The 110,549-nt window shown below is 71.5% G+C and carries 109 protein-coding genes, 2 pseudogenes and 1 riboswitch (2 of these 112 cut by a window edge); of the genes and pseudogenes, 53 read left to right on the top strand and 58 right to left on the bottom strand.

Annotated elements, in window-relative coordinates; all coding sequences use genetic code 11:
* Window positions 1-1,035, bottom strand: the 5' end (the start) of a protein-coding gene (locus ACY34M_RS06155) for an ABC transporter ATP-binding protein/permease (protein WP_462718901.1). Its footprint begins 1,494 nt before the window's first position; only the first 1,035 of its 2,529 coding nucleotides appear in the window; it begins with the start codon at window positions 1,033-1,035; its stop codon lies beyond the left edge, outside the window.
* 271 nt (window positions 1,036-1,306) lie between these two features.
* Here ACY34M_RS06155 and ACY34M_RS06150 point away from each other — a divergent pair.
* Window positions 1,307-2,758, top strand: a pseudogene (locus ACY34M_RS06150) (streptophobe family protein); the annotation flags it as partial.
* A gap of 216 nt (window positions 2,759-2,974) precedes the next feature.
* On the top strand, window positions 2,975-4,216 hold the full coding sequence (serB, locus tag ACY34M_RS06145) for a phosphoserine phosphatase SerB (protein WP_462718900.1): 1,242 nt from the start codon (window positions 2,975-2,977) through the stop codon (window positions 4,214-4,216).
* Window positions 4,217-4,290: 74 nt separating this feature from the next.
* Here serB and ACY34M_RS06140 read toward each other — a convergent pair whose 3' ends face one another.
* The 4 genes from ACY34M_RS06140 to ACY34M_RS06125 all read right to left on the bottom strand — a co-directional run bounded on the left by ACY34M_RS06140 (window position 4,291) and on the right by ACY34M_RS06125 (window position 6,750).
* Window positions 4,291-4,809: a SixA phosphatase family protein gene (locus ACY34M_RS06140; protein WP_462718899.1), complete on the bottom strand. Its 519-nt coding sequence runs from the start codon at window positions 4,807-4,809 to the stop codon at window positions 4,291-4,293.
* Between the two features lie 84 nt (window positions 4,810-4,893).
* Window positions 4,894-5,100 (bottom strand): hypothetical protein, encoded by a 207-nt coding sequence (locus ACY34M_RS06135; RefSeq protein WP_462718898.1) that lies wholly within the window; start codon window positions 5,098-5,100, stop codon window positions 4,894-4,896.
* 184 nt (window positions 5,101-5,284) lie between these two features.
* The gene (locus ACY34M_RS06130; protein WP_266725572.1) at window positions 5,285-5,395 is read right to left on the bottom strand and encodes an SGM_5486 family transporter-associated protein; all 111 of its coding nucleotides are present in this window, start codon (window positions 5,393-5,395) and stop codon (window positions 5,285-5,287) included.
* Window positions 5,396-5,433: 38 nt separating this feature from the next.
* Complete coding sequence (locus ACY34M_RS06125) at window positions 5,434-6,750, bottom strand: CynX/NimT family MFS transporter (protein ID WP_462718897.1); 1,317 nt, start codon at window positions 6,748-6,750, stop codon at window positions 5,434-5,436.
* 81 nt (window positions 6,751-6,831) lie between these two features.
* On the opposite strand from ACY34M_RS06125, the gene ACY34M_RS06120 reads away from it, so the two are divergent.
* Window positions 6,832-7,527, top strand: coding sequence for a FadR/GntR family transcriptional regulator (locus ACY34M_RS06120; protein ID WP_462718896.1), 696 nt, complete (start codon window positions 6,832-6,834; stop codon window positions 7,525-7,527).
* Here the strand turns inward: ACY34M_RS06120 and ACY34M_RS06115 are convergent.
* The 3 genes from ACY34M_RS06115 to fabG form a co-directional block, all read right to left on the bottom strand.
* A complete protein-coding gene (locus ACY34M_RS06115) occupies window positions 7,502-7,843 on the bottom strand; it encodes a hypothetical protein (RefSeq protein WP_462718895.1) in 342 nt (113 codons plus the stop codon). The genes ACY34M_RS06120 and ACY34M_RS06115 overlap by 26 nt on opposite strands.
* 85 nt (window positions 7,844-7,928) lie before the next feature.
* Window positions 7,929-8,705: an enoyl-ACP reductase FabI gene (gene fabI, locus ACY34M_RS06110; protein ID WP_399239559.1), complete on the bottom strand. Its 777-nt coding sequence runs from the start codon at window positions 8,703-8,705 to the stop codon at window positions 7,929-7,931.
* Between the two features lie 3 nt (window positions 8,706-8,708).
* Window positions 8,709-9,428, bottom strand: coding sequence for a 3-oxoacyl-[acyl-carrier-protein] reductase (fabG, locus tag ACY34M_RS06105; protein WP_462718894.1), 720 nt, complete (start codon window positions 9,426-9,428; stop codon window positions 8,709-8,711).
* A 174-nt stretch (window positions 9,429-9,602) separates the two neighbouring features.
* On the opposite strand from fabG, the gene ACY34M_RS06100 reads away from it, so the two are divergent.
* The 3 genes from ACY34M_RS06100 to tyrS all read left to right on the top strand — a co-directional run bounded on the left by ACY34M_RS06100 (window position 9,603) and on the right by tyrS (window position 13,936).
* Window positions 9,603-11,126, top strand: a complete 1,524-nt coding sequence (locus ACY34M_RS06100) for a TldD/PmbA family protein (protein ID WP_462718893.1) — start codon at window positions 9,603-9,605, stop codon at window positions 11,124-11,126.
* 82 nt (window positions 11,127-11,208) lie between these two features.
* The gene (locus tag ACY34M_RS06095) at window positions 11,209-12,609 is read left to right on the top strand and encodes a metallopeptidase TldD-related protein (RefSeq protein ID WP_462718892.1); all 1,401 of its coding nucleotides are present in this window, start codon (window positions 11,209-11,211) and stop codon (window positions 12,607-12,609) included.
* Window positions 12,610-12,661: 52 nt separating this feature from the next.
* Window positions 12,662-13,936 (top strand): tyrosine--tRNA ligase, encoded by a 1,275-nt coding sequence (gene tyrS, locus ACY34M_RS06090; protein ID WP_462718891.1) that lies wholly within the window; start codon window positions 12,662-12,664, stop codon window positions 13,934-13,936.
* A 245-nt stretch (window positions 13,937-14,181) separates the two neighbouring features.
* Here the strand turns inward: tyrS and ACY34M_RS06085 are convergent, their stop codons facing one another.
* Window positions 14,182-14,457 (bottom strand): GlsB/YeaQ/YmgE family stress response membrane protein, encoded by a 276-nt coding sequence (locus ACY34M_RS06085; protein ID WP_462718935.1) that lies wholly within the window; start codon window positions 14,455-14,457, stop codon window positions 14,182-14,184.
* Window positions 14,458-14,683: 226 nt separating this feature from the next.
* Between ACY34M_RS06085 and ACY34M_RS06080 the strand changes: the two genes are divergently transcribed.
* Entirely contained in the window at window positions 14,684-15,034 is a 351-nt protein-coding gene (locus tag ACY34M_RS06080; protein WP_462718890.1) for a DUF3099 domain-containing protein, read from the top strand.
* Between the two features lie 217 nt (window positions 15,035-15,251).
* Complete coding sequence (locus ACY34M_RS06075; protein ID WP_462718889.1) at window positions 15,252-15,503, top strand: hypothetical protein; 252 nt, start codon at window positions 15,252-15,254, stop codon at window positions 15,501-15,503.
* Between the two features lie 24 nt (window positions 15,504-15,527).
* On the opposite strand, the gene moaA is transcribed toward ACY34M_RS06075, so the two are convergent.
* The 3 genes from moaA to ACY34M_RS06060 form a co-directional block, all read right to left on the bottom strand.
* Entirely contained in the window at window positions 15,528-16,517 is a 990-nt protein-coding gene (gene moaA, locus ACY34M_RS06070; RefSeq protein ID WP_462718888.1) for a GTP 3',8-cyclase MoaA, read from the bottom strand.
* 151 nt (window positions 16,518-16,668) lie between these two features.
* Window positions 16,669-18,300, bottom strand: coding sequence for a solute symporter family protein (locus ACY34M_RS06065; protein ID WP_462718887.1), 1,632 nt, complete (start codon window positions 18,298-18,300; stop codon window positions 16,669-16,671).
* Window positions 18,297-18,665 (bottom strand): DUF485 domain-containing protein, encoded by a 369-nt coding sequence (locus tag ACY34M_RS06060; RefSeq protein WP_462718886.1) that lies wholly within the window; start codon window positions 18,663-18,665, stop codon window positions 18,297-18,299. Before ACY34M_RS06060 ends, ACY34M_RS06065 begins: the two co-directional genes overlap by 4 nt.
* A 278-nt stretch (window positions 18,666-18,943) precedes the next feature.
* Here ACY34M_RS06060 and ACY34M_RS06055 point away from each other — a divergent pair, with 278 nt between their 5' ends.
* The 3 genes from ACY34M_RS06055 (at window position 18,944) to ACY34M_RS06045 (ending at window position 23,134) form a co-directional block, all read left to right on the top strand.
* Window positions 18,944-20,602, top strand: a complete 1,659-nt coding sequence (locus ACY34M_RS06055) for a S8 family peptidase (protein WP_462718885.1) — start codon at window positions 18,944-18,946, stop codon at window positions 20,600-20,602.
* Between the two features lie 7 nt (window positions 20,603-20,609).
* Entirely contained in the window at window positions 20,610-22,022 is a 1,413-nt protein-coding gene (locus tag ACY34M_RS06050; RefSeq protein ID WP_462718884.1) for a CoA transferase, read from the top strand.
* A gap of 101 nt (window positions 22,023-22,123) precedes the next feature.
* Complete coding sequence (locus tag ACY34M_RS06045; RefSeq protein WP_462718934.1) at window positions 22,124-23,134, top strand: CopD family protein; 1,011 nt, start codon at window positions 22,124-22,126, stop codon at window positions 23,132-23,134.
* Between the two features lie 4 nt (window positions 23,135-23,138).
* Here ACY34M_RS06045 and ACY34M_RS06040 read toward each other — a convergent pair whose 3' ends face one another.
* From ACY34M_RS06040 to ACY34M_RS06010, 7 genes are all read right to left on the bottom strand, one after another.
* Window positions 23,139-23,804, bottom strand: coding sequence for a lysoplasmalogenase (locus ACY34M_RS06040; RefSeq protein ID WP_462718883.1), 666 nt, complete (start codon window positions 23,802-23,804; stop codon window positions 23,139-23,141).
* Window positions 23,801-24,715, bottom strand: a complete 915-nt coding sequence (locus tag ACY34M_RS06035) for a sterol desaturase family protein (RefSeq protein ID WP_462718882.1) — start codon at window positions 24,713-24,715, stop codon at window positions 23,801-23,803. Before ACY34M_RS06035 ends, ACY34M_RS06040 begins: the two co-directional genes overlap by 4 nt.
* Window positions 24,716-24,788: 73 nt before the next feature.
* Complete coding sequence (locus ACY34M_RS06030; protein ID WP_462718881.1) at window positions 24,789-25,511, bottom strand: VIT1/CCC1 transporter family protein; 723 nt, start codon at window positions 25,509-25,511, stop codon at window positions 24,789-24,791.
* A 24-nt stretch (window positions 25,512-25,535) separates the two neighbouring features.
* Window positions 25,536-26,771 carry an amidohydrolase family protein gene (locus ACY34M_RS06025; RefSeq protein WP_462718880.1) on the bottom strand — a complete coding sequence of 412 codons (1,236 nt, stop codon included), beginning with the start codon at window positions 26,769-26,771 and terminating at the stop codon, window positions 25,536-25,538.
* Window positions 26,768-28,051 carry an amidohydrolase family protein gene (locus tag ACY34M_RS06020; RefSeq protein WP_462718879.1) on the bottom strand — a complete coding sequence of 428 codons (1,284 nt, stop codon included), beginning with the start codon at window positions 28,049-28,051 and terminating at the stop codon, window positions 26,768-26,770. Before ACY34M_RS06020 ends, ACY34M_RS06025 begins: the two co-directional genes overlap by 4 nt.
* Window positions 28,052-28,064: 13 nt before the next feature.
* Window positions 28,065-28,949: an SDR family NAD(P)-dependent oxidoreductase gene (locus ACY34M_RS06015; RefSeq protein ID WP_462718878.1), complete on the bottom strand. Its 885-nt coding sequence runs from the start codon at window positions 28,947-28,949 to the stop codon at window positions 28,065-28,067.
* A 1-nt stretch (window position 28,950) separates the two neighbouring features.
* Window positions 28,951-29,748 carry an acetoacetate decarboxylase family protein gene (locus ACY34M_RS06010; RefSeq protein ID WP_462718877.1) on the bottom strand — a complete coding sequence of 266 codons (798 nt, stop codon included), beginning with the start codon at window positions 29,746-29,748 and terminating at the stop codon, window positions 28,951-28,953.
* 151 nt (window positions 29,749-29,899) lie between these two features.
* Between ACY34M_RS06010 and ACY34M_RS06005 the strand changes: the two genes are divergently transcribed.
* From ACY34M_RS06005 to ACY34M_RS05980, 6 genes are all read left to right on the top strand, one after another.
* Window positions 29,900-30,526, top strand: coding sequence for a TetR/AcrR family transcriptional regulator (locus ACY34M_RS06005; RefSeq protein WP_462718876.1), 627 nt, complete (start codon window positions 29,900-29,902; stop codon window positions 30,524-30,526).
* Between the two features lie 79 nt (window positions 30,527-30,605).
* The gene (locus tag ACY34M_RS06000; RefSeq protein ID WP_462718875.1) at window positions 30,606-31,595 is read left to right on the top strand and encodes a DEDDh family exonuclease; all 990 of its coding nucleotides are present in this window, start codon (window positions 30,606-30,608) and stop codon (window positions 31,593-31,595) included.
* 88 nt (window positions 31,596-31,683) lie between these two features.
* The gene (locus ACY34M_RS05995) at window positions 31,684-31,917 is read left to right on the top strand and encodes a hypothetical protein (RefSeq protein WP_266721084.1); all 234 of its coding nucleotides are present in this window, start codon (window positions 31,684-31,686) and stop codon (window positions 31,915-31,917) included.
* Window positions 31,918-31,994: 77 nt separating this feature from the next.
* A complete protein-coding gene (locus ACY34M_RS05990) occupies window positions 31,995-32,789 on the top strand; it encodes an SURF1 family cytochrome oxidase biogenesis protein (RefSeq protein WP_462718874.1) in 795 nt (264 codons plus the stop codon).
* 70 nt (window positions 32,790-32,859) lie between these two features.
* Window positions 32,860-34,662 (top strand): glycoside hydrolase family 15 protein, encoded by a 1,803-nt coding sequence (locus ACY34M_RS05985; RefSeq protein ID WP_462718873.1) that lies wholly within the window; start codon window positions 32,860-32,862, stop codon window positions 34,660-34,662.
* 4 nt (window positions 34,663-34,666) lie between these two features.
* Window positions 34,667-35,422 (top strand): SDR family oxidoreductase, encoded by a 756-nt coding sequence (locus ACY34M_RS05980; RefSeq protein ID WP_462718872.1) that lies wholly within the window; start codon window positions 34,667-34,669, stop codon window positions 35,420-35,422.
* A 9-nt stretch (window positions 35,423-35,431) separates the two neighbouring features.
* On the opposite strand, the gene amaP is transcribed toward ACY34M_RS05980, so the two are convergent.
* The 5 genes from amaP to ACY34M_RS05955 are packed head-to-tail and all read right to left on the bottom strand — an operon-like array spanning window position 35,432 to window position 37,710.
* Window positions 35,432-36,019: an alkaline shock response membrane anchor protein AmaP gene (gene amaP, locus ACY34M_RS05975; protein ID WP_462718871.1), complete on the bottom strand. Its 588-nt coding sequence runs from the start codon at window positions 36,017-36,019 to the stop codon at window positions 35,432-35,434.
* Window positions 36,016-36,669, bottom strand: coding sequence for a DUF6286 domain-containing protein (locus ACY34M_RS05970; RefSeq protein ID WP_462718870.1), 654 nt, complete (start codon window positions 36,667-36,669; stop codon window positions 36,016-36,018). Before ACY34M_RS05970 ends, amaP begins: the two co-directional genes overlap by 4 nt.
* Window positions 36,666-37,010: an Asp23/Gls24 family envelope stress response protein gene (locus ACY34M_RS05965; RefSeq protein WP_462718869.1), complete on the bottom strand. Its 345-nt coding sequence runs from the start codon at window positions 37,008-37,010 to the stop codon at window positions 36,666-36,668. The genes ACY34M_RS05970 and ACY34M_RS05965 overlap by 4 nt, the downstream gene beginning before the upstream one ends.
* A gap of 3 nt (window positions 37,011-37,013) precedes the next feature.
* Window positions 37,014-37,199, bottom strand: a complete 186-nt coding sequence (locus tag ACY34M_RS05960; protein WP_462718868.1) for a hypothetical protein — start codon at window positions 37,197-37,199, stop codon at window positions 37,014-37,016.
* Window positions 37,200-37,239: 40 nt separating this feature from the next.
* Window positions 37,240-37,710 carry an Asp23/Gls24 family envelope stress response protein gene (locus ACY34M_RS05955; protein WP_462718867.1) on the bottom strand — a complete coding sequence of 157 codons (471 nt, stop codon included), beginning with the start codon at window positions 37,708-37,710 and terminating at the stop codon, window positions 37,240-37,242.
* A gap of 107 nt (window positions 37,711-37,817) precedes the next feature.
* Between ACY34M_RS05955 and ACY34M_RS05950 the strand changes: the two genes are divergently transcribed.
* On the top strand, window positions 37,818-38,552 hold the full coding sequence (locus ACY34M_RS05950) for a nucleopolyhedrovirus P10 family protein (RefSeq protein ID WP_462718866.1): 735 nt from the start codon (window positions 37,818-37,820) through the stop codon (window positions 38,550-38,552).
* 33 nt (window positions 38,553-38,585) lie between these two features.
* On the opposite strand, the gene ACY34M_RS05945 is transcribed toward ACY34M_RS05950, so the two are convergent.
* The 3 genes from ACY34M_RS05945 to ACY34M_RS05935 all read right to left on the bottom strand — a co-directional run bounded on the left by ACY34M_RS05945 (window position 38,586) and on the right by ACY34M_RS05935 (window position 41,679).
* Complete coding sequence (locus ACY34M_RS05945) at window positions 38,586-39,377, bottom strand: enoyl-CoA hydratase/isomerase family protein (protein WP_462718865.1); 792 nt, start codon at window positions 39,375-39,377, stop codon at window positions 38,586-38,588.
* 122 nt (window positions 39,378-39,499) lie between these two features.
* Entirely contained in the window at window positions 39,500-39,721 is a 222-nt protein-coding gene (locus tag ACY34M_RS05940) for a helix-turn-helix domain-containing protein (protein ID WP_009337982.1), read from the bottom strand.
* Window positions 39,722-40,080: 359 nt separating this feature from the next.
* On the bottom strand, window positions 40,081-41,679 hold the full coding sequence (locus ACY34M_RS05935) for an ABC-F family ATP-binding cassette domain-containing protein (protein WP_462718864.1): 1,599 nt from the start codon (window positions 41,677-41,679) through the stop codon (window positions 40,081-40,083).
* Window positions 41,680-41,911: 232 nt separating this feature from the next.
* On the opposite strand from ACY34M_RS05935, the gene ypfJ reads away from it, so the two are divergent.
* Window positions 41,912-42,799, top strand: a complete 888-nt coding sequence (gene ypfJ / locus ACY34M_RS05930; RefSeq protein ID WP_462718933.1) for a KPN_02809 family neutral zinc metallopeptidase — start codon at window positions 41,912-41,914, stop codon at window positions 42,797-42,799.
* Between the two features lie 27 nt (window positions 42,800-42,826).
* Here the strand turns inward: ypfJ and ACY34M_RS05925 are convergent, their stop codons facing one another.
* From ACY34M_RS05925 to ACY34M_RS05915, 3 genes are all read right to left on the bottom strand, one after another.
* On the bottom strand, window positions 42,827-44,218 hold the full coding sequence (locus ACY34M_RS05925) for a hypothetical protein (protein ID WP_462718863.1): 1,392 nt from the start codon (window positions 44,216-44,218) through the stop codon (window positions 42,827-42,829).
* A gap of 54 nt (window positions 44,219-44,272) precedes the next feature.
* Complete coding sequence (locus ACY34M_RS05920) at window positions 44,273-45,400, bottom strand: alpha/beta hydrolase (protein WP_462718862.1); 1,128 nt, start codon at window positions 45,398-45,400, stop codon at window positions 44,273-44,275.
* 75 nt (window positions 45,401-45,475) lie between these two features.
* On the bottom strand, window positions 45,476-46,147 hold the full coding sequence (locus ACY34M_RS05915) for a class II aldolase/adducin family protein (RefSeq protein ID WP_462718861.1): 672 nt from the start codon (window positions 46,145-46,147) through the stop codon (window positions 45,476-45,478).
* A gap of 199 nt (window positions 46,148-46,346) precedes the next feature.
* On the opposite strand from ACY34M_RS05915, the gene ACY34M_RS05910 reads away from it, so the two are divergent.
* The 8 genes from ACY34M_RS05910 to ACY34M_RS05875 all read left to right on the top strand — a co-directional run bounded on the left by ACY34M_RS05910 (window position 46,347) and on the right by ACY34M_RS05875 (window position 55,760).
* Window positions 46,347-47,096, top strand: a complete 750-nt coding sequence (locus tag ACY34M_RS05910; RefSeq protein WP_462718860.1) for a lysozyme — start codon at window positions 46,347-46,349, stop codon at window positions 47,094-47,096.
* 204 nt (window positions 47,097-47,300) lie between these two features.
* The gene (locus ACY34M_RS05905; protein WP_462718859.1) at window positions 47,301-48,575 is read left to right on the top strand and encodes an anion permease; all 1,275 of its coding nucleotides are present in this window, start codon (window positions 47,301-47,303) and stop codon (window positions 48,573-48,575) included.
* A gap of 15 nt (window positions 48,576-48,590) precedes the next feature.
* Window positions 48,591-48,812: a hypothetical protein gene (locus ACY34M_RS05900; RefSeq protein WP_462718858.1), complete on the top strand. Its 222-nt coding sequence runs from the start codon at window positions 48,591-48,593 to the stop codon at window positions 48,810-48,812.
* A gap of 85 nt (window positions 48,813-48,897) precedes the next feature.
* Window positions 48,898-49,092, top strand: a riboswitch (cobalamin riboswitch).
* Complete coding sequence (locus tag ACY34M_RS05895) at window positions 49,079-50,041, top strand: cobalamin biosynthesis protein (protein ID WP_462718857.1); 963 nt, start codon at window positions 49,079-49,081, stop codon at window positions 50,039-50,041. It overlaps the preceding riboswitch by 14 nt.
* Window positions 50,038-51,546 carry a cobyric acid synthase gene (locus tag ACY34M_RS05890; RefSeq protein ID WP_462718856.1) on the top strand — a complete coding sequence of 503 codons (1,509 nt, stop codon included), beginning with the start codon at window positions 50,038-50,040 and terminating at the stop codon, window positions 51,544-51,546. Before ACY34M_RS05895 ends, ACY34M_RS05890 begins: the two co-directional genes overlap by 4 nt.
* Before the next feature lie 135 nt (window positions 51,547-51,681).
* Window positions 51,682-53,784, top strand: coding sequence for a putative cobaltochelatase (locus ACY34M_RS05885; RefSeq protein WP_462718855.1), 2,103 nt, complete (start codon window positions 51,682-51,684; stop codon window positions 53,782-53,784).
* Window positions 53,785-54,384 carry a cob(I)yrinic acid a,c-diamide adenosyltransferase gene (gene cobO / locus ACY34M_RS05880; RefSeq protein WP_462718854.1) on the top strand — a complete coding sequence of 200 codons (600 nt, stop codon included), beginning with the start codon at window positions 53,785-53,787 and terminating at the stop codon, window positions 54,382-54,384. It abuts the gene before it with no gap.
* A gap of 2 nt (window positions 54,385-54,386) precedes the next feature.
* Entirely contained in the window at window positions 54,387-55,760 is a 1,374-nt protein-coding gene (locus ACY34M_RS05875; protein WP_462718853.1) for a cobyrinate a,c-diamide synthase, read from the top strand.
* A gap of 5 nt (window positions 55,761-55,765) precedes the next feature.
* On the opposite strand, the gene ACY34M_RS05870 is transcribed toward ACY34M_RS05875, so the two are convergent.
* The gene (locus ACY34M_RS05870) at window positions 55,766-56,500 is read right to left on the bottom strand and encodes a ZIP family metal transporter (RefSeq protein ID WP_462718852.1); all 735 of its coding nucleotides are present in this window, start codon (window positions 56,498-56,500) and stop codon (window positions 55,766-55,768) included.
* A gap of 6 nt (window positions 56,501-56,506) precedes the next feature.
* Between ACY34M_RS05870 and ACY34M_RS05865 the strand changes: the two genes are divergently transcribed.
* The 3 genes and pseudogenes from ACY34M_RS05865 (at window position 56,507) to cobC (ending at window position 58,484) form a co-directional block, all read left to right on the top strand.
* A complete protein-coding gene (locus ACY34M_RS05865) occupies window positions 56,507-56,920 on the top strand; it encodes a cobalamin biosynthesis protein (protein ID WP_462718851.1) in 414 nt (137 codons plus the stop codon).
* Between the two features lie 82 nt (window positions 56,921-57,002).
* Window positions 57,003-57,236, top strand: a pseudogene (locus tag ACY34M_RS05860) (Rv2231c family pyridoxal phosphate-dependent protein CobC); the annotation flags it as partial.
* 123 nt (window positions 57,237-57,359) lie between these two features.
* Window positions 57,360-58,484: an Rv2231c family pyridoxal phosphate-dependent protein CobC gene (gene cobC / locus ACY34M_RS05855; RefSeq protein WP_462718932.1), complete on the top strand. Its 1,125-nt coding sequence runs from the start codon at window positions 57,360-57,362 to the stop codon at window positions 58,482-58,484.
* A gap of 123 nt (window positions 58,485-58,607) precedes the next feature.
* Here the strand turns inward: cobC and ACY34M_RS05850 are convergent, their stop codons facing one another.
* Both ACY34M_RS05850 and ACY34M_RS05845 read right to left on the bottom strand, forming a co-directional pair.
* Window positions 58,608-59,552: an SCO1860 family LAETG-anchored protein gene (locus tag ACY34M_RS05850; protein ID WP_462718850.1), complete on the bottom strand. Its 945-nt coding sequence runs from the start codon at window positions 59,550-59,552 to the stop codon at window positions 58,608-58,610.
* Between the two features lie 245 nt (window positions 59,553-59,797).
* The gene (locus ACY34M_RS05845; protein ID WP_462718849.1) at window positions 59,798-60,892 is read right to left on the bottom strand and encodes an amidohydrolase family protein; all 1,095 of its coding nucleotides are present in this window, start codon (window positions 60,890-60,892) and stop codon (window positions 59,798-59,800) included.
* Between the two features lie 75 nt (window positions 60,893-60,967).
* Here ACY34M_RS05845 and ACY34M_RS05840 point away from each other — a divergent pair, with 75 nt between their 5' ends.
* The 5 genes from ACY34M_RS05840 to thpD all read left to right on the top strand — a co-directional run bounded on the left by ACY34M_RS05840 (window position 60,968) and on the right by thpD (window position 65,694).
* The gene (locus tag ACY34M_RS05840) at window positions 60,968-62,068 is read left to right on the top strand and encodes a pyridoxal-phosphate-dependent aminotransferase family protein (protein ID WP_462718848.1); all 1,101 of its coding nucleotides are present in this window, start codon (window positions 60,968-60,970) and stop codon (window positions 62,066-62,068) included.
* A gap of 400 nt (window positions 62,069-62,468) precedes the next feature.
* A complete protein-coding gene (ectA, locus tag ACY34M_RS05835) occupies window positions 62,469-63,011 on the top strand; it encodes a diaminobutyrate acetyltransferase (protein WP_462718847.1) in 543 nt (180 codons plus the stop codon).
* A gap of 65 nt (window positions 63,012-63,076) precedes the next feature.
* Window positions 63,077-64,348, top strand: coding sequence for a diaminobutyrate--2-oxoglutarate transaminase (gene ectB / locus ACY34M_RS05830; RefSeq protein WP_462718846.1), 1,272 nt, complete (start codon window positions 63,077-63,079; stop codon window positions 64,346-64,348).
* A gap of 39 nt (window positions 64,349-64,387) precedes the next feature.
* Window positions 64,388-64,792, top strand: a complete 405-nt coding sequence (locus tag ACY34M_RS05825; RefSeq protein ID WP_462718845.1) for an ectoine synthase — start codon at window positions 64,388-64,390, stop codon at window positions 64,790-64,792.
* A gap of 5 nt (window positions 64,793-64,797) precedes the next feature.
* Window positions 64,798-65,694 carry an ectoine hydroxylase gene (gene thpD / locus ACY34M_RS05820; protein WP_462718844.1) on the top strand — a complete coding sequence of 299 codons (897 nt, stop codon included), beginning with the start codon at window positions 64,798-64,800 and terminating at the stop codon, window positions 65,692-65,694.
* An 83-nt stretch (window positions 65,695-65,777) separates the two neighbouring features.
* Here thpD and ACY34M_RS05815 read toward each other — a convergent pair whose 3' ends face one another.
* The 7 genes from ACY34M_RS05815 to ACY34M_RS05785 form a co-directional block, all read right to left on the bottom strand.
* Entirely contained in the window at window positions 65,778-66,833 is a 1,056-nt protein-coding gene (locus ACY34M_RS05815; RefSeq protein WP_462718843.1) for a maleylpyruvate isomerase family mycothiol-dependent enzyme, read from the bottom strand.
* Entirely contained in the window at window positions 66,833-67,456 is a 624-nt protein-coding gene (locus tag ACY34M_RS05810; RefSeq protein WP_462718842.1) for a sigma-70 family RNA polymerase sigma factor, read from the bottom strand. The genes ACY34M_RS05815 and ACY34M_RS05810 overlap by 1 nt, the downstream gene beginning before the upstream one ends.
* 60 nt (window positions 67,457-67,516) lie before the next feature.
* A complete protein-coding gene (locus tag ACY34M_RS05805) occupies window positions 67,517-68,605 on the bottom strand; it encodes an aminotransferase class V-fold PLP-dependent enzyme (RefSeq protein ID WP_462718841.1) in 1,089 nt (362 codons plus the stop codon).
* Window positions 68,606-68,695: 90 nt separating this feature from the next.
* Window positions 68,696-69,412 carry a DsbA family oxidoreductase gene (locus ACY34M_RS05800; RefSeq protein WP_462718840.1) on the bottom strand — a complete coding sequence of 239 codons (717 nt, stop codon included), beginning with the start codon at window positions 69,410-69,412 and terminating at the stop codon, window positions 68,696-68,698.
* Window positions 69,413-69,492: 80 nt separating this feature from the next.
* On the bottom strand, window positions 69,493-69,966 hold the full coding sequence (locus tag ACY34M_RS05795; protein WP_462718839.1) for an N-acetyltransferase family protein: 474 nt from the start codon (window positions 69,964-69,966) through the stop codon (window positions 69,493-69,495).
* Between the two features lie 55 nt (window positions 69,967-70,021).
* Window positions 70,022-70,630 (bottom strand): DUF1349 domain-containing protein, encoded by a 609-nt coding sequence (locus tag ACY34M_RS05790; protein WP_462718838.1) that lies wholly within the window; start codon window positions 70,628-70,630, stop codon window positions 70,022-70,024.
* Window positions 70,631-70,665: 35 nt separating this feature from the next.
* Entirely contained in the window at window positions 70,666-72,198 is a 1,533-nt protein-coding gene (locus ACY34M_RS05785) for an aldehyde dehydrogenase (NADP(+)) (RefSeq protein WP_462718837.1), read from the bottom strand.
* Between the two features lie 130 nt (window positions 72,199-72,328).
* Between ACY34M_RS05785 and ACY34M_RS05780 the strand changes: the two genes are divergently transcribed.
* The 5 genes from ACY34M_RS05780 to ACY34M_RS05760 all read left to right on the top strand — a co-directional run bounded on the left by ACY34M_RS05780 (window position 72,329) and on the right by ACY34M_RS05760 (window position 76,982).
* Window positions 72,329-73,111: an IclR family transcriptional regulator gene (locus ACY34M_RS05780; protein WP_462718836.1), complete on the top strand. Its 783-nt coding sequence runs from the start codon at window positions 72,329-72,331 to the stop codon at window positions 73,109-73,111.
* A 148-nt stretch (window positions 73,112-73,259) separates the two neighbouring features.
* Window positions 73,260-74,720, top strand: coding sequence for a peptidoglycan D,D-transpeptidase FtsI family protein (locus ACY34M_RS05775; protein WP_462718835.1), 1,461 nt, complete (start codon window positions 73,260-73,262; stop codon window positions 74,718-74,720).
* A gap of 135 nt (window positions 74,721-74,855) precedes the next feature.
* On the top strand, window positions 74,856-75,443 hold the full coding sequence (locus ACY34M_RS05770) for a SigE family RNA polymerase sigma factor (protein WP_462718834.1): 588 nt from the start codon (window positions 74,856-74,858) through the stop codon (window positions 75,441-75,443).
* On the top strand, window positions 75,440-76,108 hold the full coding sequence (locus ACY34M_RS05765; protein WP_462718833.1) for a hypothetical protein: 669 nt from the start codon (window positions 75,440-75,442) through the stop codon (window positions 76,106-76,108). Before ACY34M_RS05770 ends, ACY34M_RS05765 begins: the two co-directional genes overlap by 4 nt.
* A gap of 46 nt (window positions 76,109-76,154) precedes the next feature.
* Complete coding sequence (locus tag ACY34M_RS05760; RefSeq protein ID WP_462718832.1) at window positions 76,155-76,982, top strand: pectate lyase; 828 nt, start codon at window positions 76,155-76,157, stop codon at window positions 76,980-76,982.
* A 62-nt stretch (window positions 76,983-77,044) separates the two neighbouring features.
* On the opposite strand, the gene ACY34M_RS05755 is transcribed toward ACY34M_RS05760, so the two are convergent.
* A complete protein-coding gene (locus tag ACY34M_RS05755; protein WP_462718831.1) occupies window positions 77,045-77,839 on the bottom strand; it encodes an HAD family acid phosphatase in 795 nt (264 codons plus the stop codon).
* A gap of 246 nt (window positions 77,840-78,085) precedes the next feature.
* Here ACY34M_RS05755 and ACY34M_RS05750 point away from each other — a divergent pair, with 246 nt between their 5' ends.
* On the top strand, window positions 78,086-78,316 hold the full coding sequence (locus ACY34M_RS05750; RefSeq protein ID WP_462718830.1) for a hypothetical protein: 231 nt from the start codon (window positions 78,086-78,088) through the stop codon (window positions 78,314-78,316).
* Window positions 78,317-78,325: 9 nt separating this feature from the next.
* Here ACY34M_RS05750 and ACY34M_RS05745 read toward each other — a convergent pair whose 3' ends face one another.
* The 13 genes from ACY34M_RS05745 to ACY34M_RS05685 form a co-directional block, all read right to left on the bottom strand.
* A complete protein-coding gene (locus ACY34M_RS05745; RefSeq protein WP_462718829.1) occupies window positions 78,326-79,423 on the bottom strand; it encodes a pectinesterase family protein in 1,098 nt (365 codons plus the stop codon).
* A 128-nt stretch (window positions 79,424-79,551) separates the two neighbouring features.
* Complete coding sequence (locus ACY34M_RS05740) at window positions 79,552-80,871, bottom strand: pectate lyase family protein (RefSeq protein ID WP_462718828.1); 1,320 nt, start codon at window positions 80,869-80,871, stop codon at window positions 79,552-79,554.
* 47 nt (window positions 80,872-80,918) lie between these two features.
* Window positions 80,919-81,740 carry a rhamnogalacturonan acetylesterase gene (locus tag ACY34M_RS05735; RefSeq protein WP_462718827.1) on the bottom strand — a complete coding sequence of 274 codons (822 nt, stop codon included), beginning with the start codon at window positions 81,738-81,740 and terminating at the stop codon, window positions 80,919-80,921.
* Window positions 81,741-81,855: 115 nt separating this feature from the next.
* The gene (locus tag ACY34M_RS05730; RefSeq protein ID WP_462718826.1) at window positions 81,856-83,226 is read right to left on the bottom strand and encodes an ABC transporter substrate-binding protein; all 1,371 of its coding nucleotides are present in this window, start codon (window positions 83,224-83,226) and stop codon (window positions 81,856-81,858) included.
* 55 nt (window positions 83,227-83,281) lie between these two features.
* Window positions 83,282-84,148, bottom strand: coding sequence for a DUF6807 domain-containing protein (locus tag ACY34M_RS05725; RefSeq protein WP_462718825.1), 867 nt, complete (start codon window positions 84,146-84,148; stop codon window positions 83,282-83,284).
* The gene (locus ACY34M_RS05720; protein ID WP_462718824.1) at window positions 84,145-85,380 is read right to left on the bottom strand and encodes a Gfo/Idh/MocA family protein; all 1,236 of its coding nucleotides are present in this window, start codon (window positions 85,378-85,380) and stop codon (window positions 84,145-84,147) included. The genes ACY34M_RS05725 and ACY34M_RS05720 overlap by 4 nt, the downstream gene beginning before the upstream one ends.
* Before the next feature lie 8 nt (window positions 85,381-85,388).
* A complete protein-coding gene (locus tag ACY34M_RS05715) occupies window positions 85,389-86,258 on the bottom strand; it encodes a carbohydrate ABC transporter permease (protein WP_462718931.1) in 870 nt (289 codons plus the stop codon).
* Window positions 86,259-86,302: 44 nt separating this feature from the next.
* Window positions 86,303-87,244 (bottom strand): carbohydrate ABC transporter permease, encoded by a 942-nt coding sequence (locus ACY34M_RS05710; RefSeq protein ID WP_462718823.1) that lies wholly within the window; start codon window positions 87,242-87,244, stop codon window positions 86,303-86,305.
* A gap of 150 nt (window positions 87,245-87,394) precedes the next feature.
* The gene (gene araD, locus ACY34M_RS05705; RefSeq protein WP_462718822.1) at window positions 87,395-89,137 is read right to left on the bottom strand and encodes an L-arabinonate dehydratase; all 1,743 of its coding nucleotides are present in this window, start codon (window positions 89,135-89,137) and stop codon (window positions 87,395-87,397) included.
* The gene (locus ACY34M_RS05700; protein WP_462718821.1) at window positions 89,134-90,090 is read right to left on the bottom strand and encodes a dihydrodipicolinate synthase family protein; all 957 of its coding nucleotides are present in this window, start codon (window positions 90,088-90,090) and stop codon (window positions 89,134-89,136) included. The genes araD and ACY34M_RS05700 overlap by 4 nt, the downstream gene beginning before the upstream one ends.
* Window positions 90,087-90,758 carry a GntR family transcriptional regulator gene (locus ACY34M_RS05695; RefSeq protein ID WP_462718820.1) on the bottom strand — a complete coding sequence of 224 codons (672 nt, stop codon included), beginning with the start codon at window positions 90,756-90,758 and terminating at the stop codon, window positions 90,087-90,089. Before ACY34M_RS05695 ends, ACY34M_RS05700 begins: the two co-directional genes overlap by 4 nt.
* Before the next feature lie 285 nt (window positions 90,759-91,043).
* On the bottom strand, window positions 91,044-92,204 hold the full coding sequence (locus ACY34M_RS05690; protein WP_462718819.1) for a hypothetical protein: 1,161 nt from the start codon (window positions 92,202-92,204) through the stop codon (window positions 91,044-91,046).
* Window positions 92,201-93,163, bottom strand: coding sequence for a 5-dehydro-4-deoxyglucarate dehydratase (locus ACY34M_RS05685; RefSeq protein ID WP_462718818.1), 963 nt, complete (start codon window positions 93,161-93,163; stop codon window positions 92,201-92,203). The genes ACY34M_RS05690 and ACY34M_RS05685 overlap by 4 nt, the downstream gene beginning before the upstream one ends.
* A 221-nt stretch (window positions 93,164-93,384) precedes the next feature.
* Here ACY34M_RS05685 and ACY34M_RS05680 point away from each other — a divergent pair, with 221 nt between their 5' ends.
* The 6 genes from ACY34M_RS05680 to ACY34M_RS05655 all read left to right on the top strand — a co-directional run bounded on the left by ACY34M_RS05680 (window position 93,385) and on the right by ACY34M_RS05655 (window position 99,489).
* The gene (locus tag ACY34M_RS05680) at window positions 93,385-94,230 is read left to right on the top strand and encodes an NAD-dependent epimerase/dehydratase family protein (protein ID WP_462718817.1); all 846 of its coding nucleotides are present in this window, start codon (window positions 93,385-93,387) and stop codon (window positions 94,228-94,230) included.
* A 286-nt stretch (window positions 94,231-94,516) separates the two neighbouring features.
* A complete protein-coding gene (locus ACY34M_RS05675) occupies window positions 94,517-95,278 on the top strand; it encodes a DeoR/GlpR family DNA-binding transcription regulator (protein ID WP_462718816.1) in 762 nt (253 codons plus the stop codon).
* 51 nt (window positions 95,279-95,329) lie between these two features.
* Complete coding sequence (locus ACY34M_RS05670; protein ID WP_462718815.1) at window positions 95,330-96,703, top strand: ABC transporter substrate-binding protein; 1,374 nt, start codon at window positions 95,330-95,332, stop codon at window positions 96,701-96,703.
* The gene (locus ACY34M_RS05665) at window positions 96,700-97,638 is read left to right on the top strand and encodes a carbohydrate ABC transporter permease (protein ID WP_462718814.1); all 939 of its coding nucleotides are present in this window, start codon (window positions 96,700-96,702) and stop codon (window positions 97,636-97,638) included. The genes ACY34M_RS05670 and ACY34M_RS05665 overlap by 4 nt, the downstream gene beginning before the upstream one ends.
* On the top strand, window positions 97,638-98,471 hold the full coding sequence (locus ACY34M_RS05660; RefSeq protein ID WP_462718813.1) for a carbohydrate ABC transporter permease: 834 nt from the start codon (window positions 97,638-97,640) through the stop codon (window positions 98,469-98,471). The genes ACY34M_RS05665 and ACY34M_RS05660 overlap by 1 nt, the downstream gene beginning before the upstream one ends.
* Window positions 98,472-98,499: 28 nt before the next feature.
* On the top strand, window positions 98,500-99,489 hold the full coding sequence (locus ACY34M_RS05655; RefSeq protein WP_462718812.1) for a zinc-dependent alcohol dehydrogenase family protein: 990 nt from the start codon (window positions 98,500-98,502) through the stop codon (window positions 99,487-99,489).
* Window positions 99,490-99,589: 100 nt separating this feature from the next.
* Here ACY34M_RS05655 and ACY34M_RS05650 read toward each other — a convergent pair whose 3' ends face one another.
* Together ACY34M_RS05650 and ACY34M_RS05645 are read right to left on the bottom strand one after the other, a co-directional pair.
* Window positions 99,590-100,540 carry a PRC and DUF2382 domain-containing protein gene (locus ACY34M_RS05650; protein WP_462718811.1) on the bottom strand — a complete coding sequence of 317 codons (951 nt, stop codon included), beginning with the start codon at window positions 100,538-100,540 and terminating at the stop codon, window positions 99,590-99,592.
* 240 nt (window positions 100,541-100,780) lie between these two features.
* The gene (locus ACY34M_RS05645) at window positions 100,781-102,031 is read right to left on the bottom strand and encodes a TerD family protein (protein WP_462718930.1); all 1,251 of its coding nucleotides are present in this window, start codon (window positions 102,029-102,031) and stop codon (window positions 100,781-100,783) included.
* Between the two features lie 187 nt (window positions 102,032-102,218).
* On the opposite strand from ACY34M_RS05645, the gene ACY34M_RS05640 reads away from it, so the two are divergent.
* A complete protein-coding gene (locus ACY34M_RS05640) occupies window positions 102,219-103,712 on the top strand; it encodes an amino acid permease (protein WP_462718929.1) in 1,494 nt (497 codons plus the stop codon).
* Between the two features lie 4 nt (window positions 103,713-103,716).
* Here the strand turns inward: ACY34M_RS05640 and ACY34M_RS05635 are convergent, their stop codons facing one another.
* Window positions 103,717-105,156: an alkaline phosphatase PhoX gene (locus ACY34M_RS05635; RefSeq protein WP_462718810.1), complete on the bottom strand. Its 1,440-nt coding sequence runs from the start codon at window positions 105,154-105,156 to the stop codon at window positions 103,717-103,719.
* A gap of 124 nt (window positions 105,157-105,280) precedes the next feature.
* Between ACY34M_RS05635 and ACY34M_RS05630 the strand changes: the two genes are divergently transcribed.
* From ACY34M_RS05630 to ACY34M_RS05615, 4 genes are all read left to right on the top strand, one after another.
* Window positions 105,281-106,045 carry an SDR family NAD(P)-dependent oxidoreductase gene (locus ACY34M_RS05630; RefSeq protein WP_462718809.1) on the top strand — a complete coding sequence of 255 codons (765 nt, stop codon included), beginning with the start codon at window positions 105,281-105,283 and terminating at the stop codon, window positions 106,043-106,045.
* 132 nt (window positions 106,046-106,177) lie between these two features.
* Window positions 106,178-106,417, top strand: a complete 240-nt coding sequence (locus ACY34M_RS05625) for a hypothetical protein (protein WP_462718808.1) — start codon at window positions 106,178-106,180, stop codon at window positions 106,415-106,417.
* A gap of 68 nt (window positions 106,418-106,485) precedes the next feature.
* Complete coding sequence (locus ACY34M_RS05620) at window positions 106,486-107,625, top strand: chymotrypsin family serine protease (RefSeq protein ID WP_462718928.1); 1,140 nt, start codon at window positions 106,486-106,488, stop codon at window positions 107,623-107,625.
* An 11-nt stretch (window positions 107,626-107,636) separates the two neighbouring features.
* Window positions 107,637-108,083, top strand: coding sequence for a hypothetical protein (locus ACY34M_RS05615; RefSeq protein ID WP_462718807.1), 447 nt, complete (start codon window positions 107,637-107,639; stop codon window positions 108,081-108,083).
* Between the two features lie 196 nt (window positions 108,084-108,279).
* Here the strand turns inward: ACY34M_RS05615 and ACY34M_RS05610 are convergent, their stop codons facing one another.
* Window positions 108,280-109,716, bottom strand: a complete 1,437-nt coding sequence (locus ACY34M_RS05610) for a hypothetical protein (RefSeq protein ID WP_462718806.1) — start codon at window positions 109,714-109,716, stop codon at window positions 108,280-108,282.
* A 208-nt stretch (window positions 109,717-109,924) separates the two neighbouring features.
* Between ACY34M_RS05610 and ACY34M_RS05605 the strand changes: the two genes are divergently transcribed.
* Window positions 109,925-110,549, top strand: partial view of an endonuclease/exonuclease/phosphatase family protein gene (locus tag ACY34M_RS05605; RefSeq protein WP_462718805.1) — the beginning only. The gene runs 1,217 nt beyond the window's last position; 625 of the gene's 1,842 nt are visible here — the first part of the coding sequence; it begins with the start codon at window positions 109,925-109,927; the stop codon falls past the right edge of the window.

Here is a 110,549-nt window from a genome sequence, read left to right as displayed (position 1 = left end):
CTGCTTGTAGAGGTTCCGGTTGTCGTAGAGGACGTCGCCCTCGTCGGCGGGGCGGTAGCCCGTGAGCGCCTTGAGGAGCGTCGACTTTCCGGAGCCGGACGGGCCGATGACCGCGATCAGGGACTTCTCGGGGACGCCGAAGGAGACGTCCTTGAGGATCTGCTTGCCGCCGTCGACCGTCACCGTCAGATGGCGGGCCGAGAACGAGACGTCACCGGTGTCGACGAACTCCTCGAGCCGGTCGCCGACCAGGCGGAACGTCGAGTGGCCGACGCCGACGATGTCGCTCGGGCCGAGCAGCGCCGTACCGCCCTTGGGGATCGGCTCGCCGTTGACGTACGTGCCGTTGTGCGAGCCGAGGTCGTGGATCTCGAAGCGGCCGTCGGGCGACGCGTGGAACTCGGCGTGCAGCCGCGAGACCTGGAGGTCGGAGACCACCAGCTCGTTCTCCAGGGAGCGGCCGATGCGCATGACGCGGCCGAGTGCCAGCTGGTGGAACGTGGTGGGGCTGCGGTCGCCGTACACGGGCGGGGCCCCCGCGACCCCGCCGGCGCTCTGCTGCTGAGGCACCTTCTGCGACTGCGCCTGCCGCTGCCACTGCTCCTGCGGCTCCTGCTGCCGTGGCTGGGGCGCCTGCCGGGACCAGCTGGGCTGCTGCTGGTACTGCTGGGGTGGCGGCTGCTGCGTGAGGCCGGCGGCCTGCTGCTGTGCCTGGTGCGGCGAGGCCACGGCGGCGGCGCGGGCGCTGCCCTGCACGGTCAGGCACGGGCCGTCGGTCGAGTTGCCCAGGTGCACGGACGAACCGGGGCCGATCTCCATCTGGTGGATCCGCTGGCCCTGCACGAAGGTGCCGTTGGTCGAGCCGTGGTCCTCGATGACCCAACTGCGGCCGCCCCAGCTGATCGTGGCGTGCTGCCACGACACCCGGGCATCGTCGAACACGATGTCCGCCTGCGGATCGCGTCCGAGGGTGTACGGCCTGGACTGGTCGAGCGTCCAGGTCCTGCCATTCAATTCCAGTACGAGTTCAGGCACTCCATGCCCCACTGAGTTGTCCCCCGAGTCTTTCCCCCGACATGGGAAGTCTAGGGATGTCGAACATCGTGAGGAACTATTTCAGGAAGCACTCCGTGACCGAAAGGCGGGCCTTGCGCAAAGCTCGTCCGCACCTCCCGTACGCCCCTTGGCAGCCGCCCCGTTGACGGTGCGGATACGGCCCCGGAGAGTGGTAGCAGCCCACAACTCCCGGCGGAACGCGAGCACATGGGGGCTCGGGGGCGAGGTGGGGCGGATCGGGGGGTCCTTGATGGCGTTGGCGGAGAGCGGCCGGGACGCGACGCGGCGCGCGCGCCCACCCGTCGGCGATGTCGTGCTGTCCGCCGTGGCCGCGGTGAGCTGGGCGTTCATCGCGATGGCCGGAGTCGCGGCGCTCGGCCTGCACTTGCTGGAGGCCGACACCGCGGCCTCGCTCGGGCCGATGACGGCCGCGGTGGTGGCGCTCGGGGCGGGCGGGCGCGTGACGCCGTCCGGGGACGTCTCGGCCTTCGGACTCGACGGCGCGCAGGCGCACACGGCGATCGACGTCGCGCCGCTCGGCGTGGGGCTTGTCGGCGCGCTCGTACTCAGCTGGTTCTTTCTGCGCTCCTTGCGGGGCACGGGAGTCGAGGTGGCGCCCGGTGAACTCCTGGTGCGCGCGGGCGGCGTGGTGGCGCTCTTCGTGGCGATGATGGGCGGGCTGGCCTGGGCCGGTCACGACCTCATCACGATCGACGGCTCGCAGTTGGGGCTCGACGACATCACGGGCGGCGGGAAGGAACTGCCGGGCGGCATCGCGGACAAACTGCCCGGTGGGATCGGTGGACTGCTGCCCGACAAGATCGGCGATCTGGTCGACGCGAAGGCGTCCGTGGGGTTCACCGTGGAGACCGTCCCGTCGTTGCTGGGCGGTGCGGCGTTCGCGGTGGGCGTCCTGGTGATCGCGCTGCTCGCGTCGCGGCGCACTCTGTTGCCGCACGCCCTCGCGCCGGTGCACCGGACCGTGCGCCCCGCCGTCTCCGCGCTCGTGACGGTGCTGCTGGCGGCGGTCGTCGCGGGTCTCGCGGCGGCGGTGTACGCGATGGTCGGCGACGAGCACCCGAAGCGGATCGCGGGCGCCGCGCTGCTCGGGGCGCCCAACGGGGTGTGGACGGGTATCCCCATCGGCCTCTTCGTGCCCTGGGACGGCAAGGCGACGGGAGAGCTCGCGAAGCTGCTGCCGGATCCGCTGGACGAGCTGCTGCGGGCGTCGTCGAACGAACCGGTGACGCTGGCGCGGCTCGCCGAACTCGACGGGCGGGTGTGGTTCTTGGGCGTCGCGGCGGCCCTGATGATGCTGCTCGCCGGGGTGCTGACGGCGGTGCGCTCGCCCGTGACGGGGAGCGTGTGGGGCTTCGCGGGGCGGTGCGCGGTGCGGTTGGGGGGCGTGACGGCGCTCGCGCTGCCGCTTCTGGTGTGGCTCACCGGGGTGTCGGCGGGGGCCTCGCTCTCGGTGCTCGGGTTCGACGCGTTCGGGGCGGGGATCGAGTTGCACGGGCAGGTGGGGATGGCGTTTCTGCTCGGGGCGGGGTGGGGCGCGGGGGCGGGGGCGCTGGGCGCGGTGCTGGCGTATGTGTGCGGGGCGGCCCGGCCTGTGCCTCCGGCGGACGAGGGGCCGGCGGGGCCGTACCGGCCCAGTCGTCCGTATCGTCCGGCCAATCCGGATACGAATCCGTATCTGCGGCCCTATCGACCGTGACGCTCGTCCGGGGTGCGGTCTCGGGGCTCTGCCCCGGACCCCGCGCCTCAATCGCCGGCGGGGCTGGATTTACCGAGACCCGCGTCTCGATCGCCGGCGGGGCTTGATGTGTGCCTGATGGGCGGGTCTGAAGAGGCGGGTCTTAACAGGCGGGCCTTGATTGCGGGGGGCGTACAAAGGCCCGATAACGTAGACCCCATCATGAGCGCTTCGCAGCCCCAGCCCACCGCTGATGCCCCTTCCGTGGACGTTCCGGCGGACGTCCCCACCCTTCTGGTCAAGATCTTCGGCAAGGACCGGCCCGGTATCACCGCCGGGCTCTTCGACACCCTCGCCGCCTACTCCGTCGACGTCGTCGACATCGAGCAGGTCGTCACGCGCGGCCGCATCGTCCTGTGCGCCCTCGTCACCCAGCCGCCGGCCGGGCTCGAAGGGGATCTGCGGTCGACCGTCCACAGCTGGGCGGAGTCGATGAAGATGCAGGCGGAGATCATCTCCGGCATCGGCGACAACCGTCCGCGCGGCACCGGCCGCTCCCACGTCACCGTCCTCGGTCACCCGCTGACCGCCGAGTCGGCCGCGTCGATAGCGGCCTGCATCACCGGCACCGGCGGCAATATCGACCGTATCTTCCGGCTTGCGAAGTACCCCGTGACGGCGGTCGAGTTCGCGGTGTCCGGCACCGCGACGGAGGAGCTGCGCACGGTCCTCGCCACCGAGGCCGCGAAGCTGGGCGTGGACGTGGCGGTCGTCTCGGCGGGTCTGCACCGCCGTGCGCAGCGGCTCGTCGTGATGGACGTCGACTCGACGCTCATCCAGGACGAGGTGATCGAGCTGTTCGCGGCGCACGCGGGCTGCGAGGACAAGGTCGCCGAGGTGACGGCGGCGGCGATGCGCGGCGAGCTCGACTTCGAGCAGTCGCTGCACGCGCGCGTGGAGCTGCTCGCGGGCCTCGACGCCTCGGTCGTGGAGAAGGTGCGCAGCGAGGTCAGGCTGACGCCGGGCGCCAGGACCCTGATCCGTACGCTCAAGCGCCTCGGGTACCAAGTGGGTGTCGTCTCGGGTGGCTTCACGCAGGTCACGGACGACCTGAAGGAGCGCCTCGGGCTGGACTTCGCGCAGGCGAACACGCTGGAGATCGTCGACGGCAGGCTGACCGGCAAGGTCACGGGCGAGATCGTGGACCGCGCGGGCAAGGCGCGCCTCCTTCGCCGGTTCGCCACCGAGGCCGGGGTGCCGCTGGAGCAGACCGTGGCGATCGGCGACGGCGCGAACGACCTGGACATGCTGAACGCGGCGGGGCTCGGCGTCGCCTTCAACGCCAAGCCGGTCGTGCGCGAGGCCGCGCACACCGCGGTGAACGTGCCGTTCCTCGACACGGTGCTCTATCTGCTGGGCATCACGCGCGAAGAGGTCGAGGCCGCCGACACCCTGGAGCCGTAGGACCTCGTGCGTGGGGCCCGGTACCGAGGATTCGGTACCGGGCCCCACGTCGTATGAGTGACGGGCAGTGGCGGTTACTCGCTCGGCGCCCAGTAGTCGACGAGCGTGGCGGTGCCGGGCTCCAGGCTCTTCCACGGTCCGCCGAACGTGAGCACGGAGAACGCGGCGGTCGGGAAGCCGCGTCGGTTCAGCCGCTGCCCGGCGTCGCCCTCGGCGTCCGCGGCGAGGATCTCGGAGAGTGCCTGGACGCCGGGGTTGTGGCCGATCAGCACGGCATTGTGCACGTCGTCGGGGGTCTCGTTCAGCACGGCGATCAGCTCACCGGGCGAGGCTTCGTAGATCCGCTCCTCGTACACGGTCTTCGGTCGCTCCGGCAGCTCCTGCACGGCGAGCTTCCAGGTCTCACGGGTACGCGTGGCGGTCGAGCACAGGGCCAGGTCGAAGGGGATGCCGGAGTCGGCCAGCTTGCGGCCGGCGACGGGGGCGTCCCTGCGGCCCCGCTCGGCGAGCGGGCGCTCGTGATCGGAGACCTGCGGCCAGTCCGCCTTGGCATGCCGGAAAAGGACAATCCTGCGGGGTTCTGCGACGCTCATGCGTCCCAGCTTCGCATGAAACCCTCCGTCGGGCGCAGGGAGTTGACGTGGTCACTCAAGCCGGGTGAACGACGTGCACAGGTACTAGCGGAGCAGCAGGTCCTTCACGCGTCCCAGGATGTGGACGAGGCTCGGCTCCCCCGCGACGGCCTGTGCGTCGGACGGGTTGAGGATCAGCAGGAGCAGCGCGACGAAGGCGACGGCCGGCAGCACGATCGCCCACCACGGCAGCCGGACGTCGACGCGGCCCGTGGCTGCCGGGCGGGGCCGGGTGTGCGTGGGGGCCGACATGGGGTGCCTCCGGGGTCCGTGTGCGGTGGGTGCGCCTCGTCCGGTGTTCCGGCGATCTCGGCGACACTTCGACGGTACGGAACCGGGGGCCGCGGACCCATCCGGTGATCCACCCACTTCACCCTGACACTGACCCCCTAGGGGATGGTGGAGCTAACCCCACCCCGCACCGGAGGGTCCGGTTCTACGGTGCGGCGATGGACGCGATGATGCCGACGACGACGGTGACGGCGAGCATCGCGCCCAGCACGAGGAGCAGCTTCTTCTGGCCGTTCTGGGGATTCGGCTCGAGCACAGGCGACATGCGCCAAGTGTCGCACCTGTTCCCGGGCCTCAGGCCGCCGGGGCCGCCCCGGCCGTGTCGCCCGCCTCGTCCTCGACGGTGCGGTTGCGGCCCGCGAACACGCCCACCACGATCTGCGGCACCATCAGCGCGGCCATCAGCGCGATCGGCGCGCCCCAGCCGCCGCTGTGCTGGTAGAGGACGCCGACGAGCAGCGGTCCGGGGATCGAGATCAGGTAGCCGGTGGACTGCGCGAAGGCGGACAGCTTGGCGACGCCCGCGCCGGTACGGGCGCGCATGCCGACCATGGTGAGCGCGAGCGGGAAGGCGCAGTTGGAGACGCCGAGCAGCAGCGCCCACGCCCAGGCGCCGGAGGCCGGGGCGAAGTACAGGCCCGCGTAGCCGGCGAGTCCGCACACGCCGAGGGCGATCACCATCGGCCCCTGACTGGGCAGCCGGGCGGCCATGCGCGGGATGACGAAGCCGAGCGGGATGCCCATCGCCATGGTGACGGCGAGCAGTACGCCCGCGGTCGACGCGGAGACGCCCGAGTCGCGGAAGATCTGCGCCATCCAGCCCATGGTGATGTACGCGGCGGTGGCCTGGAGGCCGAAGAAGACGGCGAGCGCCCAGGCGGTACGGCTGCGGGCGATGCGCAGGCCGTCGCCCTCGGCGGCCGTCGTGGCCTCGGCGGCGGGCACGGCGTCGGCCGCCAGGGTGGAGGTGTCCTTCTTGCGGACGAGCGGCAGCCAGGCCAGGGCCGCCGCGACGGCGAGCGCCGCCCACACGGCGAGTCCGGCCTGCCAGCTCCCGCCGAGCGCCGAGGTCACCGGCACCGTGGCGGCGGCCGCGGTGGAGGTGCCGAGCGCGAGGGCCATCGAGTACAGGCCGGTCATGGTGCCGACCTTGTCGGGGAACCAGCGCTTGACGATGACCGGCATCAGCACGTTGCTGACGGCGATGCCCATCAGGGCGAGCGCGCTGGCGACGAGGAAGCCGGCGGTGCCGCCGGTGAAGGGGCGGACGACGAGGCCCGCGGCGATGGCGAACATGCCGGCGCAGACGACGGCGCTCGGGCCGAAGCGCCTGGCGAGCCGGGGCGCCATCACGCCGAAGATCGCGAAGCAGAGCGGCGGCACGGAGGTGAGCAGTCCGGCGATGCTGCCGCTCATCCCGAGTCCGTCGCGGACCTCTTCGAGGAGGGCGCCGAGGCTGGTGATGGCGGGCCGCAGGTTCATCGCGGCGAGGACGATGCCGACCGTGACGAGCCGGACGACCCACGCGCGCGGGGCGGGCTGCTCGGTGCGTACGGGGGTGTCGGGGGTGGTGCTCGGTGGCGCCATGGTCGGGGTTTCCTCACTAGCCATGAGACCCATCTTAGAATCATGGGATGATTGGCTGTCCAATCGGTTCGCTACCGTACGACTCCGCCCGCACGAAGGAACGTCATGCCACTGACCTCCCCCCAGCGTTCGGCCCTGTCCGAGCAGGTCATCTCCGCCCTGCGCGCCCAGATCTCCTCGGGCGAGTGGCCGGTGGGCTCCCGGATCCCGACGGAACCGGAGCTCGTGGAACAGCTGGGTGTGGCCAGGAACACGGTGCGGGAGGCGGTGCGCGCCCTCGCGCACAACGGCCTGCTGGACATCCGGCAGGGCTCGGGCACGTACGTCGTGGCGACGAGCGAGCTGGCGGGCGTCATGCAGCGGCGGTTCGCGGAGGCGGCCCCGCAGGACATCGCCGAGCTGCGGGCCACGCTGGAGTCGAGCGCGGCGAAGTTCGCGGCGGAGCGGCGCACCGAGCGCGACCTGAAGCAGCTCGACGCGCTGCTGGTGCGGCGTGAGGACGCCTGGTCGTCCGGGGACACGGAGGCCTTCGTGTCGGCGGACGCGACGTTCCACCTGGCCGTGGTGGCCGCGGCGCACAACGACGTACTGACGGCGATGTACGCGGACCTCGGCGAGGTCATGCGGGACTGGCTGCGGGAGGACGTGGGCGAGCGGCTCACCGCGGAGAACCACATGGACCACACCACTCTCGTCGACGCGATCCGGGACGGCGACGCCGAGGCCGCCGCCAAAGAGGCCGCGCGCTATCCGTTCGACTGCCGGCCCGGCCGGCTCAACGCGCCCGCTTGTGGTGACTGACCCACGCGGTCCGCACGTTCTTCCAGCACCGGCCGTCCATCCGCAGGGTCTCGGCCGGGAAGACCGCCTTCGGCCGTGAGTCGGTGTCGATGTCCCACCACGTGGCGCACTCGATGTGCAGGGCGACCCGGTCGACCGTCGGGGACGGGTTGTGGCAGGTGGCGCTCACCAGGTAGCGGTCGATCTCGATCCGGCACGAGGCGCCTGAGGGCGCCTTCTTCTGGGCCGGTTTCTCGTCGGACACGGCGTCGTAGGGCAGCGCGAACAGCAGGGTCAGCGCGGCAAGGGTGGGGAAGGCGCGGCGTGGGAAACGCAAAGGGGACCTCCTCGCACCAGCGTGCGTGGAGGTCCCCCCGGCCCGCCCGGCCAGTGGGCCGAACGGGTGGTGCCCAGCGGAGCGGTTACGCGCCGATCGCGTGCAGACCGCCGTCGACGTGCACGATCTCGCCCGTCGTCTTCGGGAACCAGTCGGAGAGCAGCGCGACGATGCCGCGGCCGGCCGGCTCCGGGTCCTCGAGCTTCCACTCCAGTGGGGAGCGGGAGTCCCACACGGACGCCAGCTCGCTGAAGCCGGGGATCGACTTCGCGGCCATGGAGCCGAGGGGACCCGCCGAGACCAGGTTGCAGCGGATGTTCTGCTTGCCCAGGTCGCGCGCCATGTAGCGGCTGGTGGCCTCCAGGGCGGCCTTGGCCGGGCCCATCCAGTCGTACTGCGGCCAGGCGAACTTGGCGTCGAAGGTCAGGCCCACGACGGAACCGCCCTCGGTCATCAGCGGCAGCAGCGCCGTCGTCAGCGACTTCAGCGAGAACGCGGAGACGTGCATGGCCGTGGAGACGGACTCGAACGGCGTGTTCAGGAAGTTGCCGCCGAGGGCGTCCTGCGGCGCGAAGCCGATGGAGTGCACGACGCCGTCGAGACGGTCGCCCAGGTGCTCACGGACCTGGCCCTCCAGGCGCGCGAGGTGCTCGTCGTTCGAGACGTCGAGCTCCAGGACCTTGACCTTGTCGGGCTCCGGCAGCTTCTTGGCGATGCGCTCGGTGAGCGTCGGCCGCGGCCAGGCGGTGAGGATGATCTCCGCGCCCTGCTCCTGGGCCAGCTTCGCGGTGTGGAAGGCGATGGAGGACTCCATCAGCACACCGGTGATGAGGATCTTCTTGCCCTCGAGGATTCCAGCCATGGTTCAGTGACCCATTCCCAGTCCGCCGTCAACCGGGATGACGGCTCCAGTGATGTACGAGGCGTCGTCGGAGGTCAGGAACTTCACCACTCCGGCGATCTCCTCGACCTTCGCGTACCGGCCGAGCGGTACCTGCGACACGATGCCCGCGCGCTGCTCGTCGGTGAGCGCCTGGGTCATGTCGGTGTCCACGAAACCGGGGGCGACGACGTTGAAGGTGATGTTGCGCGATCCCAGCTCGCGGGCGAGCGAACGCGCGAAGCCGACCAGACCGGCCTTCGAGGCGGCGTAGTTCGCCTGCCCCGCCGAGCCGAGCAGGCCGACGACGGAGGAGATCAGCACGACGCGGCCCTTCTTGGCGCGCAGCATGCCGCGGTTGGCGCGCTTCACGACGCGGAAGGTGCCGGTGAGGTTGGTGTCGAGGACGGACTCGAAGTCCTCCTCGGACATGCGCATGAGGAGCTGGTCCTTGGTGACGCCGGCGTTGGCGACGAGCACCTCGACGTTGCCGTGCTTCTCCTCGATCTCCTTGTAGGCCGCGTCCACCTGCTGGGTGTCCGTGATGTCGCAGCGGACGGCGAGGGCGCCGGCGTCGACGAGCTCCTTCGGGGGCTCTCCGGAGCGGTAGGTGAAGGCCACCTTGTCGCCCTGCTCCAGGAAGGCGTGGGCGATGGCGAGGCCGATGCCACGGTTTCCTCCGGTGACGAGAACCGAGCGGCTCAACGGATCACCCTTTCGTTCGGCGGTCGAATACCTCTTGAACCTATCCGCCTCGGGGACCGGGTGCCGAATCCGGGGGCGACAGGGCGAGGGGGTGCTCTCTGTGGGGTTCCCACAGAGAGCACGTGTCGTGGTTCACTCACACGCACCGTGCCGCGACAGAAGGGGAAGCCGCCCATGGCCCACGAGATCGATCAGTCGTTCCTGGCACTGCCCCTGCGGGCACTCGCCGACGCGGCCCTCGCGCGCGCCCGCGCGCTGGGCGCCGAGCACGCGGACTTCCGGCTCGAACGGGTGCGGGGCGCCTCCGTGCGGCTGCGGGACGCCAAGCAGTCGGGGGCGTCCGACAGCACGGACCTGGGCTATGCCGTGCGCGTGGTGCACGGCGGTACCTGGGGGTTCGCCTCCGGTGTCGATCTCACGATGGACGCGGCGGCGCGGGTCGCCGCGCAGGCCGTGGCGATGGCGAAGCTGAGCGCGCAGGTGATCAGGGCGGCGGGTTCCGACGAGCGGGTCGAGCTGGCGGACGAGCCGGTGCACGCGGAGAAGACCTGGGTCTCCTCGTACGAGATCGATCCCTTCACCGTGCCGGAGGAGGAGCGGGCGGGGCTGCTCGCCGACTGGAGCGCGCGGCTGCTCTCCGCGGACGGGGTGTCCCATGTGGACGCCTCGCTGTACTGCGTCCACGAGAACAAGTTCTACGCGGACACGGCGGGGACCGTCACGACGCAGCAGCGGGTCCGGCTGCACCCGGAGCTGACGGCGGTCGCCGTGGACGACTCCAGCGGCGAGTTCGACTCGATGCGCACGATCGCGCCGCCGGTGGGGCGCGGCTGGGAGTACCTCACCGGGACCGGCTGGGACTGGGAGTCCGAGCTCGCCGAGATCCCCGAACTGCTCGCCGAGAAGATGCGTGCGCCGAGCGTCAAGGCGGGCGCGTACGACCTGGTCGTGGACCCGTCCAACCTCTGGCTGACGATCCACGAGTCCATCGGGCACGCCACCGAACTCGACCGCGCGCTCGGCTACGAGGCGGCGTACGCGGGCACCTCCTTCGCCACGTTCGACCAGCTCGGCAAGTTGAAGTACGGCTCCGAGATCATGAACGTGACCGGTGACCGCACCGCCGAGCACGGGCTCGCCACCATCGGGTACGACGACGAGGGCGTGGCGGGCCAGTCCTGGGACCTGATCAAGGACGGCACCCTCACCGGCTACCAACTGGACCGGCGCATCGCCAAGTTGACCGGCTTCGAGCGCTCCAACGGCTGTGCGTACGCGGACTCCCCCGAGCACGTCCCCGTGCAGCGGATGGCGAACGTGTCGCTGCGGCCGGATCCGGGCGGGCTCGCGACGGAGGACCTGATCGCGGGGGTCGACCGGGGGCTGTACCTGGTGGGCGACCGCTCGTGGTCGATCGACATGCAGCGCTACAACTTCCAGTTCACCGCGCAACGGGCGTACGCGATCCGGGGCGGGAAGCTCGCCGGGCAGGTGCGGGACTTCGCGTACCAGGCGACGACGACCGACTTCTGGGGCTCGATGGCGGCGGTCGGCGGCCCGCAGACGTACGTGCTCGGCGGCGCCTTCAACTGCGGCAAGGCCCAGCCTGGCCAGGTCGCATCCGTCTCGCACGGCTGCCCGAGCGCCCTCTTCAAGGGCGTCAACATTCTGAACACGACGCAGGAGGCCGGTCGATGAACGTCACGCACGGATTCGGCCGGGGGTCCGGGGGTTGTCCCCCGGGAAAGCACAGTCTGAACACCACGCAGGAGGCCGGTCGATGAGCCCGCGCAGGTCCGGGACCAAGCCGTACGAGATCGTCGAGCGCGCCCTGGAGCTGTCGCGGGCCGACGGCTGTGTGGTCATCGCCGACGAGACGTCCACCGCCAATCTGCGCTGGGCGGGCAACGCGCTCACCACGAACGGGGTGACGCGCGGGCGCACCCTCACCGTCGTCGCGACGGTCGACGGCAAGGAGGGCACGGCGTCCGGTGTCGTGTCCCGGTCGGCCGTGACCGCCGACGACCTGGAGCCGCTGGTGCGCGCCGCCGAGGAGGCCGCCGCCAAGGCGGGGCCCGCCGAGGACGCGCAGCCGCTGATCCGCGACGTACCGCACTCCCCCGGCTTCACGGACGCGCCCGCCGAGACCTCGTCCGCCGTCTTCGCGGACTTCGCGCCCGCGCTCGGCGAGGCGTTCGCCCGCGCGCGTGCCGGTGGCCGCGAGCTGTACGGGTTCGCCAACCACGAGCTGACCACCAGCTACCTGGGGACGTCCGCGGGGCTGCGGCTGCGCCACGACCAGCCCGACGGGACGCTCGAGCTGAACGCCAAGTCGCACGGGCGCACGCGGTCGGCGTGGGCGGGGCGCTCGACGCGGGACTTCAAGGACGTCGACCCGGCCGCGATGGACGCGGAGCTGGCCACCCGGCTCGGCTGGGCGCGGCGCCGGATCGACCTGCCCGCCGGCCGGTACGAGACGCTGCTGCCGCCGACCGCCGTGGCGGACCTGCTGATCTACCAGATGTGGTCGGCGGGGGCGCGGGACGCGGCGGAGGGCCGCACCGTGTTCTCCAAGCCGGGCGGCGGTACGCGGGTGGGCGAGCGGCTCAGCGAGCTGCCGCTGACCCTGCGCAGCGATCCGCACGAGCCGGGCCTCGAATCGGCGCCGTTCGTCCTCGCGCACGCCTCCAGCGACGCGGGATCGGTGTTCGACAACGGGCTGCCGGTCGGCGCCACCGACTGGATCCGCGAGGGCGAGCTGAAGCACCTCTCGACGACCCGGCACAGCGCCGCGCTCACCGGGCAGCCCGTCGCCCCCGCGATCGACAATCTGATCCTCGACGGCGGCGGCGGGAAGTCCCTGGACGAGATGGTCGCCGGTACGGAGCGCGGGCTGCTGCTCACCTGCCTCTGGTACATCCGCGAGGTCGATCCGGCGACGCTGCTGCTCACCGGGCTCACCAGGGACGGCGTGTATCTGGTGGAGAACGGCGAGGTCGTGGGCGAGGTGAACAACTTCCGGTTCAACGAGTCGCCGGTCGGCCTGCTCGGCCGGGCCACGGAGGCCGGGCGGACGGAAAAGACGCTGCCCCGCGAGTGGGGCGACTGGTTCACTAGGGCGGCGATGCCCGCGCTGCGGGTGCCGGACTTCAACATGAGCTCGGTCAGCCAGGGCGTCTGACGCCCATAGACTGGCAGGGTTCCAGCAGATCCGTTCAAGGAGAACAAGAACCGTGACCGACATCGTCGACGACCTGAAGTGGCGTGGCCTGTGGGCCCAGTCCACTGACGAGGACGCACTGCGCAAGGCGCTCGCGGACGGTCCGGTCACGTTCTATTGCGGCTTCGACCCGACCGCGGCCTCCCTGCACGTCGGGCACCTGGTGCAGGTCCTCACCATGCGCCGGCTCCAGCAGGCGGGCCTGCGCCCGCTCGCCCTGGTGGGCGGCGCGACGGGCCAGATCGGCGACCCCCGCCCGACGGCGGAGCGCACGCTGAACGATCCGCAGACGATCGCGCTGTGGGTCACCCGGCTGCGCTCGCAGATCGAGCCGTTCCTCGACTTCGAGGGCGAGAACGCGGCGACGATGGTGAACAACCTGGACTGGACCGCCGGGATGTCCGCGATCGAGTTCCTGCGCGACATCGGCAAGCACTTCCGGGTCAACAAGATGCTGACCAAGGACTCCGTGGCCCGCCGCCTGGAGTCCCAGGAGGGCATCAGCTACACCGAGTTCAGCTACCAGCTGTTGCAGGGCATGGACTTCCTGGAGCTGTACCGCCGCTACGGCTGCACGCTCCAGCAGGGCGGCTCGGACCAGTGGGGCAACCTCACGGCCGGGCTCGACCTGATCCACCGCCTGGAGCCGGACGCGGTGGCGCACTGCATCGCGACGCCGCTGATGGTGAAGGCCGACGGCACCAAGTTCGGCAAGTCAGAGGGCGGCGCCATCTGGCTCGACGCGGAGATGACGACGCCGTACGCGTTCTACCAGTTCTGGCTGAACACGGACGACCGGGACATCTCGAAGTACATGCGCATCCTGTCCTTCAAGTCCCGCGAGGAGCTGGAGGAGCTGGAGCGGCAGACCGAGGAGCGGCCGCAGGCGCGTGCCGCGCAGCGTGCGCTGGCCGAGGAGCTGACGACGCTGGTGCACGGCGCCGACCAGACGGCCGCTGTGATCTCCGCATCGAAGGCGCTGTTCGGGCAGGGCGACGGGAACCTGGCGGACCTGGACGAGGCCACGCTCGCCGCGGCCCTGTCCGAGCTGCCGAAGGCCGAGGTCACCGAGCTTGGCCCGGTTGTCGACCTGTTCGCCGAGGTCGGCCTCGTCGCCAGCAAGTCGGCCGCGCGCCGCACGGTGAAGGAGGGCGGCGCGTACGTGAACAACGTGAAGGTCGCCGCCGAGGACTTCGTGCCGGGCACGGACGAGCTGCTGCACGGCCGGTGGCTCGTGCTGCGGCGCGGCAAGAAGAACCTCGCGGCGGTGGAGGTCACGGGCGCGTAGCCCTCGCCCCGCACCGCCCCGCAAGGCCCGGCCCGCTGACGCGGCTGCCGGGCCTTCGGCCGTCTCCGGGGGCAGGGCCTGTCGTCACACTCCCGTCGTCGCCCGAAGGGCGGCGTCGCGGCGTCTGGGGCGTGCGATCGCAAGGCGCCGGGAAGTCCTAGTAGCGGAGCTACTCGGGCTTTTCGGCAACGCCGCGAGCGTGCGTGCCAGGCGTCGCGACGCAGACGGGAGTGTGACGACAGGACCTAGGCCTTGCTCTTGTTCCCGCGCAGTGCCACCCACACCCGGTCGCCCACGCCGACCACGACCACCGCGCCGATCAGCTGCAGCAGGTGGCGGATCCAGTCGATGCCCTTGGTGTCGTCGACGCCGAGGCCACTCGCCGCCCAGTTGCCCAGGATGCTGCCGAGGATTCCGAAGATCACCGTCAGCCACAGCGGGATCTGCTGTTTGCCGGGCAGGATCGCCTTGGCGATCAGGCCAAGCACCAAGCCCACGATGATCGCCCACAACCAGCTCATGTCGTCGCCTCCTCGCACGGTGCGGGGGCTCTGAGCGGCCGCCCGCGCGTTCAGTTTCACCGCGTAGGCCATACGGCGCATGTCGGACAGCTCCGTACGTGCTATTGCGCAGGCCACGCCCCTGGGTCGGGCCCGCCCCCGGTCTCGTAGCCGACGCATACCGGGCGTACCGTGGACGCAGTCCGGAACGGGGAGCGTCCGGCCGGCCGGCGGGTGGTGGAGTGTGATGCGGAAGCGCAAGGGCAACGGCGGAGCAGAGGTCTTCCGGATCACGGGAGCCCGCCAGGGGCTCGCCGACGACGTCCGCGGCCGGCAGCGCCGGTACATCATCTCGATGGCGGTCCGCACCGTTGCGGTGATCCTCACCGCGGTGCTCTGGAACGTAGAGCGGCACGTCGCCGTCGTGACACTGGTGCTCGGCGCCTTCCTCCCCTACGTCGCCGTGGTGATCGCCAACGCGGGCCGGGAGAACGTGCCGTCGCTGCCGTCGACCTTCGTGCCTGCTCCCTCGCGCCCCATGATCTCGCCGGTCGCGTCCGCCGACGCCGCGGAATCCGCTCCGGAGGACCGGGCCTGAGCGACATTCGGCCACCGCGCACAACCGGTCGTCAAAGCTCAAGAAAAGCTCAGATCAATCATGTTGTTCCGGTGCCGGGCAGCGGGTCCCGCGTGACATACTGCGTGAGCGCTCCGCATCCCCCGTCGGAGCGACGGACCGACGCCGGGCAGCTCCCCCCGTGGCTGCTCGGCGTCGCCATTTCCGGGGCGTTTTCCGCGGCGTTTAAGGTTGAGGCGTGAACCTCGCGAACCTCTCCGGACCCTCGCCCGCCACCCCCCAGTGCTCCGCCAAGGGCTGTCGGGCCGACGCCGTGTGGGTACTCGCGTGGAACAACCCGAAGCTGCACACGCCGGAGCGCCGCAAGACGTGGCTGGCGTGCGAGGAGCACCGCGAGCACCTGGCCAAGTTCCTCGGCGTGCGCGGGTTCCTCAAGGACACCGTGGCGCTGGCGGAGTGGGAGGACCCGGAGACCGGGGCCGAGGGCTGAGGACCGAGGGCCGAGCCCCGCCCCTCAGCCGCCGATCGCCGACATCGGGCGGTCCGGCTGCAGGAACGAGGGGTCGTCGAGCCCCGAGCCCGCCTTCTTGCCCCACATGGCGCGCTTCCAGATCTCGGCCAGCTCCTGGTCCGGCATCTCGGAGCGCAGGGCCGCCCGCAGATCCGTCTCCTCCGTGGCGAACAGGCAGGTGCGGACCTGTCCGTCCGCCGTGAGGCGCGTGCGGTCGCAGGCCGAGCAGAACGGGCGGGTCACCGAGGCGATGACGCCGACGCGGTGCGGTCCGCCGTCCACGATCCAGCGCTCGGCGGGCGCGGAGCCGCGCTCCTTCGCCCCTTCCTCCGTGAGCTCGAAGCGCGTGCGCAGCGAGGTCAGGATGTCGCCCGCGGTGATCATGCCGTCGCGCTTCCAGCCGTGCTGGGCGTCGAGCGGCATCTGCTCGATGAAGCGGAGCTCGTAGTCGTTCTCCACCGCCCAGGCGAGGAGGTCGGGGGCCTCGTCCTCGTTCAGCCCCGGCATCAGGACGGAGTTGACCTTCACCGGGGTGAGGCCCGCGTCGCGCGCCGCTTCGAGGCCCTCGATGACGTCCTTGTGCCGGTCGCGGCGGGTGAGGGTCTTGAAGACGTCGGGCCGGAGCGTGTCCAGCGAGACGTTGACCCGGTCGAGGCCTGCCTCCTTGAGCGCCTTCGCGGTGCGCTTGAGCCCGATCCCGTTCGTCGTCAGGGACATCTTCGGGCGGTGCTCCAGGGCGGCGACCCGCTCGACGATGCCCACCAGGCCGGGCCTGAGCAGGGGCTCACCGCCGGTGAAGCGGACATCGGTGATGCCCAGGTCGGTGACGGCGATGCGGATGAGGCGGACGATCTCGTCGTCCGTCAGCAGGTCGGGCTTGGCCAGCCACTGCAGGCCCTCCTCGGGCATGCAGTACGTACACCGCAGATTGCACCGGTCGGTCAGCGAGACCCGCAGGTCGGTTGCCACTCGGCCGTATGTGTCGATGAGCACGTGGGCCCCCTCCCTCGGCGTGTTCCTGTGTCCTGATCCCGAGCCTACGTGACAGGTATGACAGGAGCAGGCCTGCGAACCGACGAGTGTGCCGGGCCCCGCGTCGTACGGATCTACGACGCGGGCCCGGCACACAGGGGCGAACCGCAGGTCAGTGGGCTCCGGTGCCCGTCAGGGAGCGGACCTCGAGCTCGGCGTACTTGCCCTTGTCGGCCTTTTCCTTGGCGACGTAGGTGCCGATGATGCCCAGCAGGAAGCCGACCGGGATCGAGATGATCCCGGGGTTCTCCAGCGGGAACCAGTGGAAGTCGACGCCCTTGAACATGGAGGTCTTCGGGTTGCCCGAGACGACGGGCGAGAAGAGCACCAGGAAGACCGCCGTGAACAGGCCGCCGTAGATCGACCACAGCGCGCCGTTGGTGTTGAACCGCTTCCAGAACAGCGAGTACAGGATCGTCGGCAGGTTGGCGGAGGCCGCGACCGCGAAGGCCAGGGCGACGAGGCCCGCCACGTTCAGGTCGCGGGCGAGCGCGCCGAGGGCGATCGAGACGATGCCGATGAAGACCGTGGCCCAGCGGGCCGCCTTCATCTCCTGCTTCTCGGAGGCCTGCCCCTTCTTGATGACGTTCGCGTAGATGTCGTGCGCGAACGAGGAGGACGAGGCGAGGGTCAGGCCCGCGACGACCGCGAGGATCGTGGCGAAGGCGACCGCCGAGATCGAGGCGAGCAGGATCGCGCCCCAGCTGGAGTCGACGCCGCCCAGATGGAGCGCCAGCAGGGGTGCGGCCGTGTTGCCCGCCGGGTTGGAGGCGATGATCTCGTCCGGCTTGATGAGCGCGGCGGCGCCGAACCCGAGCGCGATCGTCATCAGGTAGAAGGCACCGATGATGCCGATGGCCCAGTTGACCGACTTACGGGCCGCCTTGGCGGTCGGCACCGTGTAGAAGCGGATCAGGATGTGCGGCAGACCCGCCGTACCGAGCACGAGCGCGATGCCGAGCGAGATGAAGTCGATCTTCGACGTGGCCGTGACGCCGTACTTGAGGCCCGGCTCCAGGAACGGCGAGCCCTTGCCGCTGTTCTGGGCGGCCGTGCCGAGCAGGTCCGAGATGTTGAAGTTGAACTTCAGCAGCACCAGGAAGGTGAGGAGGATGGCGCCCGCGATCAGCAGGACCGCCTTGACCATCTGCACCCAGGTGGTGCCCTTCATGCCGCCGATGGTGACGTACACGATCATCAGGACGCCGACGAGCGCGACGATGAGGATCTTGCCCGCGTCCGTGGTGATGCCGAGCAGCAGCGAGACGAGGACACCGGCGCCCGCCATCTGCGCGAGCAGGTAGAAGATCGAGACGACGATCGTCGAGGTGCCGGCCGCCGTGCGCACCGGGCGCTGGCGCATCCGGTAGGCGAGGACGTCGCCCATCGTGTAGCGGCCGGAGTTGCGCAGCGGTTCGGCGACCAGGAGCAGGGCGACGAGCCAGGCGACCAGGAAGCCGATCGAGTAGAGGAAGCCGTCGTAGCCGAAGAGGGCGATGGCGCCGGCGATGCCGAGGAACGACGCGGCGGACATGTAGTCGCCGGAGACCGCGAGACCGTTCTGGAAGGCGGTGAACTGGCGGCCGCCCGCGTAGAAGTCGGAGGCGCTCTTGGTCTGGCGGCCCGCCCACACGGTGATGACGAGGGTCGCGAGGACGAACACCGCGAACAGGCTGATGATCAGCGGGCGGTGCTCGGTGGCCTCCGCCGCGGCCAGGGGGAACTGGGACAGGTGGGGGTTCACGCGCCGCCCTCCAGACGGGACTTGATGGCCTCGGCCTTCGGGTCGAGCTTGGTGGCGGCGTGCCGCGAGTACCACCAGGCGATGAGGAACGTGGTCAGGAACTGGGCGAGCCCGAGGATGAGGGCCACGTTGATGTTGCCGAAGACCTTGGTGCCCATGAAGTCGCCCGCGTAGCTCGACAGCAGCACGTACACGAGGTACCAGGCGATGAAGGCGACGGTCAGCGGGAAGGCGAACGAGCGGTGCGCGCGGCGCAGTTCACCGAACTCCGCACCCTCCTGCACCTCGATGAACTCCTCGGTGGAGGGCAGCGCGGGCCCGTCGTGCGGGCTGCCCTTCTGCGGTGGTGGTGCGTCGGTGGCCACGGACTCTCCTCGCAATGGGGTGCTGTCTCTTACCTCAACGTGATCTGGATCACGCGGGCCGGGTCGCGATGGTAGAGCTCCCCGACCCCCTGCACAACGGCACGGGAGCAGGGTCGACGCGGTTCAACTCACTTTGTTCTTTCGGAACTTCTTTCGGAATTCGTTGATGACCTGCGGCGACCAGAGATACCTTCACACCGCACCACGCGTCATGTACCTGCCCGACAACCACGCGTGTACCGGGCACTTCCATAAACGACGGATGATGTGGAGACCCCATGGCTCATCTGCCTTCCAGACGCCTGCCGTCCCGGCGCCGCCTGGCCCTCGCCCTGCCGATCGGCATCGCCCTGACGGCATCCTTCGGCTTCCTGCCGTCCGCGGCCGCGGTTCCCGTGGCCGACTCCCCCTCGGTGACGGCCGCTTCGGACTCCGCACTCGCGTACGTGGTGAACACGCGCGCCACCGACGCCCGCACGATCTCCTCGGTGACCAGGGCGATATCCGCGGCGGACGGCACCGTCGTCGAGACGTACGCGAAGATCGGCGTCATCGTCGCCCACTCCTCGAACCCCGACTTCGGCAAGCGAATACGCGCCGCCAAGGGGGTGGCCACGGCGGGCGCGACCCGTACCTCGCCGCTCAGTCCGGCCGGCACCACCGAAGAGGGCGCCGTCCAGAAGCTGTCGAAGGCGGACGCCAAGTCCCTGGCCGCGAGAGCGGATTCCGCCCAGGAGCCGCTCGAGGCCGACCAGTGGGACCTGCGGGCCATGGGCGCCGACAAGGCCGCGAAGATCAACCCGGGCAGCAGGAACGTCACCGTCGGCGTCATCGACACCGGCGTCGACGACACCCACCCGGACCTCGCCCCGAACTTCTCCGCCTCGCAGTCCGCGAGCTGTGTCGGCGGCAAGGCGGACACCTCGCCGGGCGCCTGGCGGCCCGCCAAGCCGGACCACCTCCACGGCACGCACGTCGCCGGTGAGATCGCCGCCGCGCGCAACGGCATCGGCGTCGCCGGTGTCGCGCCGGGCGTGAAGGTCGCCGGCATCAAGGTGGCCGACCCGCAGACCGAGCTGTTCTACCCGGAGAGCGTCGTCTGCGCCTTCGTGTTCGCCGCGGACCACGGCATCGAGGTCACCAACAACAGCTATTACGTCGACCCGTGGATGTACAACTGCATGGACGACCCGGACCAGCGGGCCATCGTCGACGCGGTGAACCGGGCGCAGCAGTACGCCGAGAAGAAGGGCACCCTGAGCCTCGCCTCCGCGGGCAACTCCAACCACGACCTCGACTCCGACGCGATCGTGGACGACTCGAGCCCGGACGACTCGACGCCGGTGAACCGCACGATCGACCCGCACACCTGCTTCGACGTCCCGACCCAGCTGCCGGGTGTCGTCACGGTGAGCGCGACGGGCGTGACCAAGGCCAAGTCGTACTACTCCAGCTACGGCAACGGCGTCATCGACATCGCGGCGCCGGGCGGCGACAAGTACAAGAAGCCGACCGACACCCCGTCGAAGGACGGCCGCATCCTGTCCACGCTGCCGGGCGGCCAGTACGGCTGGCTGCAGGGCACGTCGATGGCGTCGCCGCACGCCGCGGGCGTCGCCGCGCTCCTCAAGTCGACGCACCCGAAGGCCTCTCCGGCGCAGTTGCAGGCCCTCATGAAGGCGCAGGCCGACAAGGAGGCCTGCCCGACCGCGTACGACGGGGACGGCGACGGCACGGTCGATGCCGTCTGCGAGGGTCCCGAGCGGCGCAACGGCTTCTACGGGTACGGGATCGTGAACGCCCTGAAGGCCGTCAAGTGCCCCTGTAGGACACGCAAGTCCCCCTGTAGGAGACCTGATTCGGCGGGGCCGGGTGGCGCAGACCACTCGGCCCCGTCGCGCGCCGCCCGTGTGCCGGGGCCAATCGCTGCGCGATAGTGCGGACATGACACATGCGCCCCATGCCCCGGTCGACACCGGGACCGTGTGGGCGACGCTCGGCGGCGACCCCGCCCTGCTCGCCCGCGTCTCGTACCGCACGCGCGCGGGTGCGCTGCCCGCCCGCCTGCCCGTCGTCGACCTGGCCAGGGCCTGCGTCGGCGGCTGCTCGCTCGCCGCCGCCGAACTGGCCGCCACGCGCGCGAGGCACTCCGTGGGCGCCGTCAGGGTGCGGGTCGACGACGGGGCGGTCGCCACCGCGTTCACCAGCGAGCGGCATCTGCTGATCGACGGGCGCGCACCGGTGACCTTCGCGCCGCTGTCCCGGTTCTGGCGCGCGCGGGACGGCTGGCTGCGCACCCACGCGAACTATCCGCACCACCGGGCACGGCTGCGCGCCGCCCTCGGGGTCGGCGCGGACGCCACCGTGGCCGACGTGGCGGCGCTGCTCGCGGAGCGCTCCGCGTTCGAGGTCGAGGAGACCGTGTACGCGGCCGGGGGCCTGGCCGTCGCGCTGCGCACGCCCGCGGAGTGGGCGGCGCATCCGCAGGGCACGCTCGTGGCCGGGGAACCGCTCCTGACGCTCGACCGGGTCGACTCGGCGCCGCCGCGCACCCTGTCGCGCGGGGTGCTCTCGCCCGCGGCCGGGATCCGGGTCCTCGACCTCACGCGTGTCATCGCGGGCCCTGTCGCGACGCGCACCCTGGCGCTGCTCGGCGCGGACGTGCTGCGGGTGGACGCGCCCCAGCTGCCCGAGTCCCCCGACGCACACGCCGACACAGGGTTCGGCAAGCGCTCGACCCGGCTCGACCTGACGGACGCCGCGGACCGCCGCACGTTCGACGAACTGGTCGCGGGCGCGGACGTGGTGGTCACGGGGTACCGCCCCGGCGCACTCGACCGGTTCGGGCTCTCCCCGGAGGCGCTCGCCGAGCGGCGGCCGGGGCTGGTGGTGGCGGCCCTGTCCGCGTGGGGCGGCTACGGCCCGTGGGGCGCGCGGCGCGGCTTCGACAGCCTCGTCCAGGTGGCGGCGGGCATCGCGGCGACCGAGGGCTCCCCGGAGCGGCCGGGGGTGCTGCCCGCGCAGGCGCTCGACCACGGCACCGGCTATCTGCTGGCGGCGGCCGTGCTGCGCGCGCTCACCGAGCAGACCAGGGACGGCGGTTCGCGGGTGGTGCGGCTCGCGCTCGCGCAGACGGCGGACTGGCTCGTGCGCGGGGCACGCCTGCCGGGGTACGGCGAGCGCGCGGAGCCGTACGCGGCGGACGATCCGGCCGCCTGGCTGTCGGAGGCGGACAGCACGATCGGCCGCCTGCGGCACGCCCTGCCGCCGCTGTCGTTCGACGGTGGGCCCGCGAACTGGGCGCGCCCTCCGGCGGGTTGGGGCACGGACGAGGCCGGGTGGCGGCCGGCGGCGTGAGGCCACGGGCGCGCGGGGGCCGTCCGGAGCCGTGTGCCCCACTTGTTGGTCTGCGCTTGCCGGAGCCCGTGCCACCTGGTGAAGATCCAGTGGTGAGTTCGATACCGCCGCCCACCGATGCCCCCGTTCCCGTCGGCGCCGACGTCCCGCTGCGCAGGCCCGGCGCGGGGCGCGCCGTCGCCGTGCTCGTCCTCGTCGCCGTGGCCGCGCTGATCCCGCTGCTCGGTCCGCGTGCGGCGCTCGACGGCACCGGGGAGGCCGCGGCGCCCGGCGTCGGCGTGATCGCGGTGCTGCGGACGGCCCTGTTCGCGGCGTTGTGCGTCCAGGCGGGCGAGGTGTTCGCCGGGTTCCTCGCCCGCAGGGTGGCCCCGGCGCGGGAGCTGCCGCCCACCTGGTCGGCGTACGCGCCGTGGGCCGGGTTCGCGGCGGCGCTCGGGCTCGCCTCGGTGGTGGCCTCCGGGAATCTGATCCCGCACAGCGTCGCCGCCCTCGACCTCGGCGGCCTGGGCTCCACGCGCGACGGCACGCTCGCGCTCGTGGAGGTCAACGGCTTCCTGCTCGCGGGCCTGTGCGCCCGCTGGCGGCGCCCGGCGACGGCGCTCCTCCCGCTGGCCGCCGTGGCCGTCGCGGAGGCGCTGCGGGCGCATCCGGCGGCCGAGGACAGCGCGCTGCTCGGCTCGGGTCTCACCCTGGTCCATCTGATCTGCGCCGCCCTGTGGGTGGGCGGCCTGCTGTACGTGCTGCGCACGACGCACGTCTGGCGCACGACCGCCCCCGAGGCCGGCGCGGCGCTGCTCGGTCTCTACGCGCGCGTGGCCGCGGTACTCCTTGCGGCCATCACCGCGACGGGCGTGTGCAGCACCCTGCGCCGGATGCCGCCGAGCACGGTCCTCGACCAGCTGACGACGACCGCGTACGGGCGCGTGCTGCTCGCGAAGGTGCTCCTCGTCGCCGTCGTCGCGGGGCTCGCCCTGGCGGCACGGCTGCGCCTGCGCCGCGCCACGGACCTCGGAGCGGCCCATGTGCCCGCGCGCGCGGAGGTCGTGGTCCTGGCGGTCGTGGTGGCGGTGTCGGCGGCCCTGACGGCGCTGCCGGTGCCGATCCGCTGGTGACCGCTCAGGCCGTCCTGGCGGCCTCCACGCCGCGCGCCGCCGGGGCGGGGGCGCGCTCCCCCAGCACCCCACGGGCGAGCAGGTACTGCGCCGCCACGTAGGTGCCCATGACCCAGAAGTCGGGGCGCGGCAGGGCGGGCCACTCGGCGATGCCCGTGGCGATGAGCGTGTCCGAGAGCAGGAACAGGGCGCCGCCCACGCCCGCCGCGACGCCGAGCCGGGACGCCGCGAACGCCATCCCGGTCAGCAGCACGCTGTACGCCGCGACGGGCCCGCGCATGTCCGGCGGCAGATCGGGCCAGAGCGCGACCACCGTGGCGACGAGCGCGACGCCGTACGCGGCCCCGAGCAGCGCACCACGCGCGCGTACCGTCCCGTGCCGCTTGAACAGCACCAGGTAGCAGACGTGTCCGACGGCGAAGGCGCCCATCCCGGCGAGGAACACGAGGTCCTGGTCGAAGAGCAGCAGCACGTCGCCGCACCACCCGAGCAGCAGGGCGGCGCACAGCAGTCGGGGGCCGCGGCACGCGACCACGTAGGCCACGAGCAGCAGCATGAGCAGGGGCTTGAGGACGACGTGCGCTCCGTGCGCGCCCAGGAGCAGCGCGACGAGGTCGGCGGCGCACGCCGCGAAGAACAGCGCGCGCCATGTCGGAGCGGACGGCCTCACGCGGCGCCCTCCGTGACCTTCTGCGGGGCGCCGTTCTGCGGGGCGCCGTTCTGCGGTGCGTCCGGCACGCCGATCGGCCGGGGCTGCCAGCCGGGCCCGCGGAAGACCCTGCCGGCCCGCTCGCGCCAACTGCTCGCCGCCTTCAGGTCCTTGGCGATGGCCGCGTACTCATGGGTCGCGACGCGCAGCGGGTTGTACGTGGCGATGTTCTTGGTGAGCCCGAACTCGGGGCGCTCGACCTCCGCCACCCACGAGCCGAAGAGCCGGTCCCAGACGACGAGGATCCCGCCGAAGTTCCGGTCCAGGTAGCCGCCCTGGGAGGCGTGGTGGACGCGGTGGTGGGAGGGCGTGTTGAAGACGAACTCGAAGGGCCGCCACATCTTGTCGATGCGCTCGGTGTGGATCCAGAACTGGTACACGAGGTTGACCGACGAGCAGAAGGCGAGCGCCGCCGGGTGCACGCCGAGGGCGATGAGCGGCAGGTAGAACGGCCATACGGTCAGGCTCGTCCAGGGCTGGCGCAGCGCCGTGGTGAGGTTGAACCTGCGGCTGGAGTGGTGCACCACGTGACAGGCCCACAGGATGCGGATCACGTGGTGCCCGCGGTGCGACCAGTAGTAGAAGAAGTCCTGCCCGAGGAGCATCAGCGGGATCGTCCACCACAGGACGGGAACGCGCAGCGGCGTCAGTTCGTAGACCGCCGTGTAGATCGCGACGATCGGGATCTTCCACAGGAAGTCGAAGACCAGGCTTCCGAGCCCCATGGTGACGCTGGTCGCCGCGTCCTTGGTCTCGTAGCCGGCGGCATCCTCGTCGGGGTGGATCCGGACGCTGATGATCTCCACGATCGTCAGCAGCACGAAGGCGGGGATCGACCACAGCACGGCGTCGGGCAGGTTCGGGGTCGGCATGCGTGCACCGTAAGCGCCCCGACCTGCCCCCGGCTATAGTTAGTTACTGACAAGTATTACTGCCGGTAAGGGGTCAGACTCCGGTGGCCCCCAACAAAGAACCCGCCGCATACGTGACCGCCATGGCCAGCGCTCCCCCGCCCACGTTGCGCCAGACCGCGGGCCGCACCGCCGCGCTCCCCATCCGGGCACTGCCGTAGCCGGTGCAGGCGAGCGCCACGAGGACGGAGCCGACGGTGACGGGCAGCCGCCACTCGGCGGGCGGCAGGACGATGGCGAGCAGCGGCAGCAGGGCGCCCACCGTGAAGGCGAGGAAGCTGGCCCACGCGGCGTGCCAGGGGTTGGTGAGTTCGTCGGGGTCGATGCCGAGTTCCACGCGCGCGTGGGCGCGCAAGGCGTCCCGTTCGGTGAGCTGCTCGGCTGCCTCGCGGGCCACGTCGCGGCTGAGTCCACGCTCCTCCAGGAGGTCGGTGAGTTCCTCCAGTTCGGCGTCCGGCTGCTCCTTCAGCTCGCGCTTCTCCATGGCGATGGCGGCCTTCTCGGAGTCGCGCTGCGTCGACACGGAGACGTACTCGCCCGCGGCCATGGACATCGATCCGGCGAGCAGCCCGGCGAGCCCGGCCGTGAGCAGCGTGGAGCGGTCGTCGGTGGCTCCGGCGACGCCGACGACGAGGCCCGCGGTGGAGACCACGCCGTCGTTGGCGCCGAGCACGGCGGCGCGCAGCCAGTTGAGCCGCGAGCCGAGCGCGCCGCCGTGGGACTCGTCATGGGTGGGTTGCGCTCCTGGTTCTGTCACGCGGTGAGCATGGCACCCGCACCCTCACCACACGCGGACCGACGCCCCCGGCGCGAACACCGGGCTCGTCGCGTCCGCGGGCGGCTCCTTGAGCGGTTCGTCGATCTCCGCGACCGTGGGTCCGACGCGGGCCGCGATCGGGTCGAGGAGGCCGAGGTCGAAGCCGTAGACGCGGGCGGCGTTGCCGCCGACCATCGCGGCGATCTCGTCCTTCGGCAGCCCCGCGTAGGCGATGCGCAGCCCTTCGCGCGTGTAGGGGTGCGTGCCCTCGTCGTGCGGGTAGTCGCTGCCCCACATGATCTTGTCGAGGCCGATCCGGTCGCGCAGGGGCACCTCGTGGGGACGCATGAAACTCGCCCCTACGAAGCAGTTCTCGCGCCAGACCTCCGAAGGTCCCTTGCCCATCGAATCGGCGAGCCCGGCACCGAACTTGGACTCCGCCGTGTCGGCCCTCGTGGCCGCCCGGACCAGGCGCGCGTGGTAGTAGTCCAGCATGTCCAGGACGCCGGGGATCCAGCCCGAGCCCTGCTCCGTGAGGACGAGCCTGAGGTCCGGGTGCTTGCGGAAGGCGCCGCCGAAGACGAGGTGCCACAGGGCGCGGTGCGAGAACCACGTCGTCTCGACCATGAAGACCGCGCGGGCGGCCGGTTCCTCGCCGAGCGGCGGGGACGCCGAGCCCGCGTGGTGGTTGACCGGGACGCCGAGTTCGGCGCAGGTCCGCCAGATCGGGTCGTACGTCGACGAGTACAGCTCCGGGAGGCCGGAGCCCGGCGGCGTGCCGGGCAGCAACAGCCCGCCCTTCAGGCCCGCTTCGGCGGCCCAGCGGATCTCCTTGACGGCCTCGTCGACGTCGTTGAGGAGGATCTGGAAGACGCCCGCCCTGCGGCCGGGGGCGGCGGCGCAGAAGTCCGCCAGCCACCGGTTGTGGGCGCGCAGGCCCGCCCAGCGCTGCTCGAACTCCTCGCGTGTGGGCGCGGGCGCCATCAGCGAGGCGGACGGGAAGAACGGCGGGATGGTGTTCGGGAAGACGACCTCGGCGACGATGCCGTCCCGCTCGAGCTCCTCGACGCGCCGGTCGGAGTTCCAGTTCCGGTCGGCGGTGTCGGCGAGCAGGTCCTCGTACGGGTTGACATAGCCGGCGGCCCACGCGTCGAACGCGTCGTGGTGCCGGGACTCCAAGTACGGCTTGTAGTCCAGGAGATCGGCGCCCGCGTGGCAGTCCGCCGAGATGACCGTGTACCTGTCCTGAGGAGTGTTCACGGCGTCACCCCGATGTGCGGGAAGTCGTTCTCCGTCAGCCAGTGCCGCCCCACCTCGCGCGAGCGCGCCCAGGACGCCTCGACGGCGCTCTGGTCGGCGTCCTGGCCGAGGTCGGCCGGGGTCGGCCCGATGCGTGCGGCGAGCGGCGCCAGCTTGGCGGTGTCGAAGCCGAACACCTCGGCGGCGGACAGGCCGAGCATCCGCCGGGTCTCGGAGACCGGGATGTCGTGGAAGGTCTTCTGCAGCCACGCGCGCGTGTCGGGCCAGGTCCCTTCGGGGTGCGGGAAGTCGCTGCCCCACAGGATGTTGTCGACGCCGATCTCGTAGCGCTGGGCGAGCTCACGGCGCTTGGTGTTGGTGGCGCAGACGAAGACCTGCCGGTCCAGGTACTCCGCCGGGGAGCGCTTCAGCTCGGCGAACGGCGAGAGCTTCTTGCCGCCGTGCGCGCCCAGGTAGAGCCGGTCCATGAACCACAGCAGGTTCGGCAGCCACCAGCAGCCCGACTCGGCGACGCCGAACTTCAGCCCCGGATGCCGCTCGAAGGCGCCCGACCAGAGCAGGAACCACAGCGGGCGGGCCGGCCACCACGTCACTTCGCTCACGTAGATGCCGAGATGGTCGCCGTACTCGTGGCGCGGCGCCGCCCCCGAGTGCGTCACCACGGGCATCTCGCACTCGGCCGCCGCCGCCCACACGGGGTCGTAGCGGCGCGCGTGGTACGGGTCCTGGTCGACCCACATGGAGGGGATCATCAGGGCGCCGAGCCCCGACTCCTTGGCGCGGTGGATCTCGGCGACGACCTTGTCCGGGTCGGCGGTGACCGGCAACAGGGCGACGCCGCAGTGCCGTTCGGGGTGCTGCCCGACGAACTCGGCGAGCCAGCGGTTGTGCGCCTGCGCGCCCGCCATGCCGAGCTCGGGGTCCTGGTCGCCGGAGAGGCCGAGCCCGACGCCGAAGGGGGCCGCGGTCTGGCTGTCCACGGCGTCCGCGTCGGGGAAGACGACCTCGGCGGCCACCCCGTCGCCGTCGAGCTCCTTGAGGCGCTGCGCGGAGTCCCAGCCGCCGCGCAGCCCCTCCTCGTTGTCCTCGAACCACTTGGCGGCGAACGCGTCGTTGCGGATGCCGAGCCGGGTCGCCTCCTCGCGGCGCTTGTCCCGCTCGCCGAGGAACGCGTCGAACTCGCGGTGGAAACGACTGTCCAGGTAGGGCCGGTACTCCTCGGTGGGCAGTCCGGCGTGGCAGTCGGAGGAGATGATCAGGTAGGGGTCCTGGCTGCTCATGGTGCGTCCCTCCTCAGTCGAGAATGAAGCTCTCCAGGTACGCCGGGTTCGCCCGGTCCAGCATCGACTGCGACCGCGCCCGGATCTGCCGGTCGCTGTGCTCGCTCGGCGGAAGGATCCAGAACCGGTCCGCCGCGATGCCGTCGGCGACGAAGTCGGCGACCTCCTCCACGGGCGTGAACTCGACCTCCTTGCCCGCCTCCTTCATGGCGGCCTCCCACTGGTCGAGGCTGCGGTACGGCGTCTTGCGGGGCCGCTCCTTCGCGAACCGTTCGGGCCGGTTGCGGTGCGACTCCCACAGGCCGGTGCGCAGCATGTGCGGTCCGGGGAAGAGCACGGACGCCCCCACGCGCGCGTGCTCCGCCTTCAGATGCGCGTACAGCGACTCGGTCATGGTGACGACGGCCGCCTTGGTCACCGCGTACACGGACGCCGTCGGCAGCGGGGCGATCCCGCCGTCGCCGGAGGACGTGTTGACGATGTGGCCGGGCTCGCCGCCCTCGATCATGCGTGGCACGAAGGCCTGGATGCCGTGGAAGACACCCCACACGTTGACGTTGAACGCCCACTTCCAGTCGTTCGGTTCGTGGCTCCACATGCGGCCCTCGGCGCCCGAGCCGACGCCCGCGTTGTTGCACAGCACATGGCAGGCGCCGAACGTCGCGTACGTGTCCGCGGCCAGGTCCATCACCTGCTCGCGCTCGCCGACGTCGACCACGCGCGCGTGCACCGTCGCGCCGGTGCGCCGCAGCTCCTCGGTGGCGCTCTCCAGGGCGCCCTTCTCGACGTCCGCGAGAACCACCTTCAGACCGTCCGCGGCGAACCGCCGCGCCATGGCGAGCCCGATCCCGCTCGCCGCACCCGTGACGACCGCGACCTGTCCTTCACGCAGCTCCATGTCAGGCGCTCCCCTCGGGCGGGCCGTCGTGGATCTGCTGCGGGTCGTCGTAGCGCTGATGGATGTACGGCAGCAGGGCCTGCGCGCTGACCCGCTCGACGACCTTGCCCTTCTGGTCGGTGGTCTTCTCGCCGATGGTGATCTCGACCAGGGAGCGCACCGGAAGGTCGGCGACCGGGTCGTACATGGACTCCCGAAGGACGACGTCCCCGGTGATCCGCTCCAGCTTCCTGACCTTCTCGTTGCGCAGGCAGTGCACGAGGACCGGTTCCGCGTCGAAGCCCGAACCGTCCACTCCCGGAAGGAACTTGAAGTAGAAGTCCGTCTTCTGCGAGGGCTCGGGGACCGGCAGGCTCTCGCTGACGGCGCCGCGCACCTCCACGAACGCGATGCCGTGCCGCGCGAGCGCCGCCCGCACGACGAGCCCGTCGCGCTCCACCGTGACCTCGCCGAGCTTCTTCGGTTCGCCGAAGACCTCGCGCCCGCCGATCAGCGCCCGCTCGTGCGTCATCGGCATGACGAGCGGATACCAGCCCTCCACCCCGCCGTGCTCGGCGGCGACGGCGACCGAGCCCGCGCCCAGCGGATAGCCCGGCAGGTCGACCTTGCTGATGTTGGCCCGCACCAGGGGCCGTCCCGTGGGCTTGAGCGGCGGCGGCAGGACGGCCGCCACCGCGTCCGGATCGGACTCCCACACGGCCACCACACCGGTGGACCAGATGTCGGGAAGCTTGCTGCTCGCCGAGCGCGAGGCGGCGATCTCCGCCTCGGTGCGCGCTCCGTACCGTACGCGTGCCATGTCGTACCACCCTTCGAACGAGACGTGTTGGGGGGTCGTTCGGTCGTGCGGTCAGTCGTGCGGTCGTTTCGCGAGGCGCCTGTAACACAGTTACACCGGCGGCGATGAAGGGTAAAGACATGCGCACGGGACGGGGACGGGGAGGCGAGAAGTGGCAGCACGCGCACCGCTCACCCGCGAGGAGGTCGTCGCCGTCGCCGCCGACCTCGTGAAGCAGCACGGCCCCGAGGCGCTCACGATGCGCAAGCTCGCGGCCGAACTCGGCACGGCCGTCACCTCGATCTACTGGCACGTCGGCAATCGCGAGTCCCTGCTCGACGCCCTCGTGGAGCGCACCGTCGCCGACCTCGGCGGCTTCCGCCCGCGCGGGGCCACACCGCAGGACCGCGTGGTCTCCGTCGCCCGCACCCTGCGCCGCCGGCTGCGCGCCCACCCGCACCTCATCGCGATGGTCCACGAACGCGGCCTCACCGAGCGGATGTTCCTGCCCGCGCAGCAGGCGCTGGTGCACGAGGTGCACGCGGCGGGCCTGCGCGGCACCCGCGCCGCCGAGGCCGTCCGCGCGGTGGTCTTCCAGGTCGTCGGGCACGTCCTCGTCGAGCGGAACCGGGAGCGGGCCCCGGCCCAGCACCCGCGCGAGGAGCATCTGTGGGGGGCGAGCCCCGCGGAGGGCGACCGGGTACTCGCCCGCGCGCTCGCCGCCCCCGCCGACCCCGAGCGGATCTTCACCACGTCCGTCCGGGCCCTGGTGAAGTCGCTTCTGGACCCGCCCACTTGATACGTGACCCATGCCACGACACGGCTCGCGGGGCAGGCGGCGACCGGAGTGTCAGTCCCGGCCCGTATCCTCTGGGACCATGCTCGAAGACCATCCGACCGCAGCGTCCGCAGCCTCCTGGCCGGCCGCGTATCCAAAGGGGTACGCGGTCGTCGACGTGGAGACCACCGGCCTGTCCAGGGACGACCGGATCATCTCCGCCGCCGTCTACCGCCTGGACGCGCGGGGAGATGTCGAGGACCACTGGTACACGCTGGTCAACCCGCAGCGCGACCCGGGCCCCGTATGGATCCACGGCCTGACGACGGACGTGCTGACGGCGGCCCCGCTGTTCTCGGACATCGCCGAGGAGTTCGCCGCGCGCCTGGACGACCGCGTCCTCGTCGCGCACAACGCGGTGTTCGACTGGTCGATGATCGCCCGCGAGTACGCGCGCGCCCAGCGCACCGCCCCGGTCCGCCAGCGCCTGTGCACCATCGCCCTCTCCAAGGAGCTGGGCCTGCCGCTGCCCAACCACAAGCTGGAGTCCCTCGCCGCGCACTTCGGCGTCGTCCAGGAGCACGCGCACAACGCGCTGGACGACGCGCGCGTGCTCGCGGAGGCCTTCCGCCCGAGCCTGCGCACGGCAGCGGCGGAGAACCTGCGGCTGCCGCTGCTCGAGTGCCGCCCGCTCACCGAGTGGTCGGAGAAGTCGTCGGTGCCGCGCCAGCCGGGCTCCGCGTACCGGGGCGGCGGTGGCGGCGGCACCTGGCGCGCCTCGCGCAAGCGCCCCGCCTGCCCGTATCCGAACCCGGGGCGCTACGAGCCGGGCAAACCGCTCAAGCAGGGCATGCGGGTGGCGTTCTCCGGCGACACCTCGGTGGACCGTGAGCTCCTGGAGGACCGGGCCGTCGACGCGGGCCTGCATGTGGCGACGAGCCTGTCGCGGCTCACCAGCCTCCTGGTGACCAATGACCCGGACTCGTACACGTCGAAGGCCGTGAAGGCGAAGCAGTTCGGGACGCCGGTCGTGGACGAGGCGGCGTTCGGCCAGCTGCTCCAGGACGTGGCGCCGGCGGCCGGCGCGTAGACCCGCGGCCGGGCAGACGGGTGAACGCGGGGCGACTCGCCCCGCCATCGCTCGCCCCGGCGCCGCCCGGACACCCACCCTGTGGCGCATGGCACGTTGTGAAGTCTGCGGAAACGACTACGGCATGTCCTTCGAGGTGCACGCGCAGGGCGCGGTGCACGTCTTCGACTGCTTCAGCTGCGCCATCCACCGCATGGCGCCGATCTGCGAGCACTGCCGGTGCCGCATCATCGGGCAGGGCGTCGAGGTCGACGGGCACTGGTTCTGCGGGGCGCACTGCTCCCGCGCGGAGGGGAAGGTGGGCATCGTCGACAACGTCTGAACCCTTCGGCACACGCCCACCGCAATCGGGCACACCCCCGTGAAAACACCCCATGCCCGCCGCTGTACGGTCATGGGGTGTACCGCTTCCTGTTGACCCGGCAGTGGGTGATCCTCACGCTGGTCGCCCTCGTGCTCATCCCCACGATGATTCGGCTGGGCATCTGGCAGATGCACCGCTACCACGAGCGTGACGCGAGGAACCAGCTGGTCACGAACGCGCTCAACGCGAAGCCCGTGCCGGTGGAGGACCTGGCGTCCCCCGGCCACACCGTCACCAGCCACGAGCGGTACCGCTCGGTGACCGCGAAGGGCCGCTTCGACACCGACGACGAGGTCGTGGTGCGCCGCCGCGTCAACTCCAACGAAGAGGTCGGCTACCACATCCTGACCCCGTTCGTCCTGAAGGACGGCAAGGTCCTGCTGGTCAACCGCGGCTGGATCCCGGCGAACGGAGCGCAGACCTCCTTCCCGAAGGTCCCCGCGCCGCCGCGCGGCGAGACCACCGTCACCGGCCGTCTGATGCCCAACGAGACGACCGAGGCCAGCGGCATCAAGGACATCAAGGACCTGCCCGACCGGCAGATCATGCTGATCAACAGCAAGCAGCAGGCCGAGCGCCTCGGCAGGACGGTCCTCGGCGGCTACGTCGCCCAGACCGCGCCCGACCCCAAGGGCGGTACCCCCGAGCTGGTCGGAGCCCCCGGCAAGGAGGACTCCGCGCTGAACTACGCGTACGCGATCCAGTGGTGGCTGTTCGCCGCCGCGGTTCCCGTGGGCTGGGTGGTGCTGGTGCGGCGCGAGCTGCGGGAGCGGCGGCGCAAGGAAGAGGCGGCCGCGGACGAGGCCGGGACGCCCGCCGCCGTCGGCTGAGCAGGCGCCCCACAGAACTCACCCGAAAATGTGATGCAGTCCCGGGCCGCTGCCGGGGAACTCATGGCGTGTGCGCCCACATATCGAGGACTACGCCCTCATCGGTGACCACCAGACCGCCGCGCTCGTCGGCAGGGACGGGTCGATCGACTGGCTGTGCCTGCCCCGGTTCGACTCCCCCGCCTGTTTCGCCGCGCTGCTCGGCGACGAGGAGAACGGCCACTGGCGGCTCGCGCCCAAAGGGGCGAAACACTGCACCACGCGCGCGTACCGCCCCGGCTCCCTCGTGCTCGACACCGAGTGGGAGACCCAGGAGGGCAGCGTCCGCGTCACCGACTTCATGCCGCAGCGCGACCGCGCCCCGGACGTCGTCCGCATCGTCGAGGGGCTCAGCGGACGCGTCACCCTGCGCGGCACGCTGCGCCTGCGCTTCGACTACGGCTCCGTCGTGCCGTGGATGCGCCGCGCGGACGGGCACCGGGTGGCCGTCGCGGGCCCCGACTCGGTGTGGCTGCGCAGCGAACCGCACGTCCACACGTGGGGCGAGGACTTCGGCACGCACTCCGAGTTCACCGTCGAGGAGGGCGAGAGCGTCGCCTTCGTGCTGACCTGGCACCCCTCGCACGAGGAGCGCCCGCCGCTGATCGACCCGCACGAGTCGCTGCGGCACAGCCTGGAGGACTGGCGGGCGTGGGCGGACCGCTGCCGCTACGAGGGACCGCACGAGGAGGCCGTGCAGCGCTCCCTGCTCACCCTCAAGGCCCTCACCTTCGCGCCGACCGGCGGCATGGTGGCCGCCCCCACCACCTCGCTCCCCGAGGAGATCGGCGGCGTACGGAACTGGGACTACCGGTACTGCTGGCTGCGCGATTCGACCATGACGCTCAACGCGCTGCTCTCGGCCGGCCATCTCGACGAGGCGGAGGCCTGGCGCGACTGGCTGCTGCGGGCCGCCGCGGGCGACCCGGCCGAGCTGCGGATCATGTACGGCCTCGCGGGCGAGCGGCGCCTTCCCGAGCAGGAGCTCGGCTGGCTGAGCGGCTACCGCGACTCCCGCCCCGTCCGCACGGGCAACGACGCCGCCCACCAGCTCCAGCTGGACGTCTACGGCGAGGTCGTCGACTCCCTCGCGCTCGCCCGCCGCGAGGGACTCAAGGCGCAGCCCCACGCGTGGCGGCTGCAATTGGCGCTGCTCGACTTCCTGTGCGAAACGTGGCGCGAACCCGACCAGGGGCTGTGGGAGGTGCGCGGTCCGCGCCGGCACTTCGTGCACTCGAAGGTGATGGTGTGGGTCGCCGCCGACCGCACCGTGCGCGCCATGGAGGACGACCCGGAGCTGCCCGGCGACATCGACCGGCTGCGCACGCTGCGCGACGCCGTGCACCAGGAAGTGTGCGAGCGCGGCTACGACGCCGAGCGCGGCACGTTCACCCAGTCCTACGGCTCGTCCGCACTGGACGCGGCCCTGCTGCTCCTCCCCCGCGTCGGCTTTCTCCCGCCGGACGACCCGCGCGTGGTCGGCACGGTCGACGCGGTCCGCGACGAGCTGTCGCACGAAGGGCTGCTCCGCCGCTACAGCGTCGACGAGGCCGACGCGGCCGAGGTGGACGGGCTTCCGGGCCAGGAGAGCACGTTCCTCGTCTGTTCGTTCTGGCTCGCGGACGCGCTGCACATGACGGGGCGTACAAAGGAGGCACGCGAGCTGTTCGAGCGGCTGGTGGCGATCCGCAACGACGTGGGGCTGCTCGCCGAGGAGTACGACCCCGTGGCGGGCCGGCAGCTCGGCAATTTCCCGCAGGCGTTCAGCCACATCGGTCTCGTGGGCACGGCGCTCACCCTGTTCGGCGCGCCGGGCCGGGGAGGTGGAGGATAGAGCCATGGATCTTGAACTGAAGAACCGTGTGTACGTAGTCACCGGCGCGACGCGGGGCCTCGGCAACGCCGCCGCGCGTGAGCTGGTCGCCGACGGCGCGAAGGTCGTCATCAGCGGGCGCGACGAGCAGAAGACCAAGGAGGCCGCCGCCGCGCTCGGGCCGAACGCGTACGGGGTCGCCGCCGACAACGCGGACCCGGACGTCGCCTCACGCCTTGTCGCGGCGGCGCGTGAGCAGTTCGGCTCCTTCGACGGGATCCTGGTGAGCGTCGGCGGGCCCGCGCCCGGCTTCGTCGCCGACAACACGGACGAGCAGTGGACGGCCGCGTTCGTGTCCGTGTTCCTCGGGGCGGTGCGGCTCGCGCGGGCGGCCGCCGAGCAGCTGGAGGAGGGCGGGGTCATCGGGTTCGTGCTCTCCGGCTCCGTGCACGAGCCGATCCCCGGACTGACCATCTCCAACGGGCTGCGGCCCGGACTCGCCGGGTTCGCCAAGTCCCTGGCGAACGAGCTGGGCCCGCGGGGCATCCGCGTGGTCGGACTGCTCCCGGCGCGCATCGACACGGACCGGGTGCGGGAGCTGGACGGGCTCGCGGCGGATCCGGAGGCGGCGCGGACGGCGCAGGAGTCCCGTATCCCGCTGCGCCGGTACGGGACTCCGGAGGAGTTCGGGCGGACCGCCGCGTTCCTCCTCTCCCCCGCCGCGTCCTACCTCACCGGGGTGATGCTGCCGGTGGACGGGGGCTTCCGGCACGGGTTCTGACCACCCGGTTCAGCTCACCCGTTCCGCGCGGTGCTTGACCGCCTTGAGGCGGACCTCCGTCGGGAGTTCCGCGAGGCCCGCCGAGTCCCGCGCCTGCCTCAGCGAGTCCTGCGCCAGAAGGCGGAGCGCTTCGGCGGGGACCGCGTGCGGCTCCAGGGTGAGGGTGGCGCGCGCCTGCGGGGTGGAGCGGCGGCCGGTCAGGCGGACGCCCGCCCGGTCGACCCCGTCCAGCGACTCCGCACCGCTCACCAGGACGTTCTCCAGGGCTCTGCCGCGCAGCAGCGCGCCCTCGCCGTCGCCGCTGTCGACCAGCACCTCGGCGAGCCTGCGCCGCCGCAGCTGGGCCACCAGCCACCACAGGGCGAGCAGCACGACGACGCCGAGGACGGCGATCACCGTCGGCCAGAACCAGCCCGCGTCGTGCCAGCGCGCCCGGTCGGCATCGCTGACCAGCACGTCGTGCGGGCCGTCGTGGATCCACCACGACGGCGGGTTCGCCCCGAGCCCGACGGCGAGCACCGAGCCGCCGCCGAGCACGAGGACGAGCCCGAGCACTCCGAGCACGATCCGGTTGACGGTCCTGAGCACGCCGCTCACCCCTTCTTTCCCGGCCGTGCCACACGGACCGAGAGGCCGGGCGCCCTGCCGAGCCCCAGCTCCTTGATGCCTTCGCCGAGTGTGGCGTCCAAGTCGGTCCGTACGTCGTCGAGTTCACGGAAGTGCGAGACGGCCCGCACGTCCACCTTGGAGCGCTTCATGCGGACCCGTACGGACTGCACGCCCGCGACCTCCATGGCCCGGTCGCGCAGCACCATCGCGGCGGCGTCCCGGTGCAGCACCGCGCGGACCTCGGGGTGGGTGCGGCGCATCGGCAGCAGCGCGCGCAGCCCCGGCGTCACCGCGAGCACGATCAGCCACAGGCCGAGCGCGGCGGCGACACCGGCGCCGACGAGGACGGCGGTGTCGTCGAGGGGCCGCGTGGCCAGTTCGTCGGCGAGCGTCTGCCGCCACCGCATGGCCTGGCGTCCGGCGCGCACGGCGGCGACGTCGTAGAGCAGCAGGCCCGCGGCGGCCAGGACCACCAGGGCGACCAGCGCAGCGGGAATCCGGCGCCCCGCCCACAGACGGCTTGCCTTCGGCTCGCTCTCCAGCGTCGGGTGCGGCTCGTACGAGGCGGCGGACGCCGACTGGTCGAGCTCGCCCTCGGCGTGCTCGACCACCGGAACCGGCCGGGTGGGCTCGCTCATCGGATCCTCCCCCGGTCGCCACCACGTGTGTGCGCCGAGTGCAGCCGCTCGACCTGCACAGCCACCTCGGGCACCTCCATTCCCGCCAATTCCCTTACCCGCTGGGACACTTGACGACGCACGGCGCCGCACTGGCGGCCGATGTCCGTCGGATACTCCAGCTCAAGGCTGATCCGGACCCGTGCGCTGCCCTGCCGTACGGCGACCGTGGCGTGGGGCGCCGACCCGTCCTCGGGAATCCGGTCGAGTGCCTCTCGTGCCGCGTACGCGGCGATCTTCGCGACGACCCGGTCGGCGATCCGGGTCGCGCCGCGCTCGGCGGGCGCGACCTGTGCCGCCATCGGTCACCGCCGCCGATCGCCGCGCGAACGGAAGAACTCGCCGACTTCCAGGTCCCCTTCCAGGAACCGGCCCGCGACGAAGCCGATGGCGCCGAGCGCCGCCACCAGCAGGAAGGCCCCGAAACCGCCGAAGTATCCGGCGAATCCGAGAGCCATGCCGGCGATCATGCCGACCACGGCCAGATTCATCGTGCGCTCCTCCTAGGGAAGCCCGTCGGTACGCCGGATGTCATTGGAGCCGCGACTCCGGCTCTTCGTCCTCCTCGTCCGGCAGCTTCACGTCGCTGACGGCGATGTTCACCTCGACGACCTCGAGCCCGGTCATGCGCTCGACCGCCGTGATGACGTTCTCCCGCACGTCACGCGCGGTGTCCGCGATCGACACGCCGTACTCGACGACGATCTCCAGGTCGAGGGCCGTCTGTACCTCGCCGACCTCGGCCTTCACGCCGCGCGACACGGACTTGGCGCCGCCCGGCACCCGGTCGCGGACCGCGCCGAACGTGCGGGAGATGCCGCTGCCCATGGCGTGGACGCCTTCGACGTCACGCGCCGCGAGACCGGCGATCTTCTCCACGACGCCGTCGGCGATGGTGGTCCGCCCACGATTGGCGGGGTCGCCCCCGCCGCGCTTCGTCACATTGGTCTTGGCTGCGGCCGGAGCGGGCGTCTCGCCCGGCTTCTGCGCGGTGTCACTCATCGGGCCGTCCCCTCGGTGAGGTGCGATCTCGGTGGGATGGTGCTTTCTTTTGCCCACATTAAGTGGGGTTGCGCGAAGGCGCGCTCGCTATGCGGCAGCCTGGGGCAATGAAGGCTGATCGATGGACAGAGGCAGTGCGTACGCAGCTGGGGCTCGGCAGGCTGTTGCCGCTCGGTGGGCCGGGGGACGGTGCGTGGGTCACGGAACCGGCGGCGGCCACGGCGTTGCGCCGTGCGGTGCAAGGGGTCCGGGGGGTGCGGCTCGGTGGGCTGCGGCTCGGGCTCGCCGATCCCGACGCGGCGGCGGAGCCCGCGGTGCCGGCTCCGCCGAGTGCGTTGCCACCGGGGCCGCTGCGGCTCACGGCGGACTGTGCGGCGACTGCGGAAGAACCGCTGCCGGTTGCCGCCGATCGGCTGAGGGCGGCGCTCGCGGAGGCGGCGGAGCGGGTGGGTCTCGTGGTCGCGGAGGTCGATCTTCAGGTCACGGCGCTGCTCGACGAACCGGGCCAGATGGCCGAACCGGCCCCCGATGACGCGGACGAGCCGGAGCCCGCCGCCACGTCGACCGCCCCCTCCGGTGACGTGGAGCGGGTCGCCGAGGCGGCGCTCGGGGTGCCGGGGGTGGTTCGGCTGACGGGGGCGCTCGGTGGGCTGGGGCGGGCGATCCACATCGAGGAGGGGTCCGGCGAGGCGACGCTTCCCCGGCGCCACGTACGGGTGGAGCTGGCGGTGGCCGCCGACGCGCGGGCGATCGAGGTGACCGGGGCGGTGCGGGCGGCCGTCGCCAGGTCGATCCCGAACAATCCGACCGTCGCGGTGCTGGTCACGGACCTGACGTCCTAGCCGGCTCGCCCCCACCGCGCGGGCCGGTCGGCCTCAGTCGCCCAGGCCCGCCAGGTCGCGCAGGCGGCGGCCCTGGGCCGCGCGCTCCGCGGTGCGCTGCTCGTCGAGGGTGCGGCCGGTGACGCCCTGGAGGAGGGCCTTGGTCTCGATGACCGCGTCGCGGGGGGCCGCGGTCAGGGCCGCCACCAGGTCGCGGGTCGCGTCCGCCAGCTCGGTCTCCGGGACGGACACGTTGGCCAGGCCGCTGCTCACGGCCTCGTCGGCGTGGACGTAGCGGCCGGTGACGCAGATTTCGAGGGCGCGCGCGTAGCCGACCAGCGAGACGAGCGGATGCGTGCCCGTCAGGTCCGGCACCAGGCCGAGGCTGGTCTCGCGCATGGAGAACTGCACGTCGTCGGCGACGACGCGCAGGTCGCAGGAGAGGGCGAGCTGGAACCCGGCACCGATCGCATGGCCCTGGACGGCGGCGACGGTCAGGATGTCGCTGCGCCGCAGCCATGTGAAGGCGTCCTGGTACTCGGCGATCGTCGTGTCGAGGACGTCGTCGTCGCCGCGCGCCAGGTCGAGGAAGGACGGCTCGCCGTCGAAGCCCTCAGGCGTGAACGCCTGCCGGTCGAGGCCCGCGGAGAAGGACTTGCCCTCCGCGCGCACCACGACGACCCGCACCGACCCCGGCAGGGAGCGCCCGGCCTCGGTCAGCGCCCGCCACAGAGCGGGGCTCTGCGCGTTGCGCTTGTCCGGGTTGGTCAGGGTCACCGTGGCGATCGCATCGTCGACGGTGAGCCGGACGCCGTCCTTGTCGAGCAGGGGTGCGGGCAGGTTCATCTGGACCTCCGGTACTGCGCAGTCGTACGAGACGTAAGTGACTGCACAGTAACCACCCGGCCGGACAGCGGACCGACCGGGTGGTCAGTTGGAGCCAGTGGGCCGAACGCGCCCCACGAGGGTCAGGCCGACGTGGCCTTCTTGCCTCGCGTGGCCCCGCCGCGACCGCGCAGCGTGACCCCGGATTCGCTCAGCATCCGGTGGACGAAGCCATACGAGCGACCGGTTTCCTCGGCCAATGCCCGAATGCTCGCACCGGAGTCGTACTTCTTCTTCAGGTCTGCCGCGAGCTTGTCGCGCGCGGCGCCGGTCACCCGGCTGCCCTTCTTCAGAGTCTCGGCCACCCGTGCCTCCTCATGGGAAGTGCGCTCTGGATTTCCCATGATCACCCCTTGCGGGCTTCCTGGCCACCCATTCGGCAAGGTCCATGGACCCTCAATTCCGGGCTCGACGGGGTTCCACACGAGTGGAGCCCGGAATTCCGCCGGGGTTTCCCGCCCCCGAAAAGCGCCTCCGCGAAAGAAGCGGCAGGTCAGCCATGGCCCAGGCGCCGCAAGGGCGCCATGGCCCATGCGGCCCAGAATTCCGTGCACGACACACCTGGGTACGAGGCGATCTCACCCAGATGAAGGATCACGGATCGGCCGAATGATCCAGATGAAGTGGATCAGTCAGTGGATCAACGATTCGACCGCCGAGTGGATCATGCGAGAGCGACGAGATCCGCGTAGGTCGGGCCCCACAGGTCCTCGATTCCGTCCGGAAGCAGAATGATCCGCTCCGGCTGGAGGGCCTCCACGGCGCCCTCGTCGTGCGTGACGAGGACGACGGCGCCCTTGTAGGTGCGCAGCGCGCCGAGGATCTCCTCGCGGCTGGCCGGGTCGAGGTTGTTCGTGGGCTCGTCGAGGAGCAGCACGTTCGCGGACGAGACGACGAGCGTGGCGAGCGCCAGACGGGTCTTCTCGCCGCCGGAAAGGACCCCGGCCGGCTTGTCGACGTCGTCACCGGAGAACAGGAACGAGCCGAGCGTCTTGCGGACCTGGATCAGGTCGAGGTCGGGGGCGGCCGAGCGCATGTTCTCCAGGACCGTGCGCTCCGGGTCGAGCGTCTCGTGCTCCTGCGCGTAGTAGCCGAGCTTGAGGCCGTGGCCCTCGATGACCTGGCCCGTGTCGGGCTTCTCGGCGCCGCCGAGGAGCTTGAGCAGGGTCGTCTTGCCCGCGCCGTTGAGGCCGAGGATGACGACGCGCGAGCCCTTGTCGATGGCGAGGTCGACGTCCGTGAAGATCTCCAGGGAGCCGTAGGACTTCGACAGGCCCTCGGCCATGAGCGGCGTCTTGCCGCACGGCGAGGGCTCGGGGAAGCGCAGCTTGGCGACCTTGTCGGACTGACGGACCTCTTCGAGACCGGCGAGCAGCTTGTCGGCGCGCTTGGCCATGTTCTGCGCGGCGACGGTCTTGGTCGCCTTGGCGCGCATCTTGTCGGCCTGCGCGTTCAGCGTCGCGGCCTTCTTCTCGGCGTTCTGCCGCTCGCGCTTGCGGCGCTTCTCGTCGGCCTCGCGCTGCTGCTGGTAGAGCTTCCAGCCCATGTTGTAGACGTCGATCTGGGAGCGGTTGGCGTCCAGGTAGAAGACCTTGTTGACGACCGTCTCGACCAGCTCGACGTCGTGGGAGATGACGATGAAGCCGCCGCTGTAGTTCTTGAGGTAGTCGCGCAGCCAGACGATCGAGTCCGCGTCGAGGTGGTTCGTGGGCTCGTCGAGGAGGAGCGTGTCCGCGTCCGAGAAGAGGATGCGGGCCAGCTCGATACGGCGTCGCTGACCACCGGAGAGCGTGTGCAGGGGCTGCCCGAGCACGCGGTCGGGCAGGTTGAGCGCGGCGGCGATGGTGGCGGCCTCGGCCTCGGCGGCGTAACCGCCCTTGGTGAGGAACTCCGTCTCCTGGCGCTCGTACTGGCGCATGGCCTTGGCCTGCGTGGCGCCCGAGCCGTTCGCGATGCGCTGCTCGTTCTCGCGCATCTTGCGCATCAGGACGTCGAGGCCGCGGGCCGACAGGACGCGGTCGCGGGCGAGGACGTCGAGGTCGCCGGTGCGCGGGTCCTGCGGGAGGTAGCCGACCTCACCGGAGCGCGAGATGGTGCCGCCGGCCGGCATGCCCTCGCCGGCCAGGCACTTCGTGAGGGTCGTCTTGCCCGCGCCGTTGCGGCCGACCAGGCCGATGCGGTCGCCCTTGGCGACACGGAAGCTGGCGTTCTCGATGAGGATGCGGGCGCCGGCGCGCAGTTCGATACCGGATGCGGTGATCAAGGGAGGTACTCCAGGACAGGATTAACGGCTTAACGACTGGTTGACAGGGCGGGGGCCAATCAGCGCCGCTAATGCACCCAGAGAAGAAACGTCATACAGGCCAGTTTAACGGTGCGGTGCAAGCGCTTATTCCGGGTGTCCCCGTCCCCCGTTCGGCCCACGGATCCGGCTCCTGCGACCAGGGACGTAACAGGATGAGGTGGTCGAGACGACCGGCGAGAAGGCGGTGCTCATGCAGTTCGACGACGACGCGCGACTGGACACATCGGAGGTCCAGGACACGCGCGGCAGCCGCCTTCCTGGCGGAAAGGCGACCATGGGCGGCGGCCTCGTGGGAGTGATCGCGCTCGTCCTCGGGCTGCTCTTCGGCACGGACCAGTTCGGGCTCGCCGACGGGACCACCGGCGCCCCGGCCGCACAGATGTCCAGCGAGGCGCAGGTCCAGGAGCAGTGCCGGACGGGCTCGGACGCGAACAGCAGGCAGGACTGCCGGACCGTCGCCGTGGTCAACAGCGTGCAGGACTTCTGGGACGCCGAGTTCCAGCGCAGGGGCGGTACGTACGCGCCCGCGTCGACGGTGTTCTTCACAAACCAGGTGGCGACCGCCTGCGGCTCGGCGACCTCCTCGGTCGGGCCGTTCTACTGCCCCGGCGACCGGCGCGTCTATCTCGACCTCGGCTTCTTCGACGAGCTGCGGACGAAGTTCGGTTCGAGCGGCGGTCCCTTCGCGCAGGCGTACGTCGTGGCGCACGAGTACGGGCACCACGTGCAGAACCTGATGGGCACGCTGACCCGCGCCCAGGACGGGCGCACGGGCGAGAACAGCAACGCGGTGAAGGTCGAGCTGCAGGCGGACTGCTACGGGGGCGTGTGGGCGCGGCACGCGACGACGACGCCCACCGAGTCCACGGGCAGGCCGCTGATCACGAGCCTGACCGACGCGGACATCCGCGACGGCCTCGACGCGGCGGCCGCGGTCGGCGACGACCGGATCCAGGAGCGGTACCAGGGCCGCGTGACGCCCGAGACCTGGACGCACGGCTCGGCCCAGCAGCGCCAGCAGTGGTTCTACCGGGGCTTCCAGAGCGGCGACATGGCCCAGTGCAACACCTTCCGGTGAGCCCGGGCCGCTGACGCCGCCGACGTCCTACGCGCCGCCGGTGTGCACCTGGAAGGCCGCCCTGCGGACCGCCTTCGCGAGGGCCGGGTCGGGGTGCGCGGCGGCGAGCGCGACGAGGACCTGCACCGTGCGCGGATGTCCCACGGCGCGCACCTCCTCGATCAGCGCGGGCACCGTCGGCTGCACCGCGGCCTCCAAGTGCCGTACGAGGAGGGGGGCTTCGCCGTGGTCGGCGACGGCCGCGGCGGTGTCGACCCACAGCCAGGTCGCCTCCTCGCGGCTGAGGACCGTGTGCACGTCCTCGGGGTCGGCGCCCTCGTACTCGGCGAGCCACAGCAGGGTGTACGGCCGCAGGTGCGGGTCGTCGGCGGAACGCCGGACCTCGGGTTCGGCGGGGGCGCCGACGACGCGCAGCGCCTCGAAGGCGAGTCCGCGCAGCAGGGCGTCCTCGCCGCGGGCGGCGTCGAGGAGTTCGGTGACGGCGGTGCCGGTGTCGCGGGCGGCGAGCCAGGCCCGGTACTCGTCGCGTGCCGCCTTGGGGCGCAGTCGGGCGCAGCCGCGCAGCATGTCCTCGGCGGACACCTCGATGTTCCCCGCCGGGGACTGGGCCGCGACGCAGATCTGCTCCAGCTTGACCCAGACCGCCCAGCTGCCGAGCGGGGTGAGGGCGGCGTGCCCGCCGTCGTACGTGAGGGCGCCGACGGCGGCGAGGCCGCGCAGGGACCAGTCGAGCAGCGGGAGGAGCGGGGTGTCCTGCGGCGGAGTCGGTTCCGGCTGGGGCCCGAACGGGATCTCGCAGCGTTCCGTGCGCAGTTCCGTGACGCGCTGGTCCAGGAGGTCCAGGAGCTGGGCGGCGGCGACCCGATCGGCCATCAGCTGAAGGAAACTCAGCAGTTGCGGCATCGCCTCGACGACCTCCGCCACCGCGGCGGGGCCGACCCCGTCGGGCGCCGCGTGGACCAGCGACCAGGCGTCGAACAGGGCGACCCAGCCGCGCAGCACGGCCGTGTCGTCGCGGTCCCAGGCGCGCAGCCGCCAGCCGGGCCGGGCGCTGGCGCCGTGCACCTCGACGAGTCCGGCGAGGCGGGCGGTGTCCCAGTCCGCGCGGATCTGATCGACCGTCAATCCGAGTTCTTCCGCGGCGCGCAGTGCGGTGGCGTCGGAGAGGGTGCCCTTTCCGTCGCGGGCGGCCACGCTGTTTCCGGGGCCGATCCTGTCGTCCGCCCAGCGGGCCACGCGGACGGCGTCGGCTAGGTCGCGGCGCGCGGCGCGGGCGAGCTCCGCGGGCGGTGGGGTGCCCTCCGGTGGGCGGGGTGCGGGACGGCGTGCGGCGACGGGCCGCGGGGTCGGGGCGGCCAGGGGCTGGCGGCGCGGGCTGACGAGGCGGAGCCGGGAGTCGCGCGGGGTACGGGACGTCACGGAGGCAGTCTCCCGGTTGACGACGCCATTTCCCAATCGGGCGACGCCCACCCGTTACATCAACGGCGTCAGGAACCTTCTCAGCGCCTCTTCGTAGCCCTTCGCGTCCGCGTTCCACATCGCGTTGTGCGGGGCCTCGTCCACCTCGTGGAGGGTGACCAGATCCGGGCGGCGGTCCGCGAGGCGGCGGGACAGGGCCCAGGGGGCCACCCAGTCGCCCGGGCCGTGGACGAGGAGCGTGGGGACCTTGAGGGCCTGCGGGTCCGCGGCCTCCGAGAGGCGGTCGCCACTGAGGCCCGTGCGGCCCTGGGCGGCCCGGACCGCGAGCGGGAGCAGCGCTCTCGGCGTGCGGCGGGCCCGGGCCAGGGCGCGCAGCGTCGCCTCCCAGCTGAGCACCGGCGAGTCGAGGACCAGTCCCTTCACGCGGTCGCGCAGCGCGGAGTGGGCCGCCGCCTGGAGGGCCATCGCGGCGCCCGTCGACCAGCCGATCACGATGACGTCACGGGCGCCGTACCGCACGGCGTAGCGGATCGCCGCGTCCAGGTCGCGCCACTCCGTCTCGCCGAGGTGGCCGAGGCCGTCCGGGGAGCGGGGTGCGCCGAGGTCGCCGCGATAGGCGAGGTCGAGCACAGGGAACTGGTGGCGGTGCAGGAACTCCATGAGGTTCATGGGGTGTTCGCGGGTGGTGCCGAGGCCGTGCACGGCGATCACCCAGGTGTCGCGGGTGCCGGGCAGGAACCAGGCGGGCAGCGCGCCGAGCTCGCCCGGCACGTCGACGTCGGCGTGGTCGAGGCCGAGCGCGGCCTTGGGGTCACCGATGTGCACCTGGGGCGTGAGCCAGGCCTTCACGCCGGGTTCCAGCGTCCCGTGGGTGACCCGCTCGAGGCGGCGTACGACGGTGTCGGCGGAGGTCGTGGCCGATTCGACGACCGGGCCGACGACCGCGTGGTAGCCGTCGCCCTGCAGCCCGTAGGTGCCGGGGCGCAGCGACGCCAGGTCGCGGGTCAGGGTGACCTGGCCCGCGGCGGTGGCGTGCACGGTGAGCCTCGGTTCGGTGGGCAGTGGTCGGCCCGCGGGCGCCTTGAGCGCGGCGTCGCTGGCCAGGCGGCCGGCGGCGATCGCGGCGGCCGAGGCCCCTATCACGGCGGTGACGGCAGCGGCCGTCGCTTTGGCGGTGCGCACCCGTCCAGTGTCGGGGCCCGCGCCCGCCGCGGCCAGTGGGAGGCGGCTACGGGTGACGCGAACGGCGCGGTCCCGTCACCGGGCGCCCTGCTGCCCGTATCCGCCGAGCCGCTCCTCGACCTCCCGCAGCTGCTCCTCGGTCAGCAGGGACGGGGTGCGGCCGGGGACGGAGTGGGCAGTGAGCCACAGGCGGCACATCCACTCCAGTTGGGCGGTGCGGTCGTAGGCGCGGGCGAGGGTGTCCCCGTAGGTGATGGTGCCGTGGTTCTGGAGGAGGCAGCCCGTGCGGTCGACGAGCGCGAGCAGCATGTTCTCGGCCAACTCCCGGGTTCCGTAGGTGGCATAGGGGGCGACGCGGACGGGTCCGCCGAGGGCCGCGGTCATGTAGTGCACGGGCGGGAGTTCGGGCACCAGCGTGGAGACGGCGGTGGCGTGCACGGCGTGGGTGTGCACGACGGCGCGGGCGTCGGTGTGCTGGTAGACGGCCAGGTGCATCGGCAGTTCGCTCGTGGGCTTCAGGGTGCCGGACCGCTGTTCGCCGTCGAGGTCCACGGCGACGAGGTCGTCGGGCCCCAGCTCCTCGTACGGGACGCCGGTCGGGGTGACGAGCACGAGGTCGCCGTCCTCACCCTCCACGCGGACCGAGACATTGCCCGAGGTGCCGACCACCAGTCCGTCGGCCACCGTCCGGCGGGCCGTCGCCACCAGCTCCTGCCATGCGGTCCGGAGTTCCTGAAGGTGTGTCATGGCGCGCATCCTGCCAGCCGGTCGGGCGCGGAAGCCGCAGCAGATTAGTACGGAGCCCAATCCTCCGGGATCCCCCATATGGGCATTGATCACTCTCTGATGTTGTTTGGCTGACCTTGACCGGGTAACTAACGATCTCTCGCTACTCTCTGGGAGATCCCTGGGGATATGTCTCGCACGTCACTTTCGGGGGGTATTCATGGTTCGCAGCCATTCCGTGTCCTCGCGTCGCTCCCGCGTCGCCGCCATCACGTCCGTCGCCGCCCTGACCATCGGCGCCACCGTGCTGGCGGAGCTGCCGGCCCAGGGCGCGGGGAAACCGCGCGGGCACGACGTCTCGTCGCATCAGAAGAACGTGAACTGGCAGAAGGCGAAGAACAAGGGCGCCCGGTTCGTCTACGTGAAGGCGACCGAGTCGACGAACTACCGCAACCCCTACTTCTCCCGGCAGTACGACGGCGCCCGGAACGCGGGCATCATCCGCGGCGCGTACCACTTCGCGCTGCCGCAGAAGTCCTCGGGCAGGGCGCAGGCCTCGTACTTCGTCCGCAACGGCGGGGCGTGGCGGAGCGACGGCTGGACGCTGCCGCCCGCGCTCGACATCGAGTACAACCCGTACGGCAAGGGCAAGCACCCCTGCTACGGGATGCGGAAGTCCACACTGGTGTCGTGGATCAAGTCGTTCAGCGACGAGATCGTGCGCAGCACCGGGCGCCGTCCGGTCATCTACACCAACGCGCGATGGTGGAAGAAGTGCACCGGCAACAGCGGGGCCTTCGCCGCCAACCACGCGTTGTGGCTCGCCCGGTACGACGAGCGCGCTGGCGCACTACCGGCGGGCTGGGGCTACTGGACGTTCTGGCAGTACGACGAGCGCGGCCGGCTGCCGGGTGATCAGAATCTCTTCAACGGCTCGATGGCCCAGCTCAGGCGGTTCGCGAACGGCTAGTCGAAAGCCCTGGCCGAAGGTCCCCGGAGCCCGTGGTTCCGGGGCCGACGCCACCGCGATCCGGAACCGGCGGGACCACCGTGCGGCAAGCGGAGCGAAGGCCCTCCGGTTCGGGTCACCGCGGCGCCCGTCCCAGTTCATCTTCCGTTCACTCGGGCTGCTTACGTTCAGCGTGCCACTGACGTCCAACCGAAGCCTGGGTAAATGGAACACATCACGCTGCTCCTTGCGATCGTGATCGTTACCGCGCTGGTCTTTGATTTCACCAACGGTTTCCACGACACCGCCAACGCGATGGCGACGACCATCTCGACAGGCGCTCTCAAGCCGAAGACGGCGGTGGCCATGTCCGCCGTGCTCAACCTCGTCGGCGCGTTCCTCTCCGTAGAGGTCGCCAAGACCATCTCCGGCGGCATCGTCAACGAGGACGGCCTCAAGACAGAGGTCATCTTCGCGGCGCTGGTCGGCGCCATCCTCTGGAATCTGCTGACCTGGCTGCTCGGCCTGCCGTCCAGTTCCTCGCACGCACTGTTCGGTGGCCTCATCGGCGCCGCGGTCATGTCGATGGGCTGGTCCTCGGTCAACGGCGGCACCGTCGTCACCAAGGTGCTGCTGCCCGCGGTGGCCGCACCGCTCGTCGCCGGCATCGCCTCGATGCTGGCCACCCGCCTCACGTACCGCATCAGCAGGAAGACGGACGAGAAGGCGACCGCCAAGGGCTACCGCGCCGGGCAGATCGCCTCCGCGGGCCTCGTCTCCCTCGCGCACGGCACGAACGACGCGCAGAAGACGATGGGCATCATCACCCTCGCCCTGATCACCGGCGGTGTCATCGCGCCGGACGCCGACCCGCCGATGTGGGTCATCGTCTCGGCCGGTATCGCCATCGCGCTCGGCACCTACCTGGGCGGCTGGCGCATCATCCGCACCATGGGCAAGGGCCTCACCGAGCTCGCCCCGCAGCAGGGCTTCGCCGCGCAGACCAGTGCGGCGACCGCGATCCTCGCCTCCTCGCACCTCGGCTTCTCCCTCTCCACGACGCAGGTCTGCTCCGGCGGCGTGATGGGAGCGGGCCTCGGCCGCAAGGGCGGTGTGGTCCGCTGGTCCACCGCCACCCGGATGTTCGTGGCGTGGGGTCTGACCCTGCCGGCCGCGGGTCTGGTGGGCGCGGGCTCCGAGTTCCTGACCAAGCAGGGCCCGTGGGGCGTCGCCCTCACCGCCGCGCTGCTCGTGATCGGCTCCGGGATCATCTGGAAGCTGTCGCGCCGCAACTCCATCGACCACACCAACGTCACCGCGGACGAGCCGCACTCCGCCCCCGCGCAGGACGCGCCGGGCGTCGTGACGACCGCGATCGCCTCGGTCACCCCGCCGCCCGTGGGCACGGTCGAATCGGCCGAGTCCGAGGCGAAGATCCCCGCCCAGCCGAAGGCCGGTGCGGTGAACGACCCCGCGCGCCCCGCCGGCGCCACGCTGTAAGGAAGCAGGACCGGAATGAAGATCGACTGGGCGGCCCTCGGCTCCGTCTTCGGTGTCTCTCTCGTGGTCACCGTGGCCCTCGTCGGCCTGTTCACCCTCGGCATCGTCGGCCTCTCCAAGCGGGAGTCGGCGGCGCGCGAGGGAGGCTCGGCGGCGGTCGCGACCTCCGGGGCCTACGTCTGCTTCGCGCTGTGCGCGGCGGCCGTGGCCTACGGGATCTATCTCATCGTGGCCTGACACGGCACAGCGCACACGAAGGCGGGGTGCGGGGCGTTCGGCGTCCCGCACCCCGCCTTCGTACGTCTCACCAGCAAGTTGACGTGCCAACTCGCAGCATGGTGGACTTCCCCCGCCATATACGGCAGCAGTCTGAGGAAGCCGGTGCAAATCCGGCGCGGTCCCGCCACTGTGAGCCCCCTTCTCCAAAGGGGCCAGCCAGGAACTCTCGCTGCCGGTCTCGTCGAACCAGGGCGTGGACACCCTGAGTGAGGACACTTACCGCCATGTTCGCCCCGCGCGGCGTCTGGCGGCACGAGCGCGTGTATGCGTGCGGTGCCGTCGTCGGAATCTTCGCCGACCTTCTTCTTGGCGATCCGCGCCGTGGGCACCCCGTCGCCGGTTTCGGACGCGCCGCCGCGGCCGTCGAGCGCGGTCTGTGGCGTGACCACCGTGGCGCGGGCGCCCTGCACACCGCCGTGTGTGCCGGTGGCGCCGCCGCCCTCGCCGCCGCCGCGTCCCGTCTCGTACGCCGCTCCCCCGCCGCCTCCGTCGCACTGACGGCCGCCGCCACCTGGGCCGTCGTCGGCGGCACCTCGCTGGGCCGCGAGGCGCGCGGTGTGGGGTCCGCCCTGGAGGCCGGGGACGTGGAGCTCGCGCGGGAGTTGCTGCCCCGGCTTTGCGGCCGTGACCCGCAGGGGCTCGACGCGGACGGGATCGCGCGGGGTGTCGTCGAGTCCGTCGCCGAGAACACCTCCGACGCCGTCGTGGGCGCGCTCGTGTGGGGCGCGCTCGGCGGAGTACCGGGCCTGGTCGCCTTCCGCGCCGTGAACACGCTCGACGCGATGGTCGGGCACAAGTCCGCGAAGTACCGGCGGTTCGGCTGGGCCTCGGCCCGCCTCGACGACGTGGCCGGCTGGCCGGGCGCCCGGCTGACGGGTGCTCTCGCCGTCCTCGCCGGTGGCAGGCCCCGGCAGGCACTGGACGCGTGGCGGGCGGACGCCGGGCGGCATCCGAGTCCCAACGCCGGTGTCGTCGAGGCCTCCTTCGCGGGAGCGCTCGGGGTACGGCTCGGCGGGACCCTGGCGTACGGCGGCCGGGTCGAGCACCGCCCTGTGCTCAACGCGCCGGGGCGGGCCGTCGAGGTGCGTGATGTGGATCGGGCCGTGCGGCTGTCACGGCGGGTATCTCTGTTGGCGTTGGGAGTCTGTGTGGGTGCGCGACTGATACGAGCGCGGGGTCGGCGATGACGGGCGGCGGGCTGCTCGTCGCCGGGACGACCTCCGACGCCGGGAAGAGCGTCGTCACCGCCGGTATCTGCCGGTGGCTGGTGCGCCAGGGCGTGAAGGTCGCCCCGTTCAAGGGCCAGAACATGTCCCTGAACTCGTTCGTGACCAGGGAAGGCGCCGAGATCGGGCGGGCGCAGGCGATGCAGGCGCAGGCCGCGCGGGCCGAGCCGAGCGCGCTCATGAACCCCGTACTGCTCAAGCCGGGCAGCGACCGCAGCAGCCAGGTCGTCCTCATGGGCAAGCCCGTGGGCGAGTTGAGCGCGCGCGGCTACCACGGCGGACGCCAGGCGGCGCTGCTCGACACTGTGGTCGGGTGCCTGGAGGAGCTGCGGGCCACCCATGACGCGGTGATCTGCGAGGGCGCGGGGTCGCCCGCCGAGATCAATCTGCGGCGCACCGACATCGTGAACATGGGGCTCGCGCGGGCCGCGCGGCTGCCGGTGCTCGTCGTCGGCGACATCGACCGCGGCGGTGTCTTCGCGTCGTTCTTCGGGACGACGGCGCTGCTCGCGCCGGAGGACCAGGAGCTGCTGGCCGGGTACCTGGTGAACAAGTTCCGCGGCGATGTGAGCCTCCTCGAACCGGGGCTCGACATGCTCAAGTCCCTCACCGGGCGGTCGACCTACGGTGTGCTGCCGTTCCAGCACGGCCTCGGCATCGACGAGGAGGACGGCCTGCGGGTGTCCCTGCGGGGCGCCGTACGGGAGTCCGTCGTCGCGCCGCCCGTGGGCGAGGACGTGCTACGGGTCGCCGTGTGCGCGGTCCCGCTGATGTCGAACTTCACCGATGTGGACGCGCTGGCCGCCGAACCCGGTGTCGTCGTGCGGTTCGTGGACCGGGCCGAGGAGCTCGTGGACGCGGATCTGGTCGTGGTGCCGGGCACGCGCGGCACGGTGCGGGCGCTCGAGTGGTTGCGCGAGCGCGGGCTCGCGGAGGCTTTGCGGCGGCGGGCGGCCGAAGGGCGGCCCGTGCTCGGCATCTGCGGCGGGTTCCAGCTGCTCGGCGAGGCCATCGAGGACGAGATCGAGTCGCGGGCCGGCACGGTCGACGGGCTCGGACTGCTGCCCGTACGCGTCCGGTTCGAGGCCGACAAGACACTCGCGCGGCCCGTCGGCGAGGCGCTCGGGGAGTACGTCGAGGGATACGAGATCCATCACGGTGTCGCCGAGGTGCTGGGCGGCGAGACCTTCCTGGACGGATGCCGGGTCGGGTCCGTGTGGGGCACGCACTGGCACGGGTCGCTGGAGTCGGACGGGTTCCGGCGGGCGTTCCTGCGGGCAGTCTCCGAGGCGGCCGGGCGGCGGTTCGTGCCCGCGCCGGACACGTCGTTCGAGGCGCTTCGGGAGGAGCAGCTCGACCGGCTCGGGGATCTGGTCGAGCGGCACGCCGATACGGATGCGCTCTGGCGGTTGATCGAGGGGGGTGCACCGGGCGGGTTGCCGTTCGTGCCGCCCGGGGCGCCGTGATGGGAAGTCGCCCCCTCCGCCCCTTCCCGTCCCGAACCTGGGGGCTGCGCCCCCAGACCCCCAAAAGATTGCGCAGTTCCCCGCGCCCCTGATCGTCCCCCTGGACATGTTTGTCTCACTGGAGGTTGTTGGCTGATGCCTACCCCCTACCCGTTCTCCGCCGTCGTCGGGCAGGACGATCTGCGGCTCGCCCTGTTGCTGAACGCCGTGTCGCCCGCCGTGGGTGGTGTGCTCGTGCGCGGTGAGAAGGGGACCGCCAAGTCCACCGCCGTGCGCGCCCTGTCCGCGCTCATGCCGGATGTCGACGTGGTCCCCGGCTGCCGGTTCTCGTGCGATCCGGCGGCGCCGGACCCGCAGTGTCCCGACGGCCCGCACGCCGACGCCCCCGGCACGCAGCGGGACGCGCGCATGGTCGAGTTGCCGGTCGGCGCCTCCGAGGACCGGCTCGTGGGCGCGCTCGACATCGAGCGGGCGCTCTCGGAGGGCGTGAAGGCCTTCGAGCCGGGGCTGCTCGCCGACGCGCACCGCGGGATCCTGTACGTCGACGAGGTCAACCTGCTCCACGACCACCTGGTCGACCTGCTCCTCGACGCCGCCGCCATGGGCGCCTCGTACGTCGAGCGCGAGGGCGTCTCCGTACGGCACGCCGCGCGCTTCCTCCTCGTGGGGACGATGAACCCCGAGGAGGGTGAGCTGCGGCCGCAGTTGCTCGACCGGTTCGGGCTGACGGTGGAGGTCGCCGCCTCACGTGAGCCGGAGCAGCGGGTGGAGGTCGTCAAGCGGCGGCTCGCCTACGACGACGACCCCGAGGGCTTCGCGGGCCGGTGGGCCGAGGACGAGGCCGACGTGCGGGCCCGGATCGTCGCCGCGCGTGAACTGCTGCCGCAGGTGCGGCTCGGTGACCGGGCGTTGACGCAGATCGCCGCGACCTGCGCCGCCTTCGAGGTGGACGGCATGCGCGCCGACATCGTGATGGCGCGCACGGCCACCGCGCTCGCCGCCTGGGCGGGGCGCGAGGACGTGCTGGCGGAGGACGTGCGGCAGGCCGCGCTGCTCGCGCTGCCGCACCGCAGGCGCCGCAACCCCTTCGACGCGCCGGGCCTCGACGAGGACAAGCTCGACGAGACGCTGGACGAGTTCGGTCCCGAGGACGAGCCCGAGGGCCCCGAGGGCGACGACGATCCCGACGGTCCTGACGGGGGGCCCGACGGCGGTGGCCCCGGTGGCGGCGTGCCGCCGCAGGACGGCCCGCACGACGCGCCTCAGGAGACCGGGGACACCCCGCAACCGCAGGACGCCCCGGCCGGTGACGACCGCGAGGACTCCCCCGAGGAGCCCGCAGCCGCCCCCGCGTCCGGCGCCGGAGCCCCCGAGCAGAAGCCCGTGGCGGCCGGTGAGCCCTTTCGTACGAAGATGCTGAGCGTGCCCGGCCTGGGCGAGGGCGCGGCGGGGCGGCGCTCGCGCGCGCGGACCGAGCACGGCCGCACCACGGGGGCCACGCGGCCCCGTGGCGCCCTGACGAAGCTGCACCTCGCGGCGACGGTGCAGGCCGCCGCCCCGCACCAGCGGGCACGCGGTCGCTCGGGCAGGGGTCTCGTCGTACGCCGGGACGATCTGCGGCAGGCGACCCGTGAGGGACGCGAGGGAAACCTCGTCCTGTTCGTGGTCGACGCCTCCGGGTCGATGGCGGCGCGGCAGCGGATGACCGCCGTGAAGGGCGCCGTCCTGTCGCTGCTGCTCGACGCGTACCAGCGGCGGGACAAGGTGGGGCTCGTGACCTTCCGGAAGACGGGGGCCGAGGTCGCCCTGCCGCCGACGTCGAGCGTCGACGCCGCGGCGGCCCGCCTGGAGTCGCTGCCGACCGGCGGGCGCACCCCGCTGGCGGCCGGGCTGCTGAAGGCGCACGAGGTGCTGCGCATCGAGCGGCTGCGGGATCCGGCGCGGCGGCCGCTGATGGTCGTCGTGACGGACGGGCGGGCGACCGGTGGTCCTGAGCCCGTGCAGCTCGCGGGCCGCGCGGCCGGGCTGCATGCCGCCGAGGGCACCGCCTCCGTGGTCGTGGACTGCGAGACCGGCATGGTGCGGCTCGGGCTCGCCGGGCAGCTGGCCGGTCAACTCGGCGGCACAGCCGTCGCGTTGGACGAGCTGCGGGCGGACTCGATCGCCGGACTCGTGAAGGACGTACAGGGCGCGCAGGGCGCCCACGGGACGCGGAACAGCATCAGGAGGGCCGCTTAAATGCCGCAGGGACAGCCGAGCGTCGTGCCGAACGACGGACTGACGACTCGTCAGCGCCGCAACCGCCCGCTGGTGTTCGTGCACACCGGCGTCGGCAAGGGCAAGTCCACGGCCGCGTTCGGGCTCGCGCTGCGCGCCTGGAACCAGGGCTGGCCGATCGGGGTGTTCCAGTTCGTCAAGTCGGCGAAGTGGAAGGTCGGCGAGGAGAACGCGCTCAAGACGCTCGGCGCGACGGGCGAGGGCGGCACCGTGGCCTGGCACAAGATGGGCGAGGGCTGGTCGTGGGTGCAGCGCGACGACCAGGCCGACAACGAGGAGAAGGCGCGCGAGGGCTGGGAGCAGGTCAAGCGGGACCTGGCCGCCGAGACCTACAAGCTGTACGTGCTCGACGAGTTCGCCTACCCGATGCACTGGGGCTGGATCGATGTGGACGACGTCGTGGAGACGTTGCGCAATCGTCCCGGGCAGCAGCATGTGGTCATCACGGGGCGCAACGCCCCTGAGAAGTTGGTGGAGTTCGCGGACCTCGTCACCGACATGTCGAAGGTGAAGCACCCGATGGACGCGGGTCAGAAGGGCCAGCGGGGCATCGAGTGGTGACCATGGATGTGCCGCGGCTCGTCGTCGCCGCGCCCGCCTCGGGCACCGGGAAGACGACCGTGGCGACGGGTCTGATGGCCGCGTTCGCCGAGCGCGGGCTCGCCGTGTCGCCGCACAAGGTGGGGCCCGACTACATCGATCCGGGCTACCACGCGCTCGCGACCGGCCGTCCGGGCCGCAACCTCGACGCGTACATGTGCGGGCCCGATCTGGTCGCGCCGCTGTTCGCGCACGGGGCGACGGGGTGCGAACTCGCCGTCGTGGAAGGCGTGATGGGCCTGTTCGACGGTGCGTCGGGCGAGGGCGAGCTGGCCTCGACGGCCCATGTCGCGAAGCTCCTGAAGGCCCCCGTCGTGCTCGTCGTCGACGCCTCCTCGCAGTCGCGTTCGGTGGCGGCGCTCGTGCACGGCTTCGCCTCGTTCGACCCCGAGGTGCGGCTCGCGGGCGTCATCCTCAACAAGGTCGGCTCCGACCGGCACGAGGCGCTGCTGCGCGAGGCCATGGAGGAGGTCGGCGTCCCCGTGTACGGGGCGCTGCGCCGTACCCCGCAGGTGGCCACACCGTCCCGGCATCTGGGCCTGGTCCCGGTCGCCGAGCGGAGCACGGAGGCGGTGGACTCCGTCCGGGCGTCGGCTGCGATGGTCCGGGAGGGGTGTGACCTGGAGGGGTTGCTGGGGTTGGCGCGGACGGCGCCGCCGCTCACGACCGAGGCGTGGAGCCCGGTTGCGGCCGCGGGGCTCCGCACCGGATCCCGCGCCTCAAACGCCGGCGGGGCTGGAGTCGTGGCCGTAGCCGGTGGTGCGGCCTTTACGTTCTCGTACGCCGAGCACACGGAGCTGCTGCGCGCGGCGGGTGCGGAGGTCGTCCCCTTCGACCCGCTGAACGACGAGACGCTCCCCGAGAACACGCGGGCGATCGTCATAGGCGGCGGTTTCCCCGAGGTCTACGCCCCCGACCTCTCCGCCAACGAACAGCTCCGCAAGGATGTCGCCGAGCTGGCCCGCAGCGGCGCCCCCGTGGTCGCCGAGTGCGCCGGGCTGCTGTACCTCTCCCGCTCGCTCGACGGACAGCCGATGTGCGGTGTGCTGGAGGCCGACGCGCAGATGTCGGGCCGCCTCACCCTCGGCTACCGCGACGCCGTCGCCGTGACCGACAGCGTGCTCGCCCCGGCGGGGGCCCGGCTGCGCGGCCACGAGTTCCACCGGACCGTGCTCGAACCGGGCGCCGGGCCGACGCCCGCCTGGGGCATGCGGTTGCCGACGCCGCGCGTCGAGGGGTTCGTGCAGGGCGGGGTGCACGCCAGCTATCTGCACACGCACTGGGCGGCGCTGCCCGACATCGCACGGCGCCTGGTCGAGCGGTGCGCCGCGCCGTGAACGGTTCAGCCCGCGATGCCGACCACGAGCCAGATGAAGGCCACGCCCACGACGGTGCACAGCAGCGTCGAGCGGGCCGGGTGCTCGTGGTGGGCCTCGGGGAGGATCTCGGCGGCGGCCAGGTAGAGCAGCACGCCGCCGAAGAATCCGAGATAGCCGCCGAGCAATTGCTCCGGAATGGTGAACAGGAGCGTCGACGCCGCGCCCACGACGGGCGCCGCCGCGTCCGCGAACAGCATCATCAGCGCCTTGCGGCGGGCGTTCCCGTACAGCCGGGTGATCGTGTACGTGTTGAAGCCGTCGGCGAAGTCGTGGGCGATCACGGCGAGCGCCACGGCCGTGCCCATGCCGCCGCCGATCTGGAAGGCGGCGCCGATCGCCATGCCGTCCATCAGGCTGTGCCCGACCATCGCGGACGCCGCCGTGAGCCCCACCTCGGGGGCCCGGCCGCCGGACGCCCCCTCCTCGCCTCCGTGGGCGGCCTGCCGCCTGGCCAGCAGGTGCTCCATGATGTGCGCCCCGAGGAACCCGCCCACGAACAGCAGCAGCGCCGCCGGCACCCCGAACACCGGGCCGCCCGCCGCCTCCAGGGCCTCGGGCAGCAGGTCGAGGCCGACGACGCCGAGCATCAGGCCACCGGCGAGGCCGAGCACCAGGTGGCGCCGGTCGGTGACCCGCTGCGCGGTCCAGCCACCGACCAGAGTCATCACAAAGGCGCTGAGCGCCACGATCACGGCCATGGCCCCTTGCTAACCCATACGGAGGCCCGCGCGCACACCGGGGGTGTGGTCGTCGGGGTCGGCGCCCGGTCCGGCGCTCCTGCGGACGAAGTGCTCGGCCTCGTCAGGGCGGTCCTGGCCGAGGTGGGCGCGACGGACGTCCTGGCGCTCGCCACGGTCGACGCGAAGGGCCGCGAGCCCGGCATCGTCGCGGCGGCCGGGGCGCTGGGCGTGCCCCTGGAGACGTACGACGCCGAGCGGCTCGCCGCCGTCCCCGTGCCGCACCCGTCCGCGCGGGCCCGCGCCGCGGTGGGCACCCCGTCGGTCGCCGAGGCCGCGGCCCTCGTACGGGGTGGTGCGCTGCTCGTCCCGAAGCGGACGTCGACCGGACCGGGCGGGGGGCCCGGACGGGTGACGTGTGCGGTGGCGCGACCGGGGTAGGGGGCCGGACCGCGTGGCCCCTCTCCCCTCTCCACCGCTTTTCTCTCCCCTCTCTTCGCCAGCGCCCGCAAGGAGTCGTCCCATGCACACCCCTCCCCCGGCCCTGCTCGCCGCCCTGGAGCGACGGCTCGACGACGTACTGGGCGGCGGCGCCCGCACTCCGGGCGACCGGGCCGATGTGACGGTGCTGCTCGTCGGCCCCGGCGCGGCCGACTCCGCCGCAAACGCCGAACTCGTCGCCGCCGCACGGATGTTGTGGGAGGGCAGTGGCTACGCGGGCGTGGAGGCGGCATTCGTGTCGGCGGCCCCTGACGTGCCCGCGGGGCTCGACCGGTGCGCGGCGCTCGGCGCGCGGCGGATCGTGGTGCTGCCGTACGGGCCGTTGGCGTCGCAGCGGTTCAGGGCGCAGGCCGAGGGGTGGGCCGCGGCGCATCCGAAGGTGGCCGTGCGCTGCGCGACCGCGCCCGCGGCGGCGGCCGCCGACGAGGGGCCCGATCTGCGGCACCACGGCGACGCCGAAGTCCGCGACGACGGCGAGAAGTTGACGGATCTCGCGGTGAACGTGCGCACGGGCACGCCGCCGACCTGGCTGCGGGAGGAGATCGCCGGTTCCCTGGAGGGGCTCGCGGCGTACCCGGACGGGCGGGCGGCGCGGGCCGCGGTGGCGGCGCACCACGGGGTGCCGGTGGAGCGGGTGCTGCTCACGGCCGGGGCGGCGGAGGCGTTCGTGCTGCTCGCGCGGGCGCTGCCGGTGCGCAGACCCGTGGTCGTGCACCCCCAGTTCACCGAGCCCGAGGCCGCGCTGGAGGACGCCGGGCACGCGGTGGACCGGGTGCTGCTGCGGGGCGGCGGGGACGGGGCCGGTTTCCGGCTCGATCCGGCGCTCGTGCCGCCCGAGGCGGACCTGGTGGTCGTGGGGAATCCGACGAACCCGACGTCGGTGCTGCATCCGGCGGACGTGCTGACCCGGCTCGCGCGGCCCGGGCGCTTCCTGGTGGTCGACGAGGCGTTCATGGACGCCGTGCCGGGCGAGCGGGAGTCGCTTGCCGGGCGGACGGACGTGCCGGGGCTCGTGGTGCTGCGGAGCCTGACGAAGACGTGGGGCCTGGCCGGGCTGCGGGTGGGTTATGTGGTGGCGGAGCCGGAGGTGGTGGCGGCTCTCGAACGGGCGCAGCCGCTGTGGCCGGTCTCCTCGCCCGCGCTGGTCGCCGCGCAGGCGTGCGTGTCGCCGCGCGGGGTCGCGGAGGCGGCGGACGCGGCGGTGGCCGTCGCGGCGGACCGGGAGTATCTGGTGGGCCTGCTGCGGGGGTTGGCGTCGCACGGGGTGTCCGTGGCCGGGCCCGCGGAGGGGCCGTTCGTCCTGGTGCGGGTGCCGGACGCGCACGCGGTGCGGGAGCGGTTGCGGGGGGCCGGGTTCGCGGTGCGGCGCGGCGACACGTTCCCGGGCCTCGGGCGGGACTGGGTGCGGGTCGCGGTGCGGGACCGGACGACGAGCGAGCGGTTCGTGGAGGCGTTGCGGGACATTCTCGTTTCAAGCCCCGCAGGGGGCACCTCCCAGCGGTAGCTGGGGGAGATTGAGGCGCGGGGTCCGGGGCAGCGCCCCGCGACCGCAAGCCCCCCACGGCGCTGAGCCGCCGGGGCTCCGCCCCGGACCCCGCTGCTCAAGCGCCGCAGGGGCTTGATTCACCTACACCCGGTTGCGGCCCCGGCGGGCCATCGCCACCGCGCCACCACCGGCGACGAGCAGCACGATCGCACCGCCCGCGATGTACGGCGTCATCTCGTTGCCGCCCGTCTCCGCGAGGTCCTGCTTGTCGGCCACAGGCTGCTGCTCGGTCTTCTGGACCGGGGTGTCGGCCTGCTCCCCCTGAGGCTTCGGCTTCGGCGCCGGAGCGGCCTTCGGGCTCTCACAGGTGGCTTCCGCGAGCGTGACCTCGCCGTCGACCTCGGCAACGTTGAGGTTCAACGGGTTCACATGGACCTTGAGTTGCAGGGCGGAGGCGGCAGCCGTGGTGGACGTCGTGGACCGGTTGGAGAGGCCGAGCGTCACCTCGCCGACCTCCGGGACCTTGATGGACGTCGTGCCGCCGGTGGACAGCGTGACCTTCTTGCCGAGGATGGTGACGCCGCCCAGCAGGTTCGACTCGGCGACCGGCTTCTCGCCCGCCACGCACAGCGCCTTGGACGTCACCTGGTCGACCTCGATCAGGGAGAGCAGCGGAAGGCCGGGGACGTGCACCTTGGCGCGGGCGAGCTGGGTGAAACCTTCCGCCTTGTCGCCCTCGACCGTGGCCTTCGCCTTGGCCACGTCCGCGCGCAGCACGCTGAACGGCTGTCCGCCGTCGACCCCGTCCAGGCGGGCGGTCAGCGCGGTCTCGTCGGCGCTCTTGGGCGCCTGCACCTCGTTCAGCGAGACCTTGAGCGGGACGTTCACGGTCTTGTTGAGGAGCGATACGTCGAGTCCTGTGCGGAGCACGGCGGCGCCGGCCTTGCCGCCCCGGTGCTCGGTGGCCGCGGCGGGCCCCGCGGTCGCGAGGACGACGGGGCCGAGGGCGAGCGCGGTGGCGGCGGTGGTCGCCGCGAGGCGGCGGGCGGGCGTGCGCAGGACGGACGTAAGGGTGGAGCTGGACATGGCGGTGGGACCCCCAAGTAACAACCAGGACCGCGCGTGACGGGACAGCACGGAACAAGGCAGGAAGGAACGAGACGGAACGGGACGGAACCGCCTCGACTGGTCATCGGTAAGGGAATCTTTACGCACTGAGAGTGAACGGGCGCCCACGTTCATGGAGTTCACTCCAAAGTGGCGTTTCCGTGCACACCTTCGAATCAGAGGGCTCGTCCGTCCCACCGGTCACGCACCGTCAACCGGGCAGGTCACCCCACCACATTGCCCCGGAGCACGATCCTGCGCGGCGCCGCCAGCACCCGTACGTCCTCCCGCGGATCCGAGCCGTACACCACGAGGTCCGCGGGCGCGCCCTCCTCCAGGCCGGGGCGGCCGAGCCAGGAGCGCGCTCCCCACGCCGTCGCCGAGAGCGCCTCGACGGGCGGGAGACCGGCCCGCACCAGCTCCTCGACCTCGCCCGCCACGAGGCCGTGCGCGAGGGAGCCGCCCGCGTCCGTGCCGACGAAGACCGGGATCCCCGCGTCGTAGGCGTTGCGGACGGTGTCGTAGCGGCGGTCATAGAGCCGGCGCATGTGTGCGGACCAGTCGGGGAACTTGCTCTCGCCGCCCGCCGCGAGCTGCGGGAACGTAGCGATGTTCACGAGGGTCGGGACGATCGCGACACCGGCTTCCGCGAAGAGCGGGATGGTGTCGTCGGTCAGGCCCGTGGCGTGCTCGATGCAGTCGATGCCCGCCTCGACCAGGTCCCGGAGGGAGTCCTCCGCGAAGCAGTGGGCGGTGACGCGGGCGCCGAGCCGGTGCGCCTCGGCGATCGCCGCCTCGACCGCTTCGCGCGGCCAGCAGGCGCCGAGGTCGCCGGTCGCCCGGTCGATCCAGTCGCCGACGAGCTTGACCCAGCCGTCGCCGCGCCGCGCCTCCCGCGCGACGTACGCGACGAGCTCCTCGGGCTCGATCTCGTGCGCGAAGTTGCGGATGTAACGACGGGTGCGGGCGATGTGCCGGCCTGCCCGGATGATGCGCGGCAGGTCCTCGCGGTCGTCGACCCAGCGGGTGTCGGAGGGGGAACCCGCGTCGCGCAGCAGCAGCGTGCCGTGGTCGCGGTCGGTCAGGGCCTGCTTCTCGGCGGTCTCGGCGTCCACGGGGCCGTGTGCGCCGAGGCCGACGTGGCAGTGCGCGTCGACCAGTCCCGGCAGCGCCCAGCCCTCGACCGTCGTGACGTCGAGACCCGCCGTGCCGGGCCGTTCGTATGCGATCCGGCCGTCGACCACCCACAGTTCGTCGCGTACGTCGTCGGGCCCGACGAGGACCCGCCCCTTCACGTGCAGTACCCCGCCAATACTCATGCGCGCAGCCTATGAGGCGGTCGGTACGCTCGACACCGGCACCCGTACGAACCCGTGAGCGAAGAGAGCCCCACCGTGACCCATCCGTTTCTCGACCTGGCCCCGTTGAGCGCCGAGCATTTCGCCTCCATCGAGGACCGTGTCGCCCGGCTGCTGGACACCTCACAGGACGTCGTGATCATGCAGGGCGAGGCGCTGCTGCCGCTGGAGGGCGCGATCCGCGCCGCCGCGGGTCCCGGCACCGTGGCACTGAACGTGATCACCGGTCCGTACGGGCAGACCTTCGGCGACTGGCTGCGCGACTGCGGCGCCACGGTGCACGACCTGGCGGTGCCCTTCCACACGGCCGTCACCGCGGAGCAGATCGGGCAGGCGCTCGCCGAGCACCCCGAGATCGACTTCGTGTCCCTGGTGCACGCGGAGGCCGCGACCGGCAACACGAACCCGGTCGCCGAGATCGGTGAGGTGGTGCGGGCGCACGGGGCCCTGTTCTACCTGGACGCCGTCGCGTCGATCGCCGCCGAGCCGGTGCTTCCGGACGCGTGGGGCGTGGACCTGTGCGTGATCGGCGCGCAGAAGGCGATGGGCGGCCCGGCCGGGGTCTCGGCCGTGTCGGTGAGCGCGCGGGCCTGGGAGCGGATGACGGACAACCCGCACGCGCCGCGCCACTCCTACCTCTCGCTCCTGGACTGGAAGCAGCGCTGGGTCGACGGCGGCCGCAAGACGCTGCTGCACGCGCCGGCGCAGCTGGAGATGCTCGCTCTGGAGGCGTGTGTGGAGCGCATCGAGGGCGAGGGCCTGGAGGCGCTGATGGCGCGGCACGCCTCGGCCGCCGCGGCGACGCGCGCCGGAACGCTCGCGCTGGGCGGCGGCCTGGAGCCGTACGTCCACGAGGCGCACAACGCCGCCCCGGTCGCGACGACGCTGCGTGCCCCGGCCGGTACGGACGCGCGTGAGCTGGTGGCGAAGGCGCTGGCCGTCGACCCGGTGCTGCCGCTGGTCGCGGGTGGTGGCGCACTCGCTCAGGAGATGATCCGGGTCAACCACTACGGCCCGCAGGCGACGCGCGGAGTCGTGCAGTCCTCGCTGGCCGCGCTCGGCGGGGCGCTCGCCGAGGCCGGGTTCGAGGTCGATCTGGAAGGGGCGCGAAAGGCGGTCGCCGGCGCCTGGGAATAAGCACCTCCCGGCACCACTCAAAGCAAGGCGTCACCCATTCAGGGTGGCGCCTTTCCATTTATCCACGAATTATTCAGGCAGAATTGTCCCGCACTTTTTTGAGGCCCCACGAAGCGTCTCCCCGTTTTGCTTCTGCTCTGCTTCTGCCCGCTTCCTCGGGCCGTAAACACCTAGGTTTCGTCAACGGCAACCGACGTAATTCGGACGCGTCTCGTGGCGATTACCGGCCTGTGACGTACTCCACACCAATTTCCTTCTGCCCTTTTTGTCCCACCCAAACCCGGACATACCGTCGGGATTTCGTGCGCGCGCTCACCTGCGCGCGATAACACACAAGCCCGCCGTACGTAACCCCTTCCGCAGGTGCAATCCCGAAAATTGCTCGGTAAATTCAATTTGCATGACCGCCGCACAAGCGCAATTCCTGGAAGTCGCCGAAGTGGCCCCGGTCCCCGACGGACTGAAGATCGACCACCCCGAGGTGGCCGACGGTGCCGCGATCTGGCGTATCGCCCGCGACTCGAAGGTGCTCGACCTCAACTCCTCCTACAGCTACCTGCTGTGGTGTCGCGACTTCGCCGCCACGTCGGTGATCGCCCGCGACGAGAAGGGCGAGGTGGCCGGTTTCATCACCGGTTACGTCCGTCCCGACCGACCGGACATCCTCGTGGTGTGGCAGGTCGCCGTGGACGCCGCGCAGCGCGGTCGCGGCCTCGCCGCCGCGCTGCTCGACGGGCTGACCGCGCGGGTTGCGGCGGCGCGTACGGTCACGACACTCGAGACGACCATCACGCCCGACAACGCCGCGTCGCAGGCGCTGTTCACCTCGTTCGCCCGCCGGCACCGCGTCGGCGTGGCACGCACGGTGCTGTTCGACGCGGGGCTGTTCCCGGACGACGGGCACCTGCCCGAGGAGCTGTACCGCATCGGTCCGCTGGCCTGAGCACGCCCCCGATCCACCCACTCCCGAACCCCCCTCAAACTTCCCTCCCTAGAGGAGCTTTCGCTGTGACCATCACCCAGCCGGACCTGAGCGTCTTCGAGACCCTTGAGTCGGAGGTGCGCAGCTACTGCCGCAGCTGGCCCACCGTCTTCGACCGGGCGCAGGGCAGCCGTATGTACGACGAGGACGGCCACGAGTACCTGGACTTCTTCGCGGGCGCCGGATCGCTCAACTACGGGCACAACAACCCGGTGCTGAAACGCGCTCTGATCGACTACCTGGAGCGCGACGGCGTCGTGCACGGGCTCGACATGTCGACCTCGGCCAAGCGCAACTTCCTGGAGTCGTTCCAGAACATCATCCTGCGGCCGCGCGACCTGCCCTACAAGGTCATGTTCCCGGGCCCGACGGGCACCAACGCCGTCGAGTCCGCGCTGAAGCTGGCCCGCAAGGTGAAGGGCCGCGAGTCGATCGTGTCCTTCACCAACGCCTTCCACGGCATGTCGCTCGGCTCGCTCGCCGTGACCGGCAACGCGTTCAAGCGCGCCGGCGCCGGCATTCCGCTCGTGCACGGCACGCCGATGCCGTTCGACAACTACCTCGACGGCCAGACGCCCGACTTCATCTGGTTCGAGCGGCTGCTCGAGGACTCCGGTTCCGGCCTCAACACCCCGGCCGCCGTGATCGTGGAGACGGTCCAGGGCGAGGGCGGCATCAACGTCGCCCGCGCCGAATGGCTTCGCAAACTGGCAGATGTCTGCGAACGTTGGGACATGCTCCTGATCGTCGACGACATTCAGATGGGCTGTGGCCGTACCGGTGCGTTCTTCTCCTTCGAGGAGGCGGGCATCACGCCGGACATCGTGACCGTTTCGAAGTCCATCAGTGGGTACGGACTCCCCATGTCCCTCTGCCTGTTCAAGCCGGAGCTGGACGTCTGGGAGCCGGGCGAGCACAACGGCACGTTCCGCGGCAACAACCCCGCGTTCGTGACGGCCGCCGCGGCCCTGGAGACGTACTGGACCGACGGCGCGGCCATGGAGAAGCAGACCATGGAGCGCGGCGAGCAGATCGACGAGGTGCTCAGCGCCCTGCGCACCGAGTACCACGACGAGATTGTCGAATACCGCGGCCGCGGCCTGGTCTGGGGCATCGAGTTCCGCGACAAGGACCGCGCGGGCAAGGTCGCACGACGGGCCTTCGAGCTGGGCCTGCTCGTAGAGACTTCCGGCCCCGAGAGCGAGGTCGTCAAGCTGCTTCCGGCACTGACGATCACGCGCGAGGAGCTGGACGAGGGGCTTCGCACGCTCACCCGGGCTGTGCGCGAGACCGTCTGACACGCACCACCAAGTTACGAGGAAAGGCAGCAACTCACCGTGATTGTCCGTTCGTTCAAGGAGATAGAGAACACCGACCGGCACGTGAAGTCGGCGACCGGCACCTGGGAGAGCAAGCGCATCGTGCTTGCCAAGGAGAAGGTCGGCTTCTCTCTGCACGAGACGATCCTCTACGCCGGCACCGAGACCGACATGTGGTACGCCAACCACATCGAGGCCGTGCTGTGCGTGGAGGGCGAGGCCGAGCTGACCAACCGGGACACCGGTGAGACGCATTGGATCGCTCCGGGGACGATGTACCTCCTGGACGGCCACGAGAAGCACACCTTGCGCCCGAAGACCGACTTCCGCTGCGTCTGCGTGTTCAACCCTCCGGTGACCGGACGGGAGGACCACGACGAGAACGGCGTCTACCCGCTGCTGACAGAGGACGAGGAGGCCTGATCCCGATGACGACCGCACCCGACATCACGGACCTGTACCCGACTCGTGGCGCCTCCGAGGTCGCCACGCCTCGTGTCGACCCGGTCGTCTGGTCGGCGGAGGGTGCACGCGGGCCGATCCGCCAGTCGGACCTCGCGTCCTACGAGCGGGACGGCTTCCTCGCCATCGACGAGCTGATCGGACCGGACGAGATCGGCACCTACCAGGCCGAGCTGAACCGCCTGGTGAACGATCCGGCGATGCGCGCCGACGAGCGCTCCATCGTCGAGAAGCAGTCGCAGGAGATCCGCTCGGTCTTCGAGATCCACAAGATCAGTGAGGTGTTCGCCAACCTCGTGCGTGATGAGCGCATCGTGGGGCGGGCCCGTCAGATCCTCGGCTCGGACGTCTACGTCCACCAGTCGCGGATCAACGTCAAGCCCGGTTTCGGGGCCCGAGGCTTCTACTGGCACTCGGACTTCGAGACCTGGCACGCCGAGGACGGCCTGCCCAACATGCGCACGGTGTCCGTCTCCATCGCCCTGACGGAGAACTACGACACCAACGGCGGTCTCATGATCATGCCGGGTTCGCACAAGACGTTCCTCGGGTGCGCCGGTGAGACTCCGAAGGACAACTACAAGAAGTCGCTGCAGATGCAGGACGCGGGTCTGCCCTCGGACGAGGCCCTCTCCAAGTTCGCCGACGCGCACAGCATCAAGCTGTTCACCGGTTCTCCGGGCTCGGCGACCTGGTTCGACTGCAACGCCATGCACGGCTCGGGCGACAACATCACCCCGTACCCGCGCTCGAACGTGTTCATCGTGTTCAACAGCGTGGAGAACACGGCGGTGGAGCCGTTCGCGGCGCCGGTGCGGCGTCCGGAGTTCATCGGGGCGCGGGACTTCACTCCGGTGAAGTGACGTCAATCCGTACGTGAGATGGGGCGGGGCCGTTCGCGGCTCCGCCCCGTCCTGCGTTCACGCCCCGGGTCACCCGGCCCGGGTCACAGCCAGGCGAGGCTGCCCGCCCGGTCGAGCAGTCCGCGTACGGCGGTGTCGTCGCCGGTCGCGGACCCGGGGACGGTGTCCGGTGGCAGCCGGCCGCCGAGCAGCAGGCAGAAGTCGACCGCGTCGAGGGTGAGTTCCGCGCGGACCGGCTCGCCCTCCGAGCCGAGCACCCACTCCGTGGACCGGTTCGCGTCCGCGACGGTCAGGGCGACGGGTGCGGCCCGCGTGCCGAGCGCCGCGCCGAGGATCCGCACGGCCAGCCGCACGAGCCGCCACAGGTGGTCGGCGGGCGGCGGGGGCACGGGGCGGTCGAGGGCGCGGCCGATGTCGTCGGTGTGGATCCAGGTCTCGAAGGCGCGGATCAGGAAGTGGTCGGCGACGGGCAGCCGGGCGCCGTGCAACGTGGCGGCCTGCGCGGCCGGTTCGATCTCGCGGGCGGCCGGCGCGGCGAGCAGTTCCGCGGCCCGCGCGCGCCAGGTGGCGACGGTGGCGTCCGGGGTGCGCCCGCGTTCGTGGGTGATGATGTCGTGGGTGCGGGCCGCCCAGACCGTGCGCCAGTCGCCCTCGTCCGCCGTCTCGTTGGCCGGCTCGTGCGCGGGCAGGCCCAGGTGGACGGCCAGCGGCTCGTCGGCGGCGATGAGGTGGGCGATCGTGTCGCGCACCGTCCAGCCGTGCACCACCTCCGTGGCCCAGGCGTCCTCCGCCCCGGCCAGCAGCGCCTGGAGGGCGGCGACGGTGGCCGCGTAGGGCCGGGCGTGCGGGGCGGCGGTTCCTGAGGCGGCGCGGGGTACGGGCGGCCGGCTCGCCAGGGCCGCGGCGAGCGGTCCCGCGCCGGTACGCAGCGGGGGCCGGGCCGCGTCGTCGAGGCGCGTGCCGTTCGGCCCGTCCAGGGTCCGGACCGTCGCCCTCAGCCGCTCCGCCTCGGCCGCGCACTCCTCGCAGTCCGCCAGGTGCGCGGGGACGGCGCGCTGTTCGTCGGGGGGCAGGGCCTGCAGGGCCCAGGCGCCCAGGAGCTCGCTCACCGTCGCGTGGTCGCGGGCGTCCGTGGCCATCAGGCACCCCTTCCTTGAGCCTCGTAGTCCGGCCCCGCCAGGGTTTCGGCCAGCCGGTGCAGGGCGGTGCGCAGGCGGGTCTTGGCGGTCCCTTCCGGGATGCCGAGTTCCGCCGCCGCCTGACGGTACGTCCGACCGGCGAAGTACGCCAGGTGCACCACCTGGCGCTGGTTCGGCGGGAGTTGTGCGACGGCCGAGTGCAGGAGCAGGGAGCGCTCGCGGTCGACGACCCGCTCGTCGGGGCCGGGGTCGGGGGCCGGGATGGCGTGCAGCGCCGCGTCGTCCGCGGTGACGGCCTTGCGGTGGCGGGCCTCGCTGCGCACCCAGTCGACGGCGCGGCGGTGCGCGAGCATGCTCAGCCAGGTACGGAGCGTGCCGCGCCGCGCGTCGAAGGCGTAGGGCCGTGCCCACAGGTGCGCGAAGACCTCCTGCGCGACGTCGTCCGCCGCGGCCGCCGAGCGGGTGACGCGCACGGCGACGCCGCGGACGAGCCCGCTGTACGCGTCGTACACCTCGGAGAGCGCGGCCTCGTCGCCGTAGACGAGACGTCGGTGCAGTTCGGCGTCGTCCGCGGCCCGGTCCTTGGGGTCGCAACGCCCGGTACGGGCCACCGGCACCACCACCTCTAGGTCTTGTGCCTTCCTAGCGTGCGGCGGACGTGGGCGCCAGAGGCCGGCCGGACTTCAGCCGGAGAGCGCGTCGAGGAGGCGGTCGACGTCCGCGGCCGTGTTGTACAGGTGGAACGACGCCCGCAGGTTCCCCGCCCTGTTGGAGAGTTCGAGGCCGGCGCGCTGCAACTCCGGCTGGCGTACGCCGAGTCCGGGGACGGACACGATCGGGGAGCCGGGCGAGGCGACCGGCTCGTGGCCCAGCTCGGCGACGCCCGCGCGGAAGCGGTCCGCGAGCGCGAGGTCGTGGGCGCGGATGGCCTCCGGTCCCAGCTCCTCGATCACGGCGAGGGACTGGCGTGCCCCGGTGTACGCGACGAGGCCCTGGGTCTCGTCGAAGCGGCGGGCGGAGCGGGCGGGTTCGGTGACGGGGCCGTAGCAGCTGTCCCAGGGGTTCTCGCCCGAGACCCAGCCGCCGAAGACGGGCGTGAGCGCGTCGAAGCCCTCGGGGTCGGCCGGTCCGACGAAGAAGACGGCACCGCGCGGGCAGGTCAGCCACTTGAAGGCGACGGAGGCCAGATAGTCGGCTTCGGCGGCGAGCGCGGCGACCGGGTACCAGCCGGCCGCCTGCGACACGTCGACGTAAAGCCGCGCGCCGTGCGTCCGTGTGGCGGCGCGCAGTGCGGGCACGTCGGCCACCCTGCCGTCGGCGGACTGGGCAGCGCTGACCGCGACGAGCGCGGTGCCGGGGCGTACGGCGTCGGGGAGCGCGTCGAGCGGCACGGCGCGGACCTTGAGGTCGCCGCGTACGTGGAAGGGGTTGACGGTGGAGCTGAAGTCGCCCTCCGCGGTGAGGACTTCGGCCCCGGCGGGCAGCGACGCGGCGATGAGGCCGCTGTAGACGGCGACGGAGCCGCCGGTCGCGACCCGGCCGACGGGGACGCCCGCGATCCGGGCGAACGCCGCGCGCGCCTCCTCGACGTCGGCGAAGAGCGAGTCGGGCGACCGGCCCTCGGTCATGTCGGCGATCGCGGCCCGCATCGCGTCGGCGGCCCGTACCGGGAGCAGTCCGGAGCTCGCGGTGTTCAGGTAGGTGGTGGCGGGGGTGTACTGCGCGCGGACGAGGGCCGCGTCGAGGACCTGGTGCTCACCGGATGTCTGCATGGCACCACTGTGCCCCGCCGCCAACTACCCGTCCATTGCGCATATTTGCGCAGTAGACCTAAGCAACGCTTATGCGTGCAGGTCGGCGGATCAGGCCTGCGGGACCGCGCAGCCGTCGGGGCCGCAGGCGTCGCCGCCGTCCGCGCCGTCGATGACGGTGAGCGGGGAGCGCTCGCCCCACGCCTGGGTGAGCGCCTGCGTGAAGACCTCGGCGGGCTGGGCGCCGGAGACCCCGTACTTGCGGTCGAGGACGAAGAACGGCACGCCGTTGGCGCCGAGCTCGGCGGCCTCGCGCTCGTCGGCGCGCACCGCGTCCGCGTACGCGTCGGGGTCGGCGAGCACGGCTCGCACCTCGGTCTCGTCGAGTCCCGCCTCGACGGCGAGCCGCACGACGGCCTCCTGGTCGCCGAAGACGGAGGACTCCTCGGCGAAGTTTCCCCGGTACAGGGCGTCGATCATGGCGTCCTGGACGCCCTTGTCGAGGGCGAGGTGGAGTAGGCGGTGCAGGTCGAAGCTGTTGCCGAAGTCGCGGCCCGCGGTGAGGTACGGCAGGCCGAGGGCTTCGGCCTGCTGCCCGAGGCCCTGCTCGTTGGCGGCGGCCTGCTCCTCGCTGATGCCGTACTTCTTGGCGATGTACGGCACGACGAGCCCGGTCTCGCCGGGCTTGGCCTGCGGGTCGAGCTCGAAGGACCGGTGCACGACCTCGACCTCGTCCTTGTGCGCGAACCCGGCCAGTGCCTGCTCGAAGCGGGCCTTGCCGATGTAGCAGAAGGGGCAGTTGATGTCGGTCCAGATCTCGACGCGCATGGGGTGTTCTCGCTCCAGCTGGGGGTGTACGGGGGCGGGGGTGCCCGGCCCGTCCCCGTACAACCGGATGCGGCCTCCGGTCATTCCCCGCGCAGGGTGAGCCGCATCCGGTGGTGCGTCCCGCCGGCGGCCTCGATGCCCTCGTCGACCCAGCCGTGCCGCGCGTAGAACGCCCGGGCGCGGGTGTTGTCGCCGTGCACGATGAGGTGGACCTCCGCGACGCCGTCGGCCGCCCACTGCTCGGCGCAGGCCGCGTGCAGCTCGGAACCGATGCCGCGGCGCCAGTGCTCGGGGTCCACCTGGAGCTGGTAGAGGACGACGGTGTCTGCGGGTGCCTGTTCGGGCCGCCGGAAGGAGGCCAGCCCGACGACGACGCCGTCCCGGACGCAGACCAGGACGTGCCCGCGCGGCCGGGCTATGGCCTGCGTCCAGCGCTCGACCCACTGCTGCGGGTCGTCGTCCTCCGGGATTCCTTCGGGGTAGTACGTGGCGCGGGCCCTGCGGTGCAGGGCCGCGAGGGTGGGGGCGTCGGCGGCTACGGCGGTACGGATCATGATCCGAAGGACGCACGACGGGCCCGGCGGGTTTCGCGCACACGGGCGGTGATGATCATGAGCCGTCCTTCAGTCCCTTCGGCCACGTCGTCCGGTACTCGATGTGGTCGTACGTGACCACACAGCCCTCCCCCACCGGGGACTGGGCGAGGAAGCCGACCAGGGCCGAGGCGGCGGACTTCTCGTCGCCCAGGGAGAAGATGCGCACGAAGGTCCACCGCTCGCCGTCGGTCGACGCGTGGAAGGCGAAGGCGGAGCCGGTGCGGCTGATCCGCAGCCACACCGAGGAGCCCGGCACCACGAAGGCGTTCGCGTCGTCGGAGTGGCCGCGCGTGACGACCGTGCAGACGGTCGGCTCGTCCGGGGACCGCTCGAAGCAGAGCTTCGCCCACTCCCGGTCGCCCACGTGCAGATAGAGCACGCCCGCGTCGAAGGCGGCGGCGAAGCCGACGGTGACGCGGGCGATCAGCTGGAAGTCGCCGTCCGGGGTCCCGAGCAGGCGCGGCGCGTCCGATGCGGGTTCGAGCGCGGCCCCGGTCGGCGGCACGAAGCGGTCCTGGCGGGGCCCCGCCCACCCGGTGAGCACCCCGTCCTCGTACGACCAGTGGCCGTCCGGTCCGTAGGTGCGCAACGGGAAGGGCAGGGGCGGTATTTCGAGGTCCATGACCCCAGTCTTCCAGTTGGCCGGTACCCGGTTCGTCAGTTCTCCAGGCGGCCGTTGAAGCGGCGCGGCAGGCCCAGCGGGTTGTCGTCGCGCAGCTCCTGCGGCAGCAGCGCCTCCGGCGTCGTCTGGTACGAGACCGGGCGCAGCCAGCGCTCGATCGCCGTGCCGCCCACGGACGTGGACGTGGAGGTCGTCGCCGGGTACGGGCCGCCGTGGTGCTGGGCGGGGGCGACGGCGACACCGGTCGGCCAGCCGTTGACCAGGACGCGGCCCGCGATCGGGGTCAGCTCCGCGAGGATCTCGGCGCCGCGGCCCTCACCCGCGGCCTCGCCCGAGGACAGCTGGACCGTCGCCGTGAGGTTGCCGGGCAGGCGGGAGAGGACGGCCGTGATCTCGTCGGCCGACTCGTAGCGCGCGACGACGGTCACCGGGCCGAAGCACTCCTCCAGGAGCAGGTCGTGCGCCCCGCCCTCGACGGCGAGCCGGGTGGCCGGGACCGTGAGGAAGCCGGGCGCGACCGTGTGCTCGCCGCCCGCGCCGGGGGTCACCGGGGCGTCGACGTCCGGGAGCTCGGCGCGCTGGGCGACGCCCGCGACGAAGTTGTCGCGCATGCGGTGGTCGAGCAGGACGCCGGCCTCGGTGTCGCTGACGGCGGCCGTGAGGGACTTGACGAGGCTGTCACCCGCCTCCCCCTTCGGCGCGAAGACGAGACCGGGCTTCACGCAGAACTGGCCGACGCCGAGCGTCATGGAGCCGGCGAGGCCGGTGCCGATCTGCTCGGGGCGCTCGGTGGCCGCGGCCTCGGTGATGACGACCGGGTTCAGGGAGCCCAGCTCGCCGTGGAACGGGATCGGGTTCGGCCGGGCCGCGGCGGCGTCGAAGAGCGCCCGCCCGCCGCGTACGGAACCGGTGAAGCCGGCCGCGGAGACCAGCGGGTGCTTGACCAGCTCGACGCCCGCGTCGAAGCCGTGCACGAGGCCGAGCACGCCCTCCGGGATGCCGTGCTCGGCGGCGGCCCTGCGGATGGTGGCGGCGACCAGCTCGGAGGTGGCCGGGTGGTCGGGGTGCGCCTTGACGACGACCGGGCAGCCGGCCGCGAGGGCGCTCGACGTGTCGCCGCCGGGCACGGAGAAGGCGAACGGGAAGTTCGAGGCGGCGTAGACCGCGACGACGCCCAGCGGGATCTTGTAGCGGCGCAGGTCCGGGATGGGCGGCGTCGCCGTGTCGTCGGGGTGGTCGATGACGACGCCGAGGAAGGCGCCCTCGTCGACGATGTCGGCGAACTTGCGCAGCTGGAAGCAGCTGCGGGCGAGCTCGCCCGTGAGCCGGACCGGGCCGAGCGCGGTCTCCGCGTCCGCCGCCTCGACGAGGTGGTCCTTGGCCTCTTCGAGGCGGTCGGCCGCGGTGCGCAGGAACGCGGCGCGGACGGCGCGGTCGACGAGCGCGGCACGGGCGCCCTCGGCGGCGCGGACCGCCTCGTCCACCTCCTGGGCCGTGGCCTCGACCGCGACCTGTTCCCGCTGCTTCCCGGTTCGCGGGTCGACGCTCCAGACTGGTGTTGCTGCCACGGCGAATTCCTCCAGCTTTTCTCGCCGCTCACCAGGTGAGCGGCGAGGATCGTTCGATATACTGAACGCTGTCTCTGATGATGAACTACTCTCCGAGACTATTTCTCGTCGAACGAAGGGGTCAAGGGCGATGTCGGCAGACGAGACGGGGGCCGCGGCAGGCGGCGGACAGGTCAAGTCGGCGGTGCGGACCGTGGAGTTGCTCGAGTACTTCGCGGGCCGCCCCGGAATGCACTCCCTGGCCGCGGTCCAGGAGGCCGTGGGCTACCCGAAGTCCAGCCTCTACATGCTGCTGCGCACGCTCGTGGACCTCGGCTGGGTCGAGACGGACGCGACCGGCACGCGGTACGGCATCGGCGTCCGCGCCCTGCTCGTCGGCACTTCGTACATCGACGGGGACGAGGTCGTGGCGGCGGCCCGCCCCACCCTCGACCGGCTCTCCGACGACACGACGGAGACGATCCACCTGGCCCGGCTCGACGGCACGAACGTCGTGTACCTCGCCACCCGCCAGTCGCAGCACTACCTGCGCCCCTTCACCCGCGTCGGCCGCCGGCTGCCCGCGCACTCCACGTCGCTGGGCAAGGCGTTGCTCGCCACCCACACCGACGAGCAGGTCCGCAAGCTGCTGCCCCAGACGCTGCCCTCGCTGACCGAGAACACGATCACGGACCGCGAGAAGCTCATCGAGGAGCTGCACCAGATCCGGGAGCAGGGCTTCGCGGTCGACCGCGAGGAGAACACGCTGGGCCTGCGCTGCTTCGGCGTGGCGATCCCCTACCGCACCCCGGCCCGCGACGCGATCTCCTGCTCCGTCCCGGTGGCCCGCCTCACGCCCGCCCACGAGCAGATGGTCAAGGACGCGCTGTTCGACGCCCGGGACCGGTTGACCCTGGCGACCCGTCGGCTCTGAGAATCAAGCCCCGCCGGCGATTGAGGCGCGGGGCCCGGGGCAGAGCCCCGCGACCGCAACGCCGGTGCCGCGTCCCCATATGAACGTACGGTGAGAAAACGCACTGGCAGGAACGAATCGCGCCGGTCCACTCGTCTTTTCGTACGCAATGAACAAGACGATCAGGCGCGCCTCCGTCTTCACGCTGCTCCTCGTGTTCGCCCTGCTGGTCAGGGCGACCTGGGTGCAGTTCTACGACGGGCAGGCCCTCGCCAACAGCGACAACAACCGGCGGAAGACGATCTCGCAGTACGCGAATCCGCTCGGGGACATCATCGTGGGCGGAAAGGCGGTGACCGGCTCTGCGAAGGCGGGCGGCTCCAGCGACCTGAAGTACAAGCGGACCTACACGGACGGTTCGCTGTACTCGGCGGTGACCGGCTACACCTCGCAGGTGTACGGCGCCACCCAGCTCGAGGGGATCTACCAGAGTGTGCTGGACGGCACCGACACCCAGCTGAAGAACCCGCTGAACACGCTCACCGGCAAGGCCACCAGCCCCGGTGACGTGATCACGACGGTCGAACCGGGTGTGCAGAAGGCCGCGTACAGCGCGCTCGGCGACAAGAAGGGCGCCGCGGTCGCCATCGACCCGGACACCGGCAGGGTCCTCGGCATGGTGTCGACGCCGTCGTTCGACCCGTCGAAGATCAGCGGCTCGGGCTCCTCGGACGCAGCGGCGTGGCGGCAGCTCGCCAAGGACAAGGACTCGCCGACCACGAACCGGGCACTCAAGCAGGCGCTGCCGCCCGGCTCCACGTTCAAGCTGGTGGTCGCCGCGGCGGCGCTGGAGAACGGCCTGTACTCGTCGATCGACGAGAAGACCGACTCCCCGAACCCGTACAAGATGCCGGGCACCACCACGTACCTGAGGAACGAGAGCGCGTCCGCGCCCTGTGAGAACGCCACGATCCGGACGGCGCTGCAGTACTCCTGCAACAACGTCTTCGGCAAGCTGGCGGTCGACCTCGGCAAGGGCAAGGTCAAGGCGATGGCCGAGAAGTTCGGCTTCAACGACTCCAAGCAGGACGTGCCCGTGCGGGCCGCCAAGAGCAACTACCCGTCGAAGATGGACGAGGCACAGACGGCCCTGTCCGGCATCGGCCAGTTCGACGTGACGGCGACGCCGCTGCAGATCGCGATGGTCTCCGCGACGATCGCCAACGGCGGCGAGCAGTCGTCCCCGCACATGGTGTCGCAGGTGACGGACGCGGACGGCGACGCGATCAAGTCGTTCGCGGACGACGACAACACCCGGGTGGTCAGCGAGCGGACCGCCACGCAGTTGCAGTCCGCGATGCAGACCGTGGTCTCCGAGGGCACCGGTACGAACGCGAAGATCTCCGGCGCGACGGTCGGCGGCAAGACGGGTACGGCGCAGCACGGAGAGAACAACAGCCAGACCCCGTACGCCTGGTTCACCTCGTACGCGAAGGACGACTCGACCGGCAAGAAGGTCGCCGTGGCGGTGCTCGTCGAGCAGTCGAACGCGGCCCGCTCCGAGGTCAGCGGCAACGGCCTGGCGGCGCCGATCGCCAAGGCCATGATGGAGGCGGCGCTGAAGAGCTGATCAACGGCTGACGCCTCGTCAATTACGCACGCACCGAAGGGTGTCCGATACCACGGACACCCTTCGGTGCGTCGTACGCAACGCTGGTACGCTCACGCATCCCCCATCGGGCCGCCACTGTGAGGGAGGGAATGTGTGAGCACGGTCGTGGACACCGGGGACGACTCCTCCTCCGCCGAGTTTCATGCCTTCTTCGAACGGCACCACTGCGAACTCGCCCGCCTCGCGCACCTGTTGACGGGTGAGGCGGATGCCGCCGACGATCTCGCGGCGGACGCCCTGCTCGCCCTCTGGCACCGCTGGGACCGGGTGCGGGCCGCCGAGCATCCGGTGGCGTACGCGCGCGGCGTCGTCGCCAACCTGGCGCGCACCCGGATCCGCAGCGCGGTGCGCGAGCGGCGCCGCGTGGCCCTCTTCTGGTCGGGACGGCAGGACCGCACCGAGGGCCCCGACGTGCCCGCGGTCGTCGACGTGCAGGACGCGCTGCGCGAACTCCCCTTCCGCAAGCGGGCCTGCGTGGTGCTGCGGCACGCCTTCGACCTGTCCGAGAAGGACACCGCGCTCACCCTCGGCGTCTCGGTCGGTACGGTGAAGAGCCAGACGTCGAAGGGGCTTGCCGAGCTGGAGCGCCGGCTCGGTCACAGTGAGCACGGCGGCCGGACGGCCGGGCACGTGCGGTCGGTGGGCGCCGCACTCGACGCCACGGAAGGGGGGCGTGGATGAGCGAGGAGCACCTGCGGCAGCGGCTGCGGGACGCCGCCGACGCGCACCGTCCCGACCGTGGGCGGATGCTCGCCCGCGTCGAGCGGGGCATGCACGAGCGGCCCGCCGCGGACGGGCCCGAGCGGCGGCCCGCGGTGGGCTGGGGCCGGATCGTCGCGGTCACCGCGGGCGTCGCGGGGGCGCTCGCCGTGGGCGGCTTCACGGTCGGCGGGGCGCTGCGCCCCGACCCGGCGCCGCGTCAGCAGCAGGTCGCCGTGTCCCCGGCCGCGACGCCGGACGCGCACAGGCCGCTGTGGGCGGACGGTTCGGTGGACCCCGGCTCCAACGACTACTGGGCGCAGTCCAACGTCACGTTCAAGACGGAACGCCAACTGCGCGCACTGACCGTCGAGTTGCGGATCGCGCAGACCGGGCGGGTCGCCAGCACCGGCCACTGGCGCTCGCTGCCCGCCGCCGACTTCACGGAGTCCGTCACCGAGCGGGACGGGTTCCTCGTGTACCGGTGGACGCTGCGGCCGGGTCGTACGGTGCCGGTGGGCGAGCACGTCTTCGCCGGGCAGTACAACCACGCCGAGGGCGGCCGGGACGCGGGGGCCGACCGGTACACCGTCACCGGACGGACCACCGACGGTCAACGGGCTTCCGTGAGCGGGGATTTCGCGTAGCCCTCGGAGGCGGCAACCCTTTTCCGGGCGGCGACCACTGAGGGGCATGACCAACACATCACGACACGCACATCGCCGCCGCACCACCCGTCGCAGAGCCCTGCTCGGCGGGCTCGGGGCGCTCACGCTGACCGGGGCCGCGCTCGCGACGAGCGGCATGCTCGGAACGGCGGGGGCCGCGTCCGCCTGGCCGTCGGCCACCGGCACCAAGGCCGTCAGCAGCACGATCTCCGTCTCCGGCACGTACGACGGCGGGTACAAGCGCTTCTACGGCTCCGGGGACCTCGGCGGCGACGGACAGGACGAGGGCCAGGACCCGATCTTCAACCTCGCCGACGGCGCCACCCTCAAGAACGTCATCATCGGCTCCCCCGCCGCCGACGGCGTGCACTGCGCGGGCAGCTGCACGCTGCAGAACGTGTGGTGGGAGGACGTCGGCGAGGACGCCGCCACCTTCAAGGGCAAGTCGACGTCGTCCGTGTACACGGTGTACGGGGGCGGCGCGAAGAAGGCCGACGACAAGGTGTTCCAGTTCAACGGCGCCGGCAAGCTCGTCGTCACCAAGTTCCAGGTCTCCGACTTCGGCAAGCTGGTCCGCTCCTGCGGCAACTGCTCGACCCAGTACAAGAACCGCAGCATCACCATCAACGACGTCGACGTGACGGCGCCGGGCAAGTCGATCGTCGGCATCAACTCGAACTACGGCGACACGGCGGCCCTGCGCAATGTGCGCATCCACGGCGACAGCAGCAAGAAGATCAAGCCGTGCGTCCGGTACGAGGGCAACAGCACCGGCGCCGAGCCCAAGGAACTGGGCAGCGGCCCCGACGGCACGTACTGCCGGTACACCGCGTCGGACCTGACGTACGACTGAGCGGGGGCCGGGAGCGTGGTCACGCCGACGACCACGCTCCCGGAAGGGGCACCGGCCCGGTGTCACTCCACGAAGTACGTCGGGTTCGGGAGCTTGTACGTCCGGTTCGCGTAGCCGCCCTGGAGGTCCGACTCCTGGTCGCCGAAGTTGCCGACGATGTCGTAGCCGAGGGACTCGATGTGCTTCCGCGTCCCCGACTTGTACTGCACGGTGGTGCAGTTCCAGGCGGCGGCCGTGGCGCAGTCCGACAGGTAGGCGGGCGGGTCGGTCTTGTCCTTGAGGAAGACGTGGCCCTTGTCGAGGTTCACGTCGATGCCGACCTTCTTCAGGTTCTCCACGGCGGCGGAGCGCTGCGCCTCGCCGAGCCCGGAGTTGTAGAAGACCTCGACGCCCTTGGACTCGGCGTACCGGATGAGCGCGGGCGTGCCGAAGACGGCAGGGCGGTTCGCCCTGCCCACGTACTCCTTCCAACTGGCGTCGTTGTAGACGTAGTTGGTCTTCTTCTCGTAGTCGAGGCTGAGCAGCAGGGTGTCGTCGATGTCGAAGACGATCGCGGGCCTGTCGCCCTTGCCGTGGTGCTGCCGCGCGGCGGCGGCGATCTGCCGCTTCGCGCCCTTCTCGATACGGGCGAGGTCCTGCGCGTACGGGCTGTCGGGCGAGGCCTGCCAGACGCCGTCGGCGTCCTGCTTCGCGCCGTAGTAGGAGTCGATCTCCTTCATGAGCAGGCCGATGTTGTGCGGCTCGGCGGTGGTCTTCTCGTTCGCTCCGCCCGCGTCGGCGGAGCCCGCGGTGACGACGCCGGCGAGTACGAGGGAAGCGACCGTCGCTGTGGCGGCGGCGATGTGGCGCTTGCGCATCGGTGACCTGATCCATTTCTGGCCGTGACGGCTGTGGCAGCCGTCGGGGACGGGGGACTCTGTGCAGGTGGATGCATGTCTACGCGCATCACATGAGCCCCGCGACCGGCTTTACCCGATCGATACCGACAGCGAAATGGCCGCACTATTGCTCCGGCATGGCGCTGTGTTGACCATGCCTTGAAATACGCCCTTCTAGTGTCGAAGGAAGCGCTCGACCCACAGAATGCAGGCCCCATCGTGACCGTGACCCCGACGAGCCTCCTTCCCCTCGCCGCCGGCGACCGTGCCACCTCCCCGGTCCTCCTCGGCTTCTTCGCCGTGGGTGGGGTCGTCGCCATTTCTGCCGGACTGAGCTGGGCCTTCGACCTCCGCGGCATGGCCCCCGTCGGCTACCTCCGCGTCCTGGGCGCCGCGCTGACCCTCGCGGGCCTGGTGCTGCTGTTCGTCACCTACGCGCTCTGGCACCTCGGCTGACCGGAGGACTCACGCCCACGGCCGCCAGTCCCCCAGATACGCCTCGCGCGTGTGCGAGGCCGCCTGCTCCGCGGTGAGTTGCGGGCGGTTGGCGGGCGTCGGCCGCCCGGCGCCTGGGCCGGTGTTGCGGTACTCGGCGAACCGCTGCTCCTGCCACGGGAAGCTGTCCGACATGTTGGCGTAGGGCGCGGCCGCGTCGATGCCCCGGCCGAGCCGCGACTCACGGACGACGAGCGCCGGCCTGGCCGTCGTGTCGGAGCTGGGCACCCAGGGGCGGGCCAGCTTGTAGTACGCGGCCGGGGCGGTGGAGTCGATCCGGCCCCGGACGACCAGGAAACCGCGCGGGTTGGCGCCCGCCGTGGACGGCGCGAACACGAAGCCGTACGGCGCCGAGGCCAGGTCGGTGCGGTCCAGCGTCCGGAAGCGGCAGCGCTCGAAGACCGCCGTGCCGCGCCCGAAGACGAAGTCGACGTCGCCCTCGACGCAGCAGTCGTGGAAGTACTGCCGGGCGAAGGCGGTGAGCGCCGTCGAGTCCGCGTAGAGGGTGTCCTGGTGACCGAGGAAGCGGCACGTGAGGAACGCCGAGCGGTCCCCCGTCACCTTGACCGCCACCGCCTGCGTACCGGAGATCCCCGGATGGTCCGCGCGCAGCCAGTCGTTGGCGAAGGTGAGGTGCCGCGCGGTGAATCCGTCGGGGCGCAGGGTGACGGTGGCGCTGCCCGTCGTGCCGTACGTGCCCGAGCCGTCGGGCTTCGGGGTGCCGGCGGCGTTGTCGTACACGATGACGGTGTCGCGGGGGTCTCCGGAGGCGCCGATCCAGGTCAGATCGGTGGCCGTGGCCGGGACGTTCACCGTTTCCCGGTAGGTGCCGGGGGCGATGACCAGGGTGTGGCCGGGGCCGGTGACCGCGTTCACCGCGGCCTGCACGGTGGTGACGTCGCCCTCGCCGTGGGGGTGGACGTAGAGCGTCCGCCGGGTCAGGCGGGTTCGGGGAGAGCCGTAGCGGCCGAAGGGGTCACGTGTGGCGTGGGCTGGGGTGGTGGTGGCGGTCAGCGCAAGTGCCGTGCCGACGAGGAAGGTTCGTCTGGCGAGGCGTGTTGACTGCATGGTGCGGCTCCTGGAGAAGAGGCCGGCGACTGGGCGCACGTCGCGGGGCTGGGCCCCGGACCCCGCGCCGCACTCGCCGGCGGGGCTTGATCTGACTCAATTGCCGCCGATGAGGGCCAGAATGCGGACTATCCGAGCCGGTCCGGGCCCGCGCCCTTCTTCACCACCCGCGGCACCGACTTCACCGGGTCCACATGGCGTCGCAGCGTCGGCTTCCAGCCCGCTCCCTCGCGGAGCGGAGTGTCCGCGTGGGCGGTGTTGTACGCGGCGACGAGGTCGACCCGCTTGCCGTTGACCTGGTTGTCGACGGCTGTCAGGGGATAGTCGTTCCAGCGGTGCAGGACCGATCCGGCGCCGACCCCCTCGGCCAGCGTGAACGCGTTCTTCTCCGCGTAGAGCTGCGACTCGAAGCCGATGCCGAACGAGTACGCGTAGTCGGCGGCGCCCACGTATGAGTTGTTGTAGACGTCGACCTGCCCGAACCGGACGCGCGGGGCCCGCTCGACGAGGTTCTTGAAGAGGTTGTGGTGCAGGGTCACGCGCAGCTTGCCGCGGTCCGTGGCGGCCGCGCCGTCGCTGTTGCCGATCATCAGGGTCTTGTCGTGGTCGGCGAAGACGTTCCAGGAGGCGGTCACGAGGTCGGCGCCCTTGACGATGTCGAGCTCGCCGTCGTGCTGCTGGTAGATGCGGCCGTAGTAGCTGGGCAGCGTGGAGTCCGGGTGGTCGCCGTCGGTGAACTCGTTGTGGTCGAGCCAGACGTGCGTCGAGTTGTAGACGACGGCCGCGTCGTACTCGGAGTTCCAGTTGCCGGTGTCGCCGTCCGTCGGGTCCCACTGCGGGAAGCAGTCGAGCGGGGACTCCAGGGTGAGGCCGCGGACGATGACGTTGTCGACGCCGTTGATCTGGAGGCTGCCGCCGACGATGCCGGGGTTCTTGCCCACGCCGATGATCGTGGTGTTGGCGGGCACGTTCGCCTTGATGGCCTTGGCCTGCGCGGAGGCCGACGCGGCGCGCAGGTCCTCCTGCTCGCCGCTGACCTCCTTGTCGTAGCCCCAGGTGGCGGGGTCGTAGTCGGCGAGGTACTGGTCGAAGTCGTAGCCTTCGGCGGCGAATTCGGCGCAGGTGGAGCCGTCCGCGTCGAGCGTGCCCTTGATTTTGACGATCTTGGGCGCGGTGCCGCCTTCGGCGAAGGCGGCCTTCAACTCGGCCCAGGTGGTGACGGTGTAGACGTGCGCGGCGTCGGCGGCGGCGCCGCCCGTGGTGCCGGTGGTGGCCGAGCCCCAGCCGTCGCCCTCGGCGAGGGTCTGCCGGGCGGTGTCGTGGCCGCGGCTCTCGGCGGCGCCCGCGGTGCCGACCGTGCCGGTGACGCCCAGGACGACGGCGGTGCAGCCGGCGACCGCCGCGGCGACGGCCGCGCGTCGGTGCTGGCTCTTCCTGAGTGGTCTCACTGTTCTGCTCCTCGGGGCGGTTCGGGGGTGGGTCAGGCAGGGGTGGGTCAGGCAGGGGTGGTTCCGGCGAGCCAGGTCAGGCGCGACTGCCACGCCGGGTCCAGCTCGTCGAGCGCGCCGCCGACGCGGCGCACGTCGCGGGCGGGCAGCGCCTTCCGGTCGAGCAGCGCGGTGGCCACGAGGCGGGCCACCGCGATCGCGCCCGGCGGGTTGAAATGCGTGTTGTCCTGCTCGGTCGCCGTCCAGTTGAAGTACGTCTTCGTGTCCTCGACGCCGAGCTTCTGCCACAGGGCGAGGGACAGTGCCTGGATGTCGAGCAGCGCGACGCCCTCCGCCTCGGCGAGGGCGCGCATCGCCGCCGGGTAGTCGCCGTGGGTGGGCAGGGCGTTGCCGCCCGCGTCGAACTTTCTGCGCTCGACGGCGGTGGCGAGCACCGGGCGGGCGCCCCTGGCCCGCGCCCCGTCGACGTAGAGCCGCAGGTGGTCCTGGTAGGTGGACCAGGGCTCGGTGTAGCGGGTGGGGTCGGCGCTCTTCTCGTCGTTGTGCGCGAACTGGATCAGGAGGAGGTCGCCGGGGCGGATCGCGGCGAGGATCGCGTCGAGGCGGCCTTCGTCGACGAAGCTCTTCGAACTGCGGCCGTTGACCGCGTGGTTGGCGACCCGGACGCGGTCGGCGAGGAAGAGCGGGAGGGCCATGCCCCAGCCGGTCTCGGGCTTGGCGTCGAGGTACTTCTGGGCGGCGGTGGAGTCACCGGCGACGAAGAGGGTCCGCCGGTCCTTGCGGCCGTGCGCCGCGGCCGGGGAGGTGAGGGCCGCCGCGAGCGGCAGGGCGGCGAGGGCGGCCAGGGTGGTTCTTCGGGTGGTCGACACGGCTGTGTGCCGTCCTTTCAAAGACCGGGGTGTGGTGGGGCCGGCGGCGGGAGCAGCGGGGCAGGATGCGTCCCGCCGCCGGCCCGGTCGAGGGTGAACGGCCCTGCTGAGGCCGCTAGTTGGCCTGCTGCTTCCATTCGGCCTGCGCCTTGTTGAGCTGGTCGGCGAGCGAGTCGAGGAAGGTCTTGGCCGTCGTCTTGCCGAGCATGACCTTCTGGAAGTCGTCCTCGTTGTCGGCCTTGGAGATGGTGTTCCAGTCGGGCAGGTAGTACGGCAGCTGCACGATCTTCGTGGTGCCGGACTGGAGCGCCTCGGCGGCGAGCCTGGTGGGCTCGGACTCCTGCACCCAGTCGTCCTTGGCGGCCTCGGTGTTGGCCGGGATCTGCTTGGCCGACTCGTTCCACTTGCTGTTCTCCGCGTGCGAGGCCGCGAACTCCATGAACTTCCAGGCGGCCTTCTTGTTCTTACTGGCCTTGAACAGGCCGAGCCCGTCGACCGGGTTGGAGACCTGGACGCGGGTGCCGCCGGGGCCCGTCGGGTTGGGGATGCCGCGGAACTTGGTGCCGAACGCCTTCACGTGGTCGCCGTACGAGCCGAGGTTGTGGCTCAGCATGCCGATCTTGCCGCTGTCGTACTGCGCGACCATCTTCGTGAAGTCGTTGTTCACGTCGGCGGACGGCGTCGCCTTCTTGTAGAGGTCGGCGTACTTCTGCAGCGCGGCCACGTTCTTGGGGTCGTTGACCGTGGTCTTCGTGTTGTTGTCGTCCCAGAAGGACGTGATGCCGCTCTGCCCGTACGTGGCGTCGAGGGCCTGCGCGATGGAGCCCTCGCCGCCGCGGATGGTGTAGCCGAACTCGTTCTTGCCGGTGTCGGTGAGCTTGGCCGCCGCGTCGAAGAACTTGGTCCAGGTGGTGGGCGCGTCCAGGCCCGCCTTCTTGAACAGGTCGGTGCGGTAGTAGAGGACGCCGTTGTTGGCGGAGGTCGGCAGTTCGTAGACCTTGTCCCCGGCGCCCGCGGCCTTCACCGACTCCATGAAGGCGTCGCTCAGCTTGCCGTTGAGCGAGCTCGTGGCTATCCGCTCGTCGAGCGGTTCGAGGGCGTTCTGCGCGGCGATGCCGGCGAGCATCGCGGTGCCCACGCCGCCGACGTCGGGCAGTCCGCCGCCCTGGATGGCGGTGTCGTACTTGGACTGCACGTTCTCGGCGGGGATGCCGACGTACTTGACCTTGATGTTCGGGTACTTCTTCTCGAAGTCCTTGATGATCTCCATCCAGACGTCGCGGCGCACGGCCGTGTTGTTGTCCCAGAAGGTGATCTCGCCCTTGCCCGAGCCCTCGTCGCCCTTGTCGCCGCCGGCGCCGCTGCCGTCGTCGCCGCAGGCGGTGGCGGTCAGGGCGAGGACGGTGCCGACGGCGACGGCGGTGCCGGTGCGCAGCGTCGATCTGCGGATGCCGCTGCGCGTTCCTCTGCGTGCACGGATGTTCATGATCGGCTCTCTTCTTCCGGATCCAACGGGAGGTGGTGCGGTTCGAGCGTGTACGTCATGCGGTCACCGCCTTGCGGACGAGGGCCGCGGCGCGGGTGCGGTCGAGGGTGCCGTCGGCGACCACCGTGATCACTCGGCGTACGGCGGTGTCGCCGGGGCCGACGGTCAGGCGGGCGGTGGCGGCGAGCGAGGAGCCGACGCCCGGGTATTCGTCGGCGCGGACGAACCACGGGTCGCGGCGGGTCTCGGCGGTGGCGCCCGCGAAGACGAGGGTCCAGCCGTCGCCCGCCAGGGCCAGCCAGTCGGCGGTGCGGCCGTGCACCGCGCCCTCGCCCTCCGCGGTCGCCGTGAACACGGCGGGGGCCGCGGCCTCCTTGGGCGCGCGCCAGAAGAAGCCTCCGTAGGCGGCGCCGGGGCGGCCGTTGGTGGCGGGGCTCCCGATGGTCAGCCCGGCGTCCGAGGGGTTGGTGAGCGAGAACGTGAAGTCCAGCGCCCAGGCGTCGCCGCACAGTGGGGTGGCGGCGACGGTGCGGCGCTCGCGCAGCAGCGGCACGCAGTCGTCCGCGATCCACTCCAGGTCCTCGACGAAGCCGTCCGGGTCGCACAGCTTGAACTCGCGGTGCCGCTGCTCGCCGTGGTTGTCCAGCTCGGTGGGGCCCCGGCCGCGGACGTAGGTGCGCCCGCCCCAGAAGTTGTGCCCCGCGACGTCCGGCACGGCGACGCCCACGCCGAGGTGGTGCCGGTGGTCGGCGGGCGCGAACTCGGTGACGGGGGTGCCGGCGAGGGTGGTCACCGGGTGCAGGAACGGGCGGGGTGCGAGGCGCCGCTCGGCCTCCGGACGGATCTCGTAGCGGGCGACGGGGCGGCCCGCGCAGCTCAGGGTCAGCGGCGCGGTGACGAGGCCGTGCACGGTGCGGGTCACGACGCGGCCTCCGCTTCCGAGCGGGCCCAGGACGCGCCGAGCCCGGCGAACCCGGTGAGGCTGTCGGCGCTCGCGGCGACGAGCCCGTCGGCGCCGAGCACCACGCGGCGCACGGTGCCGGGGCGGTCCGCGGGCACCTCGCTCCACGCGTCGTCCGGCAGCGCCAGCGGATCGGGCGCCGTCCGGATCGCCTCGACCACGCGCATGAACGCGCCCGTCGCGGCGGGCGGCACGAGCAGCGGCGTCGCGCCGTCGTCGGCGAGGTGGTCGACGAGGTTGGCCAGCAGGTCGGTGCGGCCGTGCACGGTCTCCTCCGGGCCGTGCCCCGCGCGCTGCACGAGGACGCGGTCCTGCTTGTACCAGAAGGTGATCCGGCCGCGGCTGCCGTGCACGACGACGTACGGCTCGTCGGGCCGCTCGGCGCACAGGGTCGCGGCGACGGTGACGCGCGATCCGGTGCGGGTGGTCAGCTCCACGTACGAGGTGTCGTCGGCCTCGATGGCGTTGGCGCGGTACAGCTCGGTGCGGACGGACGCGAGGTCGTCACCGCCGGTCGCACCGTCGAGGGCGAGGGACGTGGCGACGGCGTGGGCGAGCGGGTTGGTGAGCACTCCGTCGACGACGTCCACGGTGCGGCCGGTGCCGCTGCCGTCGTCGAGGCGGCGGCGCCCGGCCCACGGGGCGCGCCGGTAGTAGGCCTCGTCGCGGGCCCAGGCTCCGGCGGCGCCGATGCCGAGGGGCTCGCCGATGAGGCCGTCCCGGACGAGGTCCCGGATGTGGGAGAGCGCGTGCGAGCCGAGCGACTGGAAGCCGATCTGGCAGGCGATGCCCGCAGCGGCCACTCCGGTCGCCATCCGCTCGTACTCCGCGTACGACGGCGCGGGCGGCTTCTCCAGGAGCAGGTGCACGCCCCGCTCGGCGGCCACCAGCGCCAGGTCGGTGTGGGTCGGGATCGGGGTGCAGATGATCGCGGCCCGGGCGCCGGTGCGGTCGAGCAGCTCCCCGAAGTCCGCGGACTGCACGATGCCGTCGGCGTCGAATCCGTCGAGTTCCGCCGCGTCCAGGGGGCGCAGCTCGCACACTCCGGCGAGCCGCACCCGGCCCGCATCGGCGAGGTTGCGCAGGTTGTTCAGGTGCCAGCGTCCGTGCCCGCGGGCGCCCGCGAGGACGACGGGGACGGGCTCGTGCACCGGGCCACTGTTGCGTGTCTTCATGATCGACTCGATCTTCATAGTGCTTGTCATCCCTTCACCGCCCCCGCGCTGAACCCCGTGACGAGCCATTTCTGGATGAAGGCGAAGACGATCACCACGGGGAGCGCGGCCACGACACCGCCGGCGGCGAGCGCGCCCAGGTCGACGGAGTCGGCGCCCATGAGGGTGGCGAGGCCGACCGGGATCGTCTGTTTGTCCTGGTCGGAGAGGAACATCAGGGCGAACAGGAAGTGGTTCCAGCTGTGCACGAAGGCGAAGGAGCCCACGGCGATCAACCCCGGCCGCAGCAGCGGGAGGACGACGGCGCAGAAGGCGCGGAAGCGTCCGCAGCCGTCGACCCAGGCGGCCTCCTCCAGCGAGTACGGCACGTTCTTGATGAAGCCGCTGATGAGGATCATCGTGAGCGGCAGCTGGAAGACGGTCTCGGCGATGATGACGCTGCCGAGCGAGTTGATCATCCGCAGGTTGGCGAAGATCTGGAACAGCGGGACCAGCATCAGGGCGCCGGGAATGAACTGCGAGCACAGCAGCGCCAGCATGAAGCCCTGCTTGACGCGGAAGTTGAAGCGGGCGAGCGCGTAGCCGCCGGCCAGCGCCACGACCGTCGTCATCAGCATCGAGGCGAGGCCGACGAGCAGGCTGTTCTGGAAGAAGATCCCGAAGGACCGCTCGTTCCACACCTTGTCGAAGTGCTCGAAGGTGAGCGGCCACGGCACCAGCGAGGTCGATCCCGCGGGCCGGAACGCGAAGAGCAGCATCCAGTAGAAGGGGACGAGCGTGAAGAGGAGGTAGACGCCGAGCGGGAGATAGATCTGCCAGCGCGGTACGTCGTCCCAGGAGCGCCCCTTCTTGACGGGGGTGAGGGGGGCACGGTGCCGGCCGCCGCCCGTCGTCATGGCGGGCGCGGTCGTGGTGGCGGTCAACTGGGCTTCCTTGACGGTCACTTGTCCTCGCCCCCGAACTTGCTCAGGCGCAGATAGACGATCGAGCAGAACAGGAGGATCACGAAGGCGATGGAGGTCAGCGCGGACGCGTAGCCGAAGTCGTGGCTGTCGACGGCGATGGAGGCGATGCGCAGCGGCAGGGTGGTCGTCTCGCCCGCGGGCCCGCCGCCGGTGAGGGTGTAGAGCAGGTCGACGTTGTTGAACTCCCACACCGCGCGCAGCAGCGTGGACAGGATGATGGCGTCCTTGAGGTGCGGCAGCGTGATGTGGAAGAACTGCCGCAGCCGGCTCGCCCCGTCGACCTCGGCGGCCTCGTACAGGTCCTTCGACACGGACTGCAGGTCGGCGAGGATGAGGATCGCGAAGAAGGGGACGCCACGCCAGAGTTCGGCGGTGACGACGGCGGGGAAGACGGTCGCGGTGTCCGACAGCCAGGACGTGCCGTAGCTGCCGATGCCGATGTCCGCGAGATACCGCGTGATGCCCGTCTGCGAGTTGTAGAGCAGCATCCAGACGGCCGAGGTCAGCACGCCGGAGACGGCCCACGGCGAGAAGACGAGGGCGCGGGCCATGCCGCGGCCGACGAACGTCTGGTTGACGACGAGCGCGAGCCCGAGGCCGAGCAGCAGTTGCAGCACGACCTGGACGACGACCCACTGGAGGCTGAAGCCGAGGGTGCGCCAGAAGTCCGGGTCGTTGGTGAACGCGGTGACGAAGTTGTCGAGTCCCGCGAAGCCGTTGCGCCAGGGCTTGGTCGGGTTGAAGTGCTGGACGCTGTAGTAGAAGACGCTGATGACGGGATACGCGATGAAGCCCAGCATCAGCAGCCCGGCGGGCGCGATCAGCAGATACGGGAGCCTGCGCGGGGTCGCTGACTTTCGGCGCCGGGGCGGCGAGGCGCCCTGCGGGGCTTTGGCCACGGCTGCGGCTTGGGCCATGACGGGAACTCCGATCTCGGTGGCTCAGGTCGGTGCTTCTGTGCGTGGTTCGGGGTCGTAGAAAGCGCTTGCACGTGGCATGTGTCGAAACGCTTCGCGGACTGCGTTCGGGATGTCGGCCGAAGAAGGCCGGCGAGGGGTTCGGGCGGCTCAGCCCGCGTACGGATCCGGGACCGTGCCCGGCCTGGCCAGGAAGGCGAAGTCGCAGCCGGTGTCGGCCTGGGTGATCTGCTCGTTGTAGAGCACGCCGTAGCCGCGCTCATGGCGCTCGGCGGGCGGGTTCCACGCGGCCCTGCGCCGCTCCAACTCCTCCTCATCGACGTCGAGTCGAAGGGTCCTGGCCGCGACGTCGAGGGTGATGGTGTCGCCGCTGCGGACCAGCGCGAGCGGGCCGCCGACGTGCGACTCGGGGGCGATGTGCAGGACGCACGCCCCGTAGCTCGTGCCGCTCATCCGCGCGTCGGAGAGCCGCACCATGTCGCGCACGCCCTGCTTGAGCAGATGGTCGGGGATGGGCAGCATCCCGTACTCCGGCATGCCGGGGCCGCCCTTGGGGCCCGAGCCGCGCAGCACCAGGACGCTGTCGGCGGTGATGCCCAGCTTCGGGTCATTGATGGTGCGCTGCATGGTCTTGTAGTCGTCGAAGACGACGGCGGTGCCGGTGTGCTTGAGCAGCTGCGGTTCGGCGGCGATGTGCTTGATGACGGCGCCGTCCGGGCAGAGGTTGCCGCGCAGGACGGCGACGCCGCCCTCGGTGGCGACCGGGTTCGTACGCGGGCGGATCACGGCGTCGTCGTGCACCTCGGCGCCCTCGATCTGCTCGCCGAACCGCCCGTTGACCGTGGGCCGTTCGAGGTGCAGCAGATCGCTGATCCGGGAGAGGAAGGCGGGCAGTCCCCCGGCGAAGTGGAAGTCCTCCATCAGGTACGTCTGTCCACCCGGCCGCACATTCGCCAGCACGGGAACGGTGCGCGCGAGCCGGTCGAAGTCGTCGAGCGTCAGCGGCACCCCGGCCCGCCCGGCCATGGCGATCAGATGGATGACGGCGTTGGTGGAGCCGCCGAGTCCGAGCACGGTGGTGACGGCGTCCTCGAAGGCCTCGGGGGTGAGGATCTCGGAGGGCTTCAGGGCCGTCCAGGCGAGCTCGACGGCGCGGCGCCCGGAGGCGGCGGCCATCCGCTCGTGCGCGGAGTCGACGGCCGGGATCGACGAGGCGCCGGGCAGCGTCATGCCGAGGGCCTCGGCCGCCGCGGTCATGGTGGAGGCGGTCCCCATCGTCATGCAGTGCCCCGGAGACCGGGCCAGACCGCCCTGGAGTTCGCGCAGTTCGCAGTCGCCGAGGTTGCCCGCGCGGTGCTCGTCCCAGTACTTCCACATGTCGGTGCCGGAGCCGAGGGTCTCGCCGCGCCAGTGGCCGGGCAGCATCGGACCGGCCGGCACGAAGAGCGACGGCACGTCGGCGGAGGCCGCCCCCATGAGCAGGGCCGGGGTCGACTTGTCGCAGCCGCCGAGCAGCACCGCCGCGTCGACCGGGTAGGAGCGCAGCAGCTCCTCGGTCTCCATGGCGAGCAGGTTGCGGTAGAGCATCGGCGTCGGCTTCTGGTACGTCTCCGACAGCGTGGCGACGGGGAATTCGAGCGGGAAGCCGCCCGCCTGCCACACGCCCCGCTTCACGGCCTCCGCGCGCTCGCGCAGGTGGACGTGGCAGGGGTTGATGTCGGACCAGGTGTTGAGGACGGCGACGACGGGGCGGCCTCTGTACTCCTCGGACTCGTAGCCGAGCTGGCGCATCCGGGCGTTGTGCGACCAGGTGCGCAGCTGCCCCTCGGTGCCGTACCACTGGTGGGAGCGGAGCTGCTCGGGGGTGAGGCGGGCTCTCGGTGCGGCGGTCATACGGACCACCCCGCCGCGATCTCGGCGACCTCGGCGCGCTCCGCCTCCGGCAGTTCCTTGCTCGGCGGGCGGACGTCGCGGCGGCACAGGCCGAGGGAGGCGAGGGCCTCCTTGACGACGGTGACGTTGTTGGCGGAGGCGTCGGCGCCGCGCAGTTCCTCGAAGCGGCGGATCTGCTCCCACACCTTCATGGCGGCGGTGTAGTCGCCCGATCGAAGCGCTTCGATCATGGACAGCGAGACGCTCGGCGCGACGTTCACGAGCCCCGAGGTGAAGCCGGTGGCGCCGGCGGAGAAGTAGGCGGGCGCGTACGGCTCGGCGAGCCCGGCCACCCAGACGAACCGGTCGAGGCCCGCGTCCCGCGCGAAGCCGGCGAAGCGCGCGGCGTCCGGCACCGCGTACTTCACGCCGATCACGTTCGGGCAGGCCGCACCGAGTTCGGCGAGCCGGGCGCCGGGGAGCGCCGCGTTCCTGAGGTACGGGACGACGCCGAGTTCGGGCACGGCCCGCGCGATGGCGCGGTGGTAGTCGACCCAGCCGACCTCGGAGACGTACGGATGCACGGGCTGGTGGACCATCACCATGTGGGCGCCGTGCTCGCGGGCGTGCCGCGCGGCCTCGATCGCGGTCGGCACGTCGTGGCCGACGCCGACCAGGACCACGCCCCGGTCCCCCACCTCGTCGAGGGTCAGCTCCGTGACGAGGCGGCGCTCCTCGGGGCTGAGGGCGTAGAACTCGCCGGTGTTCCCGTTCGGCGTCAGGGTGCGCACCCCGCTGTCGAGCAGCCGCCGTAGCAGGGCCCTGTACTGCCCCTCGTCGACGGATCCGGCCTCGGTGAACGGCGTCACCGGGATCGCGACCACATCGGCGAGCGCGGCGCGCTGGGTCTCGAACACAGCCGGCGAGTGGGGTCGCCCCTGTTCGAACGGAGTGGAGAACTTGGGGACGGTCATGAGTGGTGCTCACCCTCTTCTTCCCGGTCCCCCCGTGCTTCGGGGAAGGCCCGCTCGACGAACGACGCGATGTGGTCGCGCAGCGCGCGCGAGGCCCCCTGGGCGTCGCCGGCGAGGGCGAGCTCCAGGATCTCCTGATGCTCGGTGGCCTCGCGGTCCCACGAGGGGTCGGCGGCCCATGCCACGGCGGACACCAGCGCGGCCTGGTCGCGGACCTCGTCGAGCATCCTGCCGAGCAGCGGGTTGCCGCACGGGAGGTAGAGGGCGCGGTGGAACTCCCGGTTGGCCAGCGAGCGCTGGGCCGTGTCGCTCGCGGTGGCGGCGCGGTGGAGCGCGTCGCGGGCGGCGTCGAGGGAGGCGCGGCGGCGCACGGTGCGGCGCAGTGCCTCCGGTTCGAGCAGCAGCCGCACGTCGTAGACCTCGCGGGCCATGTCGGCGTCCACCATGCGCACCGTGACGCCCTTGTACTGGCTCATCACGACGAGCCCGGTCCCCGCGAGGGTCTTGAGCGCCTCGCGCACGGGGGTCTTGGAGACCCCGAACTGCGCGGCGACATCGGTCTCCACCAGGGCCTGGCCGGGGCGCAGCTTGCCCGTCAGGATGCGGTGCTTGATCTCCTCCAGGACGTACTGGGTACGGGAGGGGATCGGCGTGGGCACAGAGGTCATGCGGGCCTCTCGGGGTGGCGTTGCGCGGTCTCTGCCGTGGGCACATCGCGTATCGCGTATGCCGTACGGCGTATCGCGTCTCATATATGACGTACGAAGTACGACGCGTTGAAGTTAGAAGCGCGCCTTCGTTTCGTCAACGCTTCCGGCAGAAGAAATTCACACAACTTCCATGGATCTTGGGCGCGTTGGAAAGCGCGGCGGGCCATGGGTCGGCCCTCCGACGGCTTCCGTGTCCGTCGGAGGGTTCCGGCCCATGGCCCGCTGGTTCGTCGATGCCGCGCGTCAGAGCCCCGCCAGCGCCTCCGTGACCGCCGCGAGGTCCACGTCCGGGGCGAGGCCCGCGTGGTAGAGCCGGAGCTCCGTGGCGCCGAGTTCCCGCGCGGCGCGCACGTCCGCCGCGAGGGTGCCGGGGCTGCCGCCCATGCCGCGTACGACGGTGAGGTTCGCGGCGACGACTCCCCTGCCCTGTTCGGCGAACGGCCGCACGAGGCCCGCGCCTCCCGCGCAGGGCACGACGACCCCGTCGGCGACGGAGAGGATGTGCGCGGGATCGACACCCGCGTTGGCGCCGCAGTGGTACGACACCGGGTCGGCGTGCAGCAGCACCTGGAAGCCGGCGGGGGCGGCGGACCGCACGGCCGCGACCGCTTCCTCCTGGAGGCCGCGGGCCGTGGCGTCGCGGTACGCGCGCGTGGCGGCCGCGCGCTCGGCACCGAGCAGCTTCTCGACGGCCGCCCAGCCGTCGTCCGCCGCCTCTCCCCGCCATACGGGTTCCAGCGCGGTCCGGACGGCCGCCCGCAACGCGTCGGAATCCAGGCCGTGCCGGTCGTAGCCTTCGCGGCACGACGGGCAGAAGCACAGCGACATCAGGTACTGCCCGGCCTCGCCGAGCCCGACGCCGCCGGTCTTGTCGTGGGCGTGCAGGTGCGCGAGCCCGTACCAGCCGAGCGATTCGAGTTCGGTGCCGCGGGCGCCGGGCCGCACGGCCGCCTCCGCCGCCAGGTCGACGAGGTACGCGCGCGTGTCGGGCTGCGCGATGCACGGGGCCCAGGGATAGCGGTCGCCGTAGGCGTTGACGACGGAGGTGTCCGGATGTTCGGCGCCCATCCGGGAGTTGTGGGCGAGCACGACCCACGTGTGGACGTCGAGCCCGGCGCCCGCGAGGGCCTCGGCGGCCTCTCCGTGGGCGTCGCCGGGAGCCCAGTCACCGGCCTCGTACGGCACCAACCGCCGCCCCTGCCAGAGCTGTTGGCCGACGGGGTAGAGCACGGCCGCGTGCTCCGCCGTCACGATGCGGTGGCGCGGGTGGCGGGGCGTCAGGGCCCGCGTGGAGTGGTACGCGGCGGCGAGGGTGACCTGCTGGACACCGAGGCCGGCGATGCGCCGGGCGGCGTCCGGGTCGCCGTTGACGTCCCAGGGGTAGACGAAGGTGGAGGTCCTCACGCGTCGGCTCCTTCCAGCAGTCGCCCGCCGATGTCGATGAGTTCGGCGAGCCGCTTGACGTGTTCCTCGCGCGGCTCGTGCAGCGGGGGCCGCACCCCTCCGACGTCGAGCCCGCACAGCCGCACCCCGGCCTTCACGAGGGACACCGCGTATCCGCGCCCCTGGTTGCGGAGTTCGACGAGCGGCCGGTAGAAGCCGTCGATGAGCCGGTTCACCGTGGTGTCGTCGCCCGTGTTCAGCGCCTTGTGGAAGGCCTGCGCGAGTTCCGGCGCGAAGGCGAAGACGGCGGAGGAGTAGAGGGTGACGCCGATGCCGCGGTAGGCGAGGCCGGTGAGTTCGGCGGTGGGCAGACCGTTGAAGTAGAGGAAGCCGTCCGGGACGTCGGGCGACACGGCGGCCTCCGTCCGTACGGCGCTGACGGTCCGCTGGAGCAGGTCGAGGTCGCCGAGCCCGTCCTTGAGCCCGATCACCCGCGGGTGCCGGGCGAGTTCGACGACGGTCTCCGGCGTGAAGACGGCGTTGTCGCGCTGGTAGACGACGACATCGAGGGCGGTCGCGTCGGCCAGCTCCGTGTAGTGCCGCAGCAGCCCCTCCTGCCCGGCGACGACGAGGTAGGGCGGCATCGCCAACAGGCCGTCGGCTCCCGCCTGTTCGGCCGCGCGCGCGTACCGGACCGCGAGCGCGGTGCCGTATCCGGCGCCCGCGACGACGGGGACCCGGCCCTCCGTCGCCTCGACGGCGGCCGCCACGCAGGCCTCGTACTCCTCGGGCGCGAGCGCGTGGAACTCCCCGGTGCCGCAGCAGGCGAACACGGCGGCGGCACCCGCGGCCACCCCGCGCCGGACATGGGCGCGATAGGTGTCGAGGTCCACGCCCCCGTCCGGCCCGTAGGCGGTGACGGGGAAGAACAGCGGCCCGCTGGGAATGCTGAGGCGAGCGGCGAGAGGGGCTGACGTCACGGTCTCTCCCTGGGCGCACACACCACAAGATGTGCACGTTTGTGATCCGCGTCTACATTTCTGAACGTGGCCACCGTAGGACGCCTTGGTGGGCCGGTCAAGCACACATATCGCCCGAACTCGCACTGCCCGCACACCCCTTGACGGGCGGGATGCCGCTTCATAGCGTTTCCTCATATCCATAGATGTGAACGCCTGTCACCTACACGGAGATCACTCGCATGCCAGTCCCTTCAAGGACCCGCACCATCCTGCTCACCGGCGCGGCCGGCGGACTCGGCACCCTGATGCGGGAGTTGCTGCCGCAGTACGGCTACGAGCTGCGGCTGCTCGACGTGCGCCCGATCGAGGGTGAGCCCGACGCGATCGTCGCCGACCTGAACGACACGGACGCGCTGCGCGAGGCGGTGCGCGGCGTCGACGGCGTCCTGCATCTCGCCGGCATCTCCCTGGAGTCGACCTTCGACAAGATCCTCGACGCGAACATCAAGGGCACGTACCACCTCTACGAAGCCGTGCGCGAAGAGGCCGCGTCCCGCGCGGACGGCACCGCCCCGCGCGTCGTCTTCGCCTCCTCCAACCACGCGATCGGCTACACGCCGCGCCCGCGCGTGGAGGACGGCGAGCCGCTGGTCCCGGTCGGGACGCCGCGCCGCCCGGACACGTACTACGGCCTTTCGAAGTCGTTCGGCGAGGACCTCGCCCAGTTCTACTGCGACGAGCACGGCATCGAGACCGTCTCCGTGCGCATCGGCTCCTGCTTCAAGGAGCCCACGGACGTCCGCATGATGTCGGTGTGGATGAGCCCCGCCGACGGCGCCCGCCTCTTCCACGCGGCGCTGAGCGCCGAGAAGGTCGGTCACACCGTCGTCTACGGCTCGTCCGCCAACACCCGCCTGTGGTGGGACCTCACGAGCGCCTACGCCCTCGGCTACGAGCCGCAGGACGACTCGGAGGTGTACGCGGAGAAGCTGCTGGCCGAGCACGGGCCGCTCAGCGACGACAATCCGGCGCACCGGTACATGGGCGGCCGGTTCATCAACGACCCGCCGATCTGGCCGTACTGAGCATCCATCGCGACTTCGCGCAAGAGGGCGGGCGGGCACCGAACGGGCCCGCCCGCCGCCTTGTTCGGGCATCCGCCGCGCCCGAACCCACACGATCCCCCGCTCCCCCGCAGGTCCACGCCGGACGGCACGTCCCGCGAAACGGGCAGGAACGGGCGGCATCGGGCCCACTGCGGACCTGTTCACCTCGGCGTACCCCCGGTAAAACTTCCGGTGCGGGCACTTCGGGGCCCGAACGGGCAGTGACGGTACGAACGGGCAGCAACGGGCGCGGAGGTCGGTGGGCATGGGCGCGGAGGAACGCCAGCGGGAGATCGTGCGGGTGGCACGGCACTCCGGCTCCGTCGATGTCACCGAACTCGCGGCCACGCTCGGCGTCGCGAAGGAGACCGTGCGCCGCGATCTGCGGGCCCTCGAGGACCACGGCCTCGTGCGGCGCACGCACGGCGGGGCGTACCCGGTGGAGAGCGCCGGGTTCGAGACGACGCTCGCGTTCCGCACCACGATGCACGTGCCGGAGAAGCGGCGGATCGCCTCGGCCGCCGCGGATCTGCTCGGGGACGCCGAGACCGTCTTCGTCGACGAGGGGTTCACTCCGCAGCTGATCGCCGAGGCGCTGCCGCGCGACCGGCCGCTGACCGTCGTCACCGCGTCGCTCGCCACCGCGGGCGCGCTCGCCGAGACCGACAACACGACCGTGCTGCTGCTCGGCGGCCGGGTCCGCGCGGGCACGCTCGCGACCGTCGACCACTGGACGACGAAGATGCTCGCCGGTTTCGTCTTCGACCTCGCCTACATCGGCGCCAACGGCATCTCCCGCGACCACGGACTGACCACCCCCGACCCGGCGGTCAGCGAGGTCAAGGCGCAGGCGATCAGGGCGGCGCGGCGGACCGTCTTCGCGGGCGTGCACACCAAGTTCGGCGCCGTCAGCTTCTGCCGCTTCGCGCCGGTGGGCGCGCTCGAGGCGATCGTCACCAGCACCCAGCTGCCCGCGCCCGAGGCCCACCGCTACTCGCTGATGGGACCGCAGGTCATCCGCGTCTGAGACCCGCGTCCGAGGCCCGCGTCCGAGACACCCACAACTCCAGGAGCACCGATGCGAACCCAGAGCCGCCGCAGGCCACCGGGCACCCTGCTCGTGATGGCCGCCGCGGGGACACTGCTCACCCCCTTCCTGTCCGGCTGTTGGGCCGGCGCCGGCGGGCTCGGCTCGGGCGGCGACTCCCTGAACGTCCTGATGGTCAACAACCCGCAGATGGTCGAGTTGCAGAAGCTCACGGCCAAGCACTTCACGCGGGAGACCGGCATCAAGGTGAACTTCACGGTGCTGCCGGAGAACGACGTCCGCGACAAGATCAGCCAGGACTTCGCCAACCAGGCGGGCCAGTACGACGTCGCGACGCTCTCCAACTACGAGATACCGATCTACGCCCGCAACGGCTGGCTGCGCCCGCTCGACCGGTACGTCGGCAAGGACAAGGGCTTCGACCAGAAGGACATCCTCGCCCCCATGCGCGAGTCGCTCACCGGCGACGACGGCAAGCTGTACGGCCAGCCGTTCTACGGCGAGTCGTCCTTCCTGATGTACCGCAAGGACGTCTTCGCGAAGAAGGGCCTCAAGATGCCCGCGCACCCGACCTGGCAGCAGGTCGCGGACCTGTCGGCGAAGGTCGACGGCGCGGAGAAGGGCATGAAGGGCATCTGCCTGCGCGGGCTGCCCGGCTGGGGCGAGTCGATGGCGCCGCTGACCACCGTCGTGAACACCTTCGGCGGCACCTGGTTCGACAAGGACTGGAAGGCCCGCCTCGACGACAAGGGCTTCAAGGACGCCACCAAGTTCTACGTCGACCTCGTGCGCAAGCACGGCGAGTCCGGCGCCGCCCAGTCCGGCTTCGCCGAGTGCCTCAACAACCTCACCCAGGGCAAGACCGCCATGTGGTACGACGCGACGTCCGCGGCGGGCTCCCTCGAAGCGGCCAAGTCCCCGGTCAAGGGCAAGATCGGCTACGTCTCCGCGCCCGTCGAGAAGACGAAGTCCAGCGGCTGGCTCTACACCTGGGCCTGGGGCCTGCAGAAGGCGTCCCCCAACCCCGACAAGGCCTGGAAGTTCGTCTCCTGGGCGTCCGGCAAGGAGTACGAGAAGCTCGTCGGCGAGAAGTTCGGCTGGGCCAACGTCCCGGCCGGCAAGCGCGCCTCCACGTACGACATCCCGCAGTACCGCGAGGAGGCGGCCCCCTTCCAGGCGCAGACGCAGGCCGCCATCGAAGGCGCGCGGCCGAGCGATCCGGGCGTGCAGCCGCGGCCCGCGCCCGGCATCCAGTTCGTCGGCATCCCCGAGTTCACCGACCTCGGCACCAAGGTCTCGCAGGAGATCAGCGCGGCCGTCGCCGGACGCCAGTCGGTCGACACGGCCCTGGCCAAGTCCCAGAAGCTCGCCGCCGAGATCGCGAAGGAGTACGAGGGCCGATGACGACCACGACCACCGCTCCGGCGGCCCCCACCGCTCCCGCGCCGGCCTCCCCGCGCACCCCGAGCAGGCTGCGCGCCTGGGCGACCCGCGCGCCCCTGCTCCCCGCCCTGGTCTTCATGATCGTGGTCACCCAACTCCCCTTCGTGGCCACGCTGGTGATCTCGTTCTTCGACTGGAACGCGCTGTACCCCGACGCCCGCCACTTCACGGGCCTCGGCAACTACTCCGAGGTCCTCACCGACCCGGACCTGCGCAAGTCCGTCCTCACCACGATCGTCCTGACGGTGACCGTGGTCGTCGTGAGCCTCGTCGTCGGACTCTGCCTCGCGCTGCTGCTCGACCGGCGCTTCAAGGGACGCGGCTTCGTCCGTACGCTGCTGATCGCGCCGTTCCTGGTCGTCCCGGTGGCCGCGGCGCTGCTGTGGAAGCACGTCCTCTACAACCCCGAATACGGGCTGCTGAACGGCCTGTTGCACTACGTGGGCGGACCGCAGCCCGACTGGATCTCCAACACTCCGCTGCTGGCGGTGGAGCTCTCGCTCATCTGGCAGTGGACGCCGTTCATGATGCTGATCCTGCTCGCGGGTCTTCAGTCGCGCTCCGCCGAGCAGATCGAGGCCGCCCGCGTGGACGGCGCGGGGCCGTGGCAGATCTTCCGCCACCTCACGCTGCCGCATCTGCGGAGGTACCTGGAGCTGGGCGCGCTGCTCGGCTCGATCTACATCGTGCAGAACTTCGACGCCGTCTTCACCATCACCTCCGGCGGCCTCGGCACCGCCAACCTGCCGTACACCGTCTACCAGAGCTTCTACCAGGCCCATGAGAACGGCCTCGCGTCGGCCGCCGGCGTCCTGGTCGTCATCGGCTCGATCATCATCGCGACGTTCGCGCTGCGCGTCGTGTCGTCGCTGTTCCGCGAGGAGGTGTCACGCTGATGACGTTCTCTACTTTTCTGCGCAGCAAGGGACTCGGTCTGCTCGCATGGCTGGCCGGAGTCGTCTTCTTCCTGCCGATCGCCTGGATGGCGCTGACGTCCTTCCACTCGGAGTCGGACGCGGCCACCAACCCGCCCTCGTTCGCCGCCGCGCTCACCCTCGACGGCTACCGCGACTTCTTCGGTGCGGACGGCGGCGCGAGCCCCTGGCCCGCGCTCATCAACTCGACGGTGGCGTCGGTCGTCGCGACGGTGTGCGTCCTGCTCCTGGCGCTCCCCGCGGCGTACGCGCTGTCGATCCGCCGGGTCCGGAAGTGGACCGACGTCCTCTTCTTCTTCCTGTCGACGAAGATGCTGCCGGTGGTCGCGGGGCTGCTGCCCATCTACCTCTTCGCCAAGAACACCGGCTTCCTGGACAACATCTGGCTGCTGGTCATCCTCTACACGTCGATGAACCTGCCGATCGCGGTGTGGATGATGCAGTCGTTCCTGGCCGAGGTGCCGGTGGCGGTGATCGAGGCGGCGCAGATCGACGGGGCGCGGCTGCCGACGGTGCTCAGCCGGGTCGTCGCCCCCATCGCCCTGCCCGGGATCGCGGCGACGGCCCTGATCTGCTTCATCTTCTCCTGGAACGAACTCCTCTTCGCGCGGGTGCTGACCGGCGTCGTCGCCCAGACCGCACCCGTCTTCCTGACCGGCTTCATCACCAGCCAGGGCCTGTTCCTGGCGAAGGTCTGCGCCGCGTCGCTCGTGATCTCCCTGCCGGTGCTCGCGGCAGGGTTCGCCGCCCAGGACAAGCTCGTCCAAGGCCTGTCCCTGGGAGCGGTGAAGTGAACCGCCGCAACAATCTTGGAGGTTGCTCATGAAGGCCGCGATCGTCGAATCGGTGGGCAAGGTCGTCGTCGGCGAAGTGCCGGACCCGACCCCGGGCCCCCGCGACGTGATCGTCGAGGTCGCCGCCTGCGGGCTCTGCGGCACCGATCTGCACATCCTCCAGGGCGAGTTCGCGCCCACACTGCCGGTGGTGCCGGGCCACGAGTTCGCGGGCACGATCGCCGAAGTGGGCTCGGACGTCACGGAGTTGCGGGTCGGCGACCGGGTGGCGGTCGACCCGTCGCTGCACTGTCACGAGTGCCGGTACTGCCGGGCCGGGCGGGGCAATCTGTGCGAGCGGTGGGCGGCCATCGGGGTGTCCACGGCGGGCGGGGCCGCGCAGTACGCGGTCGCGCCGGTCGCCAACTGCGTCCCGCTCCCCGACCACGTGCAGACCCAGGACGCGGCGCTCATCGAACCGCTGTCCTGCGCGGTGCGCGGCTACGACGTCCTTCAGTCACGGCTCGGCTCGCACGTGCTGATCTACGGCTCGGGAACGATGGGCCTGATGATGCTGGAGCTGGCCAAGAAGACGGGTGCGGCGAGCGTCGACGTGGTGGACCTCAACGCGGACCGCCTGGCGACCGCCCAGCGGCTCGGTGTGTCGGCGTCCGCCGCCAACCCGGACGAGCTGGACCGCCCCACGGGCTGGGACGTCGTCATCGACGCGACCGGCAACGGCGCCGCGATCCAGGACGGACTCAACCGTGTCGCCAAGGCGGGCACGTTCCTCCAGTTCGGCGTGGCGGACTACGCGACGCGCGTGACGATCGACCCGTACCGCATCTACAACCAGGAGATCACCATCACCGGTTCGATGGCGGTGCTGCACAGCTACGAGCGGGCGGCCGAGCTCTTCGCGGGCGGCGTCCTCGATCCGTCGGTCTTCATCAGCGACCGTCTTCCGCTCGACCAGTACCCGCAGGCGCTCGACCAGTTCGCGTCCGGCGTGGGCCGGAAGATCGTGGTGGTGCCCTGATGGCTGCCGATGCCCTGATCGTGGCGATGCCCTGACGGCAATGCGGGCCCGCGCCTCACGGCCGGGCCCGCATATGATCCGCCACGACGGGCGTCCGCGGTCAGTGGCGCGGGCCGCGCCGACCCCGGCCCTCACCGGGCATGCCGTCGTCGCCCTTCGGGTCGTCGAACTCGATCTTCTCCTTGCGGACGGTGTCGGAGACCTCCTTCGTCTCCGTGACCTTCTCGGTCTCCAGCCGGACACGCTCGACGGGGACGGTCTCCTTCCGGACGACCGGGCGCTCCGCGTGCAGCGTCACCTCGGTCTCCGCCTCGCTGATCGTGGCCTTGCGGCTGTCGCCCTCCCGGATCGGTTCGCGCACGACGCGGACCTCTTCGTGGGACACGGGCACCGACGTGGTGACGTTCTCCGTCTCCACCGTCTTGCGCAGGTGGGCGTGGCCCACCTCCTGCTCCTCGACGCCGACGCGCAGGCGCTCCTCGGAGCGGATCATCTCGTCGGCCTTGCTGTCGGGGCCGGCGTCGGGACCGGAACGCATGGCCGGCTCCCGTGCGGCGGCACCCGCGTGCCGACCGGTCTCCGAGCGGGCATCGGCACCCGCACCGGCCCCGGCACCCATGGCACCGGCAGCGCCCGCGGTGCCTGCCAGGCCCGCCGTGCCTGCCGCGCCCATCCGGCCGGAGTCGGCCCCGGCCGGCCGCTGCGGCCGGTTGCCGGCGGCGTCCGCCGAGGGGCGCGTCATGCCGTAGTGCCGGTACAGCTCGTTCTTCTCGGACTCGTCGAGATGCTGGTCGGCCTCGACCCGCGGCGCGTCCTTGACCGCCTCCTTCGTGTACTGCACGGTGAGCCGGTCGTCGTCATGAGTGGAACCACTCAGCGGCACGAAGGTCTCCTTCATGCCGAAGAGCCCCGTCTTGACCGTCGCCCAGTCGGCCTTGCCCGTCCTGTCATCGAGGTAGACCCGCTCGACGCTGCCGATCTTTTCCCCTGTGCGGTCGTAGGCGGTGAGCCCGACGAGGGCATTCGGGTCGTTGATCTCGCCCTGCGTCATGCGCGATCACTCCCTTCGGGACATGGAGGCGGCTGGTGGCCGCCACGTGGACCATGTGCCTCAGGTCCATCGCGCGCCGGACCCGGGGAGTTCGCAACAAGGGACTTCACTGGGCGTAGCCGAAACGCCTGGTAGCAGCGCCTTTACGGCCCCATGGAGGGCCACGGCGCAGGGGCGCGCGAATACGCCCCGCACCGCCATACGGGTGAACCGTTGGCAAGCGCAACGGTTCACCCGTTTCTACAGCGCCTTGGCCGCCGGCTTCACCATGCCGCGCACGGTCCGCGACTTCACGAAGTCGCCCATCGCCGTCATCTCCCACTCGCCGGAGAACTGGCGGATGAGCTTCGCCATCATCACGCCCGTCTGCGCCTCCGCGTTCGTGAGGTCGAAGCGGACCAGCTCCTCGCCCGACGCCGCGTCCATGAGGCGGCAGTACGCCTTGGCGACCTCGGTGAACTTCTGGCCGGTGAACGAGTTCACCGTGAAGACCAGGCCCGTGACCTCCTGCGGAATCCGGCCCAGGTCCACGACGATCACCTCGTCGTCGCCCGCGCCCTCACCCGTGAGGTTGTCGCCGGAGTGCTTGATCGCGCCGCCCACGATGGAGAGCTTGCCGAAGTAGCAGCTGTCGACGTGGTTGCGCTGCGGCCCGTACGCGATGACCGACGCGTCCAGGTCGATGTCCTTGCCGCGGTAGGCGGGCTCCCAGCCGAGGCCCATCTTGACCTGCGAGAGCAGCGGCTGGCCGCCCTTGACCAGGGACACCGTCTGGTTCTTCTGGAGGGAGACGCGGCCCTTGTCGAGGTTGATCTTCCCGGAGCCGGGGGCCGGGGCGGGCGCCGGCGCGGCGGGCGCCGCGGCGGGCGGCGGGGGCGGGGCCATCCGCGGGTCGACCGGCGGCGTGGTCGGCGGGGGCATGGTGGCGGGCGGGGCCTGCGGAGCCGGGGCCGCGGGCGCCGAGGCGGCCGGGGTCGCCGGGGCGGCGGGCGCCGCGGGCTCCTCCACCGACACACCGAAGTCCGTGGCGATGCCCGCCAGTCCGTTCGCATACCCCTGGCCCACCGCGCGGGCCTTCCACGCGCCGTTGCGGAGGTAGACCTCCATGACCACCAGCGCCGTCTCCGCGCCGAGCTGCGGCGGCGTGAACGTGGCGAGGACCGAGCCGTCGTCCGCGTTGCGGATCGAGGCCGTCGGCTCGACGCCCTGGAACGACTGGCCCTCGGCGTCCGGGCTCGCGGTGACGACGATCTTCTCGATGCCCGGCGGGACGGCGGCCGTGTCGACCGTGATGGAGTCCGGCGACGTGCCACCACCCGACGTGTACGTCACGCCGGGCCCCGAGGGCTGGTTGTAGAAGATGAAGTCGTCGTCCGAGCGCACCTTGCCGTCGGCGGTGAGCAGCAGGCCCGATACGTCGAGCCGCACGGGCGCCGTGACGTCCACCGCCACGCGCTGCGCGGTGAGCGGGATGTTCGAGCCGGGAGTCATTGCGGTCATGCCAGGGGTAACGAGCGACCCCGCTTTACCGTTCCCTTACCGAAGACTTTTGGCGGGGACTTTCGGCGGCGGCTTCTGCCGGGCCCGCGCCCCGGACATTTCTTGCCCCGGGCCGTCTCCCCTGCGGCGCGTAGCTGCGACGCCAGGCATTTAATTTGCGAGAGTGCCCGGCGTGAACATGCACAAAGGCCACCGAACCGGACCAGCGGGAGAAGACCCCCACCTGGACGACCCGATCACCGCCGAGGGCGTCGCCGACGCCGGTGACCTCGGGTACGCCAAGAGCCTCCAGCCCCGCCACATCAGCATGATCGCGATCGGTGGGGCGATCGGCACGGGACTCTTCCTCGGTGCGGGCGGCAACCTCGCCAAGGCGGGCCCCGCCCTCGCGTTCGCCTACGCGATCTGCGGCATGTTCGCCTTCTTCGTGGTGCGGGCCCTGGGCGAACTGGTCGTGCACCGGCCCTCTTCGGGCTCCTTCGTGAGCTACGCGCGCGAGTTCCTCGGCGAGCGGGGCGCGTTCGTGGCCGGCTGGATGTACGTACTGAACTGGTCGTCGGCCGGGATGGCCGACATCACCGCCGTCGCCCTGTACGTGCACTACTGGTCGATGTTCACGACGATCCCGCAGTGGGCGCTGGCCGCGGTCGCCCTCGCGATCGTGCTGACCATCAACCTCATCTCCGTGAAGAGCTTCGGTGAGATGGAGTTCTGGTTCGCCATCGTGAAGGTGGCGGCCCTGGTGCTGTTCCTGCTGATCGGGATCTTCTTCCTGGTGACGGGAGAGCCCGTGGACGGGAATTACGACCCCGGTGTCTCGCTCATCAGCGACAACGGCGGCTTCTTCCCGCTGGGCGTGCTCCCCGTCGTCCTGATCACGCAGACGGTGGTCTTCGCCTACGCGGCGGTCGAGATGGTCGGTGTGACCGCGGGCGAGACCGCGGAGCCGGAGAAGGTCGTGCCGAAGGCCGTGAACTCGATCATGTGGCGTGTCGGCATCTTCTACGTCGGCTCGGTCGTGATGCTGACGCTGCTGCTGCCCTGGACGGCGTACTCGGCGGGCGAGAGCCCGTTCGTGACGGTCCTGTCGAAGATCGGGGTGCCGGCGGCCGGCGGCATCATGAACCTGGTGGTGCTGACCGCCGCCATGTCCTCGCTCAACTCCGGGCTCTACACCACGGGGCGCATCCTGCGCTCGATGTCGATGGCGGGCTCGGCCCCGTCGTTCACGGCCCGGATGAGCGGCAGCCATGTCCCGTACGGCGGGATCCTGTTGACGGCGACGGTGGCGCTGTGCGGGGTCGCGCTCAACGCGTGGCTGCCCGAGGACGCGTTCGCCATCGTCACGAACGTCTCCTCGCTCGGCGTCATCTCCACCTGGGTGATGATCATGCTCTGCCATCTGGTGTTCGTGCGGCGGGCTCGGGAGGGCCTCGTGCACCGGCCCGCGTTCCGGCTGTGGGCCTCGCCGTGGATCGAGCTGACGACGATCGCGTTCCTGCTCGCCGTCGTCGTGATGATGTGGTTCGACAAGGACGGCGCGGGCCGGAACACGGTGCTGATGCTGATCCCGATCGCGGTGTTCCTGACGGTCGGCTGGTACGCGGTGCGGGGGCGGGTCCACCGGATCGCCGCGGAGCGCGAGGCGCCGCCGGTGGACCCGCTCCAGTGATCCGTCAGCCCTGACGCTTCCAGGGACCCTTGATGGCCACCATGATGCCGGGAGTCTGGATGTTCGCGTACAGGGTCGAGCCGTCGGGCGAGAAGGTCACGCCCGTCATCTCGCTGTACTCCGGCTCCGCCTCGGTGCCGATGTTGAGGTCGTTGCGCGCGATCGGGTACGTACGGCCCTTCTCGGTCGCCCCGAAGAGGTGCTGGATGCCCTCGCCGTCCTCGGAGATGACGAGACCGCCGTACGGGGAGACGGTGATGTTGTCCGGGCCGTCGAAGGCGCCGTCCTTCGACGGGTCCGGGTTCACGCCGAGCAGCACCTTCAGGGTGAGGGTGCGGCGCTTGGGGTCGTAGAACCAGACCTGGCCGTCGTGCGCGACGGGGCTCTCCTCGCGGGCGTACGAGGAGACGACGTAGGCGCCGCCGTCACCCCACCACATGCCCTCCAGCTTGCGGGCGCGGGTGATCTCGCCGTCCTTGAACTGCTTGCGCGTGGAGACCGACTTGGCGTCGCGGTCCGGGACGTCGACCCAGTCCACGCCGTACGTCGTGCCGATCTTCGTGGCGCGCGACAGGTCGTCGACGAAGCGGCCGCCGGAGTCGAAGCAGCGGGTCGCCTGGAGCACGCCCGCGTCGTCGGCGAGGGTGCGCAGCTTGCCGCGGCCGTGCTCGAAGCCCTTCGGCGGAACCCAGCGGTAGAGCAGCCCGTTGGGGCCCGAGGCGTCCTCGGTGAGGTAGGCGTGGCCGCGCTTGGGGTCGATGACGACGGCCTCGTGCGCGTAGCGGCCGAACGCCTTGATGGGCTTCGGGGCCTTGTTGGCGCGACGGTCGGCGGGGTCGACCTCGAAGACGTAGCCGTGGTCCTTGGTGAATCCGTTCTTCCCGGCCTTGTCCTCGGTCTCCTCGCAGGTCAGCCAGGTGTTCCACGGGGTGTGGCCGCCGGCGCAGTTGGTGGCCGTGCCGGCGATGCCGACCCACTCGGCGACCTCGCCGCCGCGGCGCACCTCGACGACGGTGCAGCCGCCGGCCGCCATCGGGTCGTAGACGAGGCCCTCGGCCAGCGGCACCGGGTGCGGCCAGTCGGCGCGCGCGCCGGCCAGCTCGTGGTTGTTGACGAGCAGCGTGGCGCCGCGCGGGCCCGCGAAGGTGGCGGTGCCGTCGTGGTTGGAGGGCGTGAACTCGCCGGACTCCAGCTTGGTCTTCCCGCAGTACGTGATGATCTTGTACGAGAAGCCCTCGGGGAGCGCGAGGATGCCGTCGGGGTCGTCGAGCAGCGGGCCGTAGCCGACGCCCTTGTCCTTGCCCTTGAGCACGTCGACGCCCGCGCCGTCGGTGGCGGCGAGGGCGTTCGGCGCCGTGGCCAGGGAGCCGACGGACCCGGCGAGTGCGATGCCGGCGCCGGTGGCCGCGGATCGTCTGGTGAAGTCCCTGCGAGTGAGCGACATGTGACTGTCTCCCGTTGATCGTCGATGAGAGTGGCAGACCCGGTTTTCGGCCATACGTTCTCGCTCGCGTATAAACGGCGGTTGAACACCGTCCGACGTCGAGGGGCCCACTGCCGTGACTTCCGTGAACTCCGAGAACCTTCCGCCCTCCGGCCGCCGCGTCCTGGTCTCCGGGGCCTCGCGCGGCCTCGGCCGGGCCCTCGCCCGCGCCTTCGCGGCGAACGGGGACCGGGTGGCGGTGCACTACGGCTCACGCGAGGAGGAGGCGCGGGCCACGCTCGACTCGCTCGACGGCGCCGGGCACGTCCTCGTCGGCGGCGACATCTCCGACCCGGCGGGCGCGGCGTCCGTCGCCGACCGCGCGGCCGAGGGCCTCGGCGGCCTCGACGTCCTGGTCAACAACGCGGCCGTGAACACCCCGCATCCCCCGGCCACCACCCCGTACGAGGAGTGGGTGCGGCAGTGGCAGAGCCACGTCTCCGTGAACCTGCTCGGCACCGCGCACCTCAGCCACCTCGCCGCGCAGCGCATGATCGGGCAGGGCACGGCGGGCCGGATCGTCAACGTCGGCTCGCGCGGCGCGTTCAAGGGCGAGCCCGACCACCCGGCGTACGGGGCGACGAAGGCCGCCGTGCACGCGCTCGGCCAGTCCCTCGCGGTGGCGCTCGCGCCGCACGGGATCGGGGTGGCGTCGGTGGCGCCCGGCTTCATCGAGACGGAGCGGGTGGCGCACCGGCTGACGGACGAGGTGCGTGCGCAGAGCCCGTTCGGCCGGGTGGCGTCGGCCGAGGAGATCGCCGAGGCCGTCCTGTGGCTCGCCTCGCCGGCCGCGCAGTGGGCCTCCGGCACCGTCCTCGACCTGAATGGCGCCTCGTACCTGCGGACGTGACCCGTATCTTCGTAAAGAAGGTCAACAGCCGTATTCCCCACTCAAACCCAAGATTTCACGCATACCTCCTTGACCGGCCTGCCGCGCGGCAATAGACAGACGGCAGCAGACAGTTCGGGGGGTGGCGAGCCGATGGACGTACGCCGGGCACGCGACCTCCATGAGAGCCGGCTGATGAAGCTGGCCAATGTCACCGGAGTCGGGACCGGGAAGGACGAGCACTCGGGCGAGGACGTCATCGTCGTCTTCGTGACCCGCAAAGTGCCCCGCGACCGGCTCGATGCGGAGGACGTCGTCCCCGAAACGCTCGACGGGGTACCGGTGCGTGTGCTCGCGATAGGTGACGTGCACGCCCGGGGCGACGGGCCGTAGGGGGTCCCCCGCACTTCAGCGGCGAGTCAGGGGAATTGAGGTGGTCTGGCGTGCGCCAGCCCGAATTGATGCGCGGACCGGCCGGAGGACAGCTGAGCGACAGTTCCCGGCAGCAAGCGACCAGTGACTTCCTGCGGCGCGAGGCGCCCCTCGCCAATGTGGTCGGCTTCGGCCACGGCGTGAAATGGTCGAACGGCGAGCCGACGGGCGAGGAGGCCGTCCTCGTCTTCGTGACCCAGAAGGTGCCCGAATCACTGCTCCCCGAAAGGGATGTGATTCCACGTCAGATGGACGACGGCACCCCGACCGACATCGTGGCCGTCGGCCACATCTCCGCCCAGCGCCGGCAGAGCCGCCCCTTGGGAGCCCGCTCCGAAGAGGCCGGCTACGGACCGGACGGCGGCATCGCCCAGCAGTTCTCCCGCGCCTCCCAGCCCCTGCTCGAGGAGCAGCTCGGCGGGCTCGGGGTGTTCGAGCCGCAGCAGCTCGTGCGCCGGATGCGGCCGTGCCCCTCCGGCTTCTCGGTCGGCAACGTCGCCATCACCGCCGGCACCCTCGGCAGCGTCGTCTACGACTTCCTGCCGGGCGCCACGGTGGACCCGCCGGGGCCCGGCCTCGGCGTCCCGTCGAAGTTCTACATCCTCTCCAACAACCACGTCCTCGCCGACTCCAACCGGGCCCAGCTGGGCAGCGCCATAGTGCAGCCCGGCCGGTTCGACGGCGGCACGGACCCCGGGGACCGCATCGGCACGCTGTCCCGCTTCATCACCATCCAGTTCGCCCCGCAGACGCCGCTGGAGCGGCAGAACAACGTGGTCGACTGCGCGCTCGCCGAGGTCCAGTTCCAGGACGCGACGCGCGAGCAGTACTTCAGCGGCGCACCGCGCGCCTGGCGGCGCAAGGCGAACGTCGCGGTCGGCGACCTGGTGAAGAAGACGGGCCGTACGACGAACGTGTCCTTCGGCCGCATCATCGCGGTCGACGCCACCATCGACGTCAACTACGGGACGGCGGGCACGGCCCGCTTCAAGGACCAGATCCTCACCACGAACATGTCCGCGGGCGGCGACTCCGGTTCGCTCGTGACGTCCTACGACAACGTCGCGGTCGGCCTGCTGTTCGCCGGTTCGTCGACGGTCACGGTCGAGAACCACATCGAGAACGTGCGCGCCCTGCTGCGCGTCGAGGTCTCCGAGCAGCTGGCATAGGAGGTGACGGCATGACCACTCAGGCACGCAAGGGCAAGGGCCAGACCCGCGCGGAACACCGCTTCCACAACCCGCAGGGCGCCGAGGTCAAGACCCGCGACGAGGCGTTCGCCGCGGCGCGCGAGGTGACCGCGGAAGCGCAGACGGTCGACTGCAAGCTGGAGCTGAACAACGGCGGGGTCACCTTCGCCATCACCGCGAAGATCAACCCGAACACGCACCCCTTCGTGGTGACCGGCGGCCAGATCACGTCGGGCATCTGCGGCGCGCCGTGGGACATCACGGGCGGCTTCATCGGGGACACCATCCGCCTGGACGCGAAGCGAGCGGGCCAGGGCTCGTGCGCGAACACGATCACGGTGGTCGGCGAATTCCAGAACCCGCCGTCCTACCGAGGCACCTACGGCTTCGACGGCGCGACGTCGTCGTTCAAGCACACGACGCGCTACCTCTGCTAGCGACGCACGGGCGTGCCCGCGTCCCGGGGACGCGGGCACGCACTCATCAAGCGCCTTCGGCGGCGGGCGAGCACATCAAGCCCCTGCGGCGGGTGAGCAAATCAAGCTCCTGCGGCAGGTGAGCAAATCAAGCCCCTGCGGCGATTGAGCAGCGGGGCCCGGGGCAGCGCCCCGCGACCGCAACCACGTCACCCGGTCAGCCACCCGCGGCAGACCGCGCCTTGAACGCCGCCTTCCGCGCCTCCTTGGCCACCTTCTTGTCGGGATGCAGCCGCCCCATCGCCTCCAGCACATCGGCGGTGGCCGGATGCTCGACCCGCCAGGCCGCCGAGAAGAACCCACTGTGCTGCGCCGCGAGCCCCTCCACCAGCGCCTGAAGCTCCTCCGAGTTCCCCTCCAGGGACAGCTGCGCCGCGATCGTGTCGACGGTCAGCCAGAACACCAGGTCCTGCGAAGGCGCGGGCACGTCCGCGAACCCGTGCTCGGCCAGCCACACCCGGGCGAGCCCGCCCAGCTCCGCGTCGTCGAGCACCTCCCGCAGCGCCGGCTCGGCCTCCGTGCCGACCAGCGAGAGCGCCTGCTGGCAGCGCAGCCGCCGCAGCGGCGCCCACTCGTCGGCGCCGCGCGCCGCACCCAGCAGCTCCCGCGCCGCGGCGAGCGGTTCGCGCCGCGCGAGCCACTGCTCGATCTCGTCCTGCGCGGCGGCCTGCGGGAACGCGGCCGTGCCGTCGAGCAGCGCGTCGGCCCCCTTGTCGGCGAGGTCGCCGACGGCCGGGACGGCCAGACCCGCCTCGAGCATCCGCGCCCGGACCCCGTACAGGCCGAGCGGCGTGAGCCGCACCATCCCGTAGCGGGAGACGTCGGACTCGTCGACGGGCTCGGCCGGCGCCTCGTCGGAGTCGATGTCCGCCATCAGCGCCTCGTCGACCGGCTGGAACTCCACCAGGCCGATCGGGTCGAGCAGCCGGAACTGGTCGTCGAGCCGCATCATCGCGTCCGAGACCTGCTCCAGGACGTCGTCCGTGGGCTCGCCCATGTCGTCGGGCACGATCATCGACGCGGCGAGCGCGGGCAGCGGCACGGCCTCCTGGCCGGCGCCGCCCTCGCTGACGGTCAGCAGGTACAGATTGCCGAGCACGCCCTCCAGGAACTCGGACTCCGCCTCGGGGTCCCAGTCGAGCTGCGAGAAGTCGATCTCGCCGCCCTCCTCCATGGCCTCGACCACGTCGTCGAGGTCGGGCACGCTGGCGTCGGCGAGCACGGTGTCGAGCGCGCCGAGCCACAGCGCGAGCACGTCGGAGGGGCCGCCGGAGGTCAGCATGCCGAGCTCCTCGCCGACCGTGACGGTGCCCTCCTCCTCGTCGACGATCTCCACGAGGCCCGTGTCGACGGCGACGCGCCAGGCCTCGCTGGCGTACGCGGCGCCGTCCTCGTCGTCCGTGAGCCCGAGCTCGGACGCGGCACCGGGCAGCTGTTCCTCGTCGAGTTCACCGCCCGCGCCGACCCGGGTCTCGGGCCCGGCCCAGCGGGCGAGCTTCACCGCGCGGGACAGGAGGGTGGTGGCAAGGGCGTCCCGCGCCAGCTCCGCTTCGGCGGGCAGCCGCACCGGCGGCAGGGGGGAGCTGTCTGACATCGGCTGGTTCTCCTCGGGGACGTACATGAGGCCTACGTTGCGACCGCCCAGCCTAGACGGATTTACACCCATGCTGTCCGGTTCACGTACCGGTCGGCTCCCGCTCACGTCCTCGACATCCCCGGAACCTTGACAACTCGCGCGCACAGGACGGAAATTGACGCGCGTAGAAGTAGCCACCGCCGGCCGCACGTCCTCGGAGGATCCGTTGTCCCACTCGACGTCCCACCCGTTCTCCCGGTCCCGCCTCGCCGCGCTGGCCGTCGCCTGCGCAGCGGTGTCCGGCACCCTCGCCACGCTCCCCGCCCACCCGGCCGTGGCCGCCGACGTCGCCATCCACGACATCCAGGGCGCCACCCGCATATCCCCGCTCGCCGGACATCAGGTCACGGGCGTGACGGGGGTGGTGACGGGCGTCAGAACGTACGGCTCGTCCCGCGGCTTCTGGTTCCAGGACACCAGGCCCGACGCCGACCCGGCGACCAGCGAGGGAATCTTCGTCTTCACGAGTTCCACTCCCACCGTGAAGGCCGGGGACGCCGTCACCGTCTCAGGGACGGTCTCCGAGTACGTGCCCGGCGGCGCCTCGTCCGGCAACCAGTCGCTCACCGAGATCACCAAGCCGACCGTGACCGTGACCTCGTCCGGTAACCCGGTGCCGGTCACCACGATCAGCGACAAGTCGGTCCCGGCCGCGTACGCGCCGCAGGGCGACGCGGCGGCGAGCGGCTCGATCAACAAGCTGCCGCTGCGGCCGAAGGCGTACGCCCTCGACTACTACGAGTCCCTGGAGGGCCAGAACGTACGGGTCGGCTCCTCGCGGGTCGTCACCG

This window comes from Streptomyces sp. EDA2-14 (assembly GCF_054963755.1).
This window is presented reverse-complemented; position numbering and strand designations above follow the sequence as displayed.

Excerpts from the sequence above, each read along its gene's own strand:
- serB (WP_462718900.1), top strand. The coding sequence starts at position 2,975 with ATGAGCGCTTCGCAGCCCCAGCCCACCGCTGATGCCCCTTCCGTGGAC.
- ACY34M_RS06140 (WP_462718899.1), bottom strand. The coding sequence starts at position 4,809 with ATGAGCGTCGCAGAACCCCGCAGGATTGTCCTTTTCCGGCATGCCAAG.
- ACY34M_RS06135 (WP_462718898.1), bottom strand. The coding sequence starts at position 5,100 with ATGTCGGCCCCCACGCACACCCGGCCCCGCCCGGCAGCCACGGGCCGC.
- ACY34M_RS06125 (WP_462718897.1), bottom strand. The coding sequence starts at position 6,750 with ATGGCTAGTGAGGAAACCCCGACCATGGCGCCACCGAGCACCACCCCC.
- ACY34M_RS06120 (WP_462718896.1), top strand. The coding sequence starts at position 6,832 with ATGCCACTGACCTCCCCCCAGCGTTCGGCCCTGTCCGAGCAGGTCATC.
- fabI (WP_399239559.1), bottom strand. The coding sequence starts at position 8,705 with ATGGCTGGAATCCTCGAGGGCAAGAAGATCCTCATCACCGGTGTGCTG.
- ACY34M_RS06100 (WP_462718893.1), top strand. The coding sequence starts at position 9,603 with ATGGCCCACGAGATCGATCAGTCGTTCCTGGCACTGCCCCTGCGGGCA.
- ACY34M_RS06095 (WP_462718892.1), top strand. The coding sequence starts at position 11,209 with ATGAGCCCGCGCAGGTCCGGGACCAAGCCGTACGAGATCGTCGAGCGC.
- ACY34M_RS06085 (WP_462718935.1), bottom strand. The coding sequence starts at position 14,457 with ATGAGCTGGTTGTGGGCGATCATCGTGGGCTTGGTGCTTGGCCTGATC.
- ACY34M_RS06080 (WP_462718890.1), top strand. The coding sequence starts at position 14,684 with ATGCGGAAGCGCAAGGGCAACGGCGGAGCAGAGGTCTTCCGGATCACG.
- ACY34M_RS06055 (WP_462718885.1), top strand. The coding sequence starts at position 18,944 with ATGGCTCATCTGCCTTCCAGACGCCTGCCGTCCCGGCGCCGCCTGGCC.
- ACY34M_RS06050 (WP_462718884.1), top strand. The coding sequence starts at position 20,610 with ATGACACATGCGCCCCATGCCCCGGTCGACACCGGGACCGTGTGGGCG.
- ACY34M_RS06035 (WP_462718882.1), bottom strand. The coding sequence starts at position 24,715 with ATGCCGACCCCGAACCTGCCCGACGCCGTGCTGTGGTCGATCCCCGCC.
- ACY34M_RS06020 (WP_462718879.1), bottom strand. The coding sequence starts at position 28,051 with ATGAGCAGCCAGGACCCCTACCTGATCATCTCCTCCGACTGCCACGCC.
- ACY34M_RS06015 (WP_462718878.1), bottom strand. The coding sequence starts at position 28,949 with ATGGAGCTGCGTGAAGGACAGGTCGCGGTCGTCACGGGTGCGGCGAGC.
- ACY34M_RS06010 (WP_462718877.1), bottom strand. The coding sequence starts at position 29,748 with ATGGCACGCGTACGGTACGGAGCGCGCACCGAGGCGGAGATCGCCGCC.
- ACY34M_RS06000 (WP_462718875.1), top strand. The coding sequence starts at position 30,606 with ATGCTCGAAGACCATCCGACCGCAGCGTCCGCAGCCTCCTGGCCGGCC.
- ACY34M_RS05995 (WP_266721084.1), top strand. The coding sequence starts at position 31,684 with ATGGCACGTTGTGAAGTCTGCGGAAACGACTACGGCATGTCCTTCGAG.
- ACY34M_RS05980 (WP_462718872.1), top strand. The coding sequence starts at position 34,667 with ATGGATCTTGAACTGAAGAACCGTGTGTACGTAGTCACCGGCGCGACG.
- ACY34M_RS05970 (WP_462718870.1), bottom strand. The coding sequence starts at position 36,669 with ATGAGCGAGCCCACCCGGCCGGTTCCGGTGGTCGAGCACGCCGAGGGC.
- ACY34M_RS05965 (WP_462718869.1), bottom strand. The coding sequence starts at position 37,010 with ATGGCGGCACAGGTCGCGCCCGCCGAGCGCGGCGCGACCCGGATCGCC.
- ACY34M_RS05960 (WP_462718868.1), bottom strand. The coding sequence starts at position 37,199 with ATGAATCTGGCCGTGGTCGGCATGATCGCCGGCATGGCTCTCGGATTC.
- ACY34M_RS05955 (WP_462718867.1), bottom strand. The coding sequence starts at position 37,710 with ATGAGTGACACCGCGCAGAAGCCGGGCGAGACGCCCGCTCCGGCCGCA.
- ACY34M_RS05950 (WP_462718866.1), top strand. The coding sequence starts at position 37,818 with ATGAAGGCTGATCGATGGACAGAGGCAGTGCGTACGCAGCTGGGGCTC.
- ACY34M_RS05945 (WP_462718865.1), bottom strand. The coding sequence starts at position 39,377 with ATGAACCTGCCCGCACCCCTGCTCGACAAGGACGGCGTCCGGCTCACC.
- ypfJ (WP_462718933.1), top strand. The coding sequence starts at position 41,912 with ATGCAGTTCGACGACGACGCGCGACTGGACACATCGGAGGTCCAGGAC.
- ACY34M_RS05915 (WP_462718861.1), bottom strand. The coding sequence starts at position 46,147 with ATGACACACCTTCAGGAACTCCGGACCGCATGGCAGGAGCTGGTGGCG.
- ACY34M_RS05910 (WP_462718860.1), top strand. The coding sequence starts at position 46,347 with ATGGTTCGCAGCCATTCCGTGTCCTCGCGTCGCTCCCGCGTCGCCGCC.
- ACY34M_RS05905 (WP_462718859.1), top strand. The coding sequence starts at position 47,301 with ATGGAACACATCACGCTGCTCCTTGCGATCGTGATCGTTACCGCGCTG.
- ACY34M_RS05900 (WP_462718858.1), top strand. The coding sequence starts at position 48,591 with ATGAAGATCGACTGGGCGGCCCTCGGCTCCGTCTTCGGTGTCTCTCTC.
- ACY34M_RS05895 (WP_462718857.1), top strand. The coding sequence starts at position 49,079 with ATGTTCGCCCCGCGCGGCGTCTGGCGGCACGAGCGCGTGTATGCGTGC.
- ACY34M_RS05890 (WP_462718856.1), top strand. The coding sequence starts at position 50,038 with ATGACGGGCGGCGGGCTGCTCGTCGCCGGGACGACCTCCGACGCCGGG.
- ACY34M_RS05885 (WP_462718855.1), top strand. The coding sequence starts at position 51,682 with ATGCCTACCCCCTACCCGTTCTCCGCCGTCGTCGGGCAGGACGATCTG.
- cobO (WP_462718854.1), top strand. The coding sequence starts at position 53,785 with ATGCCGCAGGGACAGCCGAGCGTCGTGCCGAACGACGGACTGACGACT.
- ACY34M_RS05875 (WP_462718853.1), top strand. The coding sequence starts at position 54,387 with ATGGATGTGCCGCGGCTCGTCGTCGCCGCGCCCGCCTCGGGCACCGGG.
- ACY34M_RS05870 (WP_462718852.1), bottom strand. The coding sequence starts at position 56,500 with ATGGCCGTGATCGTGGCGCTCAGCGCCTTTGTGATGACTCTGGTCGGT.
- ACY34M_RS05850 (WP_462718850.1), bottom strand. The coding sequence starts at position 59,552 with ATGTCCAGCTCCACCCTTACGTCCGTCCTGCGCACGCCCGCCCGCCGC.
- ACY34M_RS05845 (WP_462718849.1), bottom strand. The coding sequence starts at position 60,892 with ATGAGTATTGGCGGGGTACTGCACGTGAAGGGGCGGGTCCTCGTCGGG.
- ectA (WP_462718847.1), top strand. The coding sequence starts at position 62,469 with ATGACCGCCGCACAAGCGCAATTCCTGGAAGTCGCCGAAGTGGCCCCG.
- thpD (WP_462718844.1), top strand. The coding sequence starts at position 64,798 with ATGACGACCGCACCCGACATCACGGACCTGTACCCGACTCGTGGCGCC.
- ACY34M_RS05815 (WP_462718843.1), bottom strand. The coding sequence starts at position 66,833 with ATGGCCACGGACGCCCGCGACCACGCGACGGTGAGCGAGCTCCTGGGC.
- ACY34M_RS05805 (WP_462718841.1), bottom strand. The coding sequence starts at position 68,605 with ATGCAGACATCCGGTGAGCACCAGGTCCTCGACGCGGCCCTCGTCCGC.
- ACY34M_RS05800 (WP_462718840.1), bottom strand. The coding sequence starts at position 69,412 with ATGCGCGTCGAGATCTGGACCGACATCAACTGCCCCTTCTGCTACATC.
- ACY34M_RS05795 (WP_462718839.1), bottom strand. The coding sequence starts at position 69,966 with ATGATCCGTACCGCCGTAGCCGCCGACGCCCCCACCCTCGCGGCCCTG.
- ACY34M_RS05790 (WP_462718838.1), bottom strand. The coding sequence starts at position 70,630 with ATGGACCTCGAAATACCGCCCCTGCCCTTCCCGTTGCGCACCTACGGA.
- ACY34M_RS05780 (WP_462718836.1), top strand. The coding sequence starts at position 72,329 with ATGTCGGCAGACGAGACGGGGGCCGCGGCAGGCGGCGGACAGGTCAAG.
- ACY34M_RS05775 (WP_462718835.1), top strand. The coding sequence starts at position 73,260 with ATGAACAAGACGATCAGGCGCGCCTCCGTCTTCACGCTGCTCCTCGTG.
- ACY34M_RS05765 (WP_462718833.1), top strand. The coding sequence starts at position 75,440 with ATGAGCGAGGAGCACCTGCGGCAGCGGCTGCGGGACGCCGCCGACGCG.
- ACY34M_RS05760 (WP_462718832.1), top strand. The coding sequence starts at position 76,155 with ATGACCAACACATCACGACACGCACATCGCCGCCGCACCACCCGTCGC.
- ACY34M_RS05755 (WP_462718831.1), bottom strand. The coding sequence starts at position 77,839 with ATGCGCAAGCGCCACATCGCCGCCGCCACAGCGACGGTCGCTTCCCTC.
- ACY34M_RS05745 (WP_462718829.1), bottom strand. The coding sequence starts at position 79,423 with ATGCAGTCAACACGCCTCGCCAGACGAACCTTCCTCGTCGGCACGGCA.
- ACY34M_RS05730 (WP_462718826.1), bottom strand. The coding sequence starts at position 83,226 with ATGAACATCCGTGCACGCAGAGGAACGCGCAGCGGCATCCGCAGATCG.
- ACY34M_RS05720 (WP_462718824.1), bottom strand. The coding sequence starts at position 85,380 with ATGAAGATCGAGTCGATCATGAAGACACGCAACAGTGGCCCGGTGCAC.
- ACY34M_RS05715 (WP_462718931.1), bottom strand. The coding sequence starts at position 86,258 with ATGACGACGGGCGGCGGCCGGCACCGTGCCCCCCTCACCCCCGTCAAG.
- ACY34M_RS05710 (WP_462718823.1), bottom strand. The coding sequence starts at position 87,244 with ATGGCCCAAGCCGCAGCCGTGGCCAAAGCCCCGCAGGGCGCCTCGCCG.
- araD (WP_462718822.1), bottom strand. The coding sequence starts at position 89,137 with ATGACCGCCGCACCGAGAGCCCGCCTCACCCCCGAGCAGCTCCGCTCC.
- ACY34M_RS05700 (WP_462718821.1), bottom strand. The coding sequence starts at position 90,090 with ATGACCGTCCCCAAGTTCTCCACTCCGTTCGAACAGGGGCGACCCCAC.
- ACY34M_RS05695 (WP_462718820.1), bottom strand. The coding sequence starts at position 90,758 with ATGACCTCTGTGCCCACGCCGATCCCCTCCCGTACCCAGTACGTCCTG.
- ACY34M_RS05680 (WP_462718817.1), top strand. The coding sequence starts at position 93,385 with ATGCCAGTCCCTTCAAGGACCCGCACCATCCTGCTCACCGGCGCGGCC.
- ACY34M_RS05675 (WP_462718816.1), top strand. The coding sequence starts at position 94,517 with ATGGGCGCGGAGGAACGCCAGCGGGAGATCGTGCGGGTGGCACGGCAC.
- ACY34M_RS05670 (WP_462718815.1), top strand. The coding sequence starts at position 95,330 with ATGCGAACCCAGAGCCGCCGCAGGCCACCGGGCACCCTGCTCGTGATG.
- ACY34M_RS05665 (WP_462718814.1), top strand. The coding sequence starts at position 96,700 with ATGACGACCACGACCACCGCTCCGGCGGCCCCCACCGCTCCCGCGCCG.
- ACY34M_RS05660 (WP_462718813.1), top strand. The coding sequence starts at position 97,638 with ATGACGTTCTCTACTTTTCTGCGCAGCAAGGGACTCGGTCTGCTCGCA.
- ACY34M_RS05655 (WP_462718812.1), top strand. The coding sequence starts at position 98,500 with ATGAAGGCCGCGATCGTCGAATCGGTGGGCAAGGTCGTCGTCGGCGAA.
- ACY34M_RS05650 (WP_462718811.1), bottom strand. The coding sequence starts at position 100,540 with ATGACGCAGGGCGAGATCAACGACCCGAATGCCCTCGTCGGGCTCACC.
- ACY34M_RS05645 (WP_462718930.1), bottom strand. The coding sequence starts at position 102,031 with ATGACTCCCGGCTCGAACATCCCGCTCACCGCGCAGCGCGTGGCGGTG.
- ACY34M_RS05640 (WP_462718929.1), top strand. The coding sequence starts at position 102,219 with ATGCACAAAGGCCACCGAACCGGACCAGCGGGAGAAGACCCCCACCTG.
- ACY34M_RS05635 (WP_462718810.1), bottom strand. The coding sequence starts at position 105,156 with ATGTCGCTCACTCGCAGGGACTTCACCAGACGATCCGCGGCCACCGGC.
- ACY34M_RS05625 (WP_462718808.1), top strand. The coding sequence starts at position 106,178 with ATGGACGTACGCCGGGCACGCGACCTCCATGAGAGCCGGCTGATGAAG.
- ACY34M_RS05620 (WP_462718928.1), top strand. The coding sequence starts at position 106,486 with ATGCGCGGACCGGCCGGAGGACAGCTGAGCGACAGTTCCCGGCAGCAA.
- ACY34M_RS05615 (WP_462718807.1), top strand. The coding sequence starts at position 107,637 with ATGACCACTCAGGCACGCAAGGGCAAGGGCCAGACCCGCGCGGAACAC.
- ACY34M_RS05610 (WP_462718806.1), bottom strand. The coding sequence starts at position 109,716 with ATGTCAGACAGCTCCCCCCTGCCGCCGGTGCGGCTGCCCGCCGAAGCG.